The organism is Streptomyces sp. NPDC027185 (assembly GCF_055567035.1).
In genome coordinates, this window is the sequence record NZ_JBVHRF010000001.1 from 403,074 (window position 1) to 516,183 (window position 113,110).

At 74.4% G+C, this 113,110-nt stretch carries 93 protein-coding genes and 1 pseudogene (2 of these 94 only partly in view); 42 read left to right on the plus strand and 52 right to left on the minus strand.

All coding sequences use genetic code 11. The features are described from left to right. On the plus strand, positions 1–758 hold the final stretch of the coding sequence (locus tag ACZ4M8_RS01690) for an oxidoreductase (protein WP_467602460.1). Its footprint begins 1,270 nt before the window's first position; the window shows 758 of its 2,028 coding nt (coding positions 1,271–2,028); its start codon lies off the left edge, out of view; it ends in the stop codon at positions 756–758. Positions 759–973: 215 nt separating this feature from the next. After that, positions 974–1,501 (plus strand): annotated as a pseudogene (locus tag ACZ4M8_RS01695) (PadR family transcriptional regulator); the annotation flags it as partial. A 259-nt stretch (positions 1,502–1,760) separates the two neighbouring features. Here the strand turns inward: ACZ4M8_RS01695 and ACZ4M8_RS01700 are convergent. The 4 genes from ACZ4M8_RS01700 to ACZ4M8_RS01715 form a co-directional block, all read right to left on the minus strand. Further along, positions 1,761–2,690 (minus strand): LysR family transcriptional regulator, encoded by a 930-nt coding sequence (locus tag ACZ4M8_RS01700; protein WP_467602462.1) that lies wholly within the window; start codon positions 2,688–2,690, stop codon positions 1,761–1,763. Positions 2,691–3,052: 362 nt separating this feature from the next. Then, positions 3,053–3,325: a hypothetical protein gene (locus tag ACZ4M8_RS01705; RefSeq protein WP_467602464.1), complete on the minus strand. Its 273-nt coding sequence runs from the start codon at positions 3,323–3,325 to the stop codon at positions 3,053–3,055. Between the two features lie 113 nt (positions 3,326–3,438). Continuing rightward, entirely contained in the window at positions 3,439–5,025 is a 1,587-nt protein-coding gene (locus ACZ4M8_RS01710) for an AMP-binding protein (protein WP_467602466.1), read from the minus strand. A 140-nt stretch (positions 5,026–5,165) separates the two neighbouring features. After that, a complete protein-coding gene (locus ACZ4M8_RS01715) occupies positions 5,166–6,053 on the minus strand; it encodes a Gfo/Idh/MocA family protein (protein WP_467602468.1) in 888 nt (295 codons plus the stop codon). A gap of 558 nt (positions 6,054–6,611) precedes the next feature. Here ACZ4M8_RS01715 and ACZ4M8_RS01720 point away from each other — a divergent pair. After that, entirely contained in the window at positions 6,612–7,238 is a 627-nt protein-coding gene (locus ACZ4M8_RS01720) for a winged helix-turn-helix domain-containing protein (RefSeq protein ID WP_467602470.1), read from the plus strand. Positions 7,239–7,300: 62 nt separating this feature from the next. Here ACZ4M8_RS01720 and ACZ4M8_RS01725 read toward each other — a convergent pair whose 3' ends face one another. Next, entirely contained in the window at positions 7,301–8,134 is an 834-nt protein-coding gene (locus ACZ4M8_RS01725) for a lysophospholipid acyltransferase family protein (RefSeq protein ID WP_467602472.1), read from the minus strand. After that, positions 8,131–8,970 (minus strand): GNAT family N-acetyltransferase, encoded by an 840-nt coding sequence (locus ACZ4M8_RS01730; protein ID WP_467602474.1) that lies wholly within the window; start codon positions 8,968–8,970, stop codon positions 8,131–8,133. The genes ACZ4M8_RS01725 and ACZ4M8_RS01730 overlap by 4 nt, the downstream gene beginning before the upstream one ends. Positions 8,971–9,762: 792 nt before the next feature. On the opposite strand from ACZ4M8_RS01730, the gene ACZ4M8_RS01735 reads away from it, so the two are divergent. From ACZ4M8_RS01735 to ACZ4M8_RS01755, 5 genes are all read left to right on the plus strand, one after another. Next, entirely contained in the window at positions 9,763–12,903 is a 3,141-nt protein-coding gene (locus ACZ4M8_RS01735; protein ID WP_467602476.1) for an alpha-N-acetylglucosaminidase, read from the plus strand. A 58-nt stretch (positions 12,904–12,961) separates the two neighbouring features. Then, positions 12,962–13,246 (plus strand): DUF397 domain-containing protein, encoded by a 285-nt coding sequence (locus tag ACZ4M8_RS01740; protein ID WP_467602478.1) that lies wholly within the window; start codon positions 12,962–12,964, stop codon positions 13,244–13,246. A 130-nt stretch (positions 13,247–13,376) separates the two neighbouring features. Next, positions 13,377–15,347: a hypothetical protein gene (locus ACZ4M8_RS01745; RefSeq protein WP_467602479.1), complete on the plus strand. Its 1,971-nt coding sequence runs from the start codon at positions 13,377–13,379 to the stop codon at positions 15,345–15,347. A 499-nt stretch (positions 15,348–15,846) separates the two neighbouring features. Next, positions 15,847–16,761 carry a metal-dependent hydrolase gene (locus tag ACZ4M8_RS01750; RefSeq protein WP_467602481.1) on the plus strand — a complete coding sequence of 305 codons (915 nt, stop codon included), beginning with the start codon at positions 15,847–15,849 and terminating at the stop codon, positions 16,759–16,761. 1 nt (position 16,762) lies between these two features. Continuing rightward, positions 16,763–17,869: a PDR/VanB family oxidoreductase gene (locus ACZ4M8_RS01755; protein WP_467602482.1), complete on the plus strand. Its 1,107-nt coding sequence runs from the start codon at positions 16,763–16,765 to the stop codon at positions 17,867–17,869. A gap of 210 nt (positions 17,870–18,079) precedes the next feature. On the opposite strand, the gene ACZ4M8_RS01760 is transcribed toward ACZ4M8_RS01755, so the two are convergent. After that, positions 18,080–19,042, minus strand: coding sequence for an alpha/beta fold hydrolase (locus ACZ4M8_RS01760; protein WP_467602484.1), 963 nt, complete (start codon positions 19,040–19,042; stop codon positions 18,080–18,082). 119 nt (positions 19,043–19,161) lie between these two features. Between ACZ4M8_RS01760 and ACZ4M8_RS01765 the strand changes: the two genes are divergently transcribed. From ACZ4M8_RS01765 to ACZ4M8_RS01775, 3 genes are all read left to right on the plus strand, one after another. Further along, complete coding sequence (locus tag ACZ4M8_RS01765; protein ID WP_467602485.1) at positions 19,162–19,776, plus strand: TetR/AcrR family transcriptional regulator; 615 nt, start codon at positions 19,162–19,164, stop codon at positions 19,774–19,776. 116 nt (positions 19,777–19,892) lie between these two features. Then, positions 19,893–20,390 (plus strand): DUF2975 domain-containing protein, encoded by a 498-nt coding sequence (locus ACZ4M8_RS01770; RefSeq protein ID WP_467602487.1) that lies wholly within the window; start codon positions 19,893–19,895, stop codon positions 20,388–20,390. After that, positions 20,390–20,608, plus strand: a complete 219-nt coding sequence (locus ACZ4M8_RS01775; RefSeq protein ID WP_467602489.1) for a helix-turn-helix domain-containing protein — start codon at positions 20,390–20,392, stop codon at positions 20,606–20,608. The genes ACZ4M8_RS01770 and ACZ4M8_RS01775 overlap by 1 nt, the downstream gene beginning before the upstream one ends. Positions 20,609–20,809: 201 nt before the next feature. On the opposite strand, the gene ACZ4M8_RS01780 is transcribed toward ACZ4M8_RS01775, so the two are convergent. Continuing rightward, positions 20,810–21,616 carry a thioesterase family protein gene (locus ACZ4M8_RS01780; RefSeq protein WP_467602491.1) on the minus strand — a complete coding sequence of 269 codons (807 nt, stop codon included), beginning with the start codon at positions 21,614–21,616 and terminating at the stop codon, positions 20,810–20,812. A gap of 1,219 nt (positions 21,617–22,835) precedes the next feature. Between ACZ4M8_RS01780 and ACZ4M8_RS01785 the strand changes: the two genes are divergently transcribed. Together ACZ4M8_RS01785 and ACZ4M8_RS01790 are read left to right on the plus strand one after the other, a co-directional pair. Then, complete coding sequence (locus ACZ4M8_RS01785; protein ID WP_467602493.1) at positions 22,836–23,999, plus strand: GNAT family N-acetyltransferase; 1,164 nt, start codon at positions 22,836–22,838, stop codon at positions 23,997–23,999. A 312-nt stretch (positions 24,000–24,311) separates the two neighbouring features. Then, the gene (locus ACZ4M8_RS01790) at positions 24,312–24,821 is read left to right on the plus strand and encodes a GNAT family N-acetyltransferase (RefSeq protein ID WP_467602494.1); all 510 of its coding nucleotides are present in this window, start codon (positions 24,312–24,314) and stop codon (positions 24,819–24,821) included. Between the two features lie 379 nt (positions 24,822–25,200). Here ACZ4M8_RS01790 and ACZ4M8_RS01795 read toward each other — a convergent pair whose 3' ends face one another. The 5 genes from ACZ4M8_RS01795 to ACZ4M8_RS01815 all read right to left on the minus strand — a co-directional run bounded on the left by ACZ4M8_RS01795 (position 25,201) and on the right by ACZ4M8_RS01815 (position 27,935). Further along, positions 25,201–25,683, minus strand: a complete 483-nt coding sequence (locus ACZ4M8_RS01795; protein ID WP_467602495.1) for a GreA/GreB family elongation factor — start codon at positions 25,681–25,683, stop codon at positions 25,201–25,203. 164 nt (positions 25,684–25,847) lie between these two features. Continuing rightward, a complete protein-coding gene (locus tag ACZ4M8_RS01800; RefSeq protein ID WP_467602497.1) occupies positions 25,848–26,129 on the minus strand; it encodes a hypothetical protein in 282 nt (93 codons plus the stop codon). A 215-nt stretch (positions 26,130–26,344) separates the two neighbouring features. Further along, positions 26,345–26,812, minus strand: a complete 468-nt coding sequence (locus ACZ4M8_RS01805; RefSeq protein ID WP_467602499.1) for a DUF3995 domain-containing protein — start codon at positions 26,810–26,812, stop codon at positions 26,345–26,347. Between the two features lie 117 nt (positions 26,813–26,929). Then, on the minus strand, positions 26,930–27,370 hold the full coding sequence (locus ACZ4M8_RS01810; RefSeq protein ID WP_467602500.1) for a hypothetical protein: 441 nt from the start codon (positions 27,368–27,370) through the stop codon (positions 26,930–26,932). Between the two features lie 100 nt (positions 27,371–27,470). After that, positions 27,471–27,935: an ATP-binding protein gene (locus tag ACZ4M8_RS01815; RefSeq protein ID WP_467602501.1), complete on the minus strand. Its 465-nt coding sequence runs from the start codon at positions 27,933–27,935 to the stop codon at positions 27,471–27,473. Positions 27,936–28,088: 153 nt separating this feature from the next. Between ACZ4M8_RS01815 and ACZ4M8_RS01820 the strand changes: the two genes are divergently transcribed. Both ACZ4M8_RS01820 and ACZ4M8_RS01825 read left to right on the plus strand, forming a co-directional pair. Continuing rightward, positions 28,089–28,919, plus strand: coding sequence for a helix-turn-helix domain-containing protein (locus ACZ4M8_RS01820; protein ID WP_467602502.1), 831 nt, complete (start codon positions 28,089–28,091; stop codon positions 28,917–28,919). Beyond that, the gene (locus ACZ4M8_RS01825; RefSeq protein WP_467602503.1) at positions 28,916–29,164 is read left to right on the plus strand and encodes a DUF397 domain-containing protein; all 249 of its coding nucleotides are present in this window, start codon (positions 28,916–28,918) and stop codon (positions 29,162–29,164) included. The genes ACZ4M8_RS01820 and ACZ4M8_RS01825 overlap by 4 nt, the downstream gene beginning before the upstream one ends. Before the next feature lie 5 nt (positions 29,165–29,169). Here ACZ4M8_RS01825 and ACZ4M8_RS01830 read toward each other — a convergent pair whose 3' ends face one another. The 6 genes from ACZ4M8_RS01830 to ACZ4M8_RS01855 all read right to left on the minus strand — a co-directional run bounded on the left by ACZ4M8_RS01830 (position 29,170) and on the right by ACZ4M8_RS01855 (position 35,825). Then, a complete protein-coding gene (locus ACZ4M8_RS01830) occupies positions 29,170–29,997 on the minus strand; it encodes an alpha/beta fold hydrolase (RefSeq protein WP_467602505.1) in 828 nt (275 codons plus the stop codon). A 78-nt stretch (positions 29,998–30,075) separates the two neighbouring features. Beyond that, positions 30,076–31,113: a LacI family DNA-binding transcriptional regulator gene (locus ACZ4M8_RS01835; RefSeq protein WP_467602507.1), complete on the minus strand. Its 1,038-nt coding sequence runs from the start codon at positions 31,111–31,113 to the stop codon at positions 30,076–30,078. Next, positions 31,110–32,723, minus strand: a complete 1,614-nt coding sequence (locus tag ACZ4M8_RS01840; protein WP_467602509.1) for a glycoside hydrolase family 13 protein — start codon at positions 32,721–32,723, stop codon at positions 31,110–31,112. Before ACZ4M8_RS01840 ends, ACZ4M8_RS01835 begins: the two co-directional genes overlap by 4 nt. Positions 32,724–32,725: 2 nt before the next feature. Further along, positions 32,726–33,610 carry a sugar ABC transporter permease gene (locus ACZ4M8_RS01845; protein ID WP_467603423.1) on the minus strand — a complete coding sequence of 295 codons (885 nt, stop codon included), beginning with the start codon at positions 33,608–33,610 and terminating at the stop codon, positions 32,726–32,728. Between the two features lie 8 nt (positions 33,611–33,618). Continuing rightward, positions 33,619–34,554, minus strand: a complete 936-nt coding sequence (locus ACZ4M8_RS01850; RefSeq protein WP_467602511.1) for a carbohydrate ABC transporter permease — start codon at positions 34,552–34,554, stop codon at positions 33,619–33,621. Continuing rightward, on the minus strand, positions 34,551–35,825 hold the full coding sequence (locus ACZ4M8_RS01855; protein ID WP_467602513.1) for an extracellular solute-binding protein: 1,275 nt from the start codon (positions 35,823–35,825) through the stop codon (positions 34,551–34,553). Before ACZ4M8_RS01855 ends, ACZ4M8_RS01850 begins: the two co-directional genes overlap by 4 nt. Positions 35,826–36,086: 261 nt before the next feature. Between ACZ4M8_RS01855 and ACZ4M8_RS01860 the strand changes: the two genes are divergently transcribed. From ACZ4M8_RS01860 to ACZ4M8_RS01870, 3 genes are all read left to right on the plus strand, one after another. Beyond that, complete coding sequence (locus ACZ4M8_RS01860; protein WP_467602515.1) at positions 36,087–37,688, plus strand: glycoside hydrolase family 13 protein; 1,602 nt, start codon at positions 36,087–36,089, stop codon at positions 37,686–37,688. A gap of 24 nt (positions 37,689–37,712) precedes the next feature. Further along, positions 37,713–38,846: a LacI family DNA-binding transcriptional regulator gene (locus ACZ4M8_RS01865; protein WP_467602516.1), complete on the plus strand. Its 1,134-nt coding sequence runs from the start codon at positions 37,713–37,715 to the stop codon at positions 38,844–38,846. A 99-nt stretch (positions 38,847–38,945) separates the two neighbouring features. Next, positions 38,946–39,791, plus strand: a complete 846-nt coding sequence (locus ACZ4M8_RS01870; protein ID WP_467602517.1) for a phosphatase PAP2 family protein — start codon at positions 38,946–38,948, stop codon at positions 39,789–39,791. Between the two features lie 63 nt (positions 39,792–39,854). Here the strand turns inward: ACZ4M8_RS01870 and ACZ4M8_RS01875 are convergent, their stop codons facing one another. Both ACZ4M8_RS01875 and ACZ4M8_RS01880 read right to left on the minus strand, forming a co-directional pair. Continuing rightward, a complete protein-coding gene (locus tag ACZ4M8_RS01875) occupies positions 39,855–41,462 on the minus strand; it encodes an amidohydrolase (RefSeq protein WP_467603425.1) in 1,608 nt (535 codons plus the stop codon). Positions 41,463–41,538: 76 nt separating this feature from the next. Further along, positions 41,539–43,122, minus strand: coding sequence for an APC family permease (locus ACZ4M8_RS01880; protein ID WP_467602519.1), 1,584 nt, complete (start codon positions 43,120–43,122; stop codon positions 41,539–41,541). Between the two features lie 164 nt (positions 43,123–43,286). On the opposite strand from ACZ4M8_RS01880, the gene ACZ4M8_RS01885 reads away from it, so the two are divergent. Continuing rightward, positions 43,287–43,901, plus strand: a complete 615-nt coding sequence (locus ACZ4M8_RS01885) for a TetR/AcrR family transcriptional regulator (protein ID WP_467602521.1) — start codon at positions 43,287–43,289, stop codon at positions 43,899–43,901. A gap of 118 nt (positions 43,902–44,019) precedes the next feature. Here the strand turns inward: ACZ4M8_RS01885 and ACZ4M8_RS01890 are convergent, their stop codons facing one another. Then, positions 44,020–44,487, minus strand: a complete 468-nt coding sequence (locus ACZ4M8_RS01890; protein ID WP_467602523.1) for a MarR family winged helix-turn-helix transcriptional regulator — start codon at positions 44,485–44,487, stop codon at positions 44,020–44,022. A gap of 182 nt (positions 44,488–44,669) precedes the next feature. Here ACZ4M8_RS01890 and ACZ4M8_RS01895 point away from each other — a divergent pair, with 182 nt between their 5' ends. From ACZ4M8_RS01895 to ACZ4M8_RS01905, 3 genes are all read left to right on the plus strand, one after another. Then, the gene (locus tag ACZ4M8_RS01895) at positions 44,670–45,911 is read left to right on the plus strand and encodes an MFS transporter (RefSeq protein ID WP_467602524.1); all 1,242 of its coding nucleotides are present in this window, start codon (positions 44,670–44,672) and stop codon (positions 45,909–45,911) included. A gap of 119 nt (positions 45,912–46,030) precedes the next feature. After that, the gene (locus tag ACZ4M8_RS01900; RefSeq protein ID WP_467602526.1) at positions 46,031–46,855 is read left to right on the plus strand and encodes an aldo/keto reductase; all 825 of its coding nucleotides are present in this window, start codon (positions 46,031–46,033) and stop codon (positions 46,853–46,855) included. A gap of 98 nt (positions 46,856–46,953) precedes the next feature. Continuing rightward, on the plus strand, positions 46,954–47,748 hold the full coding sequence (locus ACZ4M8_RS01905; RefSeq protein ID WP_467602527.1) for an SDR family NAD(P)-dependent oxidoreductase: 795 nt from the start codon (positions 46,954–46,956) through the stop codon (positions 47,746–47,748). A gap of 127 nt (positions 47,749–47,875) precedes the next feature. Here ACZ4M8_RS01905 and ACZ4M8_RS01910 read toward each other — a convergent pair whose 3' ends face one another. From ACZ4M8_RS01910 to ACZ4M8_RS01920, 3 genes are all read right to left on the minus strand, one after another. Next, the gene (locus tag ACZ4M8_RS01910) at positions 47,876–50,899 is read right to left on the minus strand and encodes a bifunctional [glutamine synthetase] adenylyltransferase/[glutamine synthetase]-adenylyl-L-tyrosine phosphorylase (protein WP_467602529.1); all 3,024 of its coding nucleotides are present in this window, start codon (positions 50,897–50,899) and stop codon (positions 47,876–47,878) included. Positions 50,900–50,955: 56 nt separating this feature from the next. Beyond that, on the minus strand, positions 50,956–52,317 hold the full coding sequence (locus tag ACZ4M8_RS01915) for a glutamine synthetase family protein (protein WP_467602531.1): 1,362 nt from the start codon (positions 52,315–52,317) through the stop codon (positions 50,956–50,958). Positions 52,318–52,628: 311 nt separating this feature from the next. Further along, entirely contained in the window at positions 52,629–53,450 is an 822-nt protein-coding gene (locus ACZ4M8_RS01920; protein ID WP_467603427.1) for an alpha/beta fold hydrolase, read from the minus strand. Between the two features lie 862 nt (positions 53,451–54,312). Here ACZ4M8_RS01920 and ACZ4M8_RS01925 point away from each other — a divergent pair. After that, positions 54,313–55,878, plus strand: coding sequence for a multicopper oxidase family protein (locus tag ACZ4M8_RS01925; RefSeq protein WP_467602533.1), 1,566 nt, complete (start codon positions 54,313–54,315; stop codon positions 55,876–55,878). Positions 55,879–55,924: 46 nt separating this feature from the next. Here the strand turns inward: ACZ4M8_RS01925 and ACZ4M8_RS01930 are convergent, their stop codons facing one another. From ACZ4M8_RS01930 to ACZ4M8_RS01945, 4 genes are all read right to left on the minus strand, one after another. Then, positions 55,925–57,160 (minus strand): MFS transporter, encoded by a 1,236-nt coding sequence (locus ACZ4M8_RS01930; protein ID WP_467602535.1) that lies wholly within the window; start codon positions 57,158–57,160, stop codon positions 55,925–55,927. 503 nt (positions 57,161–57,663) lie between these two features. Further along, the gene (locus ACZ4M8_RS01935) at positions 57,664–58,680 is read right to left on the minus strand and encodes an endonuclease/exonuclease/phosphatase family protein (RefSeq protein WP_467603429.1); all 1,017 of its coding nucleotides are present in this window, start codon (positions 58,678–58,680) and stop codon (positions 57,664–57,666) included. Between the two features lie 238 nt (positions 58,681–58,918). After that, positions 58,919–59,557 carry a TetR/AcrR family transcriptional regulator gene (locus ACZ4M8_RS01940; RefSeq protein ID WP_467602537.1) on the minus strand — a complete coding sequence of 213 codons (639 nt, stop codon included), beginning with the start codon at positions 59,555–59,557 and terminating at the stop codon, positions 58,919–58,921. Next, positions 59,554–61,173 (minus strand): MFS transporter, encoded by a 1,620-nt coding sequence (locus ACZ4M8_RS01945; protein ID WP_467602538.1) that lies wholly within the window; start codon positions 61,171–61,173, stop codon positions 59,554–59,556. The genes ACZ4M8_RS01940 and ACZ4M8_RS01945 overlap by 4 nt, the downstream gene beginning before the upstream one ends. A 458-nt stretch (positions 61,174–61,631) precedes the next feature. Here ACZ4M8_RS01945 and panB point away from each other — a divergent pair, with 458 nt between their 5' ends. The 3 genes from panB (at position 61,632) to ACZ4M8_RS01960 (ending at position 64,668) form a co-directional block, all read left to right on the plus strand. Further along, positions 61,632–62,522 carry a 3-methyl-2-oxobutanoate hydroxymethyltransferase gene (gene panB, locus ACZ4M8_RS01950; protein ID WP_467602540.1) on the plus strand — a complete coding sequence of 297 codons (891 nt, stop codon included), beginning with the start codon at positions 61,632–61,634 and terminating at the stop codon, positions 62,520–62,522. A gap of 284 nt (positions 62,523–62,806) precedes the next feature. After that, a complete protein-coding gene (locus ACZ4M8_RS01955; protein WP_467602542.1) occupies positions 62,807–63,838 on the plus strand; it encodes an ATP-binding cassette domain-containing protein in 1,032 nt (343 codons plus the stop codon). Next, positions 63,835–64,668 carry an ABC transporter permease gene (locus ACZ4M8_RS01960; protein ID WP_467602544.1) on the plus strand — a complete coding sequence of 278 codons (834 nt, stop codon included), beginning with the start codon at positions 63,835–63,837 and terminating at the stop codon, positions 64,666–64,668. The genes ACZ4M8_RS01955 and ACZ4M8_RS01960 overlap by 4 nt, the downstream gene beginning before the upstream one ends. A gap of 120 nt (positions 64,669–64,788) precedes the next feature. On the opposite strand, the gene ACZ4M8_RS01965 is transcribed toward ACZ4M8_RS01960, so the two are convergent. Further along, on the minus strand, positions 64,789–68,319 hold the full coding sequence (locus tag ACZ4M8_RS01965; RefSeq protein ID WP_467602546.1) for an AfsR/SARP family transcriptional regulator: 3,531 nt from the start codon (positions 68,317–68,319) through the stop codon (positions 64,789–64,791). Between the two features lie 321 nt (positions 68,320–68,640). On the opposite strand from ACZ4M8_RS01965, the gene ACZ4M8_RS01970 reads away from it, so the two are divergent. Continuing rightward, a complete protein-coding gene (locus tag ACZ4M8_RS01970) occupies positions 68,641–69,435 on the plus strand; it encodes a site-2 protease family protein (RefSeq protein ID WP_467602548.1) in 795 nt (264 codons plus the stop codon). Between the two features lie 43 nt (positions 69,436–69,478). Here ACZ4M8_RS01970 and ACZ4M8_RS01975 read toward each other — a convergent pair whose 3' ends face one another. From ACZ4M8_RS01975 to ACZ4M8_RS02005, 7 genes are all read right to left on the minus strand, one after another. Continuing rightward, the gene (locus tag ACZ4M8_RS01975; RefSeq protein WP_467602550.1) at positions 69,479–69,706 is read right to left on the minus strand and encodes a hypothetical protein; all 228 of its coding nucleotides are present in this window, start codon (positions 69,704–69,706) and stop codon (positions 69,479–69,481) included. Positions 69,707–69,972: 266 nt separating this feature from the next. After that, positions 69,973–70,722: an NADPH-dependent F420 reductase gene (npdG, locus tag ACZ4M8_RS01980; RefSeq protein ID WP_467602552.1), complete on the minus strand. Its 750-nt coding sequence runs from the start codon at positions 70,720–70,722 to the stop codon at positions 69,973–69,975. Between the two features lie 90 nt (positions 70,723–70,812). Next, positions 70,813–71,658 carry a carbohydrate ABC transporter permease gene (locus ACZ4M8_RS01985; protein WP_467602554.1) on the minus strand — a complete coding sequence of 282 codons (846 nt, stop codon included), beginning with the start codon at positions 71,656–71,658 and terminating at the stop codon, positions 70,813–70,815. Beyond that, positions 71,655–72,635, minus strand: a complete 981-nt coding sequence (locus ACZ4M8_RS01990; protein ID WP_467602556.1) for a carbohydrate ABC transporter permease — start codon at positions 72,633–72,635, stop codon at positions 71,655–71,657. The genes ACZ4M8_RS01985 and ACZ4M8_RS01990 overlap by 4 nt, the downstream gene beginning before the upstream one ends. Then, positions 72,632–73,963: an ABC transporter substrate-binding protein gene (locus ACZ4M8_RS01995; RefSeq protein WP_467602558.1), complete on the minus strand. Its 1,332-nt coding sequence runs from the start codon at positions 73,961–73,963 to the stop codon at positions 72,632–72,634. Before ACZ4M8_RS01995 ends, ACZ4M8_RS01990 begins: the two co-directional genes overlap by 4 nt. Continuing rightward, positions 73,960–75,051, minus strand: a complete 1,092-nt coding sequence (locus ACZ4M8_RS02000; RefSeq protein WP_467602560.1) for a sialidase family protein — start codon at positions 75,049–75,051, stop codon at positions 73,960–73,962. The genes ACZ4M8_RS01995 and ACZ4M8_RS02000 overlap by 4 nt, the downstream gene beginning before the upstream one ends. Positions 75,052–75,466: 415 nt before the next feature. Further along, positions 75,467–76,150 (minus strand): FadR/GntR family transcriptional regulator, encoded by a 684-nt coding sequence (locus ACZ4M8_RS02005; RefSeq protein WP_467602562.1) that lies wholly within the window; start codon positions 76,148–76,150, stop codon positions 75,467–75,469. A gap of 186 nt (positions 76,151–76,336) precedes the next feature. On the opposite strand from ACZ4M8_RS02005, the gene ACZ4M8_RS02010 reads away from it, so the two are divergent. The 3 genes from ACZ4M8_RS02010 to ACZ4M8_RS02020 all read left to right on the plus strand — a co-directional run bounded on the left by ACZ4M8_RS02010 (position 76,337) and on the right by ACZ4M8_RS02020 (position 79,676). Next, complete coding sequence (locus tag ACZ4M8_RS02010) at positions 76,337–77,296, plus strand: dihydrodipicolinate synthase family protein (RefSeq protein WP_467602563.1); 960 nt, start codon at positions 76,337–76,339, stop codon at positions 77,294–77,296. Between the two features lie 51 nt (positions 77,297–77,347). After that, on the plus strand, positions 77,348–78,907 hold the full coding sequence (locus ACZ4M8_RS02015; RefSeq protein ID WP_467602565.1) for a sialate:H+ symport family MFS transporter: 1,560 nt from the start codon (positions 77,348–77,350) through the stop codon (positions 78,905–78,907). A 148-nt stretch (positions 78,908–79,055) separates the two neighbouring features. After that, entirely contained in the window at positions 79,056–79,676 is a 621-nt protein-coding gene (locus tag ACZ4M8_RS02020) for a hypothetical protein (protein ID WP_467602567.1), read from the plus strand. Positions 79,677–79,825: 149 nt separating this feature from the next. Here ACZ4M8_RS02020 and ACZ4M8_RS02025 read toward each other — a convergent pair whose 3' ends face one another. After that, positions 79,826–80,902 (minus strand): substrate-binding domain-containing protein, encoded by a 1,077-nt coding sequence (locus ACZ4M8_RS02025; protein ID WP_467602569.1) that lies wholly within the window; start codon positions 80,900–80,902, stop codon positions 79,826–79,828. 228 nt (positions 80,903–81,130) lie between these two features. Continuing rightward, on the minus strand, positions 81,131–81,361 hold the full coding sequence (locus tag ACZ4M8_RS02030; protein ID WP_467602571.1) for a hypothetical protein: 231 nt from the start codon (positions 81,359–81,361) through the stop codon (positions 81,131–81,133). A 67-nt stretch (positions 81,362–81,428) separates the two neighbouring features. Between ACZ4M8_RS02030 and map the strand changes: the two genes are divergently transcribed. Continuing rightward, entirely contained in the window at positions 81,429–82,286 is an 858-nt protein-coding gene (gene map / locus ACZ4M8_RS02035) for a type I methionyl aminopeptidase (protein WP_467602573.1), read from the plus strand. A 143-nt stretch (positions 82,287–82,429) separates the two neighbouring features. Continuing rightward, complete coding sequence (locus tag ACZ4M8_RS02040; protein WP_467602575.1) at positions 82,430–83,107, plus strand: biliverdin-producing heme oxygenase; 678 nt, start codon at positions 82,430–82,432, stop codon at positions 83,105–83,107. A gap of 61 nt (positions 83,108–83,168) precedes the next feature. Here the strand turns inward: ACZ4M8_RS02040 and ACZ4M8_RS02045 are convergent, their stop codons facing one another. Beyond that, positions 83,169–83,828 (minus strand): PhzF family phenazine biosynthesis protein, encoded by a 660-nt coding sequence (locus tag ACZ4M8_RS02045; protein WP_467602577.1) that lies wholly within the window; start codon positions 83,826–83,828, stop codon positions 83,169–83,171. A 134-nt stretch (positions 83,829–83,962) separates the two neighbouring features. Between ACZ4M8_RS02045 and ACZ4M8_RS02050 the strand changes: the two genes are divergently transcribed. The 5 genes from ACZ4M8_RS02050 (at position 83,963) to ACZ4M8_RS02070 (ending at position 89,238) form a co-directional block, all read left to right on the plus strand. Then, entirely contained in the window at positions 83,963–84,274 is a 312-nt protein-coding gene (locus ACZ4M8_RS02050; RefSeq protein ID WP_467602578.1) for a hypothetical protein, read from the plus strand. A 593-nt stretch (positions 84,275–84,867) separates the two neighbouring features. Beyond that, the gene (gene efeO, locus ACZ4M8_RS02055) at positions 84,868–86,016 is read left to right on the plus strand and encodes an iron uptake system protein EfeO (RefSeq protein ID WP_467602580.1); all 1,149 of its coding nucleotides are present in this window, start codon (positions 84,868–84,870) and stop codon (positions 86,014–86,016) included. Then, on the plus strand, positions 86,013–87,323 hold the full coding sequence (efeB, locus tag ACZ4M8_RS02060) for an iron uptake transporter deferrochelatase/peroxidase subunit (protein ID WP_467602581.1): 1,311 nt from the start codon (positions 86,013–86,015) through the stop codon (positions 87,321–87,323). Before efeO ends, efeB begins: the two co-directional genes overlap by 4 nt. 60 nt (positions 87,324–87,383) lie before the next feature. After that, entirely contained in the window at positions 87,384–88,376 is a 993-nt protein-coding gene (gene efeU / locus ACZ4M8_RS02065) for an iron uptake transporter permease EfeU (RefSeq protein ID WP_467602583.1), read from the plus strand. Further along, positions 88,273–89,238: an SCO2278 family lipoprotein gene (locus tag ACZ4M8_RS02070; protein WP_467603431.1), complete on the plus strand. Its 966-nt coding sequence runs from the start codon at positions 88,273–88,275 to the stop codon at positions 89,236–89,238. The genes efeU and ACZ4M8_RS02070 overlap by 104 nt, the downstream gene beginning before the upstream one ends. A gap of 87 nt (positions 89,239–89,325) precedes the next feature. Here ACZ4M8_RS02070 and ACZ4M8_RS02075 read toward each other — a convergent pair whose 3' ends face one another. The 6 genes from ACZ4M8_RS02075 to ACZ4M8_RS02100 all read right to left on the minus strand — a co-directional run bounded on the left by ACZ4M8_RS02075 (position 89,326) and on the right by ACZ4M8_RS02100 (position 96,551). Next, a complete protein-coding gene (locus tag ACZ4M8_RS02075) occupies positions 89,326–90,069 on the minus strand; it encodes a bifunctional DNA primase/polymerase (RefSeq protein WP_467602585.1) in 744 nt (247 codons plus the stop codon). A gap of 149 nt (positions 90,070–90,218) precedes the next feature. Next, complete coding sequence (locus ACZ4M8_RS02080; protein WP_467602587.1) at positions 90,219–90,815, minus strand: TetR/AcrR family transcriptional regulator; 597 nt, start codon at positions 90,813–90,815, stop codon at positions 90,219–90,221. 255 nt (positions 90,816–91,070) lie between these two features. Then, complete coding sequence (locus tag ACZ4M8_RS02085) at positions 91,071–92,030, minus strand: small ribosomal subunit Rsm22 family protein (protein WP_467602589.1); 960 nt, start codon at positions 92,028–92,030, stop codon at positions 91,071–91,073. A 214-nt stretch (positions 92,031–92,244) separates the two neighbouring features. Beyond that, a complete protein-coding gene (locus ACZ4M8_RS02090; RefSeq protein WP_467602591.1) occupies positions 92,245–93,387 on the minus strand; it encodes a serine hydrolase domain-containing protein in 1,143 nt (380 codons plus the stop codon). Between the two features lie 53 nt (positions 93,388–93,440). Continuing rightward, the gene (locus tag ACZ4M8_RS02095; protein ID WP_467602592.1) at positions 93,441–94,763 is read right to left on the minus strand and encodes a multidrug effflux MFS transporter; all 1,323 of its coding nucleotides are present in this window, start codon (positions 94,761–94,763) and stop codon (positions 93,441–93,443) included. Between the two features lie 135 nt (positions 94,764–94,898). Continuing rightward, on the minus strand, positions 94,899–96,551 hold the full coding sequence (locus ACZ4M8_RS02100; protein ID WP_467602594.1) for an alkaline phosphatase D family protein: 1,653 nt from the start codon (positions 96,549–96,551) through the stop codon (positions 94,899–94,901). A gap of 311 nt (positions 96,552–96,862) precedes the next feature. On the opposite strand from ACZ4M8_RS02100, the gene ACZ4M8_RS02105 reads away from it, so the two are divergent. From ACZ4M8_RS02105 to ACZ4M8_RS02125, 5 genes are all read left to right on the plus strand, one after another. Further along, positions 96,863–97,810, plus strand: a complete 948-nt coding sequence (locus tag ACZ4M8_RS02105) for a DUF4429 domain-containing protein (protein WP_467602595.1) — start codon at positions 96,863–96,865, stop codon at positions 97,808–97,810. An 89-nt stretch (positions 97,811–97,899) separates the two neighbouring features. Further along, on the plus strand, positions 97,900–98,733 hold the full coding sequence (locus ACZ4M8_RS02110) for an SDR family oxidoreductase (protein ID WP_467602597.1): 834 nt from the start codon (positions 97,900–97,902) through the stop codon (positions 98,731–98,733). Between the two features lie 154 nt (positions 98,734–98,887). After that, the gene (locus tag ACZ4M8_RS02115) at positions 98,888–99,811 is read left to right on the plus strand and encodes a PhzF family phenazine biosynthesis isomerase (protein ID WP_467602599.1); all 924 of its coding nucleotides are present in this window, start codon (positions 98,888–98,890) and stop codon (positions 99,809–99,811) included. 294 nt (positions 99,812–100,105) lie between these two features. Next, positions 100,106–101,518: a hypothetical protein gene (locus ACZ4M8_RS02120; protein WP_467602601.1), complete on the plus strand. Its 1,413-nt coding sequence runs from the start codon at positions 100,106–100,108 to the stop codon at positions 101,516–101,518. 151 nt (positions 101,519–101,669) lie between these two features. Then, a complete protein-coding gene (locus ACZ4M8_RS02125; RefSeq protein ID WP_467602603.1) occupies positions 101,670–102,629 on the plus strand; it encodes a hypothetical protein in 960 nt (319 codons plus the stop codon). Between the two features lie 172 nt (positions 102,630–102,801). Here ACZ4M8_RS02125 and ACZ4M8_RS02130 read toward each other — a convergent pair whose 3' ends face one another. The 6 genes from ACZ4M8_RS02130 to ACZ4M8_RS02155 all read right to left on the minus strand — a co-directional run. Then, positions 102,802–103,308 carry a DUF6624 domain-containing protein gene (locus ACZ4M8_RS02130; protein ID WP_467602604.1) on the minus strand — a complete coding sequence of 169 codons (507 nt, stop codon included), beginning with the start codon at positions 103,306–103,308 and terminating at the stop codon, positions 102,802–102,804. 296 nt (positions 103,309–103,604) lie between these two features. Continuing rightward, positions 103,605–105,545, minus strand: a complete 1,941-nt coding sequence (locus tag ACZ4M8_RS02135; protein ID WP_467602605.1) for an oxidoreductase — start codon at positions 105,543–105,545, stop codon at positions 103,605–103,607. Then, positions 105,542–106,768 carry a cytochrome P450 gene (locus tag ACZ4M8_RS02140; RefSeq protein ID WP_467602607.1) on the minus strand — a complete coding sequence of 409 codons (1,227 nt, stop codon included), beginning with the start codon at positions 106,766–106,768 and terminating at the stop codon, positions 105,542–105,544. Before ACZ4M8_RS02140 ends, ACZ4M8_RS02135 begins: the two co-directional genes overlap by 4 nt. Continuing rightward, positions 106,765–107,715: a thioesterase domain-containing protein gene (locus ACZ4M8_RS02145; protein ID WP_467602609.1), complete on the minus strand. Its 951-nt coding sequence runs from the start codon at positions 107,713–107,715 to the stop codon at positions 106,765–106,767. The genes ACZ4M8_RS02140 and ACZ4M8_RS02145 overlap by 4 nt, the downstream gene beginning before the upstream one ends. Positions 107,716–107,862: 147 nt before the next feature. After that, positions 107,863–111,186, minus strand: coding sequence for a non-ribosomal peptide synthetase (locus tag ACZ4M8_RS02150; protein ID WP_467602611.1), 3,324 nt, complete (start codon positions 111,184–111,186; stop codon positions 107,863–107,865). Then, positions 111,183–113,110, minus strand: the 3' portion of a protein-coding gene (locus ACZ4M8_RS02155) for a type I polyketide synthase (RefSeq protein ID WP_467602612.1). The gene runs 2,464 nt beyond the window's last position; only the last 1,928 of its 4,392 coding nucleotides appear in the window; its start codon lies off the right edge, out of view — the gene reads right to left on this strand; it ends in the stop codon at positions 111,183–111,185. The genes ACZ4M8_RS02150 and ACZ4M8_RS02155 overlap by 4 nt, the downstream gene beginning before the upstream one ends.

A 113,110-nucleotide genomic window follows, 5' to 3' on the forward strand; every position in this document is an offset into this window, starting at 1 on the left:
GCAAGGAGGAGTTCGCCGAGACACTGCGGTACTTCCGCCACGCGCTGGAGCGCTCGCGGGTCGACGTCCGCCTCGGCACCCCGGTCACCGCCGAGGCGCTGGACGGCGCCGGGTACGACGAGATCGTGCTGGCCACCGGCGTCACTCCGCGCACCCCGCCGATCCCGGGCACCGATCACCCGAGCGTCCTCGGCTACCTCGACGTCCTCCGGGACGGCGCACCGGTCGGCGAAGACGTCGCGGTCATCGGCGCCGGCGGCATCGGTTTCGACGTGGCGGCGTTCCTGACCGACAGCGGCGAACCGGCGAGCCGGGACCCGGAGGTCTTCTTCCGTCAGTGGGGCGTCGACACCGGGTACGGCGCCCCGGGCGGCCTCACCGCACCGCGCCGGAGCGCGCCGCCGCGCCGGGTCCACCTCCTCCAGCGCAGCACCACCAAGGTCGGCGCGGGCCTGGGGAGGACCACCGGCTGGATCCACCGCACCGAACTGCGCCACCGCGGCGTGACGATGACCGCCGGCGCCACGTACCACCGCATCGACGACGACGGGTTGCACCTGACGGTCGGCAAAGAGCGCCGGACCCTCGCGGTGGACACCGTCGTCCTCTGCACCGGCCAGGAACCCCGCCGCGACCTGTACGACGCGCTGGCAGATGCCGGCCACTCCGTCCATCTGATCGGCGGCGCGGAACTCGCGGCCGAACTCGACGCCAAGCGCGCGATCGACGGAGGGACACGGCTCGCGGCCCGGTTGTGAGGGCGGAACGGCGGACGCGGGGCGTGGTGCGGCTCCGGGCGGCCGGCACCGGACTCGGGCCGCCGTCACGTGCAGGCGCGCGGGCGGGGCGGGGCGGGGCCGGGCTCCGGGCTCCGGGCGGCCGCGGATCCGCGCAGGTCCGGGCCGCCCGCACGGGCGGGGCCCCGGGCGGACGGGGCCCTCGCCAGGCGTCCGGACCGGCCTAGGATGCGTCCATGTCCCTGCCGTACGCGATCCTCACCGCCCTGTTGGAGAAGCCGTCGTCGGGGCTGGAGTTGACGCGGCGGTTCGACAGGTCGATCGGCTACTTCTGGTCGGCGACGCACCAGCAGATCTACCGTGAACTGGGCAAACTGGAGGCCGCCGGGCTGATCCGGGCGCTCCCCGCCGCGCAGCCCGCCCGGGGGCAGAAGAAGGAGTTCGAGGTGCTGCCGTCCGGCCGCGCCGCGCTGACCGCGTGGGCGGCCGAGCCGCAGGACCCCAAGCCGCCCCGGGACGCCCTGCTGCTGCGGATACGGGCCGCGGCCGTGGTCGGCCACGTCGGGCTCGACGAGGAACTGCGCCGCCATCTCGGCCTGCACCGACGCCAGTTGGCGGAGTACACCGCGATCGAGGAGCGTGATTTCCGGTCCGCCGACGCCCCCGGCGACCGGCTGCGCCGACTGGTCCTCCGCGCCGGCATCGACCTGGAGACCTTCTGGATCACCTGGCTGACGTCGGCGCTGGCGGAGGTGGCGGAACTGACGGATCCGGCGGACGCGGCGGACACGGCGCAAGCGGCCGGTGCGGAGAGCGCCGGGGACGCGGCGGACGCTGCTGCGGATGCGACCGCCGCAGAAGACGCCGGAGGTACGGAGAGCGCCGGAGGTACGGAGAGCGCCGGGGGCACGGCGGACTCGGGCGAGGCCCCCTAGGGGAAGCCCGGGGTACTCCCCCGGCACGGGCCCCGGCGTCAGCTCGGGCACCGGCAACGGCCCGGCCAGGGCATCCCAGGGCTCGGGGTCAGGGCCGCCCGGCCCCCTCCCGTTCCGCCACCACCCGGTGGGCGGCTTCACGCAAGGCTTTGACCTGGGGCTGGTCCCGTTTGGCGGGGAGCCAGGCCAGCGCCATCCACCAGGGGGCCAGGTCCTTGACGTCGAGGTAGGAGACCCCGGCCCTCGGATACAGGTGACGGGCGGCCTCCGGGGGAAGCTGGATGCCCTCGCCCATGGCGATGGCCAGCAGCGATCCGGCGTAGTCGACGACGCCGTGGTCGGTGTAGCGCACCGGGCCGCCGTCCGGCCGCGGGTCGGCGGACCAGTGCTCCCGGTAGACCCGCGGCACCCGCGGTGACCAGCCCAGATGCGGGTGATCGCAGAGATCGGCGAGGCTGATGGCCGTCCGCTGCGCCAGCGGGTCCGCCGCGCTGATCGCCGCGCACCGCGCGCCCCCGGCGAGCGTCAGGTACTGGATGCCGTCCGGCACCGGGAGGAAGAGGAAGGCGACGTCGACCTCACCCTCCAGCAGCACCGTGGCGGTGTCGAACGCGGCGCGCCGCATCCGTACGCCGACCTCGGGCAGCGCCGCCCGGAAGGTGTCGATGACGGCGGGCACCGGCTCCATCAGCGCGATGTTCTCGAACGAGCCGATGACCAGGCTCCCGGCGCCCGAGCGGGCCGCCGCCTCCTCCCGCAGCCGGTCCGCGGCGCGTACCGCCTCCCGTACCGCCGGGAGCAGTTCCCTGCCGGGGCGGGTCAGCTCGACCCGGCGGGTGGAGCGGTCGAGCAGCCGGACGCCCAGGTCGCGTTCGAGGGTGCGGATCTGCTGGGAGAGGGCGGGCTGGGTGAGGAACAACCGGGCGGCGCTGCGCCCGAAGTGGAGTTCCTCGGCCGGCACCAGGAAGGCCCTCAGATGCCGCACATGGGCGTCGCGCGGCGCGCCGTTCCTCGTCATGCCCCTACCCTCCAGGATTCATAACCTCCTTGCAATCAATGCGAGTTGAAGTGGCATCGGACCGGCGTTGCGGGCCGTGCGGGCGGCTGGAAGGCTGGTGATCACGGCGCGGGCAGCGGGCTCCGGATGCCCACAGGGGGGGGCGTTCGCATCCGCGGACGTGCGACGGGCCGCTTTCCGGCTGCATACCGGGCCCGGAGGCGACGGACCGCTCGCTGCCCAGGCTCCGCGCCCTCGGCGCGGAAACCGTCCGACGGGGGAATCGGGGGGATACCGGGCCCTCGCGGGCGTCAGCACGACGCCCGCGAGGGCCCGATCTCCTGATCCGGTGCCGGTCTCCCCCGCACCGGATGCTCCCGGTGTCAGCAGTTGTCGTAGAGCAGGGCGCGTACCAGACGGCAGGTGGTGTCGGACGGGCGGTGGACGCCGATGGTGTCGGCCATCGCGCGTATGCGGCCGTTGGGCGCCTGGTCGGGGCCGTGGACGCCGGTGTCGAGCAGGGCTATCGCCAGGCGCATGGCCTTGAGGCGGCGGTTGTGGGATTCATACCGCTCGCGGGGCCAACCGGCGGGCAGCGGCTTCTTGGCCGGCGCATGCGCCGGAAGAGGTTTCGTCGTCAGAGCGGCAGGGGCCATCGGGCAACCTCCAGATGCTGGGTGAACCCTCACTTACTGGTCCCCATTCTACGGCCGGCCACTGACAATCGCCCCTGACCAGCAGCGATATGACGTCCCGGGGACGGATCCGGTCAGCGGGCCGCGGCCGCCTCGCCGGGCGCCTGCGCCGTCGCCCGCAGCCGGACCTTGTCGGGCTTGCCGACGGGGGTCAGCGGCAGCGCGTCGCAGATCCGGAACGCCACCGGCGCGTACATGGCGCCTTTGTCATGAACCACCAACGCGCGCAGCTCTTCCGGGTCGACGGTGCGGCCCGGCGCGGCGACCACCGCGGCGTGCACCTCCTCGCCCGCGTCGGTGCGCACGCCGTAGACGGCGCACTGCGCGACGTCCGGGTGGGTGTGCAGCAGATCCTCGATCTCCAGCGGGTGGACGTGGCCGCCGACGACGATGATCACGTCCTTGGCACGGTCGACGAGGTAGAGCCGGCCCTCCTCGTCCAGGGTGCCGATGTCGCCGGTGCGCAGCCAGCCGTCGCCCACCAGCACCTCGGCGGAGCGCTCCGGCTGCTTCCAGTATCCGGACATCACGCCCGCCGACCGGACATGGATCTCGCCCGTCTCCCCCGGTGCCAGGGTGCGGCCCCCGGCGTCCCGTACGGCGATCTCGACGCCGGGCCGGGCCCGGCCCACGGTGAGGCGGCCGCCCGGTCCGGTGACGTCCAGGTCGGCGGGGACCGCCTCGGCGATCGACAGCGCCTCGGACTGGCCGTACTCCCCGTAGAGGACCGGGCCCAGTACCTCGGCGGCGTGCCGCATCCGGGTCGGGGACGCCGGGCAGCCGCCGTAGGTGACGCGGGTGAGGGAGGAGAGGTCGGTGGCGGGCAGGTCGGGGTGGTCGAGGAGGCGGTAGAGGAGCGGCGGCAGGGCCCACAGGTGGGTGATGCGGTGGCGGGCGACGGCGGCGAGCACCTCGCCCGGCTCGAAGCCCGGCAGCAGGACGGCGGTGCCGCCGGACACCAGCGTCACATCGGTGAAGATGCCCGCGAGGTGGGCGAGGGAGGTGGCGGCCAGGAAGCGGGGCGGGTTCCCGGCGGCGGCCATCGGGCGGGTCAGCATGCGGGCGTAGGGGGCGTGCGTCATCCGGACTCCCTTGGGGACGCCGGTCGTTCCCCCGGTGTGGCGGATGCACCAGTCGTCCCCGGGGAGCGCCGCCCCGGGTATGTCGGGCGTTGCGGGGAGCGCGTCGCAGGCGGCCGCCAGGTCGTCGCCCAGTGACGGCTCCGCTGGGGCGTCCGGGACGGGGCCGAGGGTGTGGACGGCGGGCCGGGGCCCGGACAGGTGGCCGAGGAGGGCGCGGGCGGCGCCGGCCAGGTCCGGCGAGACGAGCAGGAACGCGGCGTCCACACCCTCGACGAGGGTGGCGAGGGTCGCGGGGGCGAGCCCGTCGTAGAGCAGGACGACCCGGGCGCCGAGGTGGCCCGCGGCGTAGCGGGCGGTGAGCGCGGCGGGGCGGGTGGTGCTGAGCACGGCGACGGTGGTGCCGCGGCCGACGCCCCGGGCGGCCAGCACGGCGGCCGTCCGGTGCACGGCGTCGGCCAGCTCACCCGCGGTGAACTCCCCGCCGTCGGCGGCGATCAGGGCCGTACGGGCGGGATCGCGGCGCAGGGCGGCGAGGAGGACGTCGGGGTAGGCGGCGTCCGGGGAGGCGGGGACGGTCACGGGCGGGCTCCTTCGTGCGGTGCGGTGCGGCGGGCCGGCGCGGGCGGGGCGCCGGCGTGTGACGGCCCGCCGGTACGCCGACGCTACGGCCCGCGACGGCCCGTACCTGCGCGAATGCGCCATCGGGGCCCGGCGGTACGTCAGCCGAGCGCCGCTTCCGCCGCCGCCAGGATCTCGGTGACGCGGCGGCCGAAGCGGAGGTCGCAAGGGTGCGGGCGGCCGGTGCGGGCGGCGAGGAGGAGGGCGTCGACGGCGCGGTGGTAGGCGGGCAGCGGGCCGTCCTGACGGTGCGGCAGGACGGCGACGCCGGCGGTGCCGCGCAGGGTGACGGCGACGCCCGCGGCGGCGGGGGGCGCGGTCAGGCTGAGCGTGGCGGAGCTGGCCGCGCCGCCCCGGTGGCGGAGCGTCAGCAGCACGGTGTCGGCGGGCCCGGGGCGGGCGGCGACGTCCACCGCGTCGCCGAGGACCGGCAGCAGGACGGAGAGCGCGTGCGGTCCGACGTCCCACAGGGCGCCCTTCTCGCGGCGCCAGGCGGAGACGGCGTACGGGCTGTCGCTGCCCTCGGCGAAGACCGAGCCGAGCCAGTCGGCGTGGGCGGTGAACCAGCCGCCCTCCTCCGCGCGGCCGGCGATCCACTCGGCCTCGTGGGTGCCGAAGCGGGCGGTGAAGAAGACGATGGTGGCGACGTGTGCGCGGGTGGCCGCCTCGTCCAGGGTCCGGGCGGCGTCCGGGTCGAGGGCGACGGGTTTGTCGAGGAGAAGGTGGCAGCCGGCCTCGGCGGCGCGGGTCGCCAGGGATGCCTGGACCGCCGGCGGCAGCGCCAGGGCGACGGCGTCGCAGTCGGCGAACAGCGCGTCCGGTGAGGTGTGGGCGCGGGCACCGTGGGCGCGGGCCAGTTCCTCGGCCGCCTCCGGGCGGCGCCCCCAGACGCCGGTCAGTTCCACTCCGGGGTGGGCGGCCAGGGCGGGTGCGTGGACGCGCTGTGCCCAGAAGCCGGTGCCGAGAAGTCCGATACGCGGGGTCGTCATGGGGCCAGTCTGCCCCGCGGGGTGCCGCTCCCCGGGGTGACCGAACCCGGCGCGGGGGCCGGAATCACCCGGGGCCGCGCGCATCCGGCGGTGGACCGGCCCGGGGCCCGGGGGAGGCCGGTCGGCGACGCGTTCCGGAGGGGCGCGGGCGGCGGCTCCGCGCTCCCCCGGACCGTCGCCGTACGCCCCGCCCGTACCACGCCGTACCGGGGACGTGGGCGAACTGACGCCGTACCGGGCGCGGGTGACAGGGGGCTCCGGGGCAGGGCGACACCATGTGGGCGATCCGTCTCACACCTCGGTCCTTGTGAAGGACATATCAACTGCCGTCTGCTTCAATGGGCGACATGGCCAGCCTCAATGACAGCGCGACGGGTCGCAGCGACCTGGAGCCCTTCTGGCCGTCCCGCCAGGCGCACGCCTTCGATCGTCTGTGTTGCCGCGCGCACTGAGCGCGGGCCCGCACCTCTTCCGTCCGACGCCGTTCAACGGCGCCGTCGGCCCTGCCCGCGCGCACGACGTCCCCTGACGCTTCTCTGCGCGAAAGAGCTGAATTCCATGACGAACATCCGCCCGCTGCCTGCCACTTCCGCGACGGCTCCCCTCCCCTCCTCCCCTCCCCCGCACGTCGGCCGGCAGCGGCTGCGCGCCGTGGCACCCGATGAGGTGCCGCCGGTCGCCGAGCTGCTGACCTCGGGCGCGACCTGGCTGCCCGCACCGCAGGGCAGCCTGCCGGTACTCCCGGGCCGCCCGCCGATGGTCGGCTACCTCGTCCTCGTACCGGCCGAGCAGGCCGCGGCGGCGGGCCACCGTCCGGCCGCCGCCCCCGCACCCGCCGCCGGACCGCCCGGTGGGTCCGCCCACGAGACCGCGCCCGCCCCCGGTGCGCACACCGGTGACGAGGTCGTACGGATCGATCCGGAGCAGCGGACGGCGCAGGTGCTGGGCCGTCCGCTGGATCTGACGTATCTCGAATTCGAGCTGCTGGCGCATCTGGTGGCGCATCCGCACCGGGTGCACACCCGTGATCAGCTGGTGACGACGGTGTGGGGGTACGGGCACGTCGGTGACGGCCGGACCGTGGACGTCCACATCGCCCGGCTGCGGCGGAAGCTCGGCGCCGACCACCGGGCGTCGATCGTCACGGTGCGGCGCGTCGGCTACAAGTACGTGCCCAGCGCCTGATCCGTACGGCGAACGGCCGGGTCCGCACGAGGGTGCGGGCCCGGCCGTCCGTCTGTCCGGGGTCAGTATCCGTGGCACGCGGGGGCGTGGGGGCGCTCCGGTGCGCCGGGGTGCGGGGCGGCGAGGACGGCGGAGCGGGCGAGGGCCGCCAGTTCGCGGCGGTCGCGGCAGCGTCCCGGGGGCAGCGCCGGGTGCGCGGTGACCCGTACGGCGAGGCCGCGGGCGGTCAGGACGCGGCGGAGCGAGGCGAGGAAGCTGTCCGGGCCGCAGAACGCGGCGACGGTGGAGGGCCGCGCGCCCTGGGTGTAGGTCAAGGTCACCGGGCGGACGGGGGCGCCGGCGTCGAGCGCGGCCTGGAAGGTGGCGCGCCGGAAGACGCCTCCGTCAGCGGTGCACCAGGTGGTGGCCTGCGGGAACACCGCGACGGACCGGCCCGAGGCCAGGATGTCCGTCAACGCGCCGACGACATGCGGGAGTTGGCGGGGGCTGGCGCGGTCGATGAAGTGCGTACCGGCGCGGCGGACGAGGCCGCCGGCCACCGGCCAGGTGCCGACCTCGCGTTTGGCGAGCACCGGTGCCGGGTCCACGGCGAGCAGCGCCGGGATGTCGAGCCAGGAGATGTGGTTGGCGACGATGAGGGTGCCGGACCCGGCGGACGGCGCGCGCAGCGGCCCGCCGCCGTCCAGGCGGACGCCGAGGGCGGCGAGCAGGGCGCGGGCCCGGTCGCGCAGCCGCGCCGGGTCGGCGAGGTGCCCGCCGTCGGCCAGCGCCCGGCGGACGGTGGCGGCGAACGCGGCGCCGCGCAGCGCCGTGGTGACCGCCGGGACGGGCGGCAGGGCGTGGCGCGCGCAGTGGCGGCCGCAGCCGGGGGTGACGTCCCAGGGGCCGCCGGTCATGCCGCGCGCTCCGGGGAGCGGCGTTCCGGTCCGCGGGGGCCGGGCGTCACGGGGGTGCGCGGGGCGGTGTCCGTCCCGAGGAAGTAGCGGCGGTAGCGGTCGCCGAGGCGTTCCATGTCGAGGACGACGAAGAAGTCGGCGACGGCGAAGTCCGGGTCGTGGGCGGGCGGTCCGGCGATCCAGGCGCCGAGCCGCAGATACCCGCGGAGCAGCGGCGGCAGCTGTGCGGCGGCGGGCTTTCGGGGCAGTTCTCCGGCGGGCAGCCAGGGCCGGTGCGGGACGGCGTGCAGGCCGGGCGGGGCGGGGTGGCGGGTGCGGGCGAGTGCCCAGGCGTGGGCGGCGGCGGTGCCGCCGTCGGTGAGCGGGACGGAGGCGCAGCCGGCGAGGTAGCGGTGGCCGGAGAGGAGGGTGTAGCGGGCGAGGGCGGCCCACATCTGGTTGATGACGGCGCCGCCGCGGTGGTCGGGGTGGACGCAGCTGCGGCCCGCCTCGATGAGGGAGGGGCGCAGCGCGTCCAGGGCAGTGAGGTCGAACTCGTCGTCGGAGTAGAGCCGCCGGGTGCGGCCGGGCGGCAGCAGCCGGTAGGTGCCGACGACCTCTTCGGAGGGGTGGTGGACGGTGACGAGGTGGTCGGCGTGGGCGTCGAGGGCGTCGGTGTCGTGTCCGGGCAGTTCGGTGTGCAAGGTGGCGCCCAGTTCCTGGCCGAATATCCGGTGCCGCAGCCGCTGCGCGGCGCGGATCTCCGCGTCGGTGGCGGCGAGCGCGGTGGTGTAGCCGGGCTGCGGCCCGGTGGCGGGTGCGGGGTCGTGGGCGGGGACGGTCGGGGCCGTACGCATGGCGAACCCTCCGGGGAGGCGGCGGTCTCCCGGCTGCGGGAGGCCGCGGAACGGTGGCGGACGCCGGTCCCGTGGCGCGACCGGCGGAGTACGGGTTGCGGTGTCGGGAAGCGGGACGGGCACGGCGGCGCGCGCCCGGGGCACGGGCGGGACGGTGGTGCACCCCGCCCCCGACTGTCCCCGCGGGTACCGTCCGGGCGCGTGAAGCGGAGGGAGCGTACGGGTGAGGGGCCGCCGAACAGTCACCGGTGGGGCCGGGACGGGCGAGGCCCGGGGTGGGCCGGTCGTGGGACGGGCGGTGCCTGGAACGGGGGTTGGCCCGAGGTGGGGGCCGGAACGAAGTGGACCTGGAACGGCCCGGCCCGGAATGAAATGAGGTGGCGCCGGGGCGGCCGAGTCTTGGAACGGGCGGGCCCGGCCCTGGAACGGCCCGGTCCCTGGAACGAGCCGTCCCGGGCGTGGGATCGCCGAACGGGCGCCGGGCGCGGGCCACGGGGGCAGGGCACGGCCGGTGCCCGGGACGGGCAGGACCAGGACGGTCCTGCCCTGGAACGGCCCGGCCCCCGGAACAGGCCGGAACCAGGAACGAGCCGGTCCCGGAACGATCGGGTTCCGGAACGGAACACCCCAGGAACGGTCGTATCCCGTTACGGACGGGGCCCGGAACGGCCCGTCCTCCTCCTTGGAGTGGTGGCCGGGGGCCGTTAGCGTGCCGGTGCGGGCGTGTCGCCCGCGCGCTTCCGCACCGTCCCCGTTGTGTCGCCGCAGGACCGCCGAGCAGTGGAGGCCGCCATGTCCCGTCCGACCCGTCGCACCCTGCTGGGCTCCGCCGCCGCGCTCGGGGCCCGCGCCACGCTCGGCGGGGGCGCCGCCGTCCCCGCCCCGGAGGCGGCGGGTGCCGGCGCCCCGTTCGACACCGGTCCGGCGCACGACGCGCTGCGCCGGCTGCTGCCGCGCCACGCCGAGCAGTTCCGGCTCCTCCCGCTGCCCCCGGACGGCCGGGGCGGGGACCGGTTCCGGGTCGGCGGGCGCGCCGGGCGGATCGAGATCGCGGGCACCTCCCCGGCGACGCTGCTGACCGGCGCGCATCACCATCTGCGGCACACCTGCCGGGCGCACTTCTCCTGGGGCGGCGACCAACTGGCGCTGCCCGCCCGGCTGCCGGCACCGGACGCGCCCGTCGAGCGGTCCTGTGCGCTGCCGCACCGCTTCGCGCTCAACGACACCCACGACGGCTACACCGCCCCGTACGCCGACTGGCCGCGCTGGGAGCGGCTGATCGATCTGCTGGCGCTGCACGGGGTGAACGAGGTGCTGGTCACGCCCGGCGCGGAGGCGGTGTACCACCGGCTGCTGACCGGATTCGGGTACTCCGACGCCGAGGCGCGCGCCTGGATCCCGCTCCCCACGCACCAGCCGTGGTGGCTGCTGCAGAACATGAGCGGCTACGGCGGGCCGATCGATCCGGCGCTGCTGGCGCGGCGGGCGCGGCTGGGGCGGCGGATCACCGACCGGCTGCGCGCCCTGGGGATGAAGCCGGTGCTGCCGGGCTACTTCGGGACGGTGCCGGTGGACTTCGCGGCGCGGAACCCGGGGGCGGTCACTGTGCCGCAGGGCGTCTGGGCGGGGCTGCGGCGCCCGGACTGGCTGGACCCGCGCACCACGGCGTTCGCCGGTGTCGCCGCCGCGTTCTACCGCCACCAGCGCGACCTGCTGGGCCCCGCGGGCCACTTCAAGATGGATCTGCTGCACGAGGGCGGCGATCCGGGGGACGTCCCGGTGGCGGACGCGGCGCGGGCGGTGGAACGGGCGCTGCGTACCGCGCATCCCGGGGCGGTGTGGGTGATCCTCGGCTGGCAGGAGAACCCGCGGGCGGAGCTGCTGGACGGCGTCGACCGGGACCGGATGCTGATCGTGGACGGGCTGAGCGATCTGGACACCGTCACCGACCGGGAACGGGACTGGCGCGGGACGCCGTACGCGTTCGGGACGATCCCCAACTTCGGCGGGCGCACCACGCTGGGCGCGAAGACGCACCGGTGGACGGAACGGTTCACGGTGTGGCGGGACAAGCCGGGCAGCGCGCTGGCCGGGACGGCGTACATGCCGGAGGCGGCGGAACGGGACCCGGCGGCGTTCGCGCTCTTCGCGGAACTGGCGTGGAACGAACGGCCGGTGGACCGCGCCGCGTGGTTCGACGGCTACGCGGACGCCCGGTACGGGGGACGGGACGGCGCCGCGCGGGCCGCGTTCGCCGCACTGCGCACCAGCGCGTACGAGATCGCGAGCGCCGACGGGCGGCCGCACGACGCGGTGTTCGCGGCCCGGCCGGATCTGGCGGCGCGGTCGGGGACGGCGCACGCCACGCACACCCCGGCGTGCGATCCGGCGGCGGTGGACACCGCGTTCGCCGCGCTGCTGGCCGTCCGGCCCGCGCTGCGCGGCGCCGACACCTACCGCCACGATCTGACCGACCTGGCGCGGCAGGCGCTCGCCAACCGTTCCTGGCAGCTGATCCCCCAGCTCCAACAGGCGTACCGGCGGGGTGACACGGCGGCGTTCCGGGCGCTGTCGGCGCTCTGGCTGCGGCTGATGCAGCTGAGCGAGGAGACCGCCGGCGCGCACCGGCGGTTCCTGCTGGGACCGTGGCTGGCGCAGGCGCGGGCGGCGGCGGGCGGGGACGCGGCGCTGGCGGCGCGGCTGGAGTGGTCGGCCCGCACACTGATCACCGCGTGGGCGGACCGCCCGACGGCGGACGGCGGACGGCTGACGCGCTACGCCAACCGCGACTGGGACGGGCTGACCGGCGAGGTGTACCTGCCGCAGTGGCGGGCGTACCTGGACGAGTTGGCGGACGCGCTGGCGGCCGGGCGGGAGCCGAAGACGTTCGACTGGTACGCGTGGGAGGAGGCGTGGACGCGGCGGCGGGAGCACCATCCGCAGCGGCCGGTCACCGACGCGTACCGGACCGCGCGGCGGGTGCGGGACGTCCTGGCGGCGGCGCCGTTCCAGGGGACGCTGACGGTCGCGGCGGAGCCGGTGGCGCTGCCGCCGGGCGGGCGGGGACGGCTGAGCGCGGCGCTGCGGAACGTCAGCGGGCTGCGCGCCACCGGCCGGGTGGACTTCGCGCTGCACGGACCGGCGGCGGAGCCGGACGGTCCGCTGTCGCTGCCGTCCGTCGGGCCGGGCGCCACCGGCCGGGCGCACTGGCGGGTCACGGCGCCGCCGGGCCCGCCGGCCGAGCCGCTGCGGGCGCTGCCCTACACCCTGACCGCGGTGTACGGGCCGCGCGGTGCGGAGCGGGTGCGGGCGGTACGCGAGGACGCGCTGTGGGTGGCGGGGCCGCTGGCGGCAGGGTGGCGGACGGTCACCACCAACGAGGCGGTTTTCGGTCAGCTGGCGGACCGGTTCGCGGTGCACGGCGGCGGCAGCGATCTGTGGCGCGCCACCGCGGAGTTCGGGGCGGTGTACCGGCCGGGGGCACTGGCCCCGGGAGGATCGGTGCGGGCGGAGGTGGTGCGGCAGGACGCCACGGCGCCGTGGGCCCGCGCGGGGCTGATCGTCCGCAACGAACTGGCGGCGGAGCCCGGTTCGCCCGGGGCACGCGGTTTCCTCGACCTCGCCGTCACCCCGGACCACGGTGTGGTGCTGTCCTACGACGCGACGGGCGACGGCACCCTCGACACCTACGTACGGCTCGCGGGGGTGACCGCGCCGGTGACGCTGCGGCTGGCACGGGGCGCCGACGGGGCGGGCGGCGCGGCGTACACCGGGTCGTGTTCGGTGGACGGCGGGACGACGTGGCGGGAGGTCGGGACGGTGCGGGTGCCGGGGGCCGCCGGGACGCAGGACGCCGGGATGTTCCAGTGCGCGGCCACCTCCGGTTCGGGGGTGCGCGGGACGGCCGAGTTCCGCCGCTGGGGCGTCCGGTGACCGGTCGGTCACCCCGTACGCTGAGCCGGAAGGATCACGTGAGTGAGGGGACGACGGCATGAGCGCCGCAGCGGAGCAGGAAGCAGCTGAGCGGGAAGCGGCCGAGAGGGCGGCGGTGAAGGAAGCGGAGAAGACGTGGCTGTACGGCCTCGACATCTCGGACGCGACCTGGCAGCGCGCCCCGGGTGACGCGGAGGAGGCGGTCGAGATCGCGTTCCTGGAACGCGGTGCGGTCGCGATGCGGAACTCCACCGAGCCGGATGTGGTGCTGCGTTACACCAAGGCGGAGTGGGACGCGTTCGTGCTGGGCGCCCGCGACGGCGAGTTCGATCTGGAGATCTGAACGGCCGTTCCCGCCGGTCGCCCCGTGGGCGCGGGGTGTTCCTTCCCCGGGGCCCGGCCCTGTTCCGGTCACCCGTTCCGGCCCTCGTGCCGGCGGGTGACCGGCTTCGTTTCCGCTCGTTTCACCGGGCGTGGAACAGCAGCCGACACCTTCCCGCAAGGACAGCGCCCCCGAGGACCGCGTCACCGGCCACGACCCCGCGAGGGGCCCGGACGGCCCGGACGGGGTGGACGTCGAGGAGGCCGAGGCGGCACTGGTGGCGCACTATCCGCGGCTGGTGCGGCTGGCGTATCTGGTGCTGCCGCCCGGCGGTGGCCGGGGCCGCCGGGTGCGCGCCGCGCACGCCGTGGCGCAGCGGGCCCTGCCGCGCCGCCGTACCGGTGCCGACGTGGTGCCGCTGCCCGGCCCGCGCGGCGCCCCGGAGGCGGACGGCCCCGGGTACGCGGTGCTGCGGGTCCAGGTGGTGCGTCAGGCGCTGGCGGTGGCGGGCGGCCGGTGGCGCCGGCCGGGGCCGTTGCCGCAGGTGTGGGGGGTGCGGCTGACGCCGCGGCCGGGCGGGGCGGCGGAGTTGTCCCTGGAGAGGGAACTGGCCCAGCTGTCGGCGGCGGGGCGCGCGGCGTACGTCCTGCGCTCCCTGGAACGGCTGGCGCCGGAGGAGGTCCTGCGGACGCTGGCGGCCGCGGGGGTGCGCGACCCGGAGGTCGCGGTGGTGGAGGCGGACGAGGTGACGGCTCCCGGTACGGTGCGGGGCCGTTCGCTGCTGGAGTCGCCGGAGTTCGACGCGTGTGCGCTCCAGGCCCGGCCGACCGATCTGCTCCGCCGGCGGCAGCACGGCCGGGCGTTGCTGGTGGCGGGCGTCGCGGTGGTGGTGTGCGGGGCGCTGCTGGGGCTGCCGGGGCAGGGCTGGGGGCCGCAGGGGGCGGCGGCCCCGCCGTACGCGGAGAACGCGGCGGCGCGGGCGGCGATGGATCCGGCGCGGCTGACGGTGTCGTCGCCGGTGGCGTGGAAGTCGGCGGCGCGGGAGGACTTCGCGGCCTGGCCGGCGCGGGGTGACCGTACCGGCGACAAGGCGCTGCTGCGGCGGGCGCTGGCGGTGTGGGCGCGGCCGGGGCCGCAGGTGAAGGTGGCGGCGACGCCCGGGACGGCGACGGGTCCGGCGGCCGGGCCCGCGCAGTTGCTGTTCGCCGGGACGGTGGACCACGCGGCGGTGGTGCTGCTCCACGACGGGCAGCGGCTGGTGCGGTACGCGGAGGCGGCGGACGGTTCGACGGACGCGGGCGCGGCGCTGGACTTCGCGCGGACGGACGGGGCGCAGGACGCGTCGGCCGCCGCGCTGGTGGTGAGCCGTACGGCCCGTAACGTCCGCTATCTGACGGCTCCGTGGGCGTCGTCGGTGCGGCTGGTGGATCTGCTGAAGCCGGGGGCGTCCGGGGAGCGGCTGGCCGTGGACGCGCAGGGGGTGAGCGCCCCGGCGCCGTCACCCGGCCCGTCCGGCGGGTGCGATTCCTGGCCGGCGCTGCGGACGGACGGGGCGCTGCTGACCGATCTGGGGGAGACGACCCCGGCACGGTTGACGTACGGGACGCCACAGGCGCCGGGCGCGGTGGACGGTCCGGAGGGGCGGACGGCGTGGGCGCGGACGGCGTGTCAGCTTCCGGCGTTGCGGGGGCTGGGTGTGCGGTCGGTGAACGCGTGGCCGTTCGCCCGGCAGGCGCTGCCGGGCGGGGCGGGCACCGCGTCGTGGCTGTGCGCGCGGGCGGAGACCTGGCGGGGCCCGGGGAGCCGGACGCTGGCGGTGTTCCAGGGCCCGGCGCCGGCCGGGCAGCCGTACGCGACGGGCGCGGTGGCGGCGGCCGCCGAAGGCGGTACGGCGTGCGGCCCCCGGGGCCCGCGGGTGCTGGCCGGGGCGCTGTGGAAGTCCGGGAACGGGACGTGGTGGCTGCTGGCCGCCGGGAGCCGGGACGTGACGTCGATCGCGGCGACCGGCGGCGTCCGGGGCGGGGCCCCGGGGCGCCTGCTGACCTTGCGCGTCCCCGCGGGCAGCCACGCCCAACTGACGGGCCGCCTGCACAACGGCGACCGCATCGCCGGGCTGGGCTGAGCCGGAACGGCGGCGGGGGCGGGTCCTGGGAGCGTTCCGCGTTCCAGGGCCCGCCCCTTTCGGGTTCGGGTACAGGGCCCTGGAACGGGGACGGCCTCCATGGAATGCGGGCGGGCCTGCACGGGACGCGGAACGGCTCCTGGGAATGCGGGACGCTCCCCCGCGGCGTGCACGTCGTCCCGTACGGGATACCGGCGGGCCCTGGAACGTCCTGCCCCCAAGGCGCGGGCGGCCCCCTGGAACGCGGAGCTGTTCCGTACCGGCTGCGGGCAGTCCCGTACGGAACCCGGGCCGGCAGGGGATACGGCCGTTCCGTTCGGGGCGCCGCGGCGTTCCGTTCGGAACGGCGGGCGGTCCCGCACCGGACGGCTTGCGCCCCGTACCGGGCAGGGCCTTGGGCGGAGGTGTCCCGGGAGGGGGCGTGCGGGGCGCCGCGTTCCCGGGATTTTCCCTGTGCGAGGGGTATTGACGGCGCCTTACCGACCAGTACATTGACGCCATGTCTAACAAGGCGTCGTCGCGGCCCGGAGCGGCCGCTCAGGAACATGTGCCGCTGAAGGCCCGCAACGTCGCGTTCGACTGGGCCGGCACCCCGCTCCACTGGGTGCCCGGAGATCCGTCCACCACCCACACCATCAACGTGCTGCACCTGCTGCTGCCCGCCGGGGAGCGCTGGTTCGTCCACGTCTACAAGCAGGCGTTGCCGCTGATCCGGGACGCCCGGCTGCGCGAGGACGTCCTCGGGTTCATCGGGCAGGAGGCGATGCACTCGCAGGCGCACGACGGGGTGCTGCCGCATCTGCGGGCGCAGGGGCTGGACCCGGAGCCGTACACCGCGCAGGTGGACTGGTTCTTCGAGAAGCTGCTCGGGGACCGGACGCTGCCGCCGGGACGGCCGCGCGCGTGGTGGCTGCGGGAGCGGATCGCGCTGATCGCGGCGATCGAGCACTACACCGCGTTCCTCGGCGACTGGGTGCTCAACGCCGAGGCGCTGGACGCGAAGGGCGCCGACCCGGTGATGCTGGATCTGCTGCGCTGGCACGGTGCGGAGGAGGTCGAGCACCGGTCGGTCGCCTACGAGCTGTTCCTGCACGTCGACGGCGGCTACCGGCGCCGGGCCCGCACCTGGGCGCTGGCCTTCGGCGCGCTGGTCTTCCTGTGGCAGCGCGGGATCCGTTTCTTCATGGAGAACGATCCGACGCTGCGCGACGGCAAGGCGTCGGCGCGGGAGTTCTGGCGCGGCGGGCGGGAGGGCGTACTGCCGGAGCCGGGCGCGATGCTGCGGTCCATCCCGCAGTACCTGAGCCCGTCGTACCACCCCTCGCACCACGGCAGCACCGCGCAGGCCGCGGCCTACCTCGCCCATTCCCCCGCCGCGGTCGCGGCCGAGGCCGGCTCCCCCGGAGGTTCCTGAGATGCCCGTCGTCACCCGTCCCCGTGCCGTACGGACCGCGCTGGCAGCGGGCGGTGTGGCCGCGGCGCTGTTGGCGCGCGGTGCGCTGCGCCGCCGGATCCGGCGCTCGCCGCTGTGGCCGATGCCCGCGCTGGAGGAGCCGGTGTCGGGCCGGGGCGGCGGCCGGGGCGCCGGGGCGCTGCGGCTGCGGGTCGCGGAGCGCACCGAGGCGGCCGAGGGTGTGGTGGCGCTGCGGCTGACCGGCGCGGGGCTGCCGGGCTGGGAGCCGGGCGCGCACCTCGATCTGGTGCTGCCGTCGGGCACCGTACGGCAGTACTCGCTGTGCGGGGATCCGGCGGACCCGGACTCGTACACCGTCGCGACGCGGCTGATCGCGGACGGCCGGGGCGGTTCGCGGGAGGTGCACGAGGCGCTGCGGGAGGGCGTGGAGGTGGAGGTGCGCGGGCCGCGCAACCGCTTCCCGCTCGCCGACGCGCACGCCTATCTCTTCATCGCGGGCGGGATCGGCGTCACCCCGCTGCTGCCGATGGTGCGGCAGGCGGAGGCCGAGGGGGTGCCGTGGCGGATGGTGTACGCGGGGCGTTCGCGGGCGTCGATGCCGTTCCTGGCGGAGCTGGAGAAGCTGGCGGGCGGTGAGCGGTTGACGGTGGTGGCCGAGGACACCGACGGACGGCCGGATCTGGCGGCGGCGCTGGCCGGTGCGCCGCCGCACGCCGCGGTGTACTGCTGCGGCCCGGATCCGCTGATGGACGCGGTGGCGGCGTTGTTGCCCGAGGGGCCGGAGGGGCTGACGCTGCACACCGAACGGTTCGCGCCCGCCGCGCCCGGGGAGACCGTCGGGGACGCGCCGTTCGAGGTGGAACTGCGGCGCACCGGCCGGACGGTGACGGTGGAGCCGGGCACCAGTGTGCTGCGGGCCATCCGTGAGCAGGCGCTGCCCGATCTGCCGTACTCCTGCGAGCAGGGCTTCTGCGGAACGTGCCAGCAACGGGTCCTGGCGGGCGAGGTGGACCACCGCGACGAACTGCTGACCGACGCGGAACGCGACGACTCGCTGCTGATCTGCGTGTCCCGGGCGCGGGGGGCGTCACTGACCCTGGACCTGTGAGCCGGACGCGGCGCGCGCCCCGGCCGTCAGGGCTTGACGCCGTGACGGCAGGGGCGCGCACCGCGGGACGGAGCGGAACGCGGAACGGACGGAACGGCCGGGACGCACCGCGGGACGGGGTGGAACGGCGGAACGCCGGGTGACGGTGACGGGTGGAACGGCTGGAACGGCGTCCCGTCGGTTCCGGTGCGGCCGTGACCGGCCTCGCCTTCACCTCTTTCCCGGCACGTCCTCCCTCTTCCCGGCGGCGTCGTCGACACCGTCCAGGTAGGCGAGCATCTGGGTGTTGACCTCGTCGGCGTGGTCGATCTGCGGGCCGTGGCCGGTATGTTCCAGGATCACGGCGCGGGTGCCGGGGACGAGCCGCGGGACGCGTTCCACCTGCCGTTCGGGGTGGAGGAGGAGGCTGCGCCGGCCGAGCACCAGGTGCAGCGGGGTGCGCACGGTGCGCAGTTCGTCGTCGGTGAGCGGTACGGGTGCCGGGCGGCGGATGCGGTGGGCGCGGACGCCGGTCCGCGCCATGGTGCGCAACTCGGGGACGACGAGGACCGGTTGGTCCAGCCAGGCGGCGAGGCGCGGGCGGAGCGCCGCGGGGGCGGCGGTCGCGAAGAGGCTCACGAAGATCCAGAGGAAGAAGCGCAGCCCCACCTTCTCCAGCCCGCCCGGGTCGAGGAGGGTCGCGGAGGCGAGGCGTCCGGGCCGCCGGTGCGCCATGTTGAGGGCGAGCCAGCCGCCGTACGAGGAGCCGATGAGGTGGACGCGGTCGAGTCCGAGTCCGGCGAGCGTCTCGTCCAGCCACCGGGCGGCGTCCTGAGGCCGGTGGAGCGGGGCGCGGTGGACGCTGCGGTTGGCGTCACCCGGGGTTTCGAGCGCGTAGACGGTGCGCTTGGCGGCGAGCGCCGGGGTGTTCGGGTACCACATGGCGGCGCAGCCCCCGGCGCCGTGCAGCAGGACGACCGGGGTGCGGGCGGCGGCGCGGGCGGCGGCCGCGGTGCCCTCCTGCGGGCCGTACCGGTAGACGTGGGTGGTCCCGAAGTCCGTCTCCACGTCGTACTCGGCGCGGGCGGGGGCGCCCAGCGCGTGGACCGCGTCGCAGGCGGCGAAGTGCCGTTCGCGCAGGGCGTCGTTGACGTAGCGGCCGATGTCGGCCGGGGGACGGGTGGTGTCGGGCACGGGGCACCTCCTGGAGCCTCGGTTTCGTGATACGACCGTACCACGTTGGTGATACGGCGGTACCATGAAAAGTCCGGGCGGCGAACGGCCCGGCAGAGCGGCCGACCCGAGGAGCACCGATGCCCAAGCGCGTGGACCACGACGAGCGGCGCGCCGAGATCGGCCGGGCCCTCGTCCGGGTCGCGGCCCGCCGCGGGCTGCACGCCGTCGGCCTGCGCGACGTCGCCGCCGAGGCGGGCATCTCCCTCCGCCTGGTGCAGTACTACTTCCAGACCAAGGAGAACCTCCTCCTCCACGGATTCCAGCAGCTGACCGAGGAGTTCGGGGCACGGGTCGGCGCGCGCCTCCGGGCGGCCGGCGAGAACCCCGGGCCGCGCGCGGTCATCGAGACGCTGCTGTTGACCTCGCTCCCCACCGACGAGGAGAGCCGCGCCTTCCACCTCGTCCTCACCTCGTACACACTGCTCGCCGTGACCGACGAGGCGCTCGCCGCCCAGCCCTACCTCCAGCGCCCGGCCGCCGCCGAGGACGCCGTGACCGGACTGCTCGACCGGGCCCGGGAGACCGGACTGCTTCCCGCGGACACCGACACCCGGACCGAGGCGGTCGCCCTTCTCGCGATGACCGCCGGGCTGGGGACGAGCATCCTGGCAGGCCAGCGCAGTCCGGAGGCGGCCATCGCGACCCTCCGGCATCAACTGGACCGCATCTTCCGGGCGCCTCGGGCGAGTTGACGCACCGCGGCGAGGCGCCGCCCCGCCCCACGAGAACGCGCCACCTCGCAGGTCACATACGCGCCACCTCCCGCACATCGATTGACTTTCGATGGAAACCCATCGATATTCGATACATGCACCGAGTTCTCATCGTCGCACTCCGGGCCGTCATCGCCATGGCGATCCTGTTCGGCCTGTTCGCTCAGTTCGTGATCATCCCGGGCGCCGCAGCCGAGGAGGTCGACCACTTCCCGCCGTACGCCCCGTTCGCCGTGCCGTACGTGGCGATAGCGATCGCCGGGGTGGCCTGCGTCCAGGTGGGACTCGTCGCCACATGGCGGCTGCTCGCCATGGTGCGGCGGGACGCGCTCTTCACCCCGCGGGCCTTCCGCTGGGTCGACATCATCATCGGCGCCTCCGTCGTGGCCACTCTCCTGGCGGCGGGGGTGACCGGGCATCTGGCGCTGGCCTCCATACCTTCGCCCGATGACGGCATGGAGGTCATCGGCGCGCTGGGCGCCGCCCTCGCCGCCGTCGGAGTGGGGGGCGCCTTCGCCATGCTGGTCGTCGTCATGCGGGGCCTGCTGCACAAGGCGACGGAGCTGCAGCGCGAGATGGCCGAGGTCATCTGATGGCGATCATCGTCGACCTCGACGTCCAACTCGCCCGCCGGGGCCTCTCGGTGGGCGAGTTCGCCGCCGCCGTCGGCATCACCCCCGCCAACATCGCCGTCCTGAAGAACGGCCGCGCGAAGGCCGTACGGTTCACCACCCTCGACGCGATCTGCCGGGTGCTGGAATGCCAGCCGGGAGACGTCCTGCGGTGGGTGCCGGACGAGGAGGAGAGGTAGCGGCGGATACGGAGAGAAGCCCCGGGGCGGGGCGGGAGGAAGCGGGGGCGCCCGGAGAATGGCGCGGTCGTGGAAGGCGGGGCCACACGGGGGGCTGGGGCTGTCCGGAGCGAGGGGTGGGGAGGGCGGGGGCGGGGGGGGGAGCCCCCGGTGAGGGTTCAGGCCGAGGTGACGCTCATGCCCCGGCGTGCCTTTGAGGATTCAGCCGGTGGGCTGGGGCCGGACGGTGAGGATCTGTTCCGCGTGGCCGACGGGGCCGTGGATGTCGTGCAGGACGCTGCTGGTGACGCCCTGTCCGGCGGGGCCGAAGGTGACGGTGGTGTCCAGGCCGGTCCAGGGGCCCTGGGGCGTGCGGTGCAGATGGACGGTGAGGTCAACGTTGGGGAACATCCACGCGGTGGGGTCCTGCTGTACGGCGATGCCGTTGGCGGGGTCCACGAGGGTGAGGAAGGAGGCGAGTTCGCTGCGCGGCTCGCCGGCGACCAGGTCGACGGTGGACGAGAGCCACGCCGTCGTCCGTCCCTTGCGCCGGCCGGGGACGCGGCGGGCGTCGAGGGAGGCGATGTAGCCGCCGCCCCAGGTGTCGCCCATGGACCACGGTGCGAGGGTGTCGGGGTGCGGGATGGGTTCGAAGGGACTGTCGGCGACTGCCGTGGTGTCGAGGGAGGCGAGGAGCCAGGCGCGGGCGCGGACGACGGGCCGGCCGCCGATCCGCAGGACGGCTTCGAGCAGTTCGATGGTCCGGCCCGGTCGGACCGTCTCCACGGTGACCTCGCACTCCTCGAAGGCGATGCGGCCGAGGATGTCGTAACTGATCCGGGCGAGGGCCATGCCGGGCCCGGGGCGTTCGGCGACGTGCCGGTCGAGGACGTGCGCGAGGAGTCCGGAGACCGGTCCGAAGTGCTGCTCGTCGGGGCTCCAGGCGCCCTGAACGTGGGGCGTCGGCTTGTAGTGGTGCTCGTCGGTGCGCTCGTAGTAGCTCTCGTGTCCGGTGGGGGCGATGGTCACAGGCGATTCTCCTCACGCGGGACAGGTCGTCGACCGGCGCGGGAACCGGCCGGGACGCCCTCCCGGCCGCACCGTCCGGCCCGTGCAAAGGAGCGTAAAGGGCCCGGTGACGCGTGGGCAGGGGCCGTGATCGATTGCACAGGGGCGACGGGCGGGCGGCTCGGGTTCGCCGGGACCGCCCTCCTGGGATGTGACCGTTCCGGGCGCCCGGGTGGGCCCCGGGGACTGCGCCGACGGGGGGTGCGCAGGGCGCCCCGGGGCTCGCCTCGGTGGGGCGGACCCGCTCAGGCCGGTCTGCGGGCCACCGCCGGCAGGCCCCTCGGCTGCCTCTCTCTCCTCCCCGCAGCTGCACCCCGTCACCGCTCCACGCGGTCGCGACAGTATGCGGCTCACCCCTAACTCAGCTGGCCTGCAAGACAGTTGGGCACGCGCCTTCTGATCTGCCGCGTACTCGTGCGGGTTCCCGGCCGTTCAATTCGGCTCGCCCCAACCTGTTCGCAAGGTCTTACGCAAGGGATTGCAAGGGTGTTACGTTCGCCGGCGAGCCCCGGTCCGTCCGGTCGGAGGCCCGGGTGCCCCCGTGGTCCGGGTCCACGCGCCCGGCCGGGCGGGCCGGTGGCGCGGGCCCCGCACCGTGGCGGCGCAGCAGCTCCGGTGCGTCGGGGCTTGGGGCGTCCGGGGCTCCGGAAAAAGGTTTGCTGTGGTCGTTCCGGCTCGGATAGATGTGTCTGCGGCCTGCCCGCAGGTGTGGCCGATGACCAGGGCATGGAACGACCAGGCCACGGAAGGAGGAGGCAGGCATGACCGTCGCCGTCACCGCGCCCGCGTCCTCCCGGGATACGCGTTTCCGCTGATCCCGGAGGGCGGGCGCGCCTCGTAGGAGTGCGCCTTGACCATGCACCCGAACCCCCGCAGCGCGGATGGACGTCCGTGCCCGACGCCCGATCCGGGCACCCCTGACACTCCGAGTGCCCGGGGGAATCCGCACGATTCTGGAGATCTGAGCGACCTGACCAGCTCGAATGCCCCTATCGGCCCGGACGGCCCCACTGGGCCGCATGCCCCTGACCGTCCGACCGGTGCCGCCGTTCCGGTGGGCTCCGACGGCTCCCGTGCCTCGGGCGCTCCCGGCTCTTCGGGCCGGGACGGGACGCCATCCGGGGTACGCGGTCCGAACGGGCCGGACAACGGGCCGGACGAGGAGTACGGGCCGGACGACGTGACCGGCCTGACTCTGCGACCTCTGGCCGGTCCCGAAGAGTTGGAACTCTTCTGCCGTCTGCCGTACAGCCTCAATGAGGAGTTGGCGGATGACCTCGCGGAAGGGCGGCGGAAGCTGTCGTGGATGTGGGTGGCGCTGCACGGTGACCGTGTGCTGGCGCGTGTCGCCTGGTGGTCGCGGCCGGGTGATGCCGTCCCGGCGCTTCTGGACATCTTCGATCTCGACGACTCGGCCGCCGGTCCGGACGGTTCCGGGGCGGGCGCCGTGGGCCCTGACCCGTTCGACGCGGGGGTGCGGCTGCTGCGCGCGGCGTTGCCCGTCGTGTTGCCGGACGGGGCGCGGCCCGAGTATCTCCGTTCCGTCCTGCCCGACTGGCGTGCGGACCGGGTGGAACGGCAGGCGGTGGAGAGCCGCATGGCGGCGCTGGAACGGACCGGTGCCCGGTTGTTCGTCGAGCGGCTGCGCTGGGAGTGGACGCCGCAGGTTGCCGGCGCGTCGCATGCCGTGGAACGTGCCGGTGCCGCGTCTCGGGACGGGGAACGGGACGTTCCCGGAGCGCAGGGCCCGGGACGCCGCGCCGCCGCGCCCGGGGCCCTGGAACGGGGTGCCCTGGCGGCGTGCGGCGCCGCGCGGCAGGACTCGCCCGCGAGCTGCGATGCCGTGCGGCGGGGGCGGCCCGCGTCCCCCGGAGTGGTGCCCGCCGCCGCGCTTTCCTTCAGGCCGCCCCGGGATCGTGAAGAGTTGCTGGCGTTGATGGCGTCGGTGCTGGAGGGCACGTTGGACGCGCACAGCCGCGCCGCGTTGGGGCTGATGTCCGCGCGTGAGGCGGCGGTGCGGCAGTACGGGGAAGAGTTGGTGCGGTACCGGAGTCCGCGGGAGTGGTGGCGGGTCGGGGTGCTGCCCGGTGGTGAGCCGGTCGGGTTCGTGATTCCGGCGCACAACGGCTATCACGCGATCATCGCGTATCTGGGGGTGGCGCCCGCGTACCGGGGCAACGGGTACGCGGACGCGCTGCTCGGCGAGGGCACCCGGGTGCTGGACGGGCAGGGTGTGCCGCGTGTGCGGGCGGCCACCGATCTCGGGAACGTCCCGATGTCGGATACGTTCCGGCGTGCCGGATACCGCGTTATCGGGGGTCGTATCGATATGACGTGGGAGTGACTCGCCCTGCTCTGTGCCCCGCGCCCTCGTTCCCGGTGGCCGTTACGGCTGTTTCCGGGCCGGTTTCCGGGAGCGGGGTGCCCGCCTCCCCTCTCCCGCTCCCCCGCTCCTGTGCGGAACGGCCGCCTCTGCCCCTGGAACAGGCGGGCGGCTTCAGATCCGGAACAGCGGCTTCTGTTCCTGGAACGGGTGCGGCTACTGGTTCCGGGACAGGCCCCTCACCTCCTGGGACGGACGGCCCCTTCTTCGGAATGGCCAACTCTTCGGCCCTGGAACGAACGACCCTCCACTCCGACCTTGGAACGGAACGACATGAGTACCTGGATCACTCGCGCCGAGACGCCGGCCGATATTTCCGCCGTCCGTGACATCAACCTCGCCGCCTTTCCCACCCCTGACGAGGCGGGGATCGTCGACGCGTTGCGTGCCGATCCCTCGGCGTGGCTCGACGGGTTGTCGTTCGTGGCGCTGACGCCGGACGGGGCGCCGGTGGGGCATGCGCTGCTGACCCGTTGTCATGTCGAGGGGCGGCCGGCGCTGGCGCTCGCGCCGTGTGCGGTGGTGCCGTCGGCGCAGCGGTCCGGTGCCGGGTCGGCGGTGATCCGTGCGGCGCTGGAGGCGGCCCGCGCCCGGGGCGAGAACCTCGTCCTGGTCCTCGGCCATGCCTCGTACTACCCGCGTTTCGGGTTCGTGCCCGCGTCCCGCTTCGGCATCCGCGCGCCGTTCGAGGTGCCGGACGAGGCGATGATGGCGCTCGCCCTGGACCCGGAGGCGCCGGTTCCGTCGGGGACGATCCGGTATCCGGCGGCGTTCGGAGTCTGAGACACGGGGCACGGCGGGACGCGGGGAACGGCGGGACGCGGGGAACGGCGGGACGCCGGAAGGCCGGAGTGCGGGGACGGGGTGGGACGCGCGGCCCGAGGGCGTCCCACGCCTCGCCGTCCAGCCCGATCCGCACCCGCACCCGCACCCGCACCCGCACCCGCACCCGCACCCGCACCCGCACCCGCACCGACCAACTCCGGTCGAAGAAACGAGTGTTACGGCCATTTCGGTGGTGGGAGCCGGGGCTGCCTCTGGTTCTTGCGGTGCGTGGTCGGGGCCGTTCGCGGTGTGCGTTCCAGGGCCTGGCGTCGTTTGCCGGCCGCGTTTCTCCCGATGGCGGGAGGGGCGCGGCCGGAATGCGTCTGTCTCCGGGGCTCTAGTGGCCGTTCTCCGGGCCGGGTTCGCCGACGGAGAGGAGATGGACGGTCCGGCGGCCGTCGGGAGTGGTGTAGTCGACGCGGTCGCCGGCTTCGTGGCCGAGGAGGGCCTGGCCGAGGGGGCTGTCGGTGGTGATGAGGGTGGGGTCGCGCTCGGATGACAGGAGTGCGAGGTGGAGGGTGGCGCGGTCGCCGTCGGGGAAGCGCACGGTGACGGTGCTGCCTGTGCCGACCGCGTTGACGGAGGGCAGGCCCGCGCGTTCACCGTCGCGCAGCCGTTGGGTGATCTCGTCGATGCGGACCTTGATGTGGGTGGCCTCGTCGATGCGTTCCGACTCGTTGGCGTCGTCGCCGCGGTCACCCGCCTGGTCGGAGTCCTGCGGGGCCGGGGCGTCGGTGGCGCGGGCGGCGCGCAGGGCGTCGCGTTCCCGTTCCAGCGCGCGGCGTTCGGCGGCGCTGATCGGTTCGGGTTCCTGACTCATTCCAGCTCCGTACCTCTGACCTGCACGTATGTCGGCTCGTCGGCGCGTTCCGGGTTCGCCCGTGCGTATCTTGGGCTTACCCGCACGAGTGGGACGGTGCCTACGGTTTTCCCGCGTGTCTCCGTGCTCGGCGGTGGTGCCGGTGTCCGCGAGGGCCGGCGTGCTCACCCTTCGTAGTCGGAGGGCGGGTAGGGGTTCCGTTGCTTCCGGGAGGCGGCGTTCCGGGGGAGGTCGCCTCGGTCGGCTTCGCGTTCCACCTCGGCCCGTTCCTCGGCGTAGCCGGTGGCGTCGTCCTTTCCGGCGTCGTGGGGGAGGCCCGCTTCGCGGCGGTCCTCCTCGGTGCGGCGTTCGGCCTGCCGTTCGTCGGGGCGCCGGGGCATGCCGCGTCCGTGGCCGGCGTCCGGGTCGCCCTCGACCGCCTTGTTCGACTTGTGGTGGTGTCCCACTGCGCCCTCCTCGTCGGCTGCGGAGGCCGGGCCTCGTACGCGCCCGGCCTCGGGAAATGCGCTGTTCCCAGGATCGCCGGGGTGGCGGAGGAGTGCATGTCGGGGCGGGGCGCCGGGCGGAGTCCCGGCCCTTACCGTGTCCGGCCCGCGCCCGCGCCCCGGGCGAGGCGCGCCCGGACCTGCCGCGCGTCCCACGCGCCGTACACCGCGTGCGGTCAGGCAGATGACGGTTCCGGGGCGGCCGGGCGGGCGAAGGCTCGTGCCGCCAGTCCGAAGAGCACGCCGCCGAGCAGGAACCAGGGGTTCCAGAGGAGCAGTGTCCACCAGCGTTGTTCCGGGCTGATCTGGATGGCGGGGCCCGCGGCGCCGGTGAGCAGCAGGAACTGGAGGGCCGCGCCGCGCACGAGCAGGACGGCGCAGGCGGACCAGCCCAGGGCGGTGAGCAGGCGTCCCGGCGTAACGGGCGGGCGGGGGCCGGTGAGGCGCCATCCCAGGGCGGCGCCGGTCAGGCAGACCGCACCGACTCCCCACAGGCCCAGCGCCACGAACCAGCCGGGTCGTTCCTCGGCGAGCGGTCCGGCGGAGACGGCCAGTCCGCGGCTGCCGCCGAGGGCCCAGTAGAGGTGGAGGGCGGCGAAGGCCACCGCCCAGCCGCATGCCAGTCGTCCCCAGATCCGCGTCATCACGTCCCCCGTGTCGTCGGCTTCACCGTGAGGATGCCAGGGCCGTGGCCGTCGGCGGCACGGTTCTTCCGCATCCGGTCACGTACGGGCTACGGGCCCGCGCGGCCACGGCAGGTTCTACGCGGTCAACCGGCTGGCCAGGACCTCCCGAGCGCGGCGGCGCGTGTACGTGACGGAGTCGTCAGGGGCTTCGGGGTCCACGAGGGACAGGCGGCCCACGACCAGTGTGCTGTGGCCGTAGACGGGTTTGGCGGGTTCGCCGGTGCCGTCCACGTCCAGGGACCATGTTGCGTCGCGGAGGTCCAGCGACCCCGGTTTGGGAACGACCCGGCTGCTCCAGCCCAGGCACAGCACCCATTCCGTGGGCTGCGCCGCGTGGCGGGCGGCGATGTCCATCAGGTGTACGTCCGGTACCTCCGGCAGCGGGAGGTATCCGACGACCGCGGTGTCGCCGAAGCGCCCCGTCGTCGCGTACGCCGCCACGCCGAACGCGTCCGGCCACATGTGCAGCAGCGGAAAGACCGACACCCGGCCGGTGCCGCCGATCGTCTTCGCCATGGAACTCCCTTACGCAGCAGCGGACTTGGCGCCGGATGTCCGGCGCGGAACCTGCCCAACGGCGGGAGCGGCGGAGGGGTTATCGCCGCGCGCGGGGAGATCACAGCGTCACCTCCGCGCGGACGATCTTGCCGACGCCGGGGCGGTCGGCGACCTCCCAGTGGTCGGCGCACGCGTTGACGAGGAGGAGGCCGCGCCCCGATTCGGCGTACGGGGCGGGTGGGCGCAGGGCGTCCGGGCCGGGCGGGCGGGCCTCGGTGCGGGTGTCGGCGACCTCGATGCGCAGCCGGTCGCGTCCGGCGGGACCGGCGGTGAGGGTGAGGCGGAGTTCGAAGTCGCGGCCCGGTACGCGGCCGTGGAGGACGGCGTTGGCGGCGAGTTCGGCGACGAGCAGGGTGGCGGTGTCGGACCGTTCGCTGCCGTACGGGGTGCCCCAGGCGTCGAGTTGGGCTGCGGCCAGTCGCCGGGCGAGGCGGGCGCCGCGCCGGGTGGCGCTGAAGCGTTGCGCGAACATACGCGCGGTGACGGGAGCGGGGGCCACGGGGGTGGCGGGTGAGGCGTGCATATGCCCAAGTTGGCGCGGTGCGCACGGCGTTGACCAGCACTTGGGCCCGTACGCTTGGTCAGCGTACGGGTGCGGAGAGTGGACAGTACGGGTAACCGACCGTGAGCATGGCCGAGTTGGCCGGAGGGGCGCGCACACAGCGGAGGTGCCGGAATGGCAGGGAACACGGGCGGCAGCGAGCCGGAATCCACGGACAGCCTCAAGGCGTTCGGCGCGGCAGTCAAGGCGTTCCGGGAACGGGCCGGGCTGACGCAGGAGCAGCTGGCACCGCTGGTGGGGTTCTCGGTCCAGATGGTGGCGTCGATCGAGCAGGGGCGGCGACTGCCGCCATCGGACTTCATCGCGCGGGCCGAGGAAGTGCTGAACGCGTTCGGTGTGCTGCGGGCGATGGCCCGGCATCTCTCCCGGAGGCCGGGCCTGGCGTCCTGGTTCCGCCAGTGGGCGGATCTGGAGGAGCAGGCAGTCAGCCTGTACACGTACGAGTGCCGTTTGGTCCCGGGGCTGTTGCAGACGGAGGCGTACGCACGGGTCCTCTTCGAGCAGCGAATCCCGCATCTGACTGACGAACAGGTGGAGATGCAGATGGCTGTCCGACTGGAACGGCAGAAGCTACTCAGGGACAGGCCCAATACGGCTTTCAGCTTCATCGTGGACGAGCACGTCTTCCGGCGTCAGACCGGCGGGCCAGAGACGACTCGATGGCTCATCGACTACGTGTTGGAATGCGCCCGACTGCGCAACGTGGAGATTCAAGTAATGCCTTTGGATCGGGGCGTTCACCCTGGCATCAACGGACCAATGCAGCTGTTGGAGTCCCCCGACAACCAGTGGTTCGCCTACTGCGAAGGCCAGGAGAGTGGCCAGTTCATCTCCGATACGAAGACGATCAGCACGCTTCACATGCGCTATGCGAAACTGCGCTCGCAGGCTCTCACCCCGGAAGACTCACTGAGCCTGTTGAAGCAGATTCGAGGAGCGCTTTGAACACCACCCGACTGACTTGGTTCAAGAGCAGCTACAGCGGTTCTTCCGGCGATAGCTGCGTCGAAGTGGCCCTCTCCTGGCACAAGTCCAGCTACAGCAGTGGGGACTCCGGCGACTGCGTAGAAATCGCCCCCTGCCCCACCACCATCCACATCCGCGACTCCAAGGACAAGGACGGCCCTCAGCTGGCCGTCGCGCCCACGGCCTGGGCCGCCTTCGTCGCGTACGCGGCGCACGAGGGCTGACGCGGTCAGTCCCAGAATTGCCGCAGGGCCGTGTTGACGGCGGCGGGCTGCTGGGTGTGCGGGTAGTAGCCGGGCACCCGGAGGAGGTGGCCGCCCAGGGAGTCCGTGAGGGATTCGGCGACGGCCATGAGGGGGCGTCCCACGTGTTCGCGGTAGGCGTCGGGGGCGTCGTCCCAGGTTCCGCAGATCACCAGGAGGGGCGGGGCGGCGGCGCGGATCGGGTCCAAGGGGATGTCCGCCTCCCAGATGGGGCGCTCCCCCATGGAGGTGGCGACGGCGCGGAGGCGGCGCGGTGTGGGCTCGGGCATGGCCATCCCCAAGCCTTCGGTGGACGCCCGTAGGTACTGCTCCGGTGTGACGCCGTCGGGGATGCCGGGGGCGGCGTCGCGGACCCGGTCGAGGAGGGCGGCGACGACGGGATGGCCGGCGGCGGCGGTGAAGGCGGAGGGCTGGATGAGGGCGAGGGAGCGGACGAGGTCGGGGCGGCGGGCGGCGGCGAGGAGCGCGGCGACGGCGCCGTTGCCGTGTGCCACGAGGTGGGCGCCGCCGGGTCCCGCCGCGTAGCGGCTGTCGCCGAGGAGTGCCACGACGTCGTCGGCGTCGGTGGCGAAGTCGCTGCGCGGGGTGTCGGGGCTGTCGCCGTAGCCCCGGCGGTCCATGAGGAGGAGCCGCCGGGTGTCCGCGAGGGGGCGTTGGGCGGCGAATCCGTACGCGGGGTCACTGCCCCAGGTGAAGATGTTGTGGAGGAAGAGGGCGGGGGCGGCGGTGTCCGTCGGGGTCCGGTCCTCTCCGGTCCGATCGCGGTCGTCCCAGACGGTCACGTGCGCGGTCATCGGTCGTCCTCCCGAGGTCGAGGGCGTCAACTCCCGTGAGGTTAACCCGCGTTCCGGTGTCGGCGCCCGCGTGCCGGGTCACCCCGGTGCGGGTCCCGTGGAGCCGCGTACCACCAGCTCCGGCTGGAAGACGAACTCGGTGTGGCGGACGGGGTGGCCCTGGATCTCCTCGATGAGGGTGTCGACGGCGGCGGCGGCCATCGCCTGGACGGGTTGGCGGACCGTGGTCAGGGGCGGGTCGGTGAAGGGGATCAGCGGGGAGTCGTCGAAGCCGACGACGGAAACCGCGGCGGGGACGGGCAGACCGCGGGCGCGGGCGGCGCGGACGGCGCCGAGGGCCATCAGGTCGCTGCCGCAGACCAGGCCCGTACAGCCGTCGTCGAGGAGGGCGTCGGCGGCGGCGTGGCCGCCCTCGACGGTGAAGAGGGTGTGGCGGACGCGGCGGGCGGCGTCCTCGGGCGGGAGGGCGAAGGTTTCCGTCAGCGCCGCGGTGAAGCCGTCCGCCTTGCGGCGGGAGGGGACGAAGCGGGCGGGGCCGACGGCGAGTCCGATGCGGGTGTGGCCGAGGGCGGCCAGGTGCCGGACGGCGGTGCGGGCGGCGGCGCCGTCGTCGGGTGAGACGGAGGGGGCGGAGATGTCGGGGCGGTGGCCGTTGATCAGGACGTACGGGACGCCGCGGTCGCGCAGGCGGTGGTAGCGGGCCGGGTCGGCGCCGGTGTCGGCGTGGAGTCCGGAGAGGAAGACGATGCCGGTGACGCCGCGCTCCTCCAGTTGCTCGACGAGTTCGTCCTCGGTGGAGCCACCGGGCATCTGGGTGCACAGGACCGGGGTGTAGCCGTGGCTCGCCAGCGACTGCTCGATGATCTGCGCGAACGCCGGGAAGATCGGGTTGGTCAGCTCGGGGAGGACCAGCCCGACCAGCCCGGCGCTGCGGCGCCGGAGCCGGACGGGGCGTTCGTAGCCGAGGACGTCGAGGGCGGCGAGGACGCGCTGCCGGGTGGTGGCGGCGACGCCCGCGCGGCCGTTGAGGACCCGGCTCGCGGTCGCCTCGCTGACCTGCGCTTGAGCTGCGAGGTCGGCGAGGCGGGGGGTGGCGCGGGAGGCGGGTGCGCTCACGCGTCCCACCAGACGGTGGTGTCGGGCGGGAGGATGAACTCGGCGTCGGCGGAAGGGAGTTGGCCCGAGGAGAGCAGGGGGGTGCCGGGGGCGGGGAGGCGGACGGCGGTGTCGGTGGTGTTGACGGTGCAGACGAGGCCGCCGGGGCGGCGGAAGACCAGGACGCCGTCGGGGGCGTCCAGCCAGGTGACGTCGGTGCCCGCGCCGAGGCCCGGATGGGAGCGGCGCAGGGCCAGGGCGGCGCGGTACAGCTCCAGGGTGGAGCCGGGGTCGCCGGTCTGCGCGGCGACGGAAAGGGCGCTCCACTCCGGGGGCAGCGGGAGCCAGCTGCCGCCGGGGCCGAAGCCGTAGGAGCAGCCGTCCTTCTCCCAGGGGATCGGGACACGGCAGCCGTCGCGGAGTCCGTCCTGGCCGGCGGCGCCGGTGCGGCGGGCGAAGGCGGGGTCCTGGCGGGCCTCGTCGGGCAGGTGGAGGACTTCCGGCAGGCCGAGTTCCTCGCCCTGGTAGAGGTAGGCGGAGCCGGGCAGGGCGAGCATCAGCAGGGAGGCGGCGCGGGCGCGGGGGAGGTCGCCGCCGAGGCGGGTGCGGTGGCGGACGACGTCGTGGTTGGAGAGGACCCAGGTGGTGGGGGCGCCGACGGGGCGCATCGCGTCGAGGGAGGCGTCGATGGTGGCGCGGAGGGCGGTCGCGTCCCAGGCGGTGCCGAGGTAGTGGAAGTTGAACGCCTGGTGGAGTTCGCCGGGGCGGACGTAGCGGGCGGTGCGTTCGGGGCTGGGCGCCCAGGCTTCGGCGACGGCGATGCGGTCGCCCGGGTACTCGTCGAGGACGGTGCGCCAGGAGCGGTAGATCTCGTGGACGCCGTCCTGGTCGAAGAAGGGCAGGACGTCCTGGCCGAGGAGGCGGAGCTGTCCGGTGGTGCCGGTGTCGGGCAGGCCGGGGGCCTTGACGAGGCCGTGGGCGACGTCGACGCGGAAGCCGTCGACGCCGCGGTCCAGCCAGAAGCGCAGGACGGTGCGGAACTCGTCGCGTACGGCGGGGTGGTCCCAGTTGAAGTCGGGCTGCTGGGGGGCGAAGAGGTGGAGGTACCACTGGCCGTCGGGCAGGCGGGTCCAGGCGGGGCCGCCGAAGACGGACTCCCAGTCGTTGGGCGGCAGGTCGCCGTCCGTGCCGCGGCCGTCGCGGAAGTGGAAGCGGGCGCGGAGCGGTGATCCGGGGCCTTCCGCGACGGCCTGGCGGAACCATGCGTGCTGGTCGGAGCAGTGGTTGGGGACGAGGTCGACGATGACGCGCAGGCCCAGGGTGTGGGCGTCGTTCAGGAGGGCGTCGGCGTCGGCGAGGGTGCCGAACATCGGGTCGACGGTGCGGTAGTCGGTGACGTCGTAGCCGGCGTCGGCCTGCGGGGAGGCGTAGAAGGGCGAGAGCCAGACGGCGTCGACGCCGAGGTCGCGCAGGTGGGGCAGGCGGCGGCGGATGCCTTCCAGGTCGCCCATGCCGTCGCCGTCGGCGTCGGCGAAGCTGCGGGGGTAGACCTGGTAGATCACCGCGTCGCGCCACCAGTCGGGGCGGGCGGGGGCCTGGCTCGGGGCGGGTGCGGAGGAGTCCTCGGTCATGGTCATCCCTTGGTGGTGCCGGCGGTCAGTCCGGCGACGAGGTGGCGTTGGGCGAAGGCGAAGACGGCGGTGGCCGGGAGGGCGATGAGGACGGCGGCGGCGGTCATCGAGCCCCAGTCGTTGGTGTACTGGTTGACGAAGGTCTGCAGGCCGCCTGCGAGGGTGAGGTGTTCCTCGCCGGTCATGAAGGCGGAGGCGTAGGCGACCTCGGCCCACGCGGTGACGAAGGTGTAGAAGCCGGTGACGGCGAGCCCGGGGCGGGCCAGCGGCAGCACCAGGCGCCAGAAGGTGCCGAAGGGGCTGAGGCCGTCGACGCGGCCCGCCTCGTCGATCTCGACGGGGATGGTGTCGAAGTAGCCCTTCATCATCCAGGCGCAGAACGGTACGGCGATCGTCAGGTACGTGATGATCAGGCCGCCGGGCTGGTTGAGGAGGCCGAGGCCCGCCATCAGGTTGTAGAGCGGCACGATCAGCACGGCCACCGGGAACATCTGGGTGATCAGCAGCAGCCACAGCAGCGGGCGCATCCCGGGGAAGCGGAAGCGGCTGAGCGCGTAGCCGGTGGTGGCGGCGAGGAGGACACCGACGACGGTGGTGACGCCGACGACGAGCACGGAGTTGGCGAACCACGTCGGGAACGACGTACCGCCCAGCACGTGCCGGTAGTTGGCGAGGGTCGGGTGGGAGAGGACGGCGGTGGTGAAGGCGTCGTTCTTCGGTTTGAACGAGGTGATCAGCAGCCAGAGGGGCGGGAAGACGGCGACGGCGGAGGCCAGCAGCAAGGTGACGTGCAGGCCGGCGGAGGCGAGGGGGGAGCGCTCACCGCGGCGGCGGGGGGCCTTCGCGGGGGCGGGCCCGGTGCCGGCACGTGTCCCGGTGTCGGTCATGGTCTCGGTCACCACGTCTCTCCCTGTTTGCGGAGCGCGCGGCGGTGCAGGACGGCGGCGACGCAGAGGATCAGGAGGATCAGGACGCCCCAGGCGGCGGAGCCGGCGAAGTCACGGGGGCTGTCGACGAAGGAGAGGCGGTAGGCGTACGTCACCAGGATCTCCGTGGCGTCGCCGGGGCCGCCCCGGGTGAGCAGGAAGATCACCGGGAACATGTTGAACGTCCAGATGGTGGAGAGCAGGATCACCGTGGAGCTGACGGTGCGCAGGCCCGGCAGGGTGATGTTCCAAAAGCGCTGCCAGGGTCCGGCGCCGTCCATCTCGGCCGCCTCGTACAGCTCGCCCGGTACGGACTGGAGGCCGCCGAGGAGGGCGACGAGCATGAAGGGGACGCCGAGCCAGACGTTGACGGCGATGACGGCGAGCTTCGCCCACGTCGGGTCGTTGAGCCAGGGGACCGCGCCGATGCCGCCGCCGGTCAGGACGGAGTTGAGCAGTCCGTTGCGGTCGTTGAAGAGCATCCGCCAGGTGAAGACGGAGACGAAGGCGGGCAGCGCCCACGGCAGGATCAGCGCGAGGCGGTAGGCGGTGCGGCCGCGCAGCGGGCGGTGCAGGAGCGTGGCCAGGCCCAGCCCGATGAGGTAGGTCAGGCCGACGCAGGCGACCGTCCAGACGACGGTCCAGCCCAGGCGCCCCCAGAAGACGGAGTCGGTGAGGATCGCGCGGTAGGTGCCGAGGCCGGTGAAGTGGTACGTGGCCGGCAGGTGGTTCATGCCGATGTCGCGGGCGACGTTGGCCTCGTCGGCGTCGGTCAGGGACAGGTAGACGCCGCGGACCAGCGGGAACCCGATGATCACGCCGAGGACGACGGCGACGGGCGCCACCATCGTCCAGGCGTACCAGTGGGGTGCCAGCGCGCGGCGGGCACGGGCGGCGAGGGTCACTTGTAGTCCTTGAGCAGCTTCCGGTAGGCGTCGCCGGTGGCCCTGGCCGCCTGGGCGGGGGTGGCGGCGCCGGTGAGGACCTTGTTCATCTGGACCTTGACCGGTTCGAAGAGGGAGTTGCCCTCGGCGATCCAGGGGCGCTCGACGGCACCGTTGACGGCGGGCTGGAAGAACTTCACCATCTCGTTCTTCTTCACCGACGGCAGGGCGTAGACGGACTTACGGGTGGGCAGCAGGCTGAGCTGTTCGGTGGTCTTGCGCTGGACGTCGGCGCCGCTCATGTACTTGACGAAGGCGTAGGCGGTGTCGAGGTTGCCGGAGCCGGCGTAGACGGAGAGGTTCCAGCCGCCCTGCGGGGAGCCCTGGGCCTTGCTGCCGCCGGGGACGGGTGCGACGCCGAGGTTGTCCTTGTCGGTGAACGCCTTGCCGGCACGGGCGCCCTCGATGTCCCAGGGGCCGTCGATCGCCATCGCGACGTCGCCGTCCTTGAGCGCCTTGAGCTGGTTCTCCTGGCCGTCGGTGGCGTCGGTGACGGCCGCTTTCGAGTCGATGAGGCGTTTGAGGGTGGCGAAGGCGCGGGTGCCGGCGTCGTCGTCGATCTCGACGGTCTTGTCGCGGGCGTCGACCATGTCGCCGCCCTCGCCGTAGAGGTAGGGCAGGAACCAGTACGGGTCGTCGCCGCGCAGGTAGAGGGCGGTGGCGCCGGTCTTCGCCTTGATCTTCTTCGCGGCGCTCTCCAGCTCGGCGAAGGTCTTGGGGACGTCCACGCCCGCCTTCTTCAGCAGCCGCTTGTTGTAGAAGAGGCCGAGGGTGTCGATGACCTGCGGCACGGAGTAGGTCTTGCCCTCGTACTTCGTGGAGCCGAGGGCCTGCGGGAGGTAGTCGGCCGGGTTGTCGAGGGCGGGAGTGTGGTCGAGAGGGGCGAGGTAGCCGAGGTGGGCGAAGTCGGCGGTCCAGGCGACCTCGGTGCGCATCACGTCGGGGGCGCCGGCGTTGCCGCCCGCCGCGTTCTTGAACTTGGCGTTGGCGTCGCCGAAGGGCACGTTGACGTACTTGACGTGGACGCCGGGGTGTTCCTTCTCGAAGCCTTCCGCAAGCTTGCGGTAGGTGGCCTTCTCGGCGTCGTTGGAGGTGTCCCAGAAGGTGACGGTTCCGGAAATCTTTCCGTCGCCGCCGCTCCCGCCGCCGTCGCCGCCACCGCAGGCCGTCGCCGTCAGGGCCAGGCCCGCCGCCAGTGCGGTGGCGGTGACGCCACGTATGCCACGCCGCATGTGAACTCCTTTGGGAATCGCCTGAGATGGCGTGGTGGAACGTAACAGCGCCGTAAGAAAACCGAAAGACCTTGCGCAATTTTTCTGCAAGGTTTCTGGAAGGGTCTGCGCGGAGAAGGCGCACGGGCCGTCACCCGGCGCCCGTCCGCGCGTTGATTCCGGTGCCAGGCGCATCGCTCCTGGCGGCGCACGGCGCCCCGGCGGCCCCCGCGCCGCACCGGCGGGACGCCGTCCGCCTCCCCACACCCCGAGGGACGGCAGATGACCGAGCAGCTCACCTCCCCCACCCCCGTCCGCCACACCACCGGGCAGCACCCCGGCCCCGGCTGGTGGCGCGACGCCGTCATCTACCAGGTCTACGTACGGTCGTTCGCGGACAGCGACGGCGACGGCATCGGCGATCTGCGCGGGGTCCGCGCACGGCTGCCGTACCTCAAGGAGCTGGGCGTGGACGCGCTCTGGCTCACGCCGTTCTACGCGTCGCCGCAGGCCGACGGCGGGTACGACGTCGCCGACCACCGCTCGGTCGACCCGCTCTTCGGCAGCCTTCAGGACGCCGACGCACTGATCCGCGCCGCCCACGCCAGCGGACTGCGGGTGATCATCGACATCGTGCCGAACCACACCTCCGACCGGCACCCGTGGTTCCGCGACCCGGAGCTGGCCCGCGAGCGCTACCTCTTCCGGCCCGGCCGGGGCGCGGACGGCGCCCTTCCGCCCAACGACTGGGAGTCCGTCTTCGGCGGCCCCGCCTGGACCCGGACCGCGCGCGGGGACTGGTACCTCCACCTCTTCGCACCCGAACAGCCCGACCTGAACTGGGACAACCCCGAGGTGCACGCGGAGTTCGAGGCGATCTTGCGGTTCTGGCTCGACCTCGGCGTCGACGGCTTCCGCATCGATGTCGCGCACGGCATGGTCAAGGCGCCGGGCCTGCCGGACATCGGGTGCGACAGCCAGGCCACCTTGATCGGCAGTCAGACGCTGCCCTTCTTCGACCAGGACGGCGTCCACGCCATCCACCGCTCCTGGCGCACGCTGCTGGACAGCTACGGCGGCGCCCGCATCGGCGTGGCGGAAGCCTGGGCGCCCACCCCGGAACGGCTGGCGCTCTACGTCCGCCCCGACGAACTGCACCAAGCCTTCAACTTCCAATTCCTGACGGCACGTTGGGAGAAGGAGGCGCTGCGCGAGGTCGTCGACGCGTCGCTGGCCGCCACCGCCTCCGTCGGCGCCCCCACCACCTGGGTGCTCTCCAACCACGACGTGGTCCGGCACACCACCCGCCTCGGCTCCCTCGCCCGCGCCCGCGCGGCGACCCTGCTGATGCTGGCGCTGCCCGGCTCCGCCTACCTCTACCAGGGCGAGGAACTGGGCCTGCCGGAGGTCACCGAACTGCCCGACGAGGCCCGGCAGGACCCGGCGTTCGCCCGCCGCGCGGACCGCTCCTCCGGCCAGGAGGGGCTGCGTGACGGCTGCCGGGTGCCGCTGCCGTGGTCCGTGGACGGCCCCTCGTACGGCTTCGGGGACGGCGGGAGCTGGCTGCCGCAGCCGGCCGGCTGGGGCGGGCTGTCGGTGGCGGCGCAGACCGGCGACGTGGACTCCACGCTGGAGCTGTACCGGGCGGCGCTGGCGCTGCGGCGGGCGCTGCCGGGCCTCGGCGACGGCGGGATGAGCTGGCGCGAGGCGCCCGACGGGGTGCTGGCGTTCGCCCGCCCCGGAGTGGTCTGCACCGTCAACACCACCGGCCACGACGTGGCGTTCGAGGCGCCCGGTCGGCTGCTGCTGGCCAGCACTCCGCTGCCGGTCCGGGGGGCCGCGGCGGTGCTCCCGGGGGACACTTGCGCCTGGTGGGCAATCTGAGGGGCGAAAGGTAAAGTCCCCGGCATGACCGCCCGGCTGTCCGACATCGCAGCGCAGGCGGGTGTCAGCGAGGCCACCGTCAGCCGGGTGCTCAACGGTAAACCGGGCGTCTCCGCGGCCACCCGCCAGTCGGTGCTGGCCGCCCTCGACGTCCTGGGCTACGAGCGCCCGGTGCGGCTGCGGCAGCGCAGCGCGGGTCTGGTCGGGCTGATCACCCCGGAGCTGGAGAACCCGATCTTCCCGGCGTTCGCCCAGGTGATCGGCCAGGCGCTGACGCGGCAGGGCTACACGCCGGTGCTCGCCACCCAGACGCCGGGCGGTTCCACCGAGGACGAGCTGACGGAGATGCTGGTCGACCGCGGGGTGGCCGGCATCATCTTCGTCTCCGGGCTGCACGCCGACACCTCCGCCGATATGCAGCGCTACGCCCGGCTGCGCGGCCAGGGCGTGCCGTTCGTCCTGATCAACGGCTTCTCGCCGGAGGTGCGGGCGCCGTTCGTCTCCCCCGACGACCGGGCGGCGGTGCAGCTGGCGGTCACCCACCTCGTGGCGCTGGGCCACCGCCGCGTCGGGCTGGCGCTCGGGCCGCGGCGGTTCGTGCCGGTGCAGCGGAAGATCGAGGGGTTCGTCCGGGCGGTCCGGGACCAGCTGGGGCTGGACGCGGCCGGCGCCGAGCGGTGCATCGAGCATTCGCTGTACTCGCTGGAGGGCGGGCAGGCGGCGGCCGGGGCGCTGCTGGACCGCGGGGCGACGGCGGTGGTGTGCGCCAGCGACATGATGGCGCTCGGCGCGATCCGCGCGGCCCGGCAGCGGGGGCTCGACGTCCCGCGGGAGGTCTCCGTCGTCGGGTTCGACGACTCCCCGCTGATCGCGTTCACCGATCCGCCGCTGACGACGATCCGGCAGCCGGTCCCGGCGATGGGTCAGGCGGCGGTGCGGGCGCTGCTGGAGGAGATCGGCGGGACGCCCGCGCCGCACAGCGAGTTCGTCTTCCACCCGGAGCTGGTGGTGCGGGGCTCGACCGCGTCGGCGCCCCGGGAGGACGCCGGGGCGAAGGCTCCGGCGTGGCCCGGGGGCGCCGGGGAGGCGCCGCCCGCGGAGCCCGTGACGCCGTCGAAACGGACAAAGGTTCCGGAACCTTCCACTCCACCCCTGTAGGGCGGTGTCGGGGCATCCACCCCTGGAAGTACTCAGGTCGTCGCCAACCCCACCAGGGGATGACAGACAGGTAACCCTTTTCTGGCAAACTGTCTGCCTATGGGTGAAGCGCATGTGAGGACCGTGGACGACCGTCCTGTCAGCCCGCCGCCTCACGGCGCGACCGCGGACCGTCCTCCCCGGCCGAGCCGGCTGACCCGGCTGCGGGCGCCGCGCGCACCCCGGTTGTGGTTCGAGATCCTGCTCATCGCGCTCAGCTACTGGACGTACTCCGTCATCCGTAACGCGGTGCCCGAGCAGGAGGCGCAGGCGCTGCGGAACGCCGACTGGATCTGGCGGGTCGAGCACACCCTCGGTATCGCCGTCGAGCACACCGTCAACCACGCGGTGAACGCCGTGACATGGCTGATCGTGCCGATGAACTACTACTACGCGACGCTGCACTTCGTGGTGACGATCGGGGTGCTGGTCTGGCTCTACCGCCGGCACCCGGGGCGGTACGCCGCCGCCCGCCTCGCGCTCTTCGCGACCACCGGTGTCGCGCTCGTCGGCTACTACTTCTATCCGCTGGCGCCGCCGCGGCTGATGGCCGGCGGCGGATTCGTCGACACCCTCGTCCAGCACCACACCTGGGGTTCGCTGGCGTCGGGGGATCTGGCGTCGATGTCGAACCAGTACGCGGCGATGCCGTCGATGCACATCGGCTGGTCGCTGTGGTGCGGGCTGACGGTGGCGCTGCTGGCCCGCCGGGCGTGGGTGAAGGCGGCGGCGCTGTGCTACCCGTTCTTCACCTTGCTGGTGATCGTCGCGACCGCCAACCACTTCTGGCTGGACGCGTGCGGCGGCGCCCTGTGCCTGCTGTTCGGCTTCGCGGTGGCCTGCCTGTGGTACGGGACGCTGCCGCACCATCTGGCGCGGCACGTCGTCGAGGCGGCGCGGGCCTGACACCCCGCCGGAGCGGTGCGGGCCCGGTGGGCCGGGGCGGGCGCCCCGGCCCGTCTTCCGTGCTCAGCCCCGGTGGGTGATCCGGCCGCCGGACATCGTCAGGCGGACCGGGGCGGTGGCGACGTCGTCGGCGGGGGCGGTGACCGGGTCGGCGGCGAGGGCGGTGAGGTCGGCGCGGAAGCCGGGGGCGATGCGGCCCGCCTCGTGCTCCTCGCCGACGGCGCGCGCGGCGTGCGAGGTGCAGCCCTCCAGCGCCATCAGGCCGGTGAGGGCCTGTTCGGGGGTGATGGGCGCGGCGTCGGGGGCGCCCGCGGGGCGGCGCAGCCGGGCGGTGGCGAGGGTGGCGCGCGGGTCGTGGTGGGCGATCGGCCAGTCCGAACCGAGGACGAGGACGGCGCCGGCGTCCCGCAGGTCGCGGCAGCGCCAGGCGCGTGCGGCGCGCTCCTCGCCGACCCGGCGGGACCAGGCGTCGGTGTGGTCGGCGCGGGTGTAGGCGGTGTGCAGCGGCTGCATGGAGGCGGCGACGCCGAGCGCGGCGAAGCGCGGCAGCTGATCGCCGGGGACGGTCTCGATGTGCTCGATGCGGTGGCGGCCGCGTGCCGTGTCGCCGAGGAGTTCAACGGTGTCGAGGGCGTGACGTACGGCGGCGTCGCCGATGGCGTGGGTGGCGGTGCGGACCCCGGCGCGGGCGAGGTGGTGGACGGCGTGGGTGTACGCCGCCGGGTCCGGCCAGAACGCGTCGGTGCCCTCGCCGTGGCAGTCGGGGTGTTCCAGCCAGGCGGTGCCGCCCTCGACGGTGCCGTCCATGAAGAACTTCACACCGCCGACCGTCCACTGACGGCCGCCGAGGCTTTGCAGGGCGATGAGGTGGTCGAGGCCGTCGGTGTCGATGCCGGGCATGCACCAGGGGGCGAGGCGGAGGCGTACGGGGAGGTGGCCGTCGGCTTCGACGGCGTCGAGGAGTGCGGGGACGCCGGGGCTCTGCATGTCCATCACATGGGCGCCGGTGAGGCCGGCGGCGGCCATCTCGTCCAGGGAGGCGAGCAGCCGGGCGCGGCGCTGTGCCGGGTCGGGCAGCGGGATGACGTCGGCCAGCAGGTCCATCGCGGCGTGCTCGATCAGGTGTCCGGTGGGGGTGCCGTCCGCGTCGCAGACGACGCTGGCGCGCTGGGCGAAGGTGCGCGGTCCGGTGACGCCGGCGGCGGCCAGTGCCGCGCCGCTGGCCAGCGCGGAGTGTCCGTCGTAGAGCCGCAGGAAGGCGGGGGCGCCGCCGAGGGCGTCCTCGATCAGGGCGCGGTGGACGGGGCGGTCGCCGAAGACGTTGTGGTCCAGGCCCCAGCCGGTGATCCAGCCGCCGGGCTCCAGGTCGCGGGCGGCGGTGGCGAGGGCGGCGCGGAGCTGGTCGAGGTCGCGGACGGCGGTGAGGTCCACGCCCGCGGACATGTCGACGCCCCAGATCGGGTGGGAGTGGCCGTCGACGAGTCCGGGGGTGAGGGTGGCGCCGCCCAGGTCGACGACCTCGGTGGCGGCGCCCCGCCAGTCCCGTACGTCGGCCTCCTCGCCGACCGCCGCGATCCGGCCGTCCTTGACGGCGACGGCGCTCGCCCAGGGGCGCCGCGGGTCGAGGGTGCGGACCCGGGCGCCGGTCAGCACGGTGTCGGCGGCGGTCAGCGGGGCGGGGGATGCGGTGGTCACGGGAGGCTCCTGGGGTGGTGCGGTGCGGAAGGGGGGCGGGCCGGGCCGGTCGTCAGGGCCCGGCGGCGGGGTGGTCGGGGGCGGCGGGACGGGGCGGGGCGGCGGGCGCCCGCTCCCCGGCGGTTCCGGGTCCGTCGCCGGCCTCGGCTCCGTCGGCGTCCTCGGACTCGGGGGGTTCGGCGGCGAAGCCCGCGTGGACGGCGGGGCGGGTGCGGCGGATCCGGCGGGCGAGGGCGAGGCCGAGGAGGAAGGCGGCGGGGACGAGGAGGACCAGGACGGTGTTGGTGGCGAGCGGCGCCGCGGTCATCAGGTCGATCTTGGAGATGACGAGGCCGAGGGCGCCGGTCATCAGCACGGCGGCGGCGATCGGCGCGACACGGGTGCGCCAGAGCCCCTCGCTGTGGCGGATCCGGCGGAAGAAGAGCGGTACCGCGGCGGCGGTCAGCGCCTGGAGCGCGAGGAGGCCCAGCATGCCGGGGGTGTTCATCCACAGCAGCAGCTGCTGGTACGGGTCGGCGCCGGCCACCGCGAAGCCCGCGACGACGAGGACGGCGAGGACGCTCTGCACGGCTCCGGCGACGTACGGGGAGCGGTTGCGGGGGTGGACGCGGCCGAGCGCCGCCGGCAGGACGCCTTCCTGGGCGAGGCAGAGCGCGTAGCGGTTGATGGCGTTGTGGAAGGCGAGTTGCGAGGCGACGATGCTGGTCACGATGAAGACGTGCATCAGGTCGGTGGCCCAGGCGCCGACGTAGCGGGTGGTGGCGGAGAAGAAGAGGCCGGAGGGGTCGCGCAGGGCGGCGGCGACGATCCGGTCCGGGCCGTACGCCTGGACGATGATCCAGATGATGAAGGCGTAGAAGAGGCCGAGGAAGGCGACGGCGACGTAGGTGGCGCGGGGGATGGTGCGGGCCGGGTCGCGGGCCAAGCGGCGGTAGATCGCCGTCGACTCGAAACCGGTGAAGGCGGCGAACGCGAAGGCGAGGACGGCGCCGGTGCCGGGCACCAGGACGTGCGCGGGGGTGAAGGAGCCGGCGGCCAGGCCGTGCGCGCCGCCGTGCAGCAGGACGCCGCCGGCCAGCAGGACGAGGATGCCGGTCTCGGCGACCAGCAGCACGCCGAGGACCTTGGCGCCGAAGTCGATGCTGCGGTACCCGAGGTACCAGATGACGGCGATCCCGGCGAAGGCCAGCGGCGGCCAGGGCACGTGCACGCCCCAGAAGGCTTCCAGGGCGTCCTGGGTGGCGGTGGCGAACAGTCCGTGGACGCCGATCTGCATGCCGTTGTACGCGAGGAGGGCGAGGGTGGCGGCGCCGAATCCGGCGGGGCGGCCCAGGCCACGGGTGATGAAGGCGTAGAAGCCGCCGCCGTGGTGGACGTGCCGGGCCATGGTGGTGAAGCCGACGGCGAAGAGGGCGAGGGTGGCGCCGGCGAGCAGATAGCCGACGGGGGCGCCGATCCCGCCGGCGCCGATGGCGACGGGCGAGGTCCCGGCCATGACGGTGAGCGGGGCGGCGGCGGAGATGACGAAGAAGGCGATGTCGGCGGCGGAGAGGCTGCCGCGGCGGAGCGTGGGGGCGTCGCCGGGTGGTGCGGGGCGGGGCGTGGCCCCTTGCGGGGTCGTGGCGGGAGCGGCCATGCGTGCGGGTGCCCTTCTGCGGCGGAGGAGGAGGGCGGCCCGGTGCGCGGGAGGGGTGGGCACGGCAACGGGACCGCAAGGAATTTAACCTAAAGCCTTTCGGTTTTTGCACCGTAACCCCCGCCCGTACGATTCGGGAAGACCTCACGGGCGGGAGAGATGACATGGCGAGGCCGCGGACGCCGCTGCTGGACCGGGCACGGATCGGCGAGACGGCGCTGCGGCTCGTGGACGCGCAGGGCGATTTCAGCGTGCCGCAGATCGCCCGGGAGCTGGGGGTACGGACGGCCTCCGTCTACCACCACGTCGACGGCCGGGCGGGCGTCATCGAGCTGCTGCGCGAACACGTCGGCGCGGCCATCGACCCCGCCGCACTGGAGATCACACCGTGGGACGCGGCCCTGGAGGCATGGGCCCGCAGCTACCGCGCGGCGTTCGCGGCCCACCCCCGCACCATCCCGCTGCTGACCATCTCCCCCGTCCGCGCCCCGCGCGTCCTGGCCCTCTACGAGCGGGCCTGCCAGGTGCTGCTGGACGCCGGGTTCCCGCTGCCGGAGGTGATCCCGGTGATCGTCGCGGTGGAGAACGTCGTCCTCGGCTCCGCCCTCGACCTGGCCGCCCCCGAGACGATGTGGGAGGTCGCCGACGCGGCCGGCACGCCCCGTCTCGCCGCGGCCCTCACCCACGCGGGCCCGCACCGCGCCGACACCGCCTTCGACCTCTCCCTCGCGGGCGTACTGGACCGGGTACGGGGGATGCGGGCGGCGGACGCCGGATAACGCGGAATGCCGCCAACTCCCGTCGTGGCGACGGGAGTTGGCGGCATGCGCATACCGGTCGGGAGCGGCGGCGGCCGGACGCGGCGCACGGGCGCCGGGCCGGTCCGCCCCCGGTGGGTCACACCGGGCTGACGTCCCCCTGGAGCTGCTCGACGGCGGTCACCAGCGGGGCGAGGGCGGGCTCGGCGGCGGCGCGGTCCAGGGCCTCGCGCAGGGCCGTGTTGTGGGTGGGGCGGGCCTCCTCCAGGAGGCGCGCGCCTTCGTCGGTGACGTCGGTGTAGATGCCGCGGCGGTCGGTGGGGCAGAGGTACCGCGACAGCAGCCCGCGGCCCTCCAGCCGGGTCACCAGCCGGGTGGTGGCGCTCTGGCTGAGCACCACGGCGTCGGCGACCTGCCGCATCTGAAGGTGGCCGCCCTCACCGTCGTGCTGGCGGCTCAACACGTCCAGCAGCGAGTACTCGCGGGCGCTCAGGCCGTGCCCGGTCTGCAGTGCCCGCTCGACGCTGCTCTCGATGCGGCCGTGCAGCAGCGAGAGCGCCGACCAGCTGTGCGCCAGTGCGGTCATCGCCGGATCGGTGGCGGTCATGGACAGCTCCCTCGGTCGGGTCGTAGAGCGGAGGCGCCGGCAGGGGTCTGCCGCCGTATCACGGGATCCACTATACCCGCGTTTGCCATTAGCCATCGTGTGCAACTATTGTCGATGCACGTAAGGCGCTCCTGCATCTTCCGTCGCGCCTCCCCCTCCCTGTATCTCAAAGGACCCTCGTCATGCCGCTCGCACTTCTGGCCCTGGCCATAGGAGCCTTCGGAATCGGCACCACGGAATTCGTCATCATGGGGCTGCTCCCCCAGGTCGGCGCGGATCTCGGGGTGTCCGTACCGACGGCCGGATTCCTGGTCACCGGCTACGCCCTCGGCGTCATGATCGGTGCGCCGGTCATGACCGTCCTCGGCACCAGGATCTCCCGCAAGAACATGCTCATGCTGCTCATGGGCCTGTTCATCGTCGGCAACGTGATCTCCGCCGTCGCCCCCGTCTTCGCCGTCATGCTGATCGGCCGGGTGGTGGCCTCACTGGCCCACGGCGCGTTCTTCGGCATCGGCTCCGTCGTCGCCGCCGAACTGGTCGCGCCGGAGAAGAAGGCGGGCGCCATCTCCATGATGTTCACCGGACTGACCGTGGCCAACGTCGTCGGCGTGCCCGTGGGGACCTTCGTCGGCCAGAGCGCCGGCTGGCGGGTGACCTTCCTGCTCGTCGCCGCCCTCGGCGTACTGGGCCTGGCGGGCGTCGCCAAGCTCGTCCCCGACGTCCCCAAGCCGGACGGCGTACGGCTGCGGGACGAGGTCGCCGCCTTCAAGAACGGCCAGGTCGTCCTGGCGATGGCGATGACCGTCCTCGGCTTCGGCGGGGTGTTCGCCGCGATCACCTACATCGCGCCGATGATGACCGAGGTCAGCGGCTTCGCGGAGTCCTCCGTGACCTGGCTGATGGTGGTCTTCGGCGTCGGCATGGTCGTCGGCAACCTCATCGGCGGCCGGTTCGCGGACCGCAAGCTCATGCCGATGCTCTGCACCGCGCTGGGCGGTCTGGCCGTCGTCCTGCTGCTGTTCACCTTCCTCGCCTCCGGCAAGGCCGCGGCCGTCGTGGCGGTCTTCCTGATCGGCGCGCTCGGCTTCGCCACCGTCCCGCCGCTCCAGAAGCGCGTCCTCGACCACGCCCACGGCGCCCCGACCCTCGCCTCCGCCGCCAACATCGGCGCCTTCAACCTGGGCAACGCCCTCGCCGCCTGGCTCGGCGGCCTGGTGATCTCCGCCCGCCTCGGCTACGCCGCCCCCAACGCCGTCGGTGCCGTCCTGGCCGCCGCCGCCCTGGTGCTGGCCGTCGTCTCCCACCGGCTGGAACTCCGCTCCGCCCGTACCGGAACGGCGACCGCCGCCCACCCCGACGCGCCCGCCGCGCCCGGCCCCGACACCGCCGCGCCCGTCGCCGCGGGTTCCGCCCGCTCCTGATCCGGGGCCCGCACACTGACCGCGGGCCTCCCCTCCCCCGGACCGGCCGACGGCCGCCACCCGTGCGCCGCCGTCCGTCCCTCCCCGCCACCACGGCACCCCGCGAAAGGAACCCCCCGATGACCTCCGTCCCGAACGTGACGCTCAACAACGGCGTGACCATGCCGCAGCTGGGCTTCGGCGTCTTCCAGGTCCCCGACGAGGAGACCTGCACCGCGGTCTCGTCCGCCCTGGAGGCCGGCTACCGCAGCATCGACACCGCCGCCGTCTACGGCAACGAGCGCGGCACCGGCAAGGCGCTGGCCGCCTCCGGCATCCCCCGCGAGGAACTGTTCGTCACCACCAAGCTGTGGAACGAGGACCAGGGCGTGAACCGCGCCGCGGCCGCCTTCGACGCCTCCCTCGACAAGCTGGGCCTGGACCACGTCGACCTGTACCTCATCCACTGGCCGACCCCCGCCCGTGACCTGTACGTCGAGACGTACCGGGTGCTGGAGGAGATCCTGGCCGGCGGCCGGACGCGCGCCATCGGCGTCTCGAACTTCCAGATCCCGCACCTGAAGCGGCTCATGGAGCACACCGGCATCGTCCCGGCGGTCAACCAGGTGGAGCTGCACCCCGGTCTCCAGCAGGCCGAGCTGCGCGCCTTCCACGCCGAGCACGGCATCGCCACCGAGGCGTGGAGCCCGCTCGCCCAGGGCGCGGTCCTGGCGGACGAGCCGATCGTGCGGATCGCCGCGGCCCACGGGGTGACCCCGGCCCAGACCGTGCTGCGCTGGCACCTCCAGCTCGGCAACGTCGTGATCCCCAAGTCCGTCACCCCCGCCCGTATCCGGCAGAACCTCGACGTCTTCGGCTTCACGCTCACCGACGCCGAGATGGCCGAGATCTCCGGGCTCGACCGTGGCCTGCGGACCGGCCCGGACCCCGACACCCTCAACTGACGCCCGCCGCCCCGTGGCGCCGGCCCCCCGCGGACCGGCGCCACGGGGCGTCCGTCCGCCACCGGCAAGCCCCACCGCCCCGCCGAAGGGAACGCCTCATGCAGATCGACCTGTCCGGCCGCACCGCGCTGGTCACCGGCTCCACCCAGGGCATCGGCCACGCCATCGCCGTGGGCCTCGCCCGCGCGGGCGCCCACGTCCTCGTCAACGGACGCGGCGCCGAGCGCGTCGCAAAGGCCGTCCGCACCGTACGCGCCGAGGCCGGCAGCGACGCCGTCACCGGCGCCGTCGGCGACCTGGCCACCGAGGAGGGCACCGCCGCCGTCCTGGCGACCGCGCCCGACGTCGACATCCTCGTCAACAACCTGGGCATCTTCGGCTCCGCGCCGCCGCTGGAGATCGACGACGCCGAGTGGCGCCGCTACTTCGAGGTCAACGTCCTTACCGCGGTCCGGCTGATCCGCGCCTACCTGCCCGGGATGAAGGAGCGCGGCTGGGGCCGCGTACTGAACCTGGCCAGCGACTCGGCCGTGGTGATCCCCGCCGAGATGATCCACTACGGGATGACGAAGACCTCGCTGCTCGCCGTCGGCCGCGGGTTCGCCAAGGACGCCGCGGGCACCGGCGTCACCGTCAACTCCGTCATCGCCGGGCCGACCCACACCGGCGGCGTCGAGGACTTCGTCCGCGAACTGGTCGGCGACGCGCTGCCCTGGGACGAGGCGCAGCGCGCGTTCATGGTCAAGTACCGCCCGCAGTCGCTGATCCAGCGGCTCATCGAGCCCGAGGAGATCGCCCACATGGTGGTCTACCTGGCCTCCCCGTACGCCTCCGCCACCACCGGCGGCGCGCTGCGCGTCGACGGCGGGTACGTGGACTCGATCCTGCCGTAGGGACGCGCCCGCCCCCGTTCCGCGGCCGGTCCGCCTCCGTCAGGAGGGGCCGGCCGCCGGGTGTTCTCCGCCGGGGTTCCGGCACGGGAGGCGGGCGCCGCGCCGGGCGGGCCGGTCCGCGCCCGGCTCACCCCCCGTAGAACACCTCCTCCACCACGCCCCGGGCGCGGCGGGTGATGCGGCGGTAGTCGTCGAGCATCTCGCCGACGTGGCCCTCCTCGTAGCCGAGGTAGCGGCCGACGGCGGCGAGTTCGCGGGCGTCGGCGGGGAAGGTGTCGCCGGGGCGGCCGCGGACCAGCATCACGCCGTTGCGGACGCGGGCGGCGAGCACCCACGCCTCGTCGAGGATCTGCGCCTCCTCGGTGCCGATCAGACCGGCTCGATGCGCGGCGGCCAGCGCCTCGCGGGTGCGGGTGGTACGCAGCCCCGGCACCTCCCAGCCGTGCTGGAGCTGGAAGAGCTGCACCGTCCACTCGACGTCGCTCAGCCCGCCGCGGCCCAGCTTGGCGTGGGTGGTCGGATCGGCGCCGCGCGGCAGCCGCTCCGACTCCATCCGGGCCTTGAGCCGCCGGATCTCGCGGACCGCGTCATCGCCCAGCCCCTCGGCCGGGTAGCGCAGCGGATCGACCAGTTCGATGAAGCGGCGGCCCAGCTCCGCGTCGCCCGCGACCGGTTCGGCCCGCAGCAGCGCCTGCGCCTCCCACGTCAGCGACCACCGCCGGTAGTACGCGGCGTACGAGGCGAGGGTGCGCACCAGCGGACCGGAACGGCCCTCCGGACGCAGGTCCGCGTCGATCGGCAACGGCGGGTCGGCGGAGGGCAGCTGGAGCAGCCGCCGCATCTCGTTGGCGACGGCCTGGGCGGCCTTGGCGGCCTCCTGCTCGTCGGCGCCCTCACGCGGTTCGTGGACGAAGAGCACATCGGCGTCCGAGCCGTAGCTCAGCTCGTGGCCGCCGAAGCGGCCCATGCCGATCACCGCGAAGCGGGTCGGCAGGGTGTCGCCCCAGCTCTCCCGGACGGCGGCGCGCAGCGCGCCGGCGAGCGTCGCGGCGTTCAGGTCGGAGACCGCGGAGCCGACCGCGTCCAGCAGCCGCCCGTGATCCTCCTCGGCCGGATGGTCCTCCGTGCCGTACGCGCCGATCAGGTCGGCGGCGGCGGTGCGGAACAGCTCCCGGCGGCGGACCCCGCGGGCCGCCGCCACCGCCGCCTCCGCGCCGTCCGCCCGGCCGACCGCCGCCAGCACCTCCTGCTCCAGCGCCGCCCGGCCGCGCGGGCGCAGCCCGTCGGCGGCGCCGAGCAGCGCCACCGCCTCCGGGGCGCGCAGCAGCAGGTCGGGGGCGAGACGGCCGCCGGACAGGACGCGGGCGAGGTTCTCCGCGGCGGCGCCCTCGTCGCGCAGCAGCCGCAGGTACCACGGGGTCTTGCCGAGCGCGTCGGAGACCTTGCGGAAGTTCAGAAGTCCGGCGTCCGGGTCGGCGGAGTCGGCGAACCAGCCGAGCAGCACCGGCAGCAGCGTCCGCTGGATCGCCGCCTTACGGGTCACCCCGGACGCCAGCGCCTCCATGTGGCGCAGCGCGCCGACCGGATCGCCGTAGCCGAGCGCTTCGAGGCGCTGACCCGCGGCCTTCGCCGACAGGCGGGTCTCGCCGGGCTCCAGGTGGGCGACGGCGTCCAGCAGCGGCCGGTAGAACAGCTTCTCGTGCAGCCGCCGCACCTCGCGGGCGTGCCACTTCCACTGGGCGCGCAGCGCGTCGGCCGGTTCGGTGCGCAGCCCCAGTGAACGGGCCAGGCGCCGCAGGTCGGTGTCGTCCTCCGGCATCAGATGGGTACGGCGCATCCGCTGGAGCTGGATGCGGTGTTCCAGGGTGCGCAGGAAGCGGTAGGCGGCGTCGAGGGCGGCGGCGTCCTGGCGGCCGACGTAGCCGCCGGCGGCGAGCGCGGCCAGCGCGTCGAGGGTGGTGGGGCTGCGCAGCGTCGCGTCGCTGCGGCCGTGCACCAGCTGGAGGAGCTGGACGGCGAACTCCACGTCCCGCAGGCCGCCGGGGCCGAGCTTCAGCTCCCGGTCGACCTCGGCGACGGGGATGCCCGCGATGACCCGGCGCCGCATCTGCCGGACGTCGGTGACGAAGTTCTCCCGCTCGGCGGCCTGCCAGACCAGCGGGGCGAGGGAATCGACGTACGCCCGGCCCAGCTCCGGGTCGCCCGCCACCGGCCGGGCCTTCAGCAGCGCCTGGAACTCCCAGGTCTTGGCCCAGCGCTGGTAGTAGGCGAGGTGGCTGCTGAGGGTGCGTACCAGCGGGCCGTTGCGGCCCTCGGGGCGGAGGTTGGCGTCGACCGGCCAGATCGTGCCCTCGACGGTGACGTCCGAGCAGACCCGCATCAGCCGCGACGCCAGCCGGGTCGCCGCCTGGAGCGCCGCCGCCTCGTCGGTGCCCTCCTTCGCCTCGGCGACGAAGACGACGTCGACGTCCGAGACATAGTTCAGCTCCCGGCCGCCGCACTTGCCCATCGCGATGACGGCGAGGCGGCAGACGGCGGCGTCGCCCGGCGCCTCCTCGGAGGCGATCTGGAGGGCGGCGCGCAGGGTCGCCGTCGCCAGGTCGGCCAGCTCGGCCGCGGCCTCGCTGACGTCGGTGGTGCCGCAGACGTCGCGGGCGGCGATGCCCAGCAGGCAGCGGCGGTAGGCGATGCGCAGCGCGTCCGGCCGCGGCAGCGCACAGCCCGCCTCGCCCCACACCCCCTCGGCCAGCGCCTCCTCGAACTCCGGGGTGGCCGGGTGCAGGTCGGCCGCCTCGTACGCGGTGAGCGACTGCCAGTCGTGCGGGTGGCGGGCGAGGTGGTCGGCGAGCGCCTCGGAGGCGCCCATGACGCCCAGCAGCCGGTCGCGCAGCGGCTTCGCGGTGACCAGGGTGGCCAGCAGCCGCTGCCGCTCCGCCTCGTCCTGCGCCTCGGTGAGCCGGACCAGCCCGAGCAGCGCCTGATCCGGGTCGGCGACCGCGCCGAACGCCTCCAGCAGCACCGGGTCCTCGCACACGGCGGCGAGTTCCGGTGCCTGGAGCAGCCGGGCGGCGGCCGAGGGATCGGTGAAGCCGTGGCGCAGCAGCCGGGTGAAGGTGCTGCTCCGCCGGCCCTGCGGAGCGGGTTGTGCCATGGCGGGCGCCTCTCGGGGTGCGCCCGGCCGCCGGGCCGGGCGACGGCGGGGGTGGACTACAGGACCGGCAGCATCTTGCGCAGCTCGAAGGCGGTGACCTCGGAGCGGTACTCCTCCCACTCCTGCTTCTTGTTCCGCAGGAAGAAGTCGAAGACGTGCTCGCCGAGGGTTTCGGCGACCAGTTCGCTGCGCTCCATCAGGTCGATGGCCTCGCCGAGGTTCTGCGGCAGCGGTTCGATGCCCATCGCGCGGCGCTCGGCGTCGGTCAGCGCCCAGACGTCGTCGTCGGCGCCGGGCGGCAGCTCGTACCCCTCCTCGATGCCCTTGAGTCCGGCGGCGAGGAGGACGGCGTACGTCAGGTAGGGGTTGGCGCCGGAGTCGATGGAGCGGACCTCGACGCGGGTGGAGCCCATCTTGCCGGGCTTGTACATCGGCACCCGGATCAGCGCGGAGCGGTTGTTGTGGCCCCAGCAGATGTACGAGGGGGCCTCGCCGCCGGCGCCGGCGGTGCGGTTGGTGCCGCCCCAGATGCGCTTGTAGGAGTTGACCCACTGGTTGGTGACGGCGGAGATCTCCCCGGCGTGGCGCAGCAGTCCGGCGATGAACGACCGGCCGACCTTGGAGAGTTGGTACTCGGCGCCGGACTCGTGGAAGGCGTTGCGGTCGCCCTCGAAGAGGGAGAGGTGGGTGTGCATGCCGGAGCCGGGGTACTCGGAGAACGGCTTCGGCATGAACGTCGCCTGGACCCCCTGCTCCAGCGCCACCTGCTTCATGACCAGCCGGAACGTCATGATGTTGTCGGCGGTCGACAGCGCGTCGGCGTACCGCAGGTCGATCTCCTGCTGGCCCGGGGCGCCCTCGTGGTGGCTGAACTCCACCGAGATGCCCATCGATTCGAGCATGGTGATCGCCTGGCGGCGGAAGTCCATGCCGACGTTCTGCGGGGTGTGGTCGAAGTACCCGGACGAGTCGCCGGGGGTGGGCCGCCGCCCGTCCACCGGCTTGTCCTTGAGCAGGAAGAACTCGATCTCCGGGTGGGTGTAGAAGGTGAACCCGAGGTCGGAGGTCTTCGCCAGCATCCGCTTGAGGACGTAGCGCGGGTCGGCGTACGAAGGGGAGCCGTCGGGCATCAGGATGTCGCAGAACATCCGGGCGGTGCCGGGGGCTTCGGCGCGCCAGGGCAGGATCTGGAAGGTGCCCGGCGCCGGCTTGGCGATCATGTCGGACTCGTAGACCCGGGCGAAGCCCTCGATGGCGGAGCCGTCGAAGCCGATGCCCTCGTCGAACGCCTGCTCCAGCTCGGCGGGCGCGACGGCGACGGACTTCAGGAACCCGAGCACATCGGTGAACCACAGCCGTACGAAACGGATGTCACGCTCCTCAAGCGTGCGGAGCACGAACTCCTGCTGCTTGTCCATGGTTCACCAATCCTCGCAGGTCAATCGGCCCTTCCACACGCGTGGGAGCACCTCTTCCGGCACACCAGTATCACGCTCGGGAGTTACCGTCACATTACGCACCCTTGGCCTGATCCAGAACCGCGCGGCCGTGTCCTTCGGCCACCGGGCGCCGCGCCCGGGACGCGCCGGGCGGGAGCGCCATGGTCAGCGTGGGGCGCGCGGGCGCCGTCTGTCACGGTGCGCGGCGCGGGAAACCGGCGGCTTGGGGCAGTCCTGACCCCACGGGGAGCCGCCGTTGACCCGCACGTGACCTTCCCGGGCGCGGCCCGTCACAGCTCCCGGACGGCGCGGGCGACGGCCTCCGGCGCGTCCGCCATCAGCAGGTGCCCGGCGGGCGCGGCCACCACGAACCGGCCGCCCAGCTCGGTGGCGAGCGCCCGCTGCCGCTCCAGCCAGCGCAGCTCCCGGGGCGTCTCCCCACCGCCGTACGCCGCGAGGACCGTCACCGGTACGGGTGGCAGCGCGCGCTCCTCGCGCAGCGCCGCCACCTCCGCCGCCTGGTAGGGGTGGGCGGCGTTCTCCACCGCGCAGGCGCGGACGACGCGGCTGGTGCGGTACGTGGGGCGCTCCCAGGGGTGCGCGGGGTGCGGGCCGAGCGCCCCGGCGCGGGAGACGAGGCGGCGTCCGGCCGGTCCGAGGGCGCGGGGCAGCCCGGCGGCGGAGACGGCGCCCGCCACCCCGCCCGCCCAGGCGTGCCGGACGGCGCGGGGCAGCACCGGGCGGGCCGGGTCGGCGAGGGAGCCGTCGGCGAGCACCAGGCCCGCGCAGCGGTGCGGGTGCAGCCGGGCGAACGCCTCGGCGTGGAAGGCGGCCATGGAGTGGCCGACGACGGTGGCCGGTCCCGGGTGGCCGAGGGCGTCGAGGACACCGGCGATCCGGTCGGCCTCGGCGGCGGCGGTCGGCGGGCCGGGCGCGGGGGCGCTCAGCCCGAGACCGGGCCGGTCGAAGCGGATGACGGTGCGGTCGGGGGCGAGCAGCGCGGTGACGTCCTCCCAGTCGAACCAGGCCATGCCGAGGCCGCCGCAGAGCACCACGACGGGCCCGGTGCCCTCCCGCAGCACGTGCAGCGGCACCCCGCCGACGCGCACCATCCGGCCGGGCGGCGCACCGGGCCCCGGCCCGTCCGTACCTCCCGGCCCCCGGAACCCGCCCGGCGCCGCACCGGCGTCCCCGCCCGCTCCCTCGCTCACGGCGGGGTCGGCGCCGCCGCCCCGGCCGCCGTCCCGGTCACTGCCTTTGCTGCGGTTCATCCGCGGCCTCCCGCTCATCCGTCTCGCACCGCCCCCCGGCCGCGCCCTGCCCGTTCTCTTCCCGCCCGGCACCGATTCTCCCGCCCGGAGCGGTGATTCTCCCGCGAGCCGGGTCGCACGGGGCCGGGCGGGGCGGCGCCGGGCGCGCGCCGCACCCGGTACGGGGCGGGGCCGTACGCGGCGGGACCGGGCACGGCCGGGGCACGGGACGGGGCGCGCCGCCCCGGGGCACGCCGCACCCGGCCTGCGCGGGACGCGCCCCGGGGCGGGTGGCGGCGGACGCGACGGGCCGGGCCCGGTCGGCGGCGCTCCCCGTACCGGGCCTGCGGGCAGCGTCCGCCCGCATACCTGGCGGGGGTATCCGGCGGGGGTGTCCGCTCCGCCCGGGATGGCTCCGGAGGAAGGAGTGGCGCCCGTGGCGGGCGCCGTGACGCCGCGGTTTCCCGGGCCGCAGGTCGTAAGGTGCCCGCGGGGGCACCACCCGATCACCGGACCCGCCGGACGCCGACCGGCGCCGTCCACCGGCCCCGCACCCGACACCTCCGCACTCCCTCCCCTCTCCTCCTCCCCACTCCCCCCAACGGCGATTTGTCCGCATTTCTTGGCTTTTGCGGCAGCCTTCCGTCCGCCCCGTACCCATACCCGTATCCGTCTCCGCCCCGTCCGTCCCGGCCGCGCGCCCACCGACATCCCGAGGTACTTCATGCGACCTGAGCGCCCCTCCCGTCCGCTGACCGATCCGTCCGCCCGCCCCGCCGAGCCCGGACGGCGGACGCTGCTGGGAGCGGGGGCCGCCGCCGTCGCCGCCGGACTCCTCGGCTCCGCCGGCAGCGGCACCGCCCACGCGGCCCCCGGAGACGTACCGGCCGGGTACGTCACCCCCGGCGGGCCCCAGGTCCGCGACACCGAGAAGCGGCGCGGCGAGGGGCCGGTGCGGCGGATGTCCCTGATCGCCACGCCCGCCACGGTCCAGCTCGGCGGGCGCACCGTCCGTACCTGGACGTACGACGGGGAGCTGACCGGCCCGGAGATCCGGGTGACGGCGGGCGACACCCTGGCCGTGGACTTCGCCAACAACCTGCCGGACGCCACCACCGTCCACTGGCACGGGCTGGCGCTCCGCAACGACATGGACGGGGTGCCCGGCATCACCCAGGACCCCGTGGCGCCGGGGGCGTCGTTCGCGTACCACTACGCCACGGCGCGGCCGGGCACGTACTGGTACCACCCGCACGTCGGCGTGCAGCAGGACCGCGGGCTGTACGGGCCGCTGATCGTGGAGGACCCCCGGGAGCCGCTCGCGTACGACCGGGAGTGGGTGGTCGTCCTCGACGACTGGGTGGACGGGATCGACGGGTCCACGCCGGACGCGGTCCTCAAGGAGCTGAACCACGGGATGAGCCACAGCGGCCACGAGATGCGGGCCGCGTCGGCGGACGGGCCGTCGCGGGTGCTGGAGCGGTCCCACAGCGATCTGCTCGGCGGCGAGGCGGGCAACGTCGACTACCCGCTCCATCTGATCAACGGGCGGCCCGCGGAGGACCCGGAGACCTTCACCGCCGCCCCCGGTGACCGCGTCCGGATCCGGATCATCAACGCGGGCGGTGACACCGGCTACCGGGTGGCGCTCGGCGGCCACACCATGACGATCACCCACACCGACGGTCACCCCGTCGAGCACACCGACACCGACACGCTGCTGATCGGGATGAGCGAACGCTACGACGTGCTGGTCACCGTCAAGGACGGCGTCTTCCCGCTCACCGCGCTCGCCGAGGGCAAGGGCCACCTGGCGCAGGCGGTGCTGCGCACCGGCGGCGGCGCGGCGCCCGGCCCCGCCACCCGCCCCCGGGAGCTGGACGGGAAGCTGGTCACCGCGTTCGACCTGGACTGCGGAGAGGCGGTACGGCTGCCCGACCGCGAGATCGAACGCCGCCATCAGCTGGTCCTGTCCGGGTCGATGCGCCGCTTCGACTGGGCGATCAACCACAAGCCGTACACGCCGTCGCAGCGCTACCCGGTCCGGGCGGGCGAGCGGGTGGAGCTGGTGTTCCGCAACCACTCCCCGATGTGGCACCCGATGCATCTGCACGGCCACGCCTTCGAGCTGGCGCACGGCGGGGCCCGCAAGGACACCGTCATCGTCCGCCCCGGCCACACCGTGCGGGTCCACCTGGACGCCGACAACCCGGGCCTGTGGATGCTGCACTGCCACAACGTCTACCACTCGGAGAGCGGCATGATGACGGTGCTCGGCTACCGCGACTGACCCGCCCGTACGGGAGTTGCGGCCCGGGGACGCCGGGCCGCAACGGTCAGCCGCGGGCGGCCGGGGCCTGCGCCGACGCCCCGGCGGGCTCCTCCGTGGCGCCACCACGTGCCACCACACGGGAGGCGTCGCCACCCTTCCCCGTACGGTCCAGCAGTCCGGCGGCGACGGCGACCACGAGGCCCGCGGCGGCCAGCGCCGCGCCGACCAGGGCGGGTGCCGTCCAGCCCCAGTGCGCCGACAGGGCCAGGCCGCCCGCCCAGGCGCCGCCCGCGTTGGCGAGGTTGAACGCCGACTGGTTGGACGCGGCGGCCAGCGTCGGCGCGCCCTGCGCCTTCTCCATCACCAGCATCTGCAGCGGCGTCGTCGTCATGAAGCCGACGGCGCCGATCAGCACGACGGCGGCCAGTACCAGCGGCTTGTACGGCGCGGCCAGCGGGAAGAGCGCGAGGATCGCGGCGAGGGCGGCCAGCGACCCGTAGAGGGTGGGGCGCAGCGCCCGGTCGGTGAGCGGTCCGGCGGCGAGGGCGCCGAGCGTCATGCCGATGCCGAAGAGGGCGAGGACCAGCGTCACGGAGGTCTCGGAGAAGCCGGTGACCTTCGTCAGCACCGAGGCGAGATAGCTGTAGAACGCGAAGACGCCGGCGAAGCCGAGGACGGTGGTGAGCAGGCCGAGCAGCACCTGCCGCCCGGCGAGGGCGCGCAGCTCACGGCCGAGCCCGGTGCGTTCCGCGGCGGGCAGCGGCGGCACCAGGCGGGCCAGCGCGGCCATCGCGACGAGGCCGATGCCCGCGACGACGAGGAAGGTGGCGCGCCAGCCCAGATGCTGGCCGAGGAGGGTCGCGGCGGGCACACCGACGATGTTGGCGACGGTCAGGCCGAGGAACATCGTGGCGACGGCGCGCGCCTGCCGCCCCTCGCGCACCAGCCGGGCGGCGACGACCGCGCCGATACCGAAGAACGCGCCGTGCGGCAGTCCCGCCAGCACCCGCCCGGCGACCAGCAGCGGGAAGTCACCCGCGAGGGCGGAGGCGAGGTTACCGGCGGTGAAGAGCGCCATCAGCGCCACCAGCATCGGCTTACGCGGCACCCGGGAGCCGAGTGCGGTCAGCAGCGGGGCGCCGATGACGACACCGAGGGCGTAGGCGGAGACGAGATAGCCGGCGGTGGGCACGGAGGTGCCCAGGTCGCCCGCGACGTTGGGCAGCAGGCCCATCATCACGAATTCGGTGGTGCCTATTCCGAAGGCCGAGATCGCGAGCGCGAGCAGAGCCAAGGGCATGGAAGACCTTCCGGAGCGGTGCGGGGGGGTGCGGGATACGGGGTACGTGCGGGGAGGTACGGGGCGCCCGCGCGGACGGACGCCGCGGAACCGCCCCGTTAAGTTCGGTTGGGGAACAAAGTCTGGCAGGTCCGCGATTCCCGCGGATGACACGCGTGTGACGGCGGGGTGTGCCGTTGCGCACGGTCGGGTGCCTGCGGGGGCGGGACGCGGCGGCGGGAGGGTGCGGGGGCCGGGAGCGCCGGGCCCGGACGTGCGGGCCCCCTGGACACGCGCCGTACACCCCGCCGGACGCCGCAACGTGTCGGGCCGCCAGTCCCCGAGCACGTACGGCTGGAACGCGCCTGGAACACGTACAGCCAGGAACGCGCACGGTCTGGAACACGCCTGGAATGCATACAGCCTGGAACGCGCACGGCCCTGGAACGCGCACCGCCCCCGGACACACCGGAGCGGGCGGAACGCCGCCGTTCCGCCCGCCCGGTGCCCGGTGGTCCGGTGTGTCAGGAGCCGCCCGCGAGGTTGACCGACGCGGCGACCGGGAGGTGGTCGCTGCCGGTGGCGGGCAGCGACCACGCCGCCACCGGGGTCAGGCCGCGGGTCATGATCTGGTCGATCCGGGCCATCGGGAACGACACCGGCCAGGTGAAGCCGAAGCCGTCGCCCGCCGCGCCCTGCGCCGAGCGCAGCTGGGAGGTGAGAGGGGCCAGCGACCGGTCGTTCATCGTGCCGTTGAGGTCGCCGAGGAGCATCACCCGGGACAGCGGCTCGTGGGCGACGGCCCGGCCCAGCGCCGCCGCGCTGTCGTCGCGCTGGCTGGCGGTGAAGCCCGCCTTGACCTTGACCCGCACCGAGGGCAGATGCGCGACGTACACCGCAATCTTCTCGCCGTCCGGGGCGGTCACCGTGGCGCGCAGCGCCCGCGTCCACCCCATCTTGATCGGCACCGCCGCCGCGTCGGACAGCGGCCGCTTGCTCCAGAGCCCGACGGTGCCCTTGACCGTGTGGTACGGGTACGCCGACGCGAGGCCCTTGGTGTAGACGGGCAGCGCCTTGGCCGTCACCTCCTCCAGGGCGATGACGTCCGCGTCGGCGGCCACCAGGTCACGGGCGGTGCCCGCGGGGTCGGGATTGCCCGCGTCGACGTTGTGGGTGACGAAGGTCAGATCGCCGCCGGTGCCGGTCTTGCTGGTGATCTGGCCGCCGAAGAGGCTGGTCCAGGCGACGGCCGGCAGCACCAGGGCGACCAGCGCGGTCGCCGAGCGGCGCAGCACGGCCAGCAGGAGCAGCAGCGGGATGCCGAGCCCCAGCCACGGCAGGAACGTCTCCAGCAGGCTGCCGAGGTTGCCGACGGTGTTGGGCACCCTGGCGTGCAGCAGCATCAGCAGACCGAGCACCACGGCCAGCACCGCGAGCACGATGCCGCGCCGCCACATCCGCTCCGGCCGCCACCACCTGCGCAGACGCTCGGCCCGGGAACCGGCCTGTTCGGGATCAGGCCCCTGCTCCGGCTCCGTCATGTACGCCTGCGCCATTCCGCTTCCCTCACTGCTTCTGTCCGCCGCGGCCTCGACTCCGCCCACCGACCCTAGGTGATCGTGGGACGGCGCTTTTCCACCCGTAGTGACGAGGCGGCCACGGGGGAAGTTCCGGCCGAGGGCCCTCCACCGCATCCTGTGACAGAACGGGCACATGCCCTCCCCTGGCCCGGCGCGCGGCATCCCGTCGCGCGCCCCCCGAGCGGACCGGGCGCCACCGTCAGGGGCGCGGCCGCACCCCTTCCAGCACCGTGTCGACGATGCTCTCGGCGAGCCCCTCGGGCAGCGCCTGCCCCTCGTCGATCAGGGCCCGCGCCAGCATCGGGCCGACGAACAGATCGGCGAGCACGTCGACGTCCCGGTCCGCGCGGATCTCGCCCCGCGCCATCCCCCGCCGCAGGACGGCGTGGAGCGCCTCACGGCGAGCCCGTATCACCGTCTCGTGGTACTCGCGCCAGACGGCGGGCTGCGCCTGGACCTGGGTGAGGACGGTGCGCAGCAGCGCGGAGTGGCGCTTGGCCAGACCGCGGCGGCGCAGGTGCTCCAGCAGGGCGACGAGGTCGTCGCGGACCGAGTCGCCGCGCGCCGGGGGCAGAGCGTCGTCCAGGGAGCGGACGACGTCCAGCAGCAGGGCGTCCTTGCCCGGCCAGCGGCGGTAGACGGTGGCCTTGCCGACCCCGGCGGCGCGGGCGATGCCCTCCATCGACAGATCGCCGATGGCGGCACCCTCCTCGATGAGGCGGAGCACCGCCTCGACGATGGCGGTGTCCGCCGCGGCGGACCGGGGCCGGCCGCGGCGCCCGTCCCCCGCCGCCTCCGGGGCCGGTCCGGGGCGGCCGGACGCCCGCGGGCCGCTCACCGCGGGGCCCGCGCGGTCTCGTCCGGGCGGGGCAGGGCGGCGGGCGCGGTCCGCGCCGGGCGGCCGGGCAGGAACACCGCGACCACCACGGCGCCGGTCAGCGCGATGGCGGACGAGACGAGCGCGGTGAGGTGCATGGCGTGGACGAAGGCGTCCTGCGCGGCGGTGACCAGGGGCCGTCCGGCGGTGCCCAGCCGGGCGGCGACGCCGAGGGTGGCCTCGATGGACTCCCCGGCGGCGTGCCGCGCCGCCCCGGACAGCCCGGGGACGGCGTCGAGGGTGCCCTTGATGCCGTCGCGGTAGGCGGTGGAGAGCACCGAGCCGAGGACCGCGACGCCGAGGGTGCCGCCGACCTGCCGGAACGTGTTGTTGAGCGCCGAGCCGGAACCGGCCTTCTCCCGGGGCAGCGCCTGCATGATCGAGACGGTGACCGGCGGCATGATGTGCGCCATACCGGTGCCCTGGAGGAAGAAGAGCACCTCCAGCACCCACAGCGGGGTGGTGACGCCGAGCAGCGTCATCCCGGCCATGGTGACGGCGACGGTGAGCATCCCGGCGGTGCAGACCGCGCGGGCGCCGAAGCGGCCGACGACGAGCCGGGCGCGCGGCGCGAAGATCAGCTGCGCGGCGGCCAGCGGCAGGATCAGCAGACCCGACTCCAGCGGAGTGCGGCCGCGCACGCTCTGCACGTAGAAGACGATGAAGAAGGTGACGCCCATCAGCGCGAAGAAGACCAGCGCGATGGCGGTGACGGCGGCGGAGAACGCCGGGTTGCGGAAGTAGCCGATGTCGATCGATGGGTGGTCGCTGCGCCTTTGGTGGACGACGAAGAGCGCGAGGACGGCGAGTCCGCCGAGGACGGCGGCGACCACCTCGGGGGCGGTGAAGTCGGCGAGCCGGCCGCCCCGGATGATCCCGTAGACCAGCAGGACCAGACCGACGACGGAGAGCACGACGCCCACCGGGTCGAGGCGGCCGGGCGCCGGGTCGCGGGAGTCGGGCACCAGCCAGATCATCGCGCCCAGGGCGACCAGCACGACCGGCAGGTTGATGAGGAAGACCGAGCCCCACCAGAAGTGGTCGAGCAGCAGCCCGCCGGCGATCGGTCCGACGGCGATGGCCACCCCCACGCCGCCCGCCCAGACGCCGATCGCCCTGGGCTGTTCCTCACGGTCGAAGACGTTCATCAAGATCGCGAGGGTCGCGGGCATCACGAAGGCGCTGCCCAGACCCATCAGGGCGCGGAAGGCGATCAGCTGGGCGGGCGAGGCGGCGAACGCGGCGAGCACCGACCCGGCGCCGAACACCGCCAGCCCGAAGAGCAGGACCTTCTTACGGCCCAGGCGGTCGCCGAGCAGTCCGGCGGTGAACAGCAGCCCGGCGAAGACCAGCGTGTAGGCGTTGATCGCCCACTCCAGCTCGCTCTGGGTGGCGCCCAGCCCCGCGGGCGCGGGGGTCGCGATGGTCTTCATCGCGACGTTGAGGATCGAATTGTCGAGCACCACGATCAGCAGGCTGAGCATGAGCACGGAGAGGATCACCCAGCGGCGGCGGTGCACGGTCGCGTCGGGACGACCGGGCCCCGGGACGCCGGAGCGGATCGGGGAGTTGGCCATGCCCGCCAGCGTACGCCTTTCGATACGGGCCCGTTCCGTATCGCCGCCCCTCCCGGGCGCGTCCCGGGGAGGAACGCTCCGGGGAAGGAGGCTCCGGGGAAGGGCGCTGGGACAGGGGGCTCGGGCGGGGTGGAACGGGCCGGGACGGCCGAGGCCGGACGGGGACGCGCGGACCGGGGCGGGAGCGCGGGGCACGGCCGGAACGGGGACGCGCGAGGCCGGAACGCACGGCCCGGACGAGGCAGGCGCGGGCGCCCCGGCGGGAACGGGCAGGGCAGCCCCGGCTCCCGCCGCCGAGGCCCCGCCCTCGCCACCGGGCGTCCGTCCCAGGCGCCGGGCGGTCCGTCCCGCCCCGCCGGGCGGCCCGCCTCTTTCCCGTGCCGGGGGCGCGTGCCAGCATGGAGGGGAGTCCGGAGACGCCGTCAGGGCGCTTCGAGATGAGAACAGGAGCCGTCACCATGACGCAGCTTTCGCCTGCCCGGAAACCGGCCGCGGAGCCCGCGGCGACGCCCGCCGGGCCCGGGAAGTCCCTCTACGGCGGTACCCGCTCCCGCCGGGTCACCGTCCGCGACATCGCCGCCGCCAAGGAGCGCGGGGAGAAATGGCCGATGCTGACCGCCTACGACGCGATGACCGCGTCGGTCTTCGACGAGGCGGGCATCCCCGTCCTGCTCGTCGGCGACTCGATGGGCAACTGCCACCTCGGCTACGAGTCGACCGTGCCGGTCACCATGGACGAGATCACCCTGCTGTCCGCCGCCGTCGTCCGCGGCACCGAGCGCGCCCTGATCGTCGCCGACCTGCCGTTCGGCGCGTACCAGGAAGGCCCCGTGCAGGCGCTGCGCAGCGCCACCCGGCTGGTCAAGGAGGCCGGCGCGGGCGCCGTGAAGCTGGAGGGCGGGGAGCGCTCCGCGCACCAGGTGGAGCTGCTGGTGTCATCCGGCATCCCCGTCATGGCGCACATCGGGCTGACCCCGCAGTCGGTCCACGCGTACGGCGGCTACCCCGTCCAGGGCCGTGGTGAGGAGGCGGCGCAGCAGCTGCTGCGCGATGCCAAGGCGGTGCAGGACGCGGGCGCGTTCGCGGTCGTCCTGGAGGCGGTCCCGGCGGAGCTGGCCGCCGAGGTCACACGGTCGCTGCACATCCCGACGGTCGGCATCGGCGCCGGGGCGGAGTGCGACGCCCAGGTGCTGGTATGGACGGACATGGCCGGGATGACCGCCGGCCGGGTGCCGAAGTTCGTCAAGCAGTACCTCGCGCTGCGGGAACTGCTGGGCGGCGCGGCGAAGGAGTTCGCCGAGGAGGTCGTCGCCGGGACGTTCCCGGCGGAGCGGCACACGTTCCACTAGGGCGCGCGTCCCGGAAACGCCCGCGTTCCAGGCCGGTACGCGGGCGTTCCCGGGACGGCACCCGTGTTCCAGGGCCGGGCACGTCCGCGTTCCCGGGCCGGGACACGTCCGCGTTCCCGGGACGGCACCCCGCCGTTCCAAGTCCGTCCCCGGCCGTGGAAGAGGCCGGTACGCCCACGTTCCAGGGGCGGCGTCCGTACGTTCCCGCCCCTGGAACGACCGTGTCCCGTTCGTATCGGCGGGTTGTCGGTGCGGTGTCGGTGGGGCCCGGCACCGTAGGGGGCATGACACGACAGACGAAGACCCCTCGGGGCGGCAACGCCGTGGAGGTGCGCGGTCTGGTCAAGCACTTCGGCGATGTGAAAGCCGTCGACGGGGTGGACCTGGACGCGCGCGAAGGCACCGTGCTCGGCGTCCTCGGACCGAACGGCGCCGGCAAGACCACGCTCGTCCGCTGCCTGTCCACACTGCTCGTCCCGGACGCCGGGCACGCCGTGGTCGCCGGGTACGACGTGGTGCGCCAGCCGCGCGCGCTGCGCCGCACCATCGGGCTGACCGGCCAGTACGCCTCGGTCGACGAGAAGCTCTCCGGCTTCGAGAACCTCTACATGATCGGCCGGCTGCTCGACCTGTCCCGCAAGGACGCCCGCCGCCGCGCCGACGAGATGCTGGAGCGGTTCTCGCTCACCGACGCCGCCAAGCGCCCGGCCGCCAAGTACTCCGGCGGGATGCGCCGCCGCCTCGACCTCGCCGCCTCCATGATCGGCCGGCCCGCCGTCCTCTACCTGGACGAGCCGACCACCGGCCTCGACCCGCGCACCCGCAACGAGGTGTGGGACGAGGTCCAGCGCATGGTCCGCGACGGCGCCACCGTGCTGCTGACCACGCAGTACATGGAGGAGGCCGAACAGCTGGCGAACGAGCTGACCGTCATCGACCGTGGCCGGGTCATCGCCGAGGGCCTCGTCGACGAACTGAAGGCCAAGGTCGGCGGCCGTACCCTCCAGGTCCGGCCCGCCGACCCCACCGCCCTGGACACGGTGGCCGCGGCGCTGGCCGACGCCGGACTCGACGGCATCGGCGGCGCGACACCCGACCCCGCCGAGGGCGTCGTCAACGTCCCCATCATCAGCGACGAGCAGCTGACCGCGGTGATCGGCCTGCTGGGCAGCCGCGGTGTCGCCCTCGCCGGCATCAGCACCCACCTGCCCAGCCTGGACGAGGTGTTCCTCGCCCTCACCGGCCAGAAGTCCTCGGAGGCGCCCGCCGACGACGACGGGGCGAACGACCAGCAGTACGCGGAGGTATCGGCATGAGTGCCGCCACACTGACACCGCCGGCGGCGGCGAAGCCGGGCTCCGACGAGGGCCGGATCGGGCTGCGCGCCAACCTGCGCCACATCGCCGCACTGGCCCGGCGCAACGCCCTCCAGATCAAGCACGATCCGGAGTCGATGTTCGACGTCCTGCTGATGCCGATCATCTTCATCCTGCTGTTCGTCTACGTCTTCGGCGGCGCCATCGCCGGTAAGGGCAATCAGCAGGAATATGTGCAGTACCTGGTGCCCGGCATGATGGCGATGATGGGCATGAACATCGCCATGGCGGTGGGCACCGGCGTCAACGAGGACTTCCGCAAGGGCGTCATGGACCGCTTCCGGACCATGCCGATAGCCCGCTCCTCGGTCCTGATCGCCAAGATCGTCGTCGAGATCGGCCGGATGCTGATCGCCACCACGATCCTGCTGGTCATGGGCTTCCTGCTGGGGCTGGAGATCAAGGGCGGCTTCCTGCCGTTCCTCGCCTCGGTGGCCCTGTCGACGGTCTTCGGCGCGGCCCTGATGTGGATCTTCATCCTGCTGGGGCTGTCGGTGAAGACGCCGCAGGCGGTGCAGGGGCTGGCGATGATCGTCCTGATGCCGCTCCAGTTCGGCTCGTCGATCTTCGCGCCGACCGCGTCGATGCCCGGCTGGCTGGAGGGCTTCACCAAGGTCAACCCGCTCTCCAACCTCGCCGACGCCGCCCGCGCCCTGATCAACGGGGAGGGCCCCGTCGCCCACCCCGTGCTGATCACCCTCGGCTGGGCGCTGGTGATCACCGCGGTGACGATGCCGCTGGCGGTCAAGAAGTTCCGTACGAAGACCTGACCCGCGGTGCGGCACCCGGCGGCACCGCACCGTGCCGGTGGCGGGAGCGTCCGCCGCCGGCCGGGCACCGACCTGACGCGCCCGGGGCCACCGCCCCGGGAGACCTTCGCCCGGCTCGCGTCAGATGAGGGCGGTGGCCTCGTCCAACGAAAGGCCGCCGCCCTCGGCGTGTCCGCGCGCGAACGCCGCGTCGCCGGCCGCCGCGCGGATCTCCGCCTCCGCCACCGCCCGGCCGTGCCGGATCAGCCGCGGCGGGACGTGTGCCGGCGACCACAGCGCGTCGTAGGCGCCCACCAGCCGCGCCGCGTCCCGCCCGGCACGCGCGCCGCGCACCGCGAGCAGCGCCCGCGCACCGGTCACCAGCTGCGTCACCGGCAGATCCGGGGCGACCATCCGGGTCAGCGGGTCCTGCATCCGCGCGAGGGCGTCCCGCAGCCGCGGCAGCAGCCCCTCGGGGCGCCCCCGCTCGATGTCCACGGCGACCAGCGCCGCGTCCACCATCCCGATGAACAGCTCCGGGCCCCAGCTCAGAGCCTCGCCCCGTACCCGCACCAACTGCTCGTACGCGGTGTCGGGCCGCCCGGTGACCATCAGGTGCATCGCCAGCGTCAGCCGCGCGAACGGGACCGCGTCCCGCCCGGCGGCGACGTTCTCGGCCTCCGCCAGCACCTCGCGCAGCAGCCGCTCGCCCTCCTCGTCCTGCCCGTCCTCGATGAGCGCGCCACCGAGCCGGGTCCGCAGGATCAGCGTCTGGCCGTGGGCGCCCAGCTCCTCGGCGTACCGCATCGCCGCGCGGTAGTCGTCGGCGGCGAGCGCGTAGCGGCCGTGCGCCGAGCGGGCCTCGCCCCGTCCGGCGAGCGCCTCGGCGACGCCCCAGTCGTCGCCGAGCGCCATGAACAGCCGCAGCGACTCGTCGGCGTCCCGGCTCGCCTGCTCCAGGGCGCCGGGTCGGTCGTTGAGGATCTTCGCGCGCAGTTGGAGGACGAAGGCCAGCTCCCACTCGTAGCCCAGTTTCCGGCAGGTGGCCACGCCCTCGTCGGCGAGGTCCGCCAGATCGGGCTGCCGGCCGGAGAGCAGCACCGGGTAGTACCAGAGCGCGCCCGGCACCCGGCAGGTCTGCGGCATGCCCGCGCGGTACGCGACGAGGATCCCGGCCAGCTCTTCCTTCCGCCCCGGGGCGTGCAGCAGCTCCGTGTAGTTCTCCGCGCTGGACAGCTCCACCAGCCGCACCTCCCGGCGGGCCTCCAGGAGTTGTTCGGCGCTCATCGGGGGCGGCGCGTCGATCGGCCGCTCGTGGAGGTCGGGGGCGGGGGTGACCGGCGGCAGGAACGGGTTCGGGCCCATCGCGGCCGCCGCCCGCGACCAGGTACGGGCGTCGGCCCGGTGGTCGCGGAGCGTCCAGAACCACTGGAGGGAGAGCACCAGGCAGAGCGCCTCGTGCTCGTCGCCCGCGGCGACGGCGCGGCGCAGCGCGGTCCGCAGGTTGTCGTGCTCCTGCTCCAGCCGTCCCAGCCAGGTCCGCTGGCCGGGGCCGCGCAGCAACGGGTCGGCGGTGCGGGCCAGTTCGCGGTGGGCGGTGAGGTGGCGGCGTTCGGCGGCGGCGCGTTCGCCCGCCTCGTCCAGCCGCTCGCCCGCGTACTCGGCGACGGTCTCCAGGAGACGGTGGCGCATCCGGCCGTCCGCCGCCGGAGCGGCGACCACCAGCGATTTGTCGATCAGCGAGCCGAGGAGGGCGGCGACCTCCCGCCGGTCGACGCCGTCGCCCGCGCAGACCTCCTCGGCCAGCTCCGGATCCCAGCCCCCGGCGAAGACGGACAGCCGCCGCAGCACGGCGCGTTCGGGCGCGTCGAGGAGGTCCCAGGACCAGTCGACGACGGCGCGCAGCGTCTGCTGGCGGGGCAGTGCGGTACGGCTGCCGCTGGTCAGCAGCCGGAACCGGTCGTCGAGACGGTCGGCGAGCTGCCGGGGCGAGAGCATCCGCAGCCGGGCGGCGGCCAGTTCGACGGCGAGCGGCAGACCGTCCAGGCGGCGGCAGATCTCCGCGCAGGCGGCCGGGTCGTCGTCGAGGCGGAAGCCCGGCCGGGCGGCGGCGCCCCGGTCGGCGAGGAGCCGCAGCGCCACCGGGTCGGGCAGCGGCTCCACCGGGCGCAGCACCTCCCCGGGGACGGCCAGCGGCTCCCGGCTCGTCGCCAGGACCGTCACTCCGGGGCAGTCGCCGACCAGCCGCTCGGCGAGGGCCGCGGCGGCGCCGATGACGTGTTCGCAGTTGTCGAGGATGAGCAGCATCCGGTGGTCGGCGCAGTGCTCGGCGAGGCGGCCCAGCGGATCGAGCGCCGTCGGGTCGCCCGCGGCGCGCAGCCCCTCCGCGGTGGAACCGCGCAGGACCGTCTCGCGGGCGCCGAGGGCGGTGAGCACCGCCTCCGGCACCGTCGCCGGATCGTCGACCGGCGCCAGCTCCGCCAGCCAGACCCCCTGCGGCCAGGCGTCCGGCAGCGCTGCCGCGGCGGCCTCCGCGCCCTCCTGCGACAGCCGGGTCTTGCCCGCCCCGCCCGGCCCCAGCAACGTCACCAGCCGGTGCGTGGCGAGATCCGCCCGCAGTCCGGCCAGCTCCTGCCCCCGCCCGACGAACGAGGTCCGGCGCGCCCGCAGATTGCCGGGACGCGGGGCGGGGGCCGGGGCGCCGGGGCGGGTGGCCGGTGCGGGCCCGCCGTCCGGGTGGCGCCCGGCCCCCGCGAGCGCGGGCGGCGTGTCCCCGGGCTCCGGGACGCTCCCGTCCGCGTCCGGTACGGGGCCGGGCTCCGGCCGGAGCGGTGCGGGGCCGGTCCGTACGGCGGGGGCGCCGGGCGCCGGTCCGGCACCGCTCCGTGCCGCGGCGTCCGGCGCGGGCTCCGGCCGGTCCCCCTCCTCCACCACCGCGGGTTCGAGCAGCTCGGCGTGGAGCGCCCGGAGTTCGGGGCCGGGGTCGGCGCCGAGCCGGTCCGCGATGTCCACCCGGATCTCCTCGTACGCGGCGAGCGCCTGCGCGGTGCGCCCGGCGGCGCGCAGCGCCCGCAGCCGCAGTGCCTGGAGCGGTTCGTCCAGCGGATGGTCCCGGCACAGCGCGTCCAGCCCCGGCAGGATCTCCTCGGCCCGCCCGAGGGCGAGGTCCGCGGCGTGGCGGACCCGGCGGGCGTCCAGCCGCCGCCGCTCGGCCCGGACCGCGTCCGTACGGGCCGCCGGGAGGTCGGCGAGGGCGGGGCCCCGCCACAGCGCCAGCGCCTCGTCCAGCAGGGCGGCGGCGCGGTGCGGGTCGCCGGCGGTGAGCGCGGCGGTGCCGTCGGAGGCCAGCCGCTCGAAGCGCGGCAGGTCCACCGCGTCGGGCGCCGCGCACAGCCGGTAGCCGCCGTCGGCGGAGACGACCGCGGCGTGCCCCAGGGCCCGCCGCAACCGTCCGACCAGCGCCTGGAGCGCGCCGTTGGCGTCCGCCGGCGGGTCCATCCCCCAGATGTCGGCGATCAGCGCGTCGGTGGGCAGCGCCCGGCCCGGCCGCAGGGCGAGCGCGGCCAGCAGCGCGCGCAGCCGCGCGCCCCCGAGGGGAACGGCCGTCCCGTCCGCCCTCAGCGCCTGTGTCGTGCCCAGAATTCCGTACCGCACCCGAACATTGTCGGTCACCTTCCGCCCTCTTCCTCCCCATACGGTCCGCCGCCCCCGGAACGGGCCCGCCCCACCTTCTCCCGTCCGCCCGCCCCGCGACCACCGGATTCCGCGCCGGGGAACCGGCGGTACGCCTTCCGCACGGAGACGGCCCGCCGCCCGCGCGCCCGCCACCGGGGCGCACACGGGTGCGGCGCACGCCCCCTAGGGCACCCCTGCCCCGTACCGTGCGCGGACCGCCCCGCCGCCGATACGGTCGGGCTACCGTCACCCGTACCGTGCGGCCCGGCCACACCGCGTACGCACGTCCACCGCCGTCGCCTCTGGGAGCCCCGCACGATGACCACCGCCATACGGCAAGCCGAGCGCCGCGTCAGCCCGGTCTTCCTCGCCCTCGTGGCGGTGATGGCCGTCTCGGGATGGGCCGTCTGGAGCGAACAGCTCGCCGCGAGCACCGGTTTCGCGGTGTTCCTCTTCGTCGTCTCCGGCTGGGTCGTCTCGCTCTGCCTGCACGAGTACGCGCACGCCAGGACGGCGCTGCACAGCGGCGACAGCTCCGTGGCCGCCAAGGGCTATCTGACGCTGAACCCGCTCAAGTACACCCACGCCCTGCTGAGCATCGTGCTGCCGGTGATCTTCGTGATCATGGGCGGGATCGGTCTGCCCGGCGGCGCCGTCTTCATCGAACGGGGCCGCATCCGGGGCCGCTGGCGCCACAGTCTGATCTCCGCCGCCGGTCCGCTGACGAACATCCTCTTCGCCGCCGTCGTCAGCGCGCCCTTCTGGCTGCACGGGCTGACCGGCGTCCCCGATCCGTTCCGCTATGCCCTGGCGTTCCTGGCCCTGCTCCAGGTGACGGCGGCGATCTTGAACTTCCTGCCCGTTCCGGGTCTGGACGGCTACGGCATCATCGAGCCCTGGCTCTCCCCCGCCCTGCGCCGCCAGGTGGCCCCGTTCGCGCCGTTCGGTCTGCTGGCCGTCTTCGGTCTGCTGTGGGTCCCGGAGATCAACCACGTCTTCTTCCAGCTCGTGGACACCGTCCTCGACACTCTCGGCGTCTCCCGCTGGGACTCCTACTGGGGCCAGGAATTCTTCCGCTTCTGGCAGGGCGAGCCGCAGGTGCCGGTGGGGTGACCGGACGGGCGCGGGCCTGGTGGGCCGGGCCCGTCCCGCCCGCTCAGAGCCCCGTGCCCGCCTGCTCCGCCTCGGCGGCGCGGGCCAGCCGGTCGCGGCGGACGTAGAACCACGCCATGTTGCTGGAGATCCCGGCCATCAGGATCCAGACGACGCCGAGCCAACTGCCCCGGACGAACGAGACGACGGCTGCCGCCACGGCGAGCACGCAGACCACGACGGCGAAGACGGCCAGTCGCGGGGCCGGGCGGGACGAGGGAACGGAGGGCATGGGGGTCGGCTCCTGTCGGGAATGGTGTGGTCCCTCCCAGTGTCCCCCATGGGATCCCCGGGCCCGGCGGGGGTCGGGCCCCGGGAGGAGCCGGACCGGTCACGTCCCCCGACGGGGGGACGGCGCCGGGCCGCGCGCGTCTCTCGCACCCGCCGGGACCGGAGTTCGGCGGGCGGGGGCGGCCGGGCCCGGCGGCCGGACGCCCGCCGTCAGGCGCCCGCCGTCAGGCTCCCGTCCGTACCCCGGCCCCGGCCGGCCCTCGCGGCTCAGACGTCCGTCATCCGCACTCCCGCGTGGGCCTTGTAGCGGCGGTTGACGGAGATCAGGTTGGCGACGAGGGATTCGACCTGGTGGGCGTTGCGCAGGCGGCCGGCGAAGACGCCGCGCATGCCGGGGATGCGGCCGGCGAGGGCCTGGACGAGGTCGGTGTCGGCGCGGGATTCGCCGAGGACCATCACATCGGTGTCGATCTCGTGGGTCTCCGGGTCCTGGAGGAGGACCGCGGAGAGGTGGTGGAAGGCGGCGGTGACACGGGAGTCCGGCAGCAGGGCGGCGGCCTGCTCGGCGGCGCTGCCCTCCTCGGGCTTGAGGGCGTAGGCGCCCTTCTTGTCGAAGCCGAGGGGGTTGACGCAGTCGATGACGAGCTTGCCGGCCAGCTCCTCGCGGAGGGATTCGAGGGTCTTGGCGTGGCCGTCCCACGGCACCGCGACGATCACGATGTCGCTGCGGCGGGCGCATGCGGCGTTGTCGGCGCCCTCGATGCCGTGGCCGAGTTCGGCGGCGGCGCTCTGCGCGCGGTCGGCGGCGCGGGAGCCGATGATCACCTTCTGTCCGGCCTTGGCGAGCCGGTAGGCGAGGCCGCGGCCCTGGTCGCCGGTGCCGCCGAGGACGCCGACGATCTGCCCGGAGACGTCGGGCAGGTCCCAGGGGTCGCGCTTGAGGGCGGCCTTGGCGCGGGTCGCGACGTTCTCGGAGAGGGCGGGATCGGCGGCGGGGTTCTGGTCAGCAGTAGTCATGGCAGTGATGGTGCCATGGGCGGCGGGGGCGTGGATCAGCCTGTGGACAACCTTGTCGATCTTGGTCGGGGGCGCCGTACGCGTGCCCCGTCACGCCTTGAGCCCGCCGTCGGCCAGCCCGGTCCGCCAGTACCGCTGGAGGACCACCATCAAGATCATCAGCGGGACGACGGAGAGGAGTGCGCCGCCGACCGTGTACTGGTAGAGGACGGGGAGGCGGTCGGCGTAGCCGGTCCAGGTGGTGAGGCCGAGCTGGACGGGGTAGAGCCGCGAGTCGGAGAGCATGACCAGCGGCAGGAAGTAGTTGTTCCAGATGTGCACGAACTGGAACAGGAAGACGGTGACGAGGGCGGGCGTCATCAGCCGCAGCCCGAGCGTGGCGAAGATCCGCGTCTCGCCCGCGCCGTCGAGCCGGGCCGCCTCCAACAGCGCGTCCGGGACGGCGGCGGTGGCGTAGATGCGGCAGAGGTAGACGCCGAACGGGCTGACGGTGCCGGGGAGCAGGACGGCCCAGTAGGTGTCGGTGAGGCCGAGACCGCCGAAGAGGAAGTACAGCGGCAGGGCGAGGGCTGTGCCCGGGAGCAGGACACCGGCGAGGACCACCCGGAAGACCGTCTCGCGGCCGCGGAAGCGGTACTTGGCGAGGGCGAAGCCCGCGGCGGCGGCCAGCAGGGTGGCGGCGGTGGCGCCGGCCCCGGCGTAGAGCAGGGAGTTGGCGAACCAGCGGAGGTAGACGCCGTGGTCGTAGGTGAGGACGGCGCCGAGGCGGTCGAGGAGGTGGGGGTGGGAGAGCCGGAAGCCGAAGGTGCCGAAGAGGTCGGCGGTGCTCTTGGTGGCGGAGACGGCGAGCCAGTAGACGGGGGTGAGGAAGTAGAGGGCGGCGACGGTCAGGAGGGAGGCGGTCAGGATGCGGTGACGCAGCGGCGGGGCGGTCATCCGCGGTCCGTTCCGCGTCCGGCGAGCCGCAGGAAGCCGAAGGAGAGGACGCACGCGACGAGGGCGAGCAGCACCGCCTCGGCGGCGGCGGTGTGCGGATCGTCGCCGGTGAACGCCGCGCTGTAGGCGTGCAGGTTGGGGGTGTAGCCGGAGTCGATGGTGGCGGCGAGGGGGCGCAGCACCATCGGTTCGGCGAAGAGCTGGAGCGTGCCGATGATGCTGAAGAGCCCGGTGAGGACGAGCGCGGGCCGGATCAGCGGGAGCTTGACGTGCCGGGCGAGCTGCCAGGCGTTCGCCCCGTCGATACGGGCCGCTTCGTACAGCTCCGGCGGTACGGCTTTGAGCTGGGCGATCAGGACGAGCATGTTGTAGCCGGTGAACTGCCAGGTCACGATGTTGGCGAGGGACCACAGGACGGTGTCGCGGGCGAGGAGGTCGACCTGGAGCCCGAGGTGTCCGGCGATCTCGACGAGCGGGCTGATCCCGGGGACGTAGAGGAAGCCCCACAGGAGTGAGGCGATGACACCGGGGACGCCGTACGGGAGGAAGAAGGCGGTCCGGAAGAAGGGGACGCCGCGGGCGCTCGCGCTCTCCAGGAGGAGGGCGAGGGCGGTGGCCAGCGCGATCATCAGGGGGATCTGGACGGCGCCGAAGAGCAGGACGCGGCCGAAACCGGCGAGGAAAGTGGGGTCGCCGAGGGCCTGCGCGTAGTTGTCGAGCCCGGCGAACGTCTCGGTGGGGTGGCCGCCGAGCCCCAGCGGGCCGGTGCGGTGGGTGCGGTGGAGGCTCTCGTACACCGCGTAGGCGAGCGGGGCGAGGAAGCAGAGCGCGAAGAGGGCGAGGAAGGGCGCGAGGAGGACGGCGGCGGCGCGGGTGTGCCGGCTCCGGGCGCGGGCGGGGGGACGGATGCGCGGGGGGCGTGCGGGGCGGGCCTGTGCGCGGGGGGCGCGCGGGCGGTCGGGGGCGGTGCGGCTCATGTGCCGCTCACCGCGTCGAGGCCCTTGTTGCGGAGGTCGGTGACGGTGGCGCGCCGGACGTCGGCGAGAACGGTACGGAAGGGTGTGCCGTCGCCGAGGGCGCGGGTGAAGCCGTCGCCGAGGCGCTGGTAGAGGGTGTCGACGCCGGGGCCCCAGCGCCAGGCGGTGTCGACGTGGTCGCCGGCGGCGGCGAAGACCCTGCCGTATTCCTGGCCGCCGAAGAAGGCGCGGTCGGCGTCGAGATCCGCGGCGGCGTAACCGCAGGCGGCGCCGGGAATTCCGTATCCGCCGTCGATGAGCAGGGCGAGGGACTGCGGGTCGGTGTTGAGCCAGACGGCGAATTCCAGGGCGTCCTCGGGATAGGAGGCGGCGGCGAGCACGGCGGTGGTGGAGCCGCCCCAGTTCGCCTGCGCGTCGTCGCCCTTCCGCCATTGCGGGAGGGGGGCCACGCGCCATTTCCCGGCGGTCGCGGGGGCGTTTCCGGCGAGCAGCGCATCACCCCAGGCGGCACCGATCCAGGCGGCCATGGCGCCGGTCTGGATGTCCTTGTACCAGGCGTTCTGCCGGTCCGGAATCGTCTTGACGAGTTTCCTTTCGACGAGCGACTGCCAGAAATCGGCGACGCGGCGGGTGGGGGCGTCGTCGAGGTGGACGGTCCAGGTCTCGCCGCGGACGGTGTACCAGGCGGCGCCCGCCTGCCAGGCGAGACCGGCGAAACGGTTGCCGTTGGCGGGGGCGAAGGTGTCGATCCAGGCGCCTTTTTCGCGGAGGGCCGCGGCGGCGCCCTCGTACGCGTCCCAGGTTTCCGGGGGTTCGATTCCCCATTTCCCGAAGAGGTCGTGCCGGTAGAAAAGGGCCATGGGGCCGGACGCCTGGGGAACGGCGTAAATGCCGGGGCCGAAGACGCATTGTTGCCACTGCCAGCCGACGAAGCGTTTCCGGTGCCGGGCGGCGCCGAGGGACGCGAGATCGTAGAGGCCGTTGTCGAGCAGGAATCCGGGCAGAACCGGGTATTCGATCTGGGCGAGGTCCGGCGGATTTCCGGCTTTGATGGCGGCGTGCAGTTTGGCGTACTGCTGGCCGCCCACCGCGGAGACCTTTTCGAATGTGACGCGGACGTCGGGGTGGGTGCGGTTCCAGAGATCGACGGGTTTGTCGATGCCGGGGACCCAGGACCAGAAGGTGAGACGGATCTTCTCGCCCTTCTTCCGGCGGCGGGGCGCGGCGGGCCGGCCGGCGGCGCCGGAGCACCCGGCGAGGGCGGGAGCGGCGAGGGCGGCGGCGGCCGTCGCCAGGACCGTTCTGCGACGCGGCGGGCGATGGATCACAGCAGGTCCTCCACGGGGATGCGGCGGAAGGTGAGGGTGGTGTACGCGCTGACGTCGCCGGTTTCGTAGAGGAGTCCGACGGTGGCGGGGTCGGCGCGGACGAGGTCGCTGTAGGCGGCGGGGCGGCCGTCGGCGGTGTGGGCGGGGCGCCAGGTGCGGCCGTGGTCGCGGCTGGTACGGACGGTCATCCGCGCGCGGGCGGCCGGGTCGGCGGGCCCGGAGTACAGCAGGGCGCCGTGGTCGTCGAGGGCGAGGAGGCTGCCCTGGCAGGCGGGGCCGGTCAGATCCGGCTGCGGGCGGAACGGCGCGGTGAGGCGGGCCCCGCCGTCGGCAGCGCGGGCGGCGGCGCGGTGCCGGGCGGCGGGCGCCTGGTTGCGGGTGACGAGGTGGAGAGTGCCGTCGGGCAGTTCGGCGGCGGTGGTCTCGTTCGGGGCGACCCCGGGGTGGTGGCCGCCGCCGGTGAGGCCGATGCGCCAGGTGGCGCCGTCGTCGTCGCTGAGGAGGGTGTGGGCGGCGTCGCGGGCGGGCCCGGCCCCGGTGCCGCCGGGGCCGTCCGGGGGCGCCGAGTGGTTGGCGGGGACGACGAGCCGTCCGGCGCAGGGGCCGTGGCGGAGCCGCAGGGCGTGCCCGGGGCCGGTGGCGTACCAGCGCCAGGAGGGGTGTTTGACCTGGTCGGTGAGGTCGCGGGGGGCGGTCCAGGTGGCGCCGGAGTCGTCGCTGTGCCGGAGGTGGACGCGGCGGCCGTCAGCGGAGGTGACGCGACCGCGGCGGATGCGGTCCTCGGTGGCGTCGGCCGCGTTGTGGACCTGGAGGAGCAGGACGCGGCCGGAGGCGAGGGTGACGGGGGCGGGATTCCCGGCGGTACCGGTGCCGTTGCGGGCGACGATCTGGAGCGGGCCCCAGGTGCGGCCGCCGTCGGCGGAGCGTTTGAGGACGAGGTGGATGGTGCCGGAGTCGGCGGCGGAGTGGCGGCGCCCCTCGGCGAAGGCGAGGAGCGTCCCGGAGCAGGCGCGGACGACGGCGGGGATCCGGAAGGCGGTGTAGCCGTCGTCCCCGGCGCGGTACGGCACCGACGTCTCGTATGCCACGGGGCACCCCCATCGGCCGGACGTAGGACGTCCCTCGTCCTGCGGTGACCATAGGGAGCGCCCCATAGAGCGTCAAGAGACCGGACATATCCCGGTTTCGTGTCGCGGGGGTTGACGACGGGATGACTGACGGCACGTTAACTCCCGGTGAACCGGGGCGGGTTGAGGCGGGCCGAGGAGGAGTGAGTGCCGGGGCATGGCCGGTGGGCCGGGGCGCGGCCGGTGGGCCGGGGCGCGGCCGGTGGGCCGGGGCGCGGCCGGTGGGCCGGGGCGCGGCCGGTGGGCCGGGGCGCGGCCGGTGGGCGGGGGCGCGGCCGGGGCCGGAGGGTGCGGGGCCTGCCCGCTCCCCCGCCCCGGTGCCGTACGGCCGCCGCCCCGCCGGCGCACCGTCGCCGCCCGGCCCCGCGCCTCGCCCTCACTCCGCCAACCGCCGCCGGATGTCGCCGAAGTGGCGGTGCATGGCCTCGACGGCGCGGTCACCGTCGCCCTCCTCCAGCGCGGCGACGATCTCGGCGTGCTGGTGGTGGGTGACCCTCGGGTTCCGGGGGCCGTCGGCGAGGTCGTCGCGGACCCGGCGGAGCGCGTCCCAGAAGGCGTCGAGGACGTCGCTGAGCAGCTGGTTGCCGAGAGAGCGGTAGAGGGCGAGGTGGAAGGCGCGGTCGGTGGCGCCGTCGACCTGCCCGGCGGCGGCCTCCTCCCCCATCCGGGCGACGAGCCCCTTGAGGACGGCGAGGTCCTCGGGCGGCAGATCGCGGGCCACTGTGGCGATCAGTCCGGACTCCAGCGCCTCACGGACCTCCATCAGCTCGTAGAGGCTGGATTCGCCCTGGTGGTGGCGGACGGCGGCGCGGAAGGCGATGCCCTCGACGAACGGTTCGAGCGTGAGGGGGCCGACGTAGGTGCCGAAGCCGTGCCGGATCTCGACGATACGCATGGCCTGGAGCGCCTTCAACGCCTCACGGACGGAGTTGCGGCTCACGTCGAGGAGGGCGACCAGGTCGGCTTCGGTGGGCAGCGGGTCGCCGGGGGTGAGTCCGCGCTCCAGGATGAGCTGCTTGATCTGCGCCTGAACGTCCTCGGACAGCGTGCCTCGCGCCATGAATCTCCCTCTCCCGCGTCTGCCGTGCGGTGGTTCGCGACCCGCCCCCGGACGGGGGCCGGACCCTTGACCGACCGCGTCTCCACGGGGCTATTGTGGCCCCGACATAGGACATCCCATGTCCGATGTCCCAGGGGACGGTGCGCCCGAGCGCGTCCGCCCGCCCCGCACCACCGTGGAGAGCCCATGGCACTGCCCGCACCGCTGCACGGCGTCGTCCCCCCGGTCTGCACCCCCCTCGATCCGTCCGGCGAGGTCGACACCGCCTCCCTCACCCGCCTGGTGCACCACCTCCTCGACGGAGGCGTCCACGGCCTGTTCGCACTGGGCTCGACCGGCGAGGCCGCCCACCTCACCGACGACCAGCGCGCCGAGGTCCTCGACACCGTCGTCCGGGCGGCCGGGGGCCGCGTCCCGGTGCTGGCCGGCGTCATCGACACCACCACCCGCCGCGTCCTCACGCACGCCGCCACCGCCGCCCGCCTCGGCGCCGACGCCCTCGTGGCCACCGCGCCGTTCTACACCCGCACCCATCCGCGCGAGATCGCCGCGCACTTCCGCCGGATCCGCGCCACCGTCGACCTGCCGCTCTTCGCGTACGACATCCCGGTCGCCGTGCACACCAAGCTGCCGGCCGCGCTGGTGCGGGAGCTGGCGGCGGACGCCACGCTGGCCGGGCTCAAGGACAGCAGCGGCGACGAGGGCGGGCTGCGGCGGCTGCTGGTCACGCTGGGTGGCCGCACCGGGCGCCGCACCGGCCCGGCGCCCGGCTTCTCGGTGCTGACCGGCTCCGAACTGACCGTGGACGCCGCGCTGCTGGCGGGCGTGGACGGCGTGGTGCCCGGTCTCGGCAACGTCGATCCGGCCGGGTACGTCCGCCTGTACGACGCGGCGCGGGCCGGGGACTGGGCGGTGGCCGCCGCCGAGCAGGAGCGGCTGGCGGCGCTGTTCGCCATGGTGGACGTCGGCCCGGAGGAGGCGATGGGCCGCGGTTCGTCGGCGCTGGGTGCGTTCAAGGCGGCGCTGGCGCTGCGCGGCGTCCTCGCGCACGGCACGACCGCGGCGCCGCAGCTCCCGCTGGACACGGCGGCCGTCGCCGAGGTCGGCCGGCTGCTGACCGCCGCCGGGCTGCTCCCGGCGCGGTGAGGCCCGCGCCGTCCCCGTAGTCCGCGCGCGTCCGGCCCCTCGGGAGGCACCGTGCCCGCTGTGCAGCAGCCGCCCCGGGACGGCGTTCCGTGGTACCGGGAGGTGGGCCGCGCCCGGTGGAAGGCGTTCTTCGCCGCCTGGCTCGGTTACGTCCTGGACGGTTTCGACTTCGTCCTGATCACGCTCGTCCTGACGGAGATCGCCGACGAGTTCGGGCTGGACACGGTGGCGGCGGCGAGCCTGGTGTCGGGGGCGTTCATCACCCGCTGGCTGGGCGGTGCGGTGCTCGGGGCGGTCGGCGACCGCTTCGGGCGGAAGGCGGCCATGACCGCGTCGATCGCGCTGTACTCGTGCGCCACGTTCGCCTGCGGCTTCGCCTGGGACCACACGAGCCTCTTCACCGCCCGGCTGCTGATCGGCATGGGCATGGCCGGTGAGTACGGGGCCAGCGCGACGTATGTCCTGGAGAGCTGGCCGGCCCGGTTCCGGGGCCGGGCGAGCGGCTTTCTGATCTCCGGTTTCTCCCTGGGCTCGGTGGCCGCCGCCGAGTGCTACAAGTGGGTCGTCCCGGCGCTGGGCTGGCGCTGGATGTTCTACCTGGGGCTGGTGCCGCTGACGGTGGCGCTGTGGGTACGCCGGTCGCTGCCGGAGACGGACGCGTGGCGGGCGGCCGCCGGGGCACAGGCCACCGCGCCGAACCCGTTCCGGCCGCTGCTGGCGACGCCGCTGCGGGCGGCGGTGAACTGCGGGGTCGCGGCGGTGGCGGCGGCCGCGCTGTTCGGGGTGTTCACGCCGGTCGGCGCGGGCGCGGTGCCGCAGTTGGCGGTGGTGGCCGGGCTGGCTCTCGTCGCGCTGGCGGTGCAGTTGGGCGGCGCCCGCGGCTGGGTGCTGTACCTCGCGCTGAGCGGCACGGTCTTCGTCGCGTTCCTCTACAGCTGGCCGCTCCAGGCGCTGCTGCCGACGTATCTGAAGACGGAGCTGCACTACGACGCGGGGCAGGTCACCGGCGTGCTGTCCTTCGCGGGGTTCGGCACGATGGCGGGCTGCTGGCTGGCGGGGTTCGCCGGGGACCGCTTCGGGGCGCGGCGGGCGTACGTCTGCGCGCTGCTGGCGTCGCTGCTGTTCGTCTTCCCCGTCTTCGCGGTCGCGGACCACCTGGTGCTGCTCGGGGTGTCGCTCTTCGTGCTCCAGGGGCTGAGCACCGGGGTCTCCGGGCTGCTGCCCCGCTACCTCGGCGGCCACTTCCCGACCGCGGGCCGCGGCGCCGGGATGGGTTTCACGTACAACGTGGGCGCGCTGGGCGGCGCGGTGGCGCCGGTGCTGGGCGCGCGGCTGGCCGAGGGCCGTTCTCTGGGCGGTGCGCTGGCCGGTCTGACGTTCGCCGGAACGCTGCTGGTCGTGGCGTTGATCGGCGGCGACGTCCCGGGCCGCCTGCACCGGCTGCGGAACCCGGACGCGCCCCGCGACCATCTCGCGGCGGAGGCGGAGGAGACGGGGAGCGGCCGTGACGGCGGGCCGGGAGAGGCCGGACCGGGGGCGGTCGGACCGGAGAGCGCCGGACCGGAGAGCGCTGGGCCGAGGGCGGCCGGGCCGGGAGCCTCCGGCCCGTGAGGTACCGGGCGGGAAGGCCCCGGAGCGTCCCGGACCGGCGTGCCCCCGGCGTGCCCGGCCGGCGCTCCCCCGGGCCGGCGTCCCCTTTCGGGTGATGCGGGGGGCGGAGGGCCCGGGGCGGGGGCGGCCCGCGGGAGGATGCCGGGCCATGGACGCCGTACGGGTCGCGTTGCTGCGTGATGTTCTCGCCGGGACGGAGTGGTTGCAGGCCACCCGCCGCTTCGCCGGGGCGCTGCGCTCCTCGGTCACCCCGCACGGCGGGTTGCTGCTGGTGGGCGGCGAGGCGTACGAACCGTGGCATCTGGCGGCGCATCTGGACGACGAGGCGGCCTGGTCGGGGCTGCCGGAGCTGTCGCCGACGCTGGTGCGCCACCGGGTGCCCGCCGGGAGCCCGGCGCATCTGTCGGTGAGCACGGACCGGCTGGCGGCGGCCGGGCGGGGTGACACGCTGCTGGTCGTCTCGCCGTGGGCGCCGGGCGCCGGGCTGCTGGAGCGGGTGCACGACGCGCGGCGCGGCGGCGCCACCGTGCTGACACTGGACGGCGGGGACGGTGAGCTGCGCACGCTGGCCCACGACGCGCTGACCGCGCCGCCGTCGGTGGAGGAGGGCCCGGATGCCGCGCCGCTCGACCTGGACACGGTGCAGCACCTGGTCAGCGCCGCCGCCGGGGAGAACCACGGGCCCGCCCCGCGCGGCGGCCGCGGCTTCCGCGACCGGCTCTCCCGCCTGGCCGACGCGCTGACGTCACCGCCGCCCCCGCGGTGGTGACACCGGCGTCGGAGGAGGGCCGGGTGTGCCGCGGCATCCCTCGGTGAAGCGTCCGCGGCGGCCCGCCGGGATACGGACGGGCACACCGCGCCGCCATCGGTGGTGACGTGCGCGCGGGCCCGGCCGGGTGCGGTGCGGCGCCGGGTGTGTCAGCCGATGCCGAGTTCCTTGCAGTCGGCGGCCAGCTCCGGGGTGCAGATGAGGTCGGAGCGTACCGCGCCGTCGCGGATCACGGTGTCCGCCAGGTTTTTCCGGGTGACGAGCTGGGCGTTGAAGAGCTTCGCGGGAATATGCGTTCGGCTCTTGCTGTCGACAGTTTCCGGGGCCTGTGAAGTGATGCTCTTTCCCTGGAGCAGATCGACGGCGATTTCTCCGGCGGTTTGCGCCTCGGGCCGGACTTCCTTGTAAACGGTGAAGGACTGAACGCCCTTCACCATCCTTTGCAGTGCGGCGAGTTCGGCGTCCTGGCCACCGATCGGGACGTCGCGCACTCCGGCCGTTTCGAGTGCGTCGGCGGCGGCGCCGGCCATTCCGTCGTTGGCAGCGTAGACCGCGTCGAATCCCGCCGGGCCGAGGGTGTTCAGCGCGGTGGCGAACTTCTTCCGGGCCAGCGGGATGGACCAGCCGGCGACGTCCTTCTCGTAGACGATCCGGCCGACCTTGCGGTCGAGGACGGCGTGGGCGCCCTTTTTGAAGGCGACGGCGCTGGGGTCGGCGGGCGAGCCGTTCAGCATCACCACGCGGGCGGTGGCGGCGCGTGCTCCCAGGGCTGTGACCAGGCCCTCCGCCTGGAGTTTGCCGATCTTGGCGTTGTCGTAGGAGACGTACGCGGAGATGGCGCCCTCGGCGAGGCGGTCGTAGGCGACGACCTTGACGCCTTTCTTCGCGGCGGCGTCCACCCACGGGCCGGCCGCCTTGGCGTCGACCGCGTCGAGGACGATGACGCGGACGCCGTCGCGGACCATCTCCTCGAACTGGCGGCGCTGGGTGTCCTCGTCGCCCAGGGCATTGCGGTATTCGAGCTTGCATTCCAGGCAGCGGGAGGCAATCTTCGAGGCCATGATGCGGCGGTCGAAAGTGTCGTACCGCGCGGCCTTGTCCGGCAGCAGCAATCCGATGGAGTTGTTGTCCCGCGCCTTCGGCTGTTCGCTTCCGCAGGCGGCCAGTGGCAGGGCCAGAGAAAGGGCCAGCGCGCCGGTGATCCTACGGCGCGTTCGTGCGTTCATTTCGTTTTTCTCTCCCCGTTGGCGGCCGGAACGGCTGAAGTGAACGCCACTACCACTCGTAACGTCAAGAATCGGGAGAGTAACGATACGAAATCGCGGAAATGCGCCGTTACGGCGACGGGAGGCGGGGCGCCGGGCCGCGGACGCGGGAGATCCGGGGCCGGACGGCGCGGGCCGCCCCGGCCGGGCGGGCCGGGTGGGCGGGCCGGTGGGCGGGCCGCCCGGGGGTCAGGATTCCGGGTCGTCCTTGGTGCCGCGGTCGTGCCAGCGGGGGTCGGTCTCCCACTCCAGATTGCGTTCGCGGGCCGTGTCCATGGCGTGCGCCGCCTCCTCGCGGGTGGCGTACGGCCCGAAGCGGTCGGCGGCCCGGCATTCGGGGCCCTCCTCCACCTTCTGGTGCCGCAGGCAGTAGAACCACTCGCCGGGCCTGCCCTCGGTCCGTCTCTTGAACAGCGCCATCGCCGCCTCCTGAGGTCCGTTTCCGTGCCGCCATCCTGCCCGATGGCCCGCCGATACACTCGCTGGCATGTCTGGCCAGTCGCTTCTTGTCCCGGGGAAGATCTCCCCCACCCGCCCCGTCCCCGCCTCGATCCCGCGGCCCGAGTACGTCGGGAAGGCCGCGCCGACCCCGTACAGCGGTCCGGAGGTGCAGGACGCCGAGACGATCGAGCGGATGCGGATCGCCGGCCGGATCGCCGCGCAGGCGATGGCGGAGGCCGCCAAGCTCATCGCGCCCGGTGTGACCACCGACGAACTCGACCGGGTGGCCCATGAGTTCATGTGCGACCACGGCGCGTACCCCTCCACGCTCGGCTACCGCGGCTTCCCCAAGTCGCTGTGTTCCTCGCTGAACGAGGTCATCTGCCACGGCATCCCCGACTCGACCGTCCTCAAGGACGGCGACATCGTCAATCTGGACGTGACCGCCTTCATCAACGGCGTGCACGGCGACAACAACGCCACGTACCTGTGCGGCGATGTCGACGAGGAGTCGAAGCTGCTGGTGGAGCGGACGCGGGAGGCGCTGAACCGCGCGATCAAGGCGGTCAGGCCGGGGCGGCAGATCAACGTCATCGGCCGGGTCATCGAGTCGTACGCCAAGCGGTTCGGCTACGGCGTCGTGCGGGACTTCACCGGGCACGGCATCAACACGTCGTTCCACTCCGGGCTGATCGTTCCGCACTACGACAGCCCGCACCACACGACGGACATCGTGCCGGGGATGACGTTCACCATCGAGCCGATGCTGACGCTGGGCTCGTACGACTACGACATGTGGGACGACGGCTGGACGGTCGTCACGAAGGACCGCAAGCGGACCGCGCAGTTCGAGCACACGCTCGTGGTGACGGAGACCGGCGCGGAGATCCTCACGCTGCCCTGACCGGCCCGGGGCGCACCGCGTTCGCCGCGCGGTGCGCCCGCGTCGAGGTTTTTACCGACAGTTCGTCGGGAACGTGTTGACCGGAGCGGACACCCAGCGTCTACTCAGGCGTACCTGAGTTCACCCGTCCCCGGAGGTCAGCCTTGGAAACGACCAGCACGGCCTCGTCCGAGCCCGCCGCCTTCTCCACCCAGCTGCGCACCGCCTCGCGGCCGCAGCACGACGCCACCTCGGGCGATTCGTTCCTGGCCGACCTGATCGGCGCCCGGCACGGCGTGCGCGCCTACCGCTGCTACACCGAGCAGCTCTGGTTCGTCTACGGCGCGCTGGAGGAGGAGGCGGAGCGGCTGGCCGGGGATCCGGTCGCCGGGCCGTTCGTCCGGCCGGAGCTGACCCGGGCGCCGGAGCTGGCCCGCGATCTGGCCCATTTCCACGGCCCGTCCTGGCGCGCGCGGATCATGCCGCTGCCGGAGACGGCGGCGTACACCGACCGCATCCGGCACTGCGCCCGCCACTGGCCCGGCGGCTACGTCGCGCACCACTACACGCGCTATCTCGGCGACCTCTCGGGCGGGCAGGTGCTGCGCGCCACCGCCGAGAAGGAGTGGGGCTTCGCGCCCAAGGGCGACGGGGTGCGTTTCTACGTCTTCGAGCGGATCGCCAATCCGGCCGCCTTCAAGCGGGAGTACCGCGCGCTGCTGGACGCGGTCCCGGCGGACGATCTGGAGAAGCAGCGGATCATCGACGAGTGCAAGCGGGCCTTCGCGCTGAACGACGCGGTGTTCCACGCGCTGAGCGAGCGGTTCCCGTTGAGCGCGTGAGCGGCGGGCGGAAAGGGAGGGGCCGGGGCGAAGCAGTCCCGGCCCCTCCCTTTTTGCCAGGTCAGGCCCGGCGGACCCGGCCGCCGATCTCGACGGTGCCGTCGGGGCCCGGCCGGGTGCGGATACGGGAGGCGGCGCCCTGCCGGATGTCGAGGGGGCGGCCGAGCCGATCGGCGAGGAGGAGGGCGGCGGCGCCGGTCGCCTCGTCCTCGGCGATCTTGTCGCCGCGGCGGGGGAAGCCACGGGCACGTACCGTTCCGGCGGCCTCGTCCTGCCAGGCCCAGGCGTACAGCCAGCCGTCGCCGGGCGGCGGGGCGGGCAGCGCGTCGACCTCGGCGGGTGAGCCGTACCGCACGCAGCGGCGTTCGGTGACCCAGGCGGCGCGGCCGCGTACCCAGACGGTGTCGCCCTCGTAGGCGACGGGCACCTCACCGGCCGGCGGGCGCAGGACGGCGGGCGGGTGGCCGAGGTCGCGCAGGAGCCAGGCGAGGCCGACGAGGGGGTGGCCGGCGAACGGGAGGCGGACGGAGGGGGTGTGGATGTCGGCGGTGCCGCGTGCGAGGTCGTCGAGGAACACCGTTTCGCTGTAACCGAGTTCGGCGGCGAGGGCGGTGCGTGCGGCACGGCCGGGCAGGGCGGCGCCGTCACGGACGACGCCGAGCGGGTTGCCGCCCGCGCCGTCGTCGCCGCAGAAGACCCGGAGCACTTCGATGTCGGTCATCGGCCCATTGTGGGACCCCACCGCAATGTGACGCAGGTCACATGGCGGGATGTCATACGGGGCGGGGCCCGGATCCGTGTGCAGGGGGACGGGGCCGCGACGGAGCCCCGCACCACGGGGAAAGGATGCACACCATGCGTAACAGGCGAATCCTGGGCAGCGCGTTCGCGACCGCCGCGCTGGCGGTGGCCGCGCTCGGCGCGGCGCAGACCGGCGCCAGCGCCGCGCCCGCCGCCGAGGCGAAGGCCGCCGCGCCCGCCGCCCACGCCGTCCCGCAGCACAAGCCGATGGACGGCCCGCCCGGAACCGTCTGGACGGGCAAGAAGTTCTGGACGCTCAGCGGCTGCCAGGAGGCCGGTACGGACCTGGTGTCCAGCGGCAAGTGGGCGGACCCGTTCTGCGACGGCAGCGGCCTCCAGTACGACCTGTGGGCGCGCCCGCTGTAACGGACACCGGAGCCCCGACCGGGCTCCCGGCACCGTCCCGCCCCTCGCGGAACCGCGGCCGCGCGGGACGGGCGGTGCCCCCCTTCACGTCATGACGGAGCCGGGTGGCCGCGTCCCCTTCACGGGGCGGCCACCCGGCTTCGTCGCGTCAGGGCGAGGCACCGCGGTGGCGGGGCGGGTACCGGGCCGGGGCGCGCCCGGTGGCACACGAGGCGGTACAGGGCAGGAACCCGGGGCCGGAAGCAGCCCCGGCCCGGCGGCGCGGGCGCGGCTCCACCCGTACGACGGAGAAGCTCAGGGCGGGACGAGGTGGCGCGGGCAGGGGCCCGGCGGCGCGGGTACGGGGCCCGCGACGTGCGGCGACGGCCGGAACAACCGCACCAGGAGGCCGTCATGGCTGCCCGGCGCCCCCGCCCCTTACTTGACTCTTCGCTGACTCTTCCATGGCGGAATCCCGACCGTTCCGTCATCGTGCCGTGTCCCGTGAGAGCCGGATCACGGGCGTACGGGGGCATCTTTCAGGTAAGCCTCAGATAACTTAGGTCCGCCTTAGCAGTCCCCTCCCCGTCCTCCCGTCCCCACTGGAGTCCCGCATGCGTGCCCTCCGCTCACCTGTCGTCGCCGCCGTCGCCGTGGCCTCGGCTCTGACCGTCGTCTCCGGCTGCGCGGCCAAGAGCGACGGCAAGGGCGGCAAGGGGGTGATCGAGGTGACGGCGAGCGACAGCGCCTGTGAGCTGTCGGCCGACACGTTCCCCGCCGGGCACGTCCGCTTCGCCGTGCAGAACAAGGGCTCCAAGGTCACCGAGGTCTACGTCTACGCGCCCGGCGACCGCATCGTCACCGAGCGGGAGAACATCGGCCCCGGCACCGGCGCGGAGATCACCGCCGAGATCAAGCCGGGCCATTACGAGGTCGCCTGCAAGCCCGGGATGAAGGGCGACGGCATCCGTAAGAAGGTGACCGCCGACGGCAAGGGCGCCGACGCGAAGCGGGATCCTAGGCTGGACGCCGCCGTCGCCGCGTACCGGACCTACGTCCAGCGGGAGGCGGACCGGACGCTGCCCGCCGCGCAGAAGTTCGCCGACGCGGTGCGCGCGGGGGATGTCGCGGAGGCGAAGAAGACGTACGCGCTCTCCCGTGTCGGGTGGGAGCGGACGGAGCCGGTCGCCGAGTCGTTCGGGGACATCGACCCGAAGGTCGATGTGCGGGCCGACGGGCTGGAGGACGGCCAGAAGTGGACCGGCTGGCACCGGCTGGAGAAGTCCCTCTGGCAGGAGAAGAAGATCACCGCGGACGACAAGAAGCTGGCCGCGCAGCTGATCACCGATCTGAAGGACTGGCAGAAGCGCGTCGGCACCGCCGACATCACGCCGACCAGCATGGCCAACGGCGCCAAGGAACTCCTCGACGAGGTCGCCACCGGCAAGGTCACCGGTGAGGAGGAGCGCTACAGCCACACCGACCTGGTCGACTTCCAGGGCAACGTCGAGGGCGCGCAGAAGGCGTACGAGCTGCTGAAGCCGGTGGTGGCGAAGAACGACGCGGAGCTGGCGAAGGAGCTGGACCGGCAGTTCACCGCGATCCGCGCGCAGCTCGACGACCACCGCGACAAGGGCTCCGCCGACGGATTCGTCGCGTACGACACGGTCGGCAAGGCGGACCGCAAGAAGCTGTCGGACAGTGTGAACGCGCTGGCCGAGCCGCTGTCGAAGCTGGCTGCCGCGGTGGCGGTGACCAAGTGACCGGGGCTGCCGGGGAGACACCCGCGACGCCGGCGCCTGCCGCCGGGAAGACCGCGCCGTCGCGGCGGAAACTGCTGGGCTGGGGCGGTGCGGGGCTGGCGGTGGGCGCCGTCGCGGCGGGCGGCAGCGCCGCGGCGCTGCGGTCCGGGGACGCCGCTCCGGCGGGCGCGGACGCCGCCGCCGGTGCGGCCGTACCGTTCCACGGCGCGCACCAGGCGGGTATCGCCACCGCCGTCCAGGACCGGCTGCACTTCGCGGCGTTCGACGTCACCACCGACGACCGCGAGGCGCTGATCTCGCTGCTCAAGGAGTGGACGAAGGCGGCTGCCGCGATGACGGCGGGCAACCCGGTCGGGGACGGCGCGGTCGGCGGGCTCGCCGAGGCGCCGCCGGACGACACCGGGGAGGCGCTGGGGCTGCCGCCGTCCCGGCTGACGCTGACGTTCGGCGTGGGGCCGACGCTCTTCACCAAGGACGGCAAGGACCGCTTCAAGATCGCCGACCGGCGGCCGGACGCGCTGATCGATCTGCCGCAGTTCCCCGGCGACAACCTCGACAAGGCGCGCAGCGGCGGCGATCTGTGCGTCCAGGCGTGTGCGGACGATCCGCAGGTCGCGGTGCACGCGATCCGTAATCTCGCCCGGATCGGTTTCGGCAAGGTCGCGATCCGCTGGTCGCAGCTGGGCTTCGGCAAGACGTCGTCGACGACGCCGGGCGCGCAGACGCCGCGGAACATGTTCGGTTTCAAGGACGGCACCGAGAACGTCGCGGGTGACGATCCGAAGTCGCTGGACGCACACGTGTGGGTGCCGCCGTCGGAGGCGAAGGGCGGTGCGGCGTGGATGGCCGGCGGCTCGTACCTCGTCGCGCGGCGGATCCGGATGCACATCGAGACGTGGGACCGCACCTCGCTCAAGGAGCAGGAGGACGTCTTCGGGCGGGACAAGGCCGAGGGCGCCCCGGCGGGCCGCAGCCACGAACGGGACGCGGTGCACCTGCCGTCGATGCTGCCGACCGCGCACGTCCGCCTCGCGCACCCGGACAGCAACGGCGGGATCCGTATCCTGCGCCGCGGCTATTCCTTCACCGACGGTACGGACGGGCTGGGGCGGCTGGACGCGGGGCTGTTCTTCCTCGCCTACCAGCGCGACGTCCGCCACGGGTTCGTGCCGTTGCAGCGGAAGCTGGCGCGGCACGACGCGCTCAACGAGTACATCCAGCACGTCGGTTCCGCGGTGTTCGCGGTGGTGCCGGGTGTCCGGGACGCCGCCGACTGGTGGGGCCGGGCGCTGTTCACGTCCGCCTGAACCGTCCGCGCCACCGGCGCCGTACGTCACGAACACCATGAAGGAAGAGAAGGGACCGACGTGTTCGGCAACTATCTGATCGGTCTGCGCGAGGGGCTGGAAGCCAGCCTCGTCGTCTGCATCCTCATCGCCTATCTGGTCAAGACGGGGCGGCGGGAGGCGCTGCGTCCGGTGTGGGCGGGTATCGCGCTCGCGGTGCTGCTGTCGTTCGGGTTCGGTGCGGCGCTGCAGTTCGGTTCGCAGACGCTGACGTTCCAGGCGCAGGAGGCGCTGGGCGGTTCGCTGTCGGTCATCGCGGTGTGCCTGGTGACGTGGATGGTGTTCTGGATGCGGCGTACCGCGCGGCATCTGAAGAAGGAGCTGCACGGCAAGCTGGACGCGGCGCTGGCGATGGGCACCACGGCGCTGGTGGTGACCGCGTTCTTGTCGGTGGGGCGTGAGGGGCTGGAGACCGCGCTGTTCGTCTGGACGGCGGCGCAGTCGGCGCAGGACGGGGTCCGGCCGCTGGTCGGCGCGTTGTTGGGGCTGGCCACGTCGGTGGTGCTGGGCTGGCTGTTCTACCGGGGCGCGGTCCGTATCAACCTCGCGAAGTTCTTCACCTGGACCGGCGGGATGCTGGTGATCGTCGCGGCGGGCGTCCTGGCGTACGGCTTCCACGATCTGCAGGAGGCGGGCTGGCTGCCGGGGCTGGCGACGCGGGCGTTCGACATCAGCGAGCAGATTCCGGCGGACAGTTGGTACGGAACGCTGCTGAAGGGGATCTTCAACTTCCAGCCGGATCCGACGGTGCTTCAGGTCGTGGTGTGGGCGGTGTATCTGGTCCCCACGCTCGCGGTGTTCCTGGCCCCCGGTAGGGTGGCGCCGAATCCTGCCACCCCGGCGGCGTCCGCGTCCGCCCCGGTCGCCCCGAAGGAGCCCGAGCCCCATGACACGCAGGTCGCCGTTCCGGGTGTCGCTCGCACTGACGTCGGCAGCGGCGGCGCTGGCGATGCTGACCGGGTGCGTGACGGTGCACGGCGAGCGGGAGATCGTCCCGGCGGTGACGAAGGCTGACGCCGCCAAGGCGCTCCAGGACTTCACCAAGGGCTTCAACAAGGCGGCCCGCACGCTGGATCCGGCCGTCAATCCGACGTACGAGTCGGACGCGCTGCTGATGATCGACCGGGCGGGTATCAAGGCGTCGCACGCCGTCCGCCCGGGGGGCAACCCGCACGCCACCCCGCTGACCTTCCGCGACCCGCGTTTCACGGTCCCGAAGCAGGCGGGGTGGCCGCGTTTCTTCATGGCCGACGCGGCCACCAACCGCAAGGACGGCAGCGGGCGGTTCTCCCACTGGTTCCTGGTGTTCAGCCGGGACGCCGCCGACGCCCCGTGGCGGGCGGTGTACATGACGGCGCTCTCCGGCGCCCAGGTGCCGCGGTTCAAGACGGACGCGGACGGGTTCGCGGAGCCGGTGCCGGTGGGTGACGGCAGCGGTCTGGTGGTGGATCCGGGGAAGTTGAGCGCGGCGTACGCGGATTATCTGCGGACCGGTAAGGGCGGTCTGTTCGCGCCGGGGCCGCGGACCGACGCCTGGCGCCGGGACCGGGACGCGAAGTCCCGCACGCTCGAATCGCGGATCCAGTGGCTGGATCAGCCGGCGCGGTTCGCGCCGGTGGCGCTGCGGACACAGGACGGCGGTGCGCTGGTGTTCTTCGCGAGCTTCTACCACCAGCAGAAGACGGTGTCCGAGGGCTCGACGATGCAGGTGTCGCCGCAGGTGCAGGGCGTGATGGACAAGCCGGTGGAACAGGCCGAGAAGATCACGCTGACCAATCTGACGGCGCAGGCGGCGCAGGTCCCGGCGAAGAGCGCGGGCGGCCAGGTCACGGTGTTGAACTACGTCGAGGCGCGGACGTCGGCGAAGGTGCCGTAGCCGCGGGTGCCGGGGCGGCGCGACGGTCGGCAGCCGGCGGCCGGGGCTGTGCGGCGGTGGCCCGCCGGGCGTCCCGGCGGGCCCCGGTCAGCGGCCGATGGGCCAGGCGGTCGTCTCGTGGTCGGGGGTGCGGCCGATGAACTCGGCGCAGGCGTCGGTGAGGGTTTCCAGCAGCGTCAGCGGGTCGGGCAGCGGGCGCTCGGGGCCGCGCAGCCAGGAGACGGCGGGCCGGTCACCGGGGAGGCGGGACGGCGGCAGCAGGACGTAGCTGCCGCGGCAGTGCCAGCGCAGGCCCGGATGCTCGTCCAGGGTCTCGGGGTGGCAGTCCAGCTCGCAGGGCCACCATTCGTCCTCGTCGTCCGGGGTGCCGCGGGTGGCGGTGTAGAAGAGCATCCGGCCGTCGCCGATGCCGGCGCCGCTCAGCGAGACCGGGCCCAGTTCGACGGAGGCGGCCTCCAGGCGTTCCAGGGCGGTGCGGCCGGCTTCGGCGGGGACGTCGAGGACGTCGTGGGTGATGCCGGTGGCGGTGATGAAATTGGCCTCGGGGAGGGTGCGGACCCAGGCGGCGACCTTGTCGCGGTCGGTGGTGGCGACGGTCTGCCAGCCGAAGGAGACGGGGTGGCGTGCGGGGGTGGGACAGCCGATGCGTTCGCAGGAGCAGCCGTAGCCGGCGGGGTGGGCGGCGGGGGCGATGGGGAAGCCCGCGTCGGCCGCTGCCAGCAGCAGGTCCTCGCGGCCGCGCGCGGCCGCCGATCCCGTGTCCGTCTCGTCGCCGTCCGAACCGCTCCTCGGCCGGCGCAGCCACTGGGAGAACCTGCTCTTGCGTTCCATCTATCCCCTCAATTCGAGCGGTGGTCTGGGAACAATGCTGCCACCATCCGGCGCTCGGGGTGACCCGTGTCAGGATCCGGGGCCCGTACGGGGCGGACGAAGCGGGCATTTGCCTCCGCTCCCGGGGGAACGGGCCTCGGGCGCGGCGGTCAGCCGGGGCGGCGGACCGCGCGGAGTACCAGGTCGACGAGGGTGTCGGTGTAGGCGTGGGTGAGTTCGCCGGTGCGCATCAGCCAGCGCTGTGAGAAGGGACTCAGCAGCATCTCGGTGACGATGCGCAGATCGGCGTCCGGGTCGATCTCCCCGGCCTCCTGGGCGGTGCGCAGCCGGGCCCCGTAGACCGCGAAACCGGGTTCCGTCATGCGGGCGACGAAGGCGCGGGACAGCTCCTCGTCGGCGGCGCCCGCGGCGGCGAGCGCGCGGTAGGGCGCCTGGAACGCCGGGTCGTTGAACTCGTCGCAGGTGGCCCGCATGACGTGTTTCAGGTCGGCGGCGAGGTCGCCGGTGTCGGGCAGCGCCGCGCCGTAGTCCGCGACGCCCTCGGTGAACGCGTCGAGCAGGACCGCCGCCTTGGAGGGCCACCAGCGGTAGATCGTCTGCTTGCCGACCCCGGCGCGGGCGGCGATGCCCTCGACGGTCAGACGCGGGTAGCCGACCTCGCCGACCAGGGCGAGAGCGGCGTCGAAGATCGCACGGCGGGACCGCTCACTACGGCGCGCGGCGTTGGGCGCGGGGGTGGGGGGCATGGGGCGATGGTACCGAGCGGAGGCGACAGGGCGAGACGGGCCGTCTCGCGGGGGCCTTCAGAAGCGGCCGGGCCCGGAGCGGAAGGCTGCGGCCGGGGAACCGGAGGCCGCGCTCCGTGCGCGGGGGCCGAGGGCCGACCAGGTCAGAGCCGGGGGTCGGGCCCCGGCCGGGAGCCGGGCCCGGAGTCGGAGCCGGCCGGGGTCGGGAGTCGAGGGCCCGGGGTCAGGCTCCCGGCCCGCAGCCGGCCTCGCGGCTCACTCCCAGGTGTCGCCCCAGGCGGCGTCGCGGGCGGCGCGGTAGCGGTCGCCGTGGCGTTTGGTCACCGTGGTGCGGCGCAGGCCCTCGTCGGGGGTGCAGAGGTCCAGGAGGACCTGGCCCTTGCGGAGCTGCGGTTTGCGGACGATGCGGGGCGCCGCGGGTCCGTCGGGCGCGGCGGGCGGGCGGAGCGCCGCGACGTAGGCGAACTTCTCGTCCTCGTACGCCAGGGAGCCGCCCTTGACCTGGCGGTGCAGGGAGGAGCGGCTGACCCGGGCGGAGAAGTGGCACCAGTCCTCGCCGGGCACGACGGGGCAGGCGGCACTGTGCGGGCAGGGGGCGACGATCCGCAGGCCGGCGGCGGTCAGCCGGTCGCGGGCCTCGCGGATGCGGAGGTAGCCGTCCGGGGTGCCCGGTTCGATCAGGACGACGGCGGTGGCGGTGGCCGCGGCGTCCACCACGGCACGGCGGGCCTCGGGCCGCAGCTCGCCCAGGACGTACGAGACGGTCACCAGGTCGGTGCCCTCGGGGACGGTGAGGCCGTCGCCGATGACGCCGCGCCGCCACTCGGTGCCGGAGAGGGTGCCGTCGGCCAGTTCCCGGCCCAGGTCCAGGGCGGGCTGTGCCCAGTCCACGACGGTGGAGCGGTGCGCGTCCCAGGTCGCGGCGGCGGCCCAGGTGGCGGCGCCGGTGCCGCCGCCGATGTCGAGATGGCTGCGCGGCACGAACCGCGGCACCCGGGCGGCGAACGCGGCCAGCGCGGACCGTACGGCCTCGAAGGTGGCGGGCATGCGGTACGCGGCGTAGGCGGCGACGTCGGCGCGGTCGCGGAGCACCGGCGCGTCGGTGGGCGTGGTGCCGCGGTAGTGGCTGATCAGCCGGTCGACGGCCCGCGTGGCCTGCGAGGGCGGCAGGCCGTCGAGCAGGCCGGCCAGAGCGGCGCGCAGTTCGTCGTGCATTCGGGCAAGTTTACGGGGCGGGGAGAGCCGCCCCGTACGGGAAGGAACCGGCCCCCTACGGGAAACCCCCGGCCCTTTCCGGGGACCACGCCCGGTCCCTCTCCCCACCGGCCGGGTAGGGCCACATCCGGGGGCCCACCCATCCCCTAGGGAACAACCCCGACCCGCCCCCCAGGAGCGAAGCCCGCGGTCCCCTCCGCCCGCGCCGCCCCGTTCACCCCGCCGTCCGGCCTCCGTCCCATTCCGCCACCGCCCGTGCCAGGCACGTGGCGGCCGCGGCGCGGGGTGCGGAGCCGGCGGTGCGGCGGCGGGGGTGGACGGTGGTGGCGAGCAGGATGAGGAAGGTGTCGGTGGCGCGGTCGAGGACGAGGCTGGTGCCGGTGAAGCCGGTGTGGCCGGCGGCGCCGCGGCCGGAGAGTTCGCCCATGAAGTACGGCTGGTCGACGGCGAAGCCGAGGCCGGGCGGGTCGAGGAGGGCGGCGACGGTCTCCTCCCGCAGGACGCGGACGGTGCCGTACGCCCCGCCGTTGAGCAGGGCCCGGCTCAGGACGGCGAGGTCCTGGGCGGTGGAGAAGAGGCCGGCGTGTCCGGCGACGCCGCCGAGCGCCCAGGCGTTCTCGTCGTGAACCTCGCCGCGGAGCATGCCGCGGTCGGCCTTGGCCCAGGGCCGCCGCTGGTCCTCCGTCGCCGCCACACCCTGCGGGGCGAGCGGTCCGTACGCGGTGGAGTGCAGGCCGAGCGGGGTGGTGAGGCCGTCGCGGACGAGGGTGGCGAGGCCGTGGCCGGTGCGGTGTTCGAGGAGCAGTTGGAGGGTGAGGAGGTTGAGGTCGGAGTAGCGGGGGCCGCTGCCGGGGCGGTCGTCGGGGGCGGCGGCGTGTTCCCACAGGAGCGCCAGCTGCCGGGCGCGGTCCGGGTGGTCGTACAGCGGCAGTTCGGGGCGGAGGCCGGAGGTGTGGGTGAGGAGGTGGCGGACGGTGATGCCGGGGGCGAAGGCGGGGAGGGTGGCGCGGACCTCGTCGTCGAGGGTGAGGGTGCCGTGTTCGGTGTGCTGGAGGGCGACGAGGGCGGTGACGAGTTTGGTGACGGACGCCAGGTCGAAGACGGTGGTGGGGCGCATCGGCTCCCAGGCGTCGCGGGGCAGCGGGACGCCGCGGTCGGTCGCCGGGTCGTAGGCGCGGTGGCGGACCGCCCAGCCGGTGGCGGCTTCGACGGCGACGACGGGGCCGCGTCCGGCGAGGACGACGGCGCCCGCGCACCACGGGTCCGGGCCGTGCGGCAGGGCCCGGACGCCGTCGGTCAGCCGTGCCGTCCAGCCGGCGTCGAGTCCGGCCTCGGCGGGGGTGCCGGGCCGGAGCACCGGTGCGTACGGGGCGGGGGTGGTGCCCGGGGTGGGGGGTGGCTGCGGTGTGTTCAGAGCCTGGCCGTTCCGTCGGTGGTGCCCGGGTGGGTTCCCTCCCCACGCTGCCACGGGCGGCACAGGCCGAGGAAGGACGCGAGCGCCAGAACGGCGCATCCGAGCTGGACGACGGCCATCGGGACGGCGGTGTGTTCCCCGGCGATACCGACGAGCGGGGAGGCGACGGAGCCGAGGAGGAACGTGGAGGTGCCCAGCAGCGCGGAGGCGGAGCCGGCGGCGTGCGGGGTGCGCAGCAGGGCCAGGGTGTTGGTGCTGGGCATGACCAGGCCCATCGACGCCATCAGGACGAAGAGTCCGGAGGCGATCGGGAACAGTCCGACCGGGCCGAAGACGCCCGACGACATCAGCAGCAGCGCGGTGGCGGCCAGCGCGATCAGCGTCAGACCGCAGCCGAGGACCTTGTCCAGCGCGACCCGGCCGACGAGCACCTTGCCGTTGAGCTGGCCGACGAGCACCAGGCCCACGGAGTTGACGCCGAACAGCAGGCTGAAGGTCTGCGGGGAGGCGCCGTAGATCTCCTGGACGACGAAGGGCGAGGCGGAGATGTAGGCGAAGAGGGCGGCGAAGCCGAAGGCGCCGACGAGGAGGTAGCCGGAGAACGCCCGGTCGGCGAGGAGGTCGCGCATGGTGCGCAGGGTCTCGCCCAGGCCGCCCGCGTGGCGGCGTTCGGGCGGCAGCGTCTCGTGCAGGGTGCGCCAGACGACGGTGGTCAGGACCAGTCCGACGGCGGTGAGGACGGCGAACACGCCGCGCCAGTCGGTGATCCGGAGGATCTGTCCGCCGATGAGCGGGGCGACGACCGGCGCGACGCCGGAGATCAGCATGAGGGTGGAGAAGAACCGGGCCATCGCGACGCCGTCGTAGAGGTCGCGGACGACGGCGCGGGCGATGACGATGCCGGCGGCGCCCGCCAGGCCCTGGAGCAGCCGGAAGGCGATGAGGATCTCGGCGTTGGGGGCGAAGGCACAGAGCGCGGTGGCGAGGACGTAGATGACCATGCCGGTGAGCAGGGGCCGGCGGCGGCCCCATTTGTCGCTCATCGGGCCGACGACCAGCTGTCCCAGCGCCATCCCGGCGAGGCAGGTGGTGAGGGTGAGCTGGACGGTGGCGGCGGGGCTGTGCAGCGCCTGGGTGACCTCCGGGAGGGCCGGGAGGTACATGTCCATGGAGAGCGGCGGGACGGCGGTGAGGCCGCCGAGGACGAGCGTGAGGAGGAGTCCGGTGCGGCGGGACGCGGACGGCTGTGCCGCCGGGCCCCGCTCGGTTATGGGGGGAAGGTCCTGATTCTCTGCCGTGCCGGGCGCGGCGTCCGTCATGAGCGTCTCCAGTTTTGTTGATGGCCGCGCACCATCGTGTCATGCGCCGGACGGGTTCCGGCCGGTTCGGCCCGGGGCGGACGGCCGCCGTCCCCGGGGCGGACGGGACCGGTGGCCGTCCGCCCGGGAGAGCGGTCAGGCCGGGTTCAGTCCGGGGGCGCCCGCCTCGGAGACGAAGGAGGCGGCGGTGCGGACGGGGGCGCCGGGGGTGGTGACGGCGGGGACGGTGCGGTAGTCGGCGCGGGCGGTGGCGTGGTCGAGGGTGACGGTCACGTAGCCGCGGCGGCCGTTGTAGAACTTCATGTGCGGGTTGGCGGCCATGTACGCGTCCCAGTTGGCGGGCTTGTCCGCGCCGTCCTTGCCGCTGGAGACCGAGGTGGTGACGAACTCGACACCCATGGTGCGGGAGTCGGGGCGGGCGAAGTCCCGCTTGATGTCGAAGGCGTAGTGGACGTGGACGTCGCCGGTGAGGACGACGAGGTTGTCGGCGCCCGCCGCCTCGGCGCCGGCGAGCAGCCGCTCACGGGAGGCGGGGTAGCCGTCCCAGCTGTCCATGCTCACCTTGTACGCGTCGCCGGTGGTGGAGCGGCGTTCGGAGAAGGTGACCTGCTGGGGCAGGACGTTCCAGCGGGCGGTGGAGGAGCGCCAGCCGTCGAGGAGCCAGCGTTCCTGGGCGGCGCCGGTGAGGGTGCGCGCGGGGTCGGCGGATTCCGGGCCGGGGGCGTGCCAGCCGTCGCCGTACGCCTGGTCGGAGCGGTACTGGCGGGTGTCGAGGATGTCGAACTGGGCGAGCCGGCCGTAGCGGAAGCGGCGGTAGAGGCGGGCGTCGGCGCCGCGCGGGAGCTGGGGGCGGCGCAGCGGCTGGTTCTCCCAGTAGGCGCGGTATGCGGCGGCGCGGCGGGCGAGGAACTGCGCGCGGGGGGCGTCGTCCTCGCTGATGTCGGCGGCGTAGTTGTTCTCCACCTCGTGGTCGTCCCAGGTGACGATGAACGGGTGGGCGGCGTGCGCGGCCCGGAGGTCGGGGTCGGACTTGTAGAGGGCGTAGCGCAGCCGGTAGTCCTCCAGCGTGGCGGTCTCGTGGTTGAAGCGGTCGGGCAGGGTGCGGTCGGTGTAGTTGCGGGCGCCGCCGTTGGCGGGGACGGCGTACTCGTAGAGGTAGTCGCCGAGGTGGAAGACGACGTCGAGGTCTTCGTCGGCGAGGTGGCGGTAGGCGGTGAAGTAGCCGTCGTGGTACGCCTGGCAGGAGACGGCGCCGAGGCGCAGGGCGGTGTTGCGGGCGCCGGGGGCGGGGGCGGTGCGGGTGCGGCCGACGGGGCTGATCCAGGTGCCGGCGCGGAAGCGGTAGTAGTAGACGCGGTCCGGGGCGAGGCCGGTGGGTTCGATGTGGACGGAGTGGTGGAACTCCGGGTGGGCGTCGGCGCGGCCGCGGCCGGCGAGGCGGGTGAACTTCTCGTCGTAGGCGACCTCCCAGCGGACCGGGACGCGGGCGGCGGGCATGCCGCTGCCGGGTTCGTAGGGGCGGGGGGCGAGGCGGGTCCACAGGACGACGGAGCCGGGCTGCGGGTCGCCGGAGGCCACGCCGAGGGTGAACGGGTTCTCGGTGATGCGGCGCGGGTCGGCCTCGGCGGCGTGGGCGGCGCCGGGGCGCGGCAGGTTGGTGGCGAAGGCGAGTGCGGCGGCGGCGCCGGTGACGGTGAGGAAGCGCCGCCGTCCGACGTGCGCGGCGGCGTCCCGCAGCTCCTGGTCGTGCGCGGCCGTCCCCTGCTCGTGCGCTGCGTGCTGGGTCATCTGCCCCTCCCCTGACGGTGGTTGTCACCGGTGATTGCAGGGGCGGTGGACGGCGGGCCGCTGTCCCGTGCCCGTCGCATACATGACAGCTCGGTGAGAACTCGGCCCGCAACGGACGGGGCGGGACAAAGCGGGGGCGGTACGGGCCGCGCGGGCGGCGGCCGGGGGCGCGTTCCGGGCGCCGGGCGCTCCCTCGCCGGGGCCCGGGAGCCGGGCGCGTTCCGTGGTTCCGCACGCCCCGGCGCGCGTTCCCGGGACCGTACCCGTCGGCCCGGGGGCGTCCGTACCGGCCGCTCATTAGGCTCCACGGCATGGCAGAACTGATGACGCGGGACGGCTCCTGGATCTTCGACGGCGAGGCCGTACGCATCGTGCCCGGCAGTGAACGCGGGGTGCACCGGCTGCGGCAGGAACTGGGCGAACTCACCGTCCCGCTGACGGCCCTCGCCGGGATCTCCTACGAACCGGCGCGCAAGGGCGGCCGGTTGCGGCTGCGGCTGCGGGACGGCGCCGATCCGCTGCTCCAGGCCACCGGCGGTCATCTGCCGGACGACGCGAGCCCGTACCACCTGGCGGTCGACCCGGACCGGACCGGCGTCGCGGAGTACTTCGTCGACGAGATCCGGCGGGCGATGATGCTGGAGGAGGTCCCGGAGGGGCCGTGCGACCGCTATCTGCTGTCCGGTCCGCCGGTGCCGGTGTCGGGGGCGGGCGTCGACGGCACCGCGACGTTCGACGGGGAACGTGTGACCGTCACCTGGCGCTGGAACACCACCGAGCACAAGAAGAACGCCGGGCCCCAGGAGTTCGCCCTCGGCGAGCTGGCGGCGGTGGAGTGGCAGCCGTCGGCCGGGCTGGAATCGGGGTTCCTGCGCTTCCGGCCGCACGGCGTGAAGCCGTCCGTCACACCGGAACACGATCCGCACGCCATCGAGCTGTGGGGCTTCAAGAAGGAGAGCGGCACCGCCCTCGTCGCGGCGGCGGTCACCGCCCGGCTGCCGCACCCCGAGGCGCCGGGGCGGGGGTCCCCGGGCGGGGCGGCGGCGCCGGGGTCCGCGCCTGCCCACGGCCCGTCCGCGGCGCTCCGGGCCGCCGCGCCGCAGGGGGGCGCGGCGCGGCCGGGGGCTCCGGCCGAGGACCATGACGTGCTGCTGCGGCGCCTGCGGGAGCTGGGCGAGCTGCGGCGGGACGGGATCCTGACGGAGGAGGAGTTCGCGGCGGCGAAGGCGGCGGTGCTGGAGCGGTTCCACGGAGGGTGAGAAGCGCGGTCACCCCGGCCCCGCCCCCTCTCCCGGCCACCCCCTGAGACACCCCGCCGCCCGTCGGCCGCGGGTTCTACCCTGCCGCCATGGCACAGGTACAGGCACAGCGGACACCGGCCGGACCGGGGCCAAAGACGTACGGAGCGGGCGGGCCGGCCGGTCCGGACGCGGGTGAGGGCCGGGTCGCGGTGGTCACCGGCGCGGGCTCCGGTATCGGGCGGGCCGTGGCGCACGCCCTGATCGCCGGGGGCTGGCGGGTGGCGCTCGCCGGGAGGCGCGCCGGGGCCCTGGCGGAGACGGCGGCGACCGCGCCCCCGGGGCCGCCGCCCCACGCGCTGCCCACCGACGTCACCCGGTCCGCCGAGGTGGACGCCCTCTTCGCCGCCGTGCGCGACCGCTTCGGCCGCGTCGACCTGCTGTTCAACAACGCCGGGATGTTCGGGCCCGCGGTCCCGCTGGACGAACTGTCCGCCGACGACTGGCGGGCGGTCGTCGACACCAACCTCACCGGCGCGTTCCTCTGCGCGCAGGCCGCCTTCCGGTCGATGAGGGCGCAGGATCCGCAGGGCGGCCGGATCATCAACAACGGTTCGGTCTCCGCGCACACCCCGCGCCCGCACTCCGTCGCGTACACGGCGACCAAGCACGCGATGACCGGCCTGACCAAGTCCCTCTCCCTGGACGGCCGTCCGTACCGCATCGCCTGCGGGCAGATCGACATCGGCAACGCCGCCACCGAGATGACCGGCCGGATGCGGACCGGCATCCTCCAGGCGAACGGCACCACCGCCCCCGAACCCGTCATGGACGCCGCCGACGTGGCCCGCACCGTCGCCCACATGGCGGCCCTGCCCCTGGAGGCCAATGTGCAGTTCGCGACGGTGATGGCGACGAACATGCCGTACATCGGGCGGGGCTGACCCGCCCCGGCGGAACGGACCGCGCCCGCGCCGGGGCCGGAACGCACCCGGTACGGCGCGCCGTACGGACGCCGGGCGCCGGCCCGTACGGGTGCCCCGCCCCGGGTGGGCCGGTCTCGGGAATAGCGGGCCGGACCGGTGGGTTCTCGCCGCCATGACACGCGACGACAGTTCCACGGCACCCGGCGGCACCGGCACGGCGGTGCGCGCCGCCGCCGGGCCCGAAGTTCTGCGGTACACCGCTTTCTCCGACGATCCGGCCGGCGGCAATCCCGCCGGTGTCGTGCTGGACGCGTCCGGGCTGGACGACGCGGCGCGGCTCGCCGTCGCCGCGCGGGTCGGCTACTCCGAGACGGCGTTCCTCACCGCGCCGCCCGAGGGGCTGGGCGTCCCCGGGCGCGCGTTCACGGTGCGGTACTTCAGTCCGCTGGCGGAAGTCCCGTTCTGCGGCCATGCGACGGTCGCCGCCGCCGTCGCCCTCGCCGAGCGCCACGGCCCGGGTGAGCTGGTCTTCGCCACCCGTTCCGGCACCGTCCCGGTCACCGTCCGCGAGGTGGACGGCCGCCTCGTCGCCACCCTCAGCAGCGTCGAGCCGTACGTCACGGACGTCGCCCCGGCCGATCTCGCGGAGGCGCTGGCCGCGCTGGGCTGGCCCGCCGCCGATCTCGATCCGGCGCTGCCGCCCCGTATCGCCTACGCCGGGGCCCGCCATCTGGTGCTGGGCGCCGCGACCCGCGCCCGCCTGGCCGACCTCGACTACGACTTCGGCCGGCTGGCCGCGCTGATGCGGCGGCTGGATCTCACCACCGTGCAACTGGCCTGGCGGGAGAGCGGTTCCGTCTTCCACGTCCGCGATCCGTTCCCCGTCGGCGGTGTCGTCGAGGACCCGGCCACCGGCGCCGCGGCCGCCGCCCTCGGCGCCTACGCCCGCACCCTCGGCCTCGTCACCGCGCCCGTCACCCTCACCCTCCACCAGGGCCACGACCTGGGCCGCCCCGGTCTCCTCACCGTCGAACTCCGCGACGGCGACCCCCGCGCCCACGTCGGCGGCACCGCCACCGCCCTGCCGGAGGAGTGAACTTCCCTTTCCGGTAAGGGCGTTACGGGCGGAAGGGGCCTCGGGGCGCGGGCGGGCGGACGCCGCGCCCGGCCCGCCCGCGGCGCGGGGCGCCCGGCCCCTCCCCCGCCGGACCTGACCGAAATCCGCGTGGTCCGGACCATGGTCGCGGGCGGCTACCGCTCCGTATCGTGTTGGCCGCGCCGCCGACCGCCGTTCACCCCGTGTACGCCCGGGGGTGAGGCCGCTGTTGGCGGCGGCCTTGGACATTGTGCGGACCTTGTTCGCGACACCGGAGCCGTCGAAGGGCACACCGTGCGCAGTCGTCTTTCCCCCACCTCCCGCCGGTCCCCGCGCCGGATACCGCTGGTCCTCGGCACGGTCCTCGGCCTCACCGCCGCCGGGCTGGGCGGGACCGCGCTCGCCGCCGCGTCCGGCGGGCCGGACATCTCCTTGTCGTCCGGCTACCTCTCCGGCGCGGTCGGCGCCACCGGCGACCCGTCGGTGCGGGTCAAGCTGACAGGCGGGGACGCCGCGGCGCTGAAGGTGTCGGCGCGCGCCAGTTCCGACACCTCGGTGGCCACCGCCAAGGACGTCCACATCAGCGGCGACGGCGCGACCCGCACCCTCACCGTCACCGCCCGCGGCGTCGGCTACACCGATCTGACGATCGAGGTCACCGACGGCGACGGCGGCTCGGCCACCGCCACACTGCACTACGCGGCGTCCGCCGCCGTCCAGCACGCCGCCGACACCCGCTACTTCACCGGCTCCAGCGACGTGTCGGCCGCCGTGGACGTCGGCGGCGGCTACGTCGTCATCGCCGACGACGAGTCGAACGTGCTGCGCCTGTACGACCGCCGTACGGGCGGCGCCCCGCTCAGGACCTGGGACTTCAGCGACAAGCTGGGCGTCTCCAAGGAGATCGACATCGAGGCGGCGGCCCGCGTCGGCGACACGATCTACTGGACGGGCTCGCTCGGCAACAACAAGAAGGGCAAGTTCCAGCCGGACCGCGCCACCGTCTTCACCACCGAGGTCAGCGGCTCCGGCGCGGGGACCCGCCTCGCGCTCGGCGGCTCGTACAAGAAGCTCCGGGACGATCTGGTGGCCTGGGACGAGAAGCACGGCGACAAGTACGGCTTCGCCGCCGGTACGGCCGAGGGGCAGGTGCCCAAGCAGATCGACGGATTCAACGTCGAGGGCCTGGAGTTCGCGCCCGGCTCCACCAGCACCGCGTACATCGGCTTCCGCGCGCCGCTGGTGCCGCCGGAGAAGGGCGGCAAGGCGCTGCTGGTGCCGGTCACCAACTTCGACAAGGTCGTCTCCGACGGCGCCCGCGCCACCGTCGGCAAGCCCGTGGAGCTGGACCTCGGCGGCCTCTCCGTCCGCGACATCCGCAAGAACGCGGCCGGCCAGTACCTGATCGTCGCCGGTTCCTGGGACGCCGAGGACAACAGCGCCCCGTACGCCCTCTACACCTGGGACGGCGTCCCCGGCCACGCGCCCGCCAAGGCACAGGACCTGCCGACGAAGGACCCCGGCGGCTGGGAAGCGGTGGTCGACGTCCCCGACCTCACCGCCCCCGGCGCCCGCGCCCAGCTCCTCACCGACGACGGCTCCGCCGACCTCTACGGCGACGGCACCGAGGCCAAGGATCTCCCCCACGACGAGTGGAAGAAGTCCCGGGCCACGTGGTTCCCGGTGAGCACCAAGAGCGCCCACTAGCCTGTAGCTCCCCGGCCCCCGGTCCGTACGGAGCGGGGGCCGACGTATGTCCGGTGGCGGGGGCCGGCATGACGCGTCCGGGTGCCGGGCGCCCGGCCGGAACCGTGGCCGGGCCGTACCGCGTCCCTCTCCGGGACCGGGGAAGGACGCCATGAGCATCGACGCGCCCCGCCCGTCCGGGCGGTCACCGTACGACGGCCCGCCGCCCGCGAGTGTCCCGCCACCGCAGGCGTACGCACCGCTGTGGTGGCGGTTACGGGAGGACGCGTGGCCGCCGCTGGGTGAGGTGTTGCGGGGGCGGCGGGGGGAGATCTCCCCCGGGGTGATCGTGGTACTGGCCGTTCCCTGTCTGTGGTGGCTGACCGTGCCGCTGCTGATCAGCTACCAGATGGCCCGGACAGCACGGCTGCTGGCGCGCCGGGTCTTCCCCGTGCGCCCGGAGGGGGTCGTCGAGGACCGCGAGGTGCTGCGGGTGCAGCGGGTGCGGGCCTGGGTTGCTGTCGTCATGTCGGCGGCGTTGCTGGCCGTGTTCGGGGGGTGGAAGGACATGGCGGACGCGGGGTCGCAGGTGACGCAACGGATGATCTTCGCGCCGTGGGTGGCGCTGCCGAGCGCGGCGGTGGCGGTGGCGGTGCTCTTCCGGGTGGCCCGGCCCGGGGCGCGGCGGGCCATGGGGACGAAGCTGTGGCCGGCCTGCCGGTCCGCCCTGTGGTTCTTCGGCGCCTGGGTGCTGGTGCCGCTGTGGGCCGCGATGGCGTTCGAGGCGATGAGTCTGGCCTCCGGCCACCTCGGGTTGCTGACCATGCTGGCGCTGCTGTTCGTGTGCTGGACGCCGTTCTGGTGGCTGATCTTCTTCCTCGGCTTCGCCTCCGGCCCGGCGCTGCGGCACGCCTTCAACCTGTCCGCCCTGCACCCGCTGCTGCCCGCGCTGGTCACCACCGTCCTGGTCTGGGCGTTCGCCTTCCTCGGCCTGCGGTCGGGCGGTCTGCCGCCGGGCCCGGCGCCGCTCGCGGTCTGCGCGTTCCTCGGCGGCCCGGTGTCGGTGACGGCGGTGGCCTGGTGGGAGATCCACCGGCTGCGCCGTCGGCACGGGGTGCGGTGGCGGGGCTAGGGCGTCGGCGGAGGAGGGCCGCCCGGTGCGGGAGCGCGCCGGGCGGCCCTTCCGCCGTGTCCGGCGGGCCGGAGCGTGTCAGGCGGGCCGGAGCGTGGCAGGTGAACGGAAGGCCCCGCGCCGCGCCGACGGGCGCGGGACGTCAGACCGGCGGACGTCAGGCCGGCGGACGTCAGGCCGGGGAGAACTTGGCGACGTAGGTGTCGAAGGGTTCGATGCCGACGGCCGCGCGGAGTTCGTCCATGCGGTCGGGCTCCTCGCAGGGCCACGGGACGGGCGCCCCGTTTCGTACGCCGGCGATCTGGGTGCCGTAGATCTGTGCGCGGCCCTCGTTGACCCGGGTGCGGTCGCGGAGGAAGGCCAGTTCGCGTGGGGTGGCGTCGCCTGCCGCGACCGCCTGTTCCAGCAGGTGGAGGGCGCGGCGCTGGATGTCGAGCTGCCGGTCGGCGTGTTGGGCGATCAGCCAGGCGGCGCGGGCGGCCTCCTCTCCGACGCGTGCCGCCGTCGGCCAGCCGAAGGTGTCCATGATCTCGCCCAGCCGGTCACCGTGCCGGGCGGTCAGCCGCCGCCAGGCGAGTTGTCCGGCGGGGTCGTCGCTGTTCGCGTGGACCGCGGACCGGTGGTCGGCCGCGGCCATGTCCGTGAGTTCCGCGGCCAGTGCGGCGACGTCGTACGTCACTCTCAACTCCCGTTGCGAAGGGGGGCGTTGCGCGAGGTGCGCCTGTTGTCCGCAAGCGTAGGGGGCGCATCGGACGTAAAGATCATTCCGGGGAACGGTGACAGGAGGCCCTCCGCGCGGGGATGATGGATACACCCCGAAAACGGAAGAGGAGACGGACGCGGTGACGGCGCCGGGCCGGGTCGCCGGGGCGGTCGCGGTGGTGGTCCGTCAGGCAGGGTCCGGGGGCCGGACGTGGCGAAGGGCCGCCCGGTGCGGGAGTGCGCCGGGCGGCCCTTCGCCGTGCTCGGCCCCGGCTACAGCTCCGCCGCGACCGTACGGGCCTGGGTCAGGGCCTCCAGGAGGGTGGCGGGGGCGTGGGCGTCGCCGACACGGTGGAGGGGCAGGCCGCGGGCCTCCAGGGGGGCGGCGAGGTCGTCGGCGGGGACGCGGGCGGTGGACCAGACGAGTTGGCCGACACCGTCGACGGTGGCGCGTTCGCCGCTGAAGACGTTCTCGTAGCGGAGCGTGGTGCCGTCCAGGGACGTCGCGGCCGCGCCGGTGATCACCTCGACGCCGGCGGCGGAGAGTCGGGCGTGGATGCCGAGGCGGCTGGTGTACGGGACCGTCTCGGCCAGGGCGAGGCGGGGGGTGAGCAGTACCGTCCGCGGGTGGCGGGCGGCGAGCAGTTCGGCCACGGCGCAGGCCGCGGCGGAGTCGTCCTCGGCGAGGACGACGGCGGTGCCGGTGGCCGGGGTGTCCGGTGCGGTGGGGACGTCGCCGATCGCGGTGCCGCCGGCGGCGGGTGGCCGCATCCGGGCGCCGGTGGCGAGGACGACCGCGTCCGGTTCCGTGGCGAGTATCTCCGCCTCACCGGCGGGGGCGCCGCGGACGATCTCGACGCCGGAGCGGCGGGCCGCCGCCTCCTGGTCGGCGACGAGCAGGGCGAGGTCGCCGCGGCCGGGGAGCGCCGCCTCCGCGCGGGTGCGGCCGCCGAGACGGTGCCCGGCCAGCAGCGTCACGCGGTGGCCGCGGTCGGCGGCGACCCGGGCGGTCTCCAGGCCCGCGACGCCGCCGCCGACGACGGTCACCCGCAGCGGGGTGGCCGCCGGGGCGGGCGGCTCGGCCTCCTTCTCGGTACGGCCGAAGGCCGGGTTGACGGGGCAGGCGGCCGGGCGGCCGGTGTGCACCTCGCCCCAGCAGGCGTTGCAGTACACACAGGGCCGGATCAGCTCCTCCTGGCCCGCGCGGGCCTTGCGGGGCAGGTCCGGGTCGGCGACCAGGGCCCGGCCGAGGGCGACGAGGTCGGCGGCGCCGGTGCGCAGCGCGGTCTCCGCCTCGGCCGCGGTACGGATCCGGCCGACGGCGACGACCGGCACTCCCCCGGCCGCCTCCCGTACCTCGCGCTGGAGGTCCAGGTAGGGGCTGGGCGGATAGGCGGCGTCGGGGATGTGGTCGCCGAAGCTGGGCGCGATGGTGCCCTGGGCGAAGCACACGTAGTCGACGGGGGCGCCCTCCTGGAGGCGGGTGAAGACCTCGGCGGCGTCGGCGGGCCGCAGTCCGCCGCGTACGCCCTCGTCGCCCGGCATCTTCAGGCCGATGACGAAGTCCGGGCCGGTGGCGGCGCGGATGGCCTGGACGATCTCGCGCAGGAAGCGGGAGCGGCCGGTGGCGTCGCCGCCGTACTCGTCCTCGCGGTGGTTGGACCACGGGGAGAGGAAGAGGGAGAGGAGGTGGCCGTGGGCGGCGTGGAGTTCGACGCCGGAGAAGCCGCGGGCGGCGAGCATGGCGGCGGAGCGGGCGAACGCGTCGGTGAGCCGGGCGATGTCGCCGTGGGTCATGGGCCGCGGCATGGTGCGGCTGTAGTGGTCGGGGAGGGCGGAGGGGCCCATGGGGCGGGCGCCGTCGGTGGTCCACAGCTGGCTGCGGCCCAGGTGGTAGAGCTGGCCGATCATCCGGCAGTCGGCGCCCTCGACGGCGTCGGCGATCCGCGCGAAGCCGTCGTGTCCGGCCGGGTCGTAGGTGACCAGGGCGAACGGTTTGGGGGCGGACGTCGGGTCGACGGCCAGCGCCTCCGAGACGATCATCCCGGCGCCGCCGGCGGCCATCCGGGCGTAGGCGGCGACGGTGCGGTCGGTGGGGAGGTTCCCGGCGCCCAGGCCGGTGATCATCGCGGGGAAGGCGATGCGGTTCTTGACCTCGCGGCGGCCGAGCGCCATGGGCGTGAACAGCCGCTCGTAGGCGGTGGCGGCGGTCATGCGTCGTGCTCCAGCCAGAGTTCCGTCGGGCCGCGGAAGCAGATGTTCTTCGGGTAGTCGACGGGCTCCCCGGCCAGCCGCAGGTCCGGGGCGCGTTCGGTCAGCAGCTCCAGCATGGTGCCGATCTCCATACGGGCCAGCGGGGCGCCGAAGCAGTAGTGGATGCCGCGGCCGAAGGTGAGGTGGTGGCGGGCGGGCTCGCGGCGGATGTCGAACGCCTCGGGGTCCTCGAACGCCTGCGGGTCGTGGTTGGCCGAGCCGATCTGGAGGAGCAGCTTGGCGCCCTCGGGGACGGTGACGCCGCCGATGTCGACGGCGCGGGTGGTCTTGCGGCGCCAGGTGAAGAGGCTCGGGTCGTACCGCAGCGCCTCCTCGACGGCCTGCGGGACGAGGGAGGGGTCGGCGCAGAGCGCCTTCCACTGGGTGCGGTCGGAGAGCAGCCGCAGCAGGGCGCTGGTGGCGACGTTGGTGGTGGTCTCGTGGCCGGCGAAGCTGATCGCGTGGATGACGTTGGTGATCTCGTCGACGGTCAGCGCCTCCGGGTCGGCGAGGTGGACGCGGACGAGGTCGCTGGTGAAGTCGTCGCGGGGCTCGGCGACCCGCCGGTGGACGAAGTCGACGCAGTACTTCCAGTACCGGACCATGAACTTCGCGACGTCGGTCTGCTGCTCGGGCGTGGCGCGGCCCCAGGTGAACACCATCCGTTCGGCGGCGAGTTCCTTGAGCATCACGGTGTCCTCGGCGGGGAAGCCGATCAGCGCGAAGACCACGGAGGCGGGCAGCGGGTAGGTCAGTTCGTTGACGGCGTCGAAGCGGGGGCGGGTCAGCATCCGCGTGATGAGTTCGTCGGCGCGGGCCCGGATCGTCGGTGCGAGGACTTCGAGGCGGCGGGCGGAGAAGACCTTCAGGCAGTGGGAGCGGACCCGGCTGTGCTTGGGTTCGGGCCCGTTGGACATGGTGGGGCTGGTGCCGAAGCCGTCGGCGAGGAGGGCGCGGGCCTCCTCGTTCAGCGGGAAGACCGGTTCCTGGGTGTTGGCGCCGGAGAAGGTCCGGTGGTCCTTCATGATCCGCTCGATGTCGGCGTGCCGGGTGACCACCCACATGTCCAGCTCGGGGTGGTGGAAGACCGGGGCCTCTTCGCGGAGTTCGGCGAGGTGCGGGAAGGGGTCGGCGAGGAAGGCGGGGGCGAGCGGGTCGTAGCCCGCGCTGACGGGGCAGCTCATCGGGCGGCTCCGTCGACCGCGGCGCGCAGGGCGGTGCCGACGCGGGACATGTGCGGCTCCGCGCAGTCGAAGAGCGTGCTGGCCTCCGCGTCGATCTTGTCGATCTGTACGCGGGCGGGGTCCATGGCGCCGAGGGCCTTGGCGTACGGGGAGCCGGGGTCGACGACGTTCTCGCGGCGGGTGCCCTCGCCGACGGCCAGGACGTGCAGCCGGCCCTTGAGGCCGCCGGCCGGGCGGTAGGCGAACATCGCGCCGAGGTTGGCCTGGTAGACGGCGATGCGGTGACGCAGCACCTCGGGGTCGGTGCCGCCGAGGCCGGGCTGGGCGGCGAGGAAGTCCACGAGGATGTCGGTGCGCTCCTCCTCGGGGGCGGCGGCGATGCGCTCCAGCGGCAGGTCGACGGGGTGGCCGAGCAGCCGCTCGATGATGAAGCCGTAGTCGTGCAGGGCGCGGGTCTGGAGCGATTCGGACTCGGGCAGTTCCTTCCAGGCGCGGGCGAACGTCGGCATCAGGTGCAGGACGAGCGGCACCTCGGCGCCGGCGGCCTCCAGTTGGCGGGCGGCCTCGAAGGCGGGCAGGCCGCCCATGCAGTTGCCGGCGAGGTAGTAGGGGCCCTCCGGCTGGATGCGGCGGATCTCCTCGATGCCGCGGGCGGCGATCTCCTCGACGGTGGTGGTCGGGGCCTGGTCGCCGTCGAGACCGGGCGACTGGCAGGCGTAGACGCCCCAGGGCGACGGGATGTGCGGGACGTAGCCGCTCATGTAGGCGACGCTGCCCTCCGTCGCCGGGAAGAAGAACAGCCGGGGCGTGCCCTCGCGCAGCACCTTCAGGTGGGAGCCGGCCAGCTCCAGCAGGCGGGACTCGGCGTTCTTCTCGGCGAGCAGCCGCAGCAGGGCGAGGCGCTTGGTGTCGGACAGGTCGCTGACCCGGTTGGTGAGATCGGTCATGAGGGCTCCATGGGTGGGGACCGAGGGGGAGCTCGGTTCGGGAAGGGTGGGGAGGGAAACGCGGGCGGCGGCCGGGCCGTACGGCCCTTGGGGAGGTGGCCGCCGCCGGGGCGGCGCCCGGGGCCGGGCGCCGCGGTGGGGACGGGTTCAGGCGGCCGGGTCGGTCCCGGCCAGGAGGGCCGCCGCTTCCTCGTCGGAGAGGGATTCCAGGAGGGCGAGGGCGGCTTCGAGGTCGTCGGCGGGCCGCAGGTGCCCGGCGACGGACGCGACGGTGGCGTCCTGGAGGAAGGCGGGCAGCGGGACGCGGACGCCGGTGGCCTCGCGCAGCCGGTACAGGACGGTGGTGGCGGCCAGCGAGTGACCGCCGAGGCGGAAGAAGTCGTCGTACCGGCCGATGCCGGTGGTGCCGAGGACCTCTTCGTAGACCGCCGCGACGGTCCGCTCCTCCGGGGTGCTGGGGGGTGCGGCGACGGCGGTGGCGGGGCGGGGCGCGGGCACGGCGGTGCGGCGCAGGGCGCCCCGGTCGGTCTTGCCGTTGGCGGTGCGGGGCAGGTCGGGGTGGCAGACGAAACGCTGCGGGATGAGGGCGGGGCGCAGCAGTCCGCCGAGGTGGGCGGTGAGGGCGTCCTCGGTCGGCGGGGCGGCGGGGTCGGTGGCGAGGAGGTGGGCGATGAGCGTGTCGCCGTCGGCGGGGACGACGACGGCCTCGCGGACCGCCGGGTGGCGGCGCAGGGCCTGTTCGATCTCCTCGGGTTCGATGCGGTGGCCGCGGATCTTGAGCTGGTCGTCGGTGCGGCCGAGGTAGACGGGGGTGCCGTCGGGCAGGCGGCGGACGAGGTCGCCGGTGCGGTAGGCGCGTTCGGGGCGGCCGTCGCCGGTGTCGAGGGTGACGAAGCGTTCGGCGGTCAGGTCGGGCCGGTGGAGGTAGCCCAGGGCGAGGCCGTCACCGGCGATGTACAGCTCGCCGGGGACGCCGGGCGGTACGGGCATACCGTGCCGGTCGAGGACGTGCAGCGTGGTGTTGGCGACGGGTTCGCCGAGCAGGACCGGGCCGTCGCCGGGGGTGACGCGCCAGCGGGCGGACCAGATGGTGGTCTCGGTGGGGCCGTAGAGGTTCCACACCTCGGCGCAGGCGGCGAGCAGCCGGTCGGCGAGGTCGCGGCTGAGGGCTTCGCCGCCGGACCAGACGCGCAGCGCGGCGCGGCCGGTCCAGCCGGAGTCGAGCAGCATCCGCCAGGTGGACGGGGTGGCCTGGGCGACGGTGGCGGCGTGCCGTTCCAGCAGGGCGGCGAGGCGGTCGGGGTCGCGGGTCTCGGCGTCGGTGGCGACGACGAGGGTGGCGCCGGTGAGCAGCGGGGCCAGCAGTTCCAGCAGGGAGATGTCGAAGAACAGCGCGGTGACGGCGACGAGGGTGTCGTCCGGGCCGAGTCCGGGCCGCTCCGTCATGGTGGTGAGCAGGTTGACGAGGGCTGCGTGCGGCACTTCGACGCCCTTGGGGACGCCGGTGGAGCCGGAGGTGAAGAGGGTGTACGCCGCGGTCGTCCGCGGGTCGGGGACGGTGTCCCGCGGCGGCCGCCCGGCGGGTGCGGGGGCGGTGGCGTCGAGCGGGCGGACGCCGTCGGGGAGCAGGGCGGCGGTGTCCGGTCCGGTCCAGACGGCGTTCAGTCCGCAGTCGGCGGTGAGCTGCGCCAGGCGGGCGGCGGGCAGGTCGGGGGCGAGCGGGACGAAGGGCGTACCGGCGCGCAGGGAGGCGAGGACGGCGGCGACCATGTCGGCGGAGCGGTGCATGAGGATGCCGACCCGGTCACCCGGGGGTACTTCGGTGTGCAGCAGGGCGGCGAGGGCGTCGGCGCGTGCGTCGAGGTGGCGGTAGGTCCACTCCGTGTCGCCGCAGCGTACGGCGGTGGCGTCGGGGGTGCGGGCGGCCCGGTCGGCGAACAGCGCGTCGGCGGTGGCCTCGTGCGGGTAGGGCCGGGCGGTGTCGTTGGCGGCGGCCAGGGCCTGGCGGTCGGTGTCGGAGAGGACGGGGACGCGGGTGGTGGTGGCGTCGGGGTCGGCGGCGAGGCGGGTGGCGAGCTGCTGCCAGCGGCGGGCGAAGCCGTCCGCGGTGGCCGGGTCGAACAGGTCGGTGCGGTAGCGCAGTTCCAGCTCCAGCGTGTCGCCGGGCGCAGGCGTGAGGTACACCTCCAGGTCGAACTGGGTGGTGCCGGCGTCGAACGGTACGGGTGCGCAGGTCAGGCCCGGCAGGTCGAGGCCGCCCGGCAGGTCCTGGAGGGCGAGGAAGGTCTGGAAGAGGGCGTTGCGGCTGGGGTCGCGCTGCGGGGCGAGCCGTTCGACGAGCTGCTCGTAGGCGTAGTCGCTGTGGTCCCAGGCGGTGTGGCAGGTGCGGCCGGTGCCGGCGAGGAGGGCGCGGAAGGTGGGGCCGCCGGTGAGGTCGACGGGCAGCACGAGGGTGGAGACGAAGCAGCCGCCGGTGGTGTGGAAGCGGGCGTCCGGGCGGTTGGCGTACGGGGTGCCGACGAGGGCGCGGCCGGCGCCGGTGTGCCGGGCGAGCATCACGCCGTGCACGGCGAGGAGCGCGGCGAAGAGGGTGGTGCCCTCCGCCTCGGCGAGGGCGCGCAGCCGCTGTACGGTCGCGGCGGGCAGGGTGGCCGAGGCGGTGGCGCCGCGGTAGCCGCGCTCGCGGGGGCGGGGGTGGTCGGTGGGCAGGTCGGCGGGGGCGTCGGCGACGGCGTCGGTGAGGGTCTTCGCCCAATGGTCGAGGGCGGCGAGGCGGGCCGGGGCGTCGGCGACGGCGCGTTCGTGGGCGACGAACTCGGGGTAGTCCGCGGCCGGTTCGATCGCCGTGCCGGCGAACGCGGCGGAGACGCCGTCGAGCAGCAGGCCGTACGTCCAGCCGTCGGCTATGAGGTGGTGGACGGTGACGCCCCAGATCCAGTCGTCGTCGCCGAGGCGGACCAGCGCGGAGCGGAGCAGCGGCGGGCGGGACAGGTCGAAGGGGCGGACGAGGTGGGCGCGCAGCGGCGCGGCCCAGTCGCCGTCCGGGCCCGGGTCGAGAACGGTGGTGGTGACGGTGGCGGTGTCGGGCAGGAACTGCACGGGATGGCCGGTGAGTTCGGCGAATCCGGCGCGCAGGCCCGGGTGGGCGGCGAGGACCGCGCCGAGGGCCGTGTCGAGGGCGGCGGCGTCGAGCCGGCCGCGCAGCCGGTGGGCGTAGCTGAAGGTGTAGCCGGTGCCGGTGGTGTCGAGTTCCTGGAGGAACCACAGGCGGCGCTGGATGCCGGAGAGGGGCAGCATCCGCCGGTCGGCGAGGCGGGCGAGGAGGGCGTCGCGGTGGGTGGCGACGTCGGCGCGGAGTTCGGGGGTGAGGACGGTGGCGGGGCCGCGCAGCCGGAGGGCGCCCGCCTCGGCCCGCAGGTCGCCGCCGCGGGCGACGAGAGCGGCGAGGACCGGGTCCGTGGGGTCGGTCACAGCAGTACCTCCGTGGGGGCGTCCGGGACGTGGCGTGCGCCGGCGGTGGCGCCGAGGGCTTCCTCGGCGAGGGCGGTGAGTGAGGGTGCGGCGAGGATCCGGGAGACCTTCAGGTCGGCTCCCAGGTCCTCCAGCAGGGTGTTGCGCAGCTGCATGGCGGCGAGCGAACCGGCGCCGAGCGCGAGCAGCGGGACGTCGTCCCGCAGGTCGGCGGGGTCGGTGCCGAGCAGGGCCGCCAGATGGACGGTCAGATGGCGGCGGATCAGCGCGGCGGCCTCGGCGGGTGAGGAGGCGGCGGCGATCCGGTCGGCGGCGGGCGCCTGCTCCGGGCCGTCCTCGGCGGTGGGCAGCGGGTCGGTGATCCAGTAGCGGCGGCGCTGCCAGGGGTAGGCGGGCAGCGCCGTCAGGGGGCCCGCGGGCAGCGGGAGGCGGTCCCAGTCGAGGTCGGCGCCGGCGGTGTGCAGGACGGCGAGCGCGCGGGTGAGGGTCGTACGGTACGGCTCGTCGCGGCGGAGCGAGCCGGTCGCGGCGCCCTCCTGCCGGGTGCGGACGAGGTCGGCCAGGGCCGGGGCGAGCACCGGGTGCGGGCCCATCTCGACGAAGCAGACCGGCCCGCCGCCGGCGATCTCCCCGGCGGCGTCCGCGAACCGTACGGGCTCACGGAAGTTGCGCGCCCAGTACCCGGCGTCCAGGGCCTCGCCGGGGTGGGCGCGGCCGGTGACGGTGGAGACGAACGGGACCTGTTCGGCCCGGGGCGCCAGGGACTTCAGGGCGCGGCGCAGGTCCGGCAGGAGCGGTTCGACCTGGCGGCTGTGGGCGGCGGCGTCGACCTGGAGGACACGGGCCAGGGCGCCTTCGGCGTCGAGTTTGCGGGCCGCCTCGGCGATCTCGGCTGCGTCGCCGGTGAGGACCGTGGCGCGCGGCCCGTTGGCGGCGGCCAGTTCGGCGCTCGGGGCGTACGGCGCGACCCGGGCGAGGGCGGTGTCCGGGTCGAGGTCCACCAGCAGCATGGCGCCGCGGCCGGTCAGCCGGGCCAGGACCGCGCTGCGGCGGCAGATCACCCGGACCGCGTCGGGCAGCGACAGCGCCCCGGAGGCGTACGCGGCGGCGGCCTCGCCCATGCTGTGGCCGACGACGGCGTCGGGCGTGACGCCCCAGGACCGCCAGAGCGCGTCGAGGGCGACACCGACGGTGAACACGGCGGGCTGCACCTGCTCGATGGCGTCCGGGTCGAGCGGCCGTTCCCCGGTCAGCCAGGGCAGCAGGTCCACCCCGCCCTCGGCGAGGATCAGTTCGGCGCAGGCGTGGGCCGCGCGGCGGAACGCGGGCTCCTGCCGGTACAGCTCCTGGCCCATCGCGGCGTGCTGGCCGCCCTGCCCGGGGAAGACGAAGACGGTCCGGGTGGTGGCGGCGCGGACCCGGCCGCGCACCGGGCCCGGCGGCCGTTCCCCGTCCGCGTACGCGGTGAGGACGGCGGCGCTCTCCCGGGCGTCGGTGGCCACGAGGGCGAGCCGGTGCTCGTGGTGGCCGCGGTGGGCGGCGAGGGTGTGGCAGATGCCGGTCAGGTCGCCGGGGGCGGCGGCGAGACGGCCGGCGATACCGCGCGCCGCGTCGGCGAGCGCCTTCTCGTCGCGTCCGGAGACGGTGAGCAGCGCGGGCCACGCGGGGCGGGCGGGCCCGGTCGGCAGGGCGCGGGCCGTCCCGGCGAGCTGGGCGGCGGCCGGTTCGCCGCGGCGCATCGACACCAGGGCCGCGCCGCGCCCGCCGAGTATCCGCTCGGTGTCGAGCTGGGTGACGGGGTGCGGGTTGACGTCGAGGAAGTGGCGGTGGCCGCGGGCGGCGAGCGCGGCGATGCCGTCGCCGAAGAGGACCGGCTCACGCAGGTTGCGGCACCAGTACCCGGCGTCCAGCTCCTCGCCGGGGA

What these genes read in the sequence shown, in the direction of transcription:
- ACZ4M8_RS01775 (WP_467602489.1), top strand. Translation starts at nt 20,390, where the DNA reads ATGGCGATCATCGTCGACCTCGACGTCCAACTCGCCCGCCGGGGCCTC.
- ACZ4M8_RS01735 (WP_467602476.1), top strand. Translation starts at nt 9,763, where the DNA reads ATGTCCCGTCCGACCCGTCGCACCCTGCTGGGCTCCGCCGCCGCGCTC.
- ACZ4M8_RS02025 (WP_467602569.1), bottom strand. Translation starts at nt 80,902, where the DNA reads ATGAACGCACGAACGCGCCGTAGGATCACCGGCGCGCTGGCCCTTTCT.
- ACZ4M8_RS01945 (WP_467602538.1), bottom strand. Translation starts at nt 61,173, where the DNA reads ATGGCCAACTCCCCGATCCGCTCCGGCGTCCCGGGGCCCGGTCGTCCC.
- ACZ4M8_RS01705 (WP_467602464.1), bottom strand. Translation starts at nt 3,325, where the DNA reads ATGGCCCCTGCCGCTCTGACGACGAAACCTCTTCCGGCGCATGCGCCG.
- ACZ4M8_RS02020 (WP_467602567.1), top strand. Translation starts at nt 79,056, where the DNA reads ATGGACGCCGTACGGGTCGCGTTGCTGCGTGATGTTCTCGCCGGGACG.
- ACZ4M8_RS01805 (WP_467602499.1), bottom strand. Translation starts at nt 26,812, where the DNA reads ATGACGCGGATCTGGGGACGACTGGCATGCGGCTGGGCGGTGGCCTTC.
- ACZ4M8_RS01720 (WP_467602470.1), top strand. Translation starts at nt 6,612, where the DNA reads ATGACGAACATCCGCCCGCTGCCTGCCACTTCCGCGACGGCTCCCCTC.
- ACZ4M8_RS02115 (WP_467602599.1), top strand. Translation starts at nt 98,888, where the DNA reads ATGACACGCGACGACAGTTCCACGGCACCCGGCGGCACCGGCACGGCG.
- ACZ4M8_RS01915 (WP_467602531.1), bottom strand. Translation starts at nt 52,317, where the DNA reads ATGGACAAGCAGCAGGAGTTCGTGCTCCGCACGCTTGAGGAGCGTGAC.
- ACZ4M8_RS01750 (WP_467602481.1), top strand. Translation starts at nt 15,847, where the DNA reads ATGTCTAACAAGGCGTCGTCGCGGCCCGGAGCGGCCGCTCAGGAACAT.
- ACZ4M8_RS01935 (WP_467603429.1), bottom strand. Translation starts at nt 58,680, where the DNA reads ATGACGGAGCCGGAGCAGGGGCCTGATCCCGAACAGGCCGGTTCCCGG.
- ACZ4M8_RS01865 (WP_467602516.1), top strand. Translation starts at nt 37,713, where the DNA reads ATGACCGCCCGGCTGTCCGACATCGCAGCGCAGGCGGGTGTCAGCGAG.
- ACZ4M8_RS01820 (WP_467602502.1), top strand. Translation starts at nt 28,089, where the DNA reads ATGGCAGGGAACACGGGCGGCAGCGAGCCGGAATCCACGGACAGCCTC.
- ACZ4M8_RS02075 (WP_467602585.1), bottom strand. Translation starts at nt 90,069, where the DNA reads ATGGAACGCAAGAGCAGGTTCTCCCAGTGGCTGCGCCGGCCGAGGAGC.
- ACZ4M8_RS02005 (WP_467602562.1), bottom strand. Translation starts at nt 76,150, where the DNA reads ATGGCGCGAGGCACGCTGTCCGAGGACGTTCAGGCGCAGATCAAGCAG.
- ACZ4M8_RS01810 (WP_467602500.1), bottom strand. Translation starts at nt 27,370, where the DNA reads ATGGCGAAGACGATCGGCGGCACCGGCCGGGTGTCGGTCTTTCCGCTG.
- ACZ4M8_RS01740 (WP_467602478.1), top strand. Translation starts at nt 12,962, where the DNA reads ATGAGCGCCGCAGCGGAGCAGGAAGCAGCTGAGCGGGAAGCGGCCGAG.
- ACZ4M8_RS02050 (WP_467602578.1), top strand. Translation starts at nt 83,963, where the DNA reads ATGCGTAACAGGCGAATCCTGGGCAGCGCGTTCGCGACCGCCGCGCTG.
- ACZ4M8_RS01870 (WP_467602517.1), top strand. Translation starts at nt 38,946, where the DNA reads ATGGGTGAAGCGCATGTGAGGACCGTGGACGACCGTCCTGTCAGCCCG.
- ACZ4M8_RS02125 (WP_467602603.1), top strand. Translation starts at nt 101,670, where the DNA reads ATGAGCATCGACGCGCCCCGCCCGTCCGGGCGGTCACCGTACGACGGC.
- ACZ4M8_RS02080 (WP_467602587.1), bottom strand. Translation starts at nt 90,815, where the DNA reads ATGCCCCCCACCCCCGCGCCCAACGCCGCGCGCCGTAGTGAGCGGTCC.
- ACZ4M8_RS02010 (WP_467602563.1), top strand. Translation starts at nt 76,337, where the DNA reads ATGGCACTGCCCGCACCGCTGCACGGCGTCGTCCCCCCGGTCTGCACC.
- panB (WP_467602540.1), top strand. Translation starts at nt 61,632, where the DNA reads ATGACGCAGCTTTCGCCTGCCCGGAAACCGGCCGCGGAGCCCGCGGCG.
- ACZ4M8_RS01840 (WP_467602509.1), bottom strand. Translation starts at nt 32,723, where the DNA reads ATGACCGAGGACTCCTCCGCACCCGCCCCGAGCCAGGCCCCCGCCCGC.
- npdG (WP_467602552.1), bottom strand. Translation starts at nt 70,722, where the DNA reads ATGACTACTGCTGACCAGAACCCCGCCGCCGATCCCGCCCTCTCCGAG.
- ACZ4M8_RS01905 (WP_467602527.1), top strand. Translation starts at nt 46,954, where the DNA reads ATGCAGATCGACCTGTCCGGCCGCACCGCGCTGGTCACCGGCTCCACC.
- ACZ4M8_RS02045 (WP_467602577.1), bottom strand. Translation starts at nt 83,828, where the DNA reads ATGACCGACATCGAAGTGCTCCGGGTCTTCTGCGGCGACGACGGCGCG.
- ACZ4M8_RS01985 (WP_467602554.1), bottom strand. Translation starts at nt 71,658, where the DNA reads ATGACCGCCCCGCCGCTGCGTCACCGCATCCTGACCGCCTCCCTCCTG.
- map (WP_467602573.1), top strand. Translation starts at nt 81,429, where the DNA reads ATGTCTGGCCAGTCGCTTCTTGTCCCGGGGAAGATCTCCCCCACCCGC.
- ACZ4M8_RS01890 (WP_467602523.1), bottom strand. Translation starts at nt 44,487, where the DNA reads ATGACCGCCACCGATCCGGCGATGACCGCACTGGCGCACAGCTGGTCG.
- ACZ4M8_RS01770 (WP_467602487.1), top strand. Translation starts at nt 19,893, where the DNA reads ATGCACCGAGTTCTCATCGTCGCACTCCGGGCCGTCATCGCCATGGCG.
- ACZ4M8_RS01895 (WP_467602524.1), top strand. Translation starts at nt 44,670, where the DNA reads ATGCCGCTCGCACTTCTGGCCCTGGCCATAGGAGCCTTCGGAATCGGC.
- ACZ4M8_RS01955 (WP_467602542.1), top strand. Translation starts at nt 62,807, where the DNA reads ATGACACGACAGACGAAGACCCCTCGGGGCGGCAACGCCGTGGAGGTG.
- ACZ4M8_RS01925 (WP_467602533.1), top strand. Translation starts at nt 54,313, where the DNA reads ATGCGACCTGAGCGCCCCTCCCGTCCGCTGACCGATCCGTCCGCCCGC.
- efeO (WP_467602580.1), top strand. Translation starts at nt 84,868, where the DNA reads ATGCGTGCCCTCCGCTCACCTGTCGTCGCCGCCGTCGCCGTGGCCTCG.
- ACZ4M8_RS02110 (WP_467602597.1), top strand. Translation starts at nt 97,900, where the DNA reads ATGGCACAGGTACAGGCACAGCGGACACCGGCCGGACCGGGGCCAAAG.
- ACZ4M8_RS01830 (WP_467602505.1), bottom strand. Translation starts at nt 29,997, where the DNA reads ATGACCGCGCACGTGACCGTCTGGGACGACCGCGATCGGACCGGAGAG.
- ACZ4M8_RS01930 (WP_467602535.1), bottom strand. Translation starts at nt 57,160, where the DNA reads ATGCCCTTGGCTCTGCTCGCGCTCGCGATCTCGGCCTTCGGAATAGGC.
- ACZ4M8_RS01990 (WP_467602556.1), bottom strand. Translation starts at nt 72,635, where the DNA reads ATGAGCCGCACCGCCCCCGACCGCCCGCGCGCCCCCCGCGCACAGGCC.
- ACZ4M8_RS01910 (WP_467602529.1), bottom strand. Translation starts at nt 50,899, where the DNA reads ATGGCACAACCCGCTCCGCAGGGCCGGCGGAGCAGCACCTTCACCCGG.
- ACZ4M8_RS01700 (WP_467602462.1), bottom strand. Translation starts at nt 2,690, where the DNA reads ATGACGAGGAACGGCGCGCCGCGCGACGCCCATGTGCGGCATCTGAGG.
- ACZ4M8_RS01755 (WP_467602482.1), top strand. Translation starts at nt 16,763, where the DNA reads ATGCCCGTCGTCACCCGTCCCCGTGCCGTACGGACCGCGCTGGCAGCG.
- ACZ4M8_RS01730 (WP_467602474.1), bottom strand. Translation starts at nt 8,970, where the DNA reads ATGCGTACGGCCCCGACCGTCCCCGCCCACGACCCCGCACCCGCCACC.
- ACZ4M8_RS01815 (WP_467602501.1), bottom strand. Translation starts at nt 27,935, where the DNA reads ATGCACGCCTCACCCGCCACCCCCGTGGCCCCCGCTCCCGTCACCGCG.
- ACZ4M8_RS01790 (WP_467602494.1), top strand. Translation starts at nt 24,312, where the DNA reads ATGAGTACCTGGATCACTCGCGCCGAGACGCCGGCCGATATTTCCGCC.
- ACZ4M8_RS01975 (WP_467602550.1), bottom strand. Translation starts at nt 69,706, where the DNA reads ATGCCCTCCGTTCCCTCGTCCCGCCCGGCCCCGCGACTGGCCGTCTTC.
- ACZ4M8_RS02095 (WP_467602592.1), bottom strand. Translation starts at nt 94,763, where the DNA reads ATGACGGACGCCGCGCCCGGCACGGCAGAGAATCAGGACCTTCCCCCC.
- ACZ4M8_RS01970 (WP_467602548.1), top strand. Translation starts at nt 68,641, where the DNA reads ATGACCACCGCCATACGGCAAGCCGAGCGCCGCGTCAGCCCGGTCTTC.
- ACZ4M8_RS02100 (WP_467602594.1), bottom strand. Translation starts at nt 96,551, where the DNA reads ATGACCCAGCACGCAGCGCACGAGCAGGGGACGGCCGCGCACGACCAG.
- ACZ4M8_RS02105 (WP_467602595.1), top strand. Translation starts at nt 96,863, where the DNA reads ATGGCAGAACTGATGACGCGGGACGGCTCCTGGATCTTCGACGGCGAG.
- ACZ4M8_RS01795 (WP_467602495.1), bottom strand. Translation starts at nt 25,683, where the DNA reads ATGAGTCAGGAACCCGAACCGATCAGCGCCGCCGAACGCCGCGCGCTG.
- ACZ4M8_RS01715 (WP_467602468.1), bottom strand. Translation starts at nt 6,053, where the DNA reads ATGACGACCCCGCGTATCGGACTTCTCGGCACCGGCTTCTGGGCACAG.
- ACZ4M8_RS01885 (WP_467602521.1), top strand. Translation starts at nt 43,287, where the DNA reads ATGGCGAGGCCGCGGACGCCGCTGCTGGACCGGGCACGGATCGGCGAG.
- ACZ4M8_RS01855 (WP_467602513.1), bottom strand. Translation starts at nt 35,825, where the DNA reads ATGCGGCGTGGCATACGTGGCGTCACCGCCACCGCACTGGCGGCGGGC.
- ACZ4M8_RS01845 (WP_467603423.1), bottom strand. Translation starts at nt 33,610, where the DNA reads ATGACCGACACCGGGACACGTGCCGGCACCGGGCCCGCCCCCGCGAAG.
- ACZ4M8_RS01725 (WP_467602472.1), bottom strand. Translation starts at nt 8,134, where the DNA reads ATGACCGGCGGCCCCTGGGACGTCACCCCCGGCTGCGGCCGCCACTGC.
- ACZ4M8_RS02145 (WP_467602609.1), bottom strand. Translation starts at nt 107,715, where the DNA reads ATGACCGATCTCACCAACCGGGTCAGCGACCTGTCCGACACCAAGCGC.
- ACZ4M8_RS01960 (WP_467602544.1), top strand. Translation starts at nt 63,835, where the DNA reads ATGAGTGCCGCCACACTGACACCGCCGGCGGCGGCGAAGCCGGGCTCC.
- ACZ4M8_RS02085 (WP_467602589.1), bottom strand. Translation starts at nt 92,030, where the DNA reads ATGCACGACGAACTGCGCGCCGCTCTGGCCGGCCTGCTCGACGGCCTG.
- ACZ4M8_RS02135 (WP_467602605.1), bottom strand. Translation starts at nt 105,545, where the DNA reads ATGACCGCCGCCACCGCCTACGAGCGGCTGTTCACGCCCATGGCGCTC.
- ACZ4M8_RS01880 (WP_467602519.1), bottom strand. Translation starts at nt 43,122, where the DNA reads ATGGCCGCTCCCGCCACGACCCCGCAAGGGGCCACGCCCCGCCCCGCA.
- ACZ4M8_RS02140 (WP_467602607.1), bottom strand. Translation starts at nt 106,768, where the DNA reads ATGAGCTGCCCCGTCAGCGCGGGCTACGACCCGCTCGCCCCCGCCTTC.
- ACZ4M8_RS02030 (WP_467602571.1), bottom strand. Translation starts at nt 81,361, where the DNA reads ATGGCGCTGTTCAAGAGACGGACCGAGGGCAGGCCCGGCGAGTGGTTC.
- ACZ4M8_RS01900 (WP_467602526.1), top strand. Translation starts at nt 46,031, where the DNA reads ATGACCTCCGTCCCGAACGTGACGCTCAACAACGGCGTGACCATGCCG.
- ACZ4M8_RS01920 (WP_467603427.1), bottom strand. Translation starts at nt 53,450, where the DNA reads ATGGTGCGCGTCGGCGGGGTGCCGCTGCACGTGCTGCGGGAGGGCACC.
- ACZ4M8_RS01860 (WP_467602515.1), top strand. Translation starts at nt 36,087, where the DNA reads ATGACCGAGCAGCTCACCTCCCCCACCCCCGTCCGCCACACCACCGGG.
- ACZ4M8_RS01765 (WP_467602485.1), top strand. Translation starts at nt 19,162, where the DNA reads ATGCCCAAGCGCGTGGACCACGACGAGCGGCGCGCCGAGATCGGCCGG.